The sequence below is a fragment of the Acinetobacter sp. NEB 394 genome (genome assembly GCF_013374795.1).
In the GTDB taxonomy this organism is placed as follows: Bacteria; Pseudomonadota; Gammaproteobacteria; order Pseudomonadales; family Moraxellaceae; genus Acinetobacter; species Acinetobacter johnsonii.
The window spans coordinates 57,672-173,014 of record NZ_CP055277.1 but is presented as its reverse complement, the minus strand read 5'-3'; the positions used below and the strand labels follow the sequence as shown (position 1 = coordinate 173,014).

Annotated in this window: 102 protein-coding genes, 1 rRNA gene and 1 pseudogene (2 of these 104 cut by a window edge); 60 read left to right on the top strand and 44 right to left on the bottom strand. The window is 42.6% G+C overall.

Annotated features, from left to right (window positions below; all coding sequences use genetic code 11):
* The 6 genes from rrf to HUK62_RS00760 all read left to right on the top strand — a co-directional run.
* A 5S ribosomal RNA gene (gene rrf / locus HUK62_RS00785) occupies window positions 1–105 on the top strand; it begins 10 nt to the left of the window's first position.
* 366 nt (window positions 106–471) lie between these two features.
* On the top strand, window positions 472–1,830 hold the full coding sequence (locus HUK62_RS00780) for an MFS transporter (RefSeq protein ID WP_176536833.1): 1,359 nt from the start codon (window positions 472–474) through the stop codon (window positions 1,828–1,830).
* A 141-nt stretch (window positions 1,831–1,971) separates the two neighbouring features.
* Window positions 1,972–2,499, top strand: a complete 528-nt coding sequence (locus HUK62_RS00775; RefSeq protein ID WP_218015305.1) for a DUF4256 domain-containing protein — start codon at window positions 1,972–1,974, stop codon at window positions 2,497–2,499.
* Between the two features lie 999 nt (window positions 2,500–3,498).
* Window positions 3,499–4,977, top strand: a complete 1,479-nt coding sequence (locus tag HUK62_RS00770) for a sodium-dependent transporter (protein WP_004691884.1) — start codon at window positions 3,499–3,501, stop codon at window positions 4,975–4,977.
* A 9-nt stretch (window positions 4,978–4,986) separates the two neighbouring features.
* Window positions 4,987–5,130 (top strand): methionine/alanine import family NSS transporter small subunit, encoded by a 144-nt coding sequence (locus HUK62_RS00765; protein WP_005401426.1) that lies wholly within the window; start codon window positions 4,987–4,989, stop codon window positions 5,128–5,130.
* Window positions 5,131–5,483: 353 nt separating this feature from the next.
* On the top strand, window positions 5,484–6,416 hold the full coding sequence (locus tag HUK62_RS00760; protein WP_176536832.1) for an IS5 family transposase: 933 nt from the start codon (window positions 5,484–5,486) through the stop codon (window positions 6,414–6,416).
* Window positions 6,417–6,528: 112 nt separating this feature from the next.
* Here HUK62_RS00760 and rsmB read toward each other — a convergent pair whose 3' ends face one another.
* Entirely contained in the window at window positions 6,529–7,833 is a 1,305-nt protein-coding gene (gene rsmB, locus HUK62_RS00755; protein ID WP_176536831.1) for a 16S rRNA (cytosine(967)-C(5))-methyltransferase RsmB, read from the bottom strand.
* Window positions 7,833–8,792, bottom strand: a complete 960-nt coding sequence (gene fmt, locus HUK62_RS00750) for a methionyl-tRNA formyltransferase (RefSeq protein ID WP_176536830.1) — start codon at window positions 8,790–8,792, stop codon at window positions 7,833–7,835. The genes rsmB and fmt overlap by 1 nt, the downstream gene beginning before the upstream one ends.
* Before the next feature lie 471 nt (window positions 8,793–9,263).
* On the opposite strand from fmt, the gene ilvD (HUK62_RS00745) reads away from it, so the two are divergent.
* The 5 genes from ilvD (HUK62_RS00745) to HUK62_RS00725 all read left to right on the top strand — a co-directional run bounded on the left by ilvD (HUK62_RS00745) (window position 9,264) and on the right by HUK62_RS00725 (window position 17,840).
* Window positions 9,264–11,093 carry a dihydroxy-acid dehydratase gene (ilvD, locus tag HUK62_RS00745; RefSeq protein WP_176536829.1) on the top strand — a complete coding sequence of 610 codons (1,830 nt, stop codon included), beginning with the start codon at window positions 9,264–9,266 and terminating at the stop codon, window positions 11,091–11,093.
* 481 nt (window positions 11,094–11,574) lie between these two features.
* On the top strand, window positions 11,575–13,260 hold the full coding sequence (ilvD, locus tag HUK62_RS00740) for a dihydroxy-acid dehydratase (protein ID WP_176536828.1): 1,686 nt from the start codon (window positions 11,575–11,577) through the stop codon (window positions 13,258–13,260).
* Between the two features lie 71 nt (window positions 13,261–13,331).
* Window positions 13,332–14,630 (top strand): hypothetical protein, encoded by a 1,299-nt coding sequence (locus HUK62_RS00735; protein ID WP_176536827.1) that lies wholly within the window; start codon window positions 13,332–13,334, stop codon window positions 14,628–14,630.
* Between the two features lie 205 nt (window positions 14,631–14,835).
* On the top strand, window positions 14,836–16,941 hold the full coding sequence (locus HUK62_RS00730) for a TonB-dependent siderophore receptor (RefSeq protein WP_176536826.1): 2,106 nt from the start codon (window positions 14,836–14,838) through the stop codon (window positions 16,939–16,941).
* A 161-nt stretch (window positions 16,942–17,102) separates the two neighbouring features.
* Window positions 17,103–17,840: a sulfite exporter TauE/SafE family protein gene (locus HUK62_RS00725; protein WP_176536825.1), complete on the top strand. Its 738-nt coding sequence runs from the start codon at window positions 17,103–17,105 to the stop codon at window positions 17,838–17,840.
* On the opposite strand, the gene HUK62_RS00720 is transcribed toward HUK62_RS00725, so the two are convergent.
* The 4 genes from HUK62_RS00720 to HUK62_RS00705 form a co-directional block, all read right to left on the bottom strand.
* Entirely contained in the window at window positions 17,837–18,742 is a 906-nt protein-coding gene (locus HUK62_RS00720; RefSeq protein WP_176536824.1) for a LysR family transcriptional regulator, read from the bottom strand. The two genes, HUK62_RS00725 and HUK62_RS00720, sit on opposite strands and share 4 nt — an antisense overlap.
* Window positions 18,743–18,891: 149 nt before the next feature.
* On the bottom strand, window positions 18,892–20,193 hold the full coding sequence (locus HUK62_RS00715) for a solute carrier family 23 protein (protein WP_005401435.1): 1,302 nt from the start codon (window positions 20,191–20,193) through the stop codon (window positions 18,892–18,894).
* 299 nt (window positions 20,194–20,492) lie between these two features.
* Window positions 20,493–23,177 carry a phosphoenolpyruvate carboxylase gene (ppc, locus tag HUK62_RS00710; RefSeq protein WP_176536823.1) on the bottom strand — a complete coding sequence of 895 codons (2,685 nt, stop codon included), beginning with the start codon at window positions 23,175–23,177 and terminating at the stop codon, window positions 20,493–20,495.
* A gap of 205 nt (window positions 23,178–23,382) precedes the next feature.
* Complete coding sequence (locus tag HUK62_RS00705) at window positions 23,383–24,009, bottom strand: TetR/AcrR family transcriptional regulator (protein ID WP_176536822.1); 627 nt, start codon at window positions 24,007–24,009, stop codon at window positions 23,383–23,385.
* A 149-nt stretch (window positions 24,010–24,158) separates the two neighbouring features.
* Between HUK62_RS00705 and HUK62_RS00700 the strand changes: the two genes are divergently transcribed.
* The 4 genes from HUK62_RS00700 (at window position 24,159) to dnaJ (ending at window position 30,131) form a co-directional block, all read left to right on the top strand.
* Window positions 24,159–25,259 carry an efflux RND transporter periplasmic adaptor subunit gene (locus HUK62_RS00700; protein ID WP_176536821.1) on the top strand — a complete coding sequence of 367 codons (1,101 nt, stop codon included), beginning with the start codon at window positions 24,159–24,161 and terminating at the stop codon, window positions 25,257–25,259.
* Between the two features lie 2 nt (window positions 25,260–25,261).
* On the top strand, window positions 25,262–28,399 hold the full coding sequence (locus HUK62_RS00695; protein ID WP_176536820.1) for an efflux RND transporter permease subunit: 3,138 nt from the start codon (window positions 25,262–25,264) through the stop codon (window positions 28,397–28,399).
* 131 nt (window positions 28,400–28,530) lie between these two features.
* Window positions 28,531–28,908, top strand: coding sequence for a hypothetical protein (locus HUK62_RS00690; RefSeq protein WP_004691852.1), 378 nt, complete (start codon window positions 28,531–28,533; stop codon window positions 28,906–28,908).
* 104 nt (window positions 28,909–29,012) lie between these two features.
* The gene (dnaJ, locus tag HUK62_RS00685; RefSeq protein ID WP_005401440.1) at window positions 29,013–30,131 is read left to right on the top strand and encodes a molecular chaperone DnaJ; all 1,119 of its coding nucleotides are present in this window, start codon (window positions 29,013–29,015) and stop codon (window positions 30,129–30,131) included.
* A gap of 63 nt (window positions 30,132–30,194) precedes the next feature.
* On the opposite strand, the gene HUK62_RS00680 is transcribed toward dnaJ, so the two are convergent.
* Complete coding sequence (locus tag HUK62_RS00680; protein ID WP_004978423.1) at window positions 30,195–30,434, bottom strand: hypothetical protein; 240 nt, start codon at window positions 30,432–30,434, stop codon at window positions 30,195–30,197.
* Between the two features lie 197 nt (window positions 30,435–30,631).
* On the opposite strand from HUK62_RS00680, the gene dapB reads away from it, so the two are divergent.
* Window positions 30,632–31,453: a 4-hydroxy-tetrahydrodipicolinate reductase gene (gene dapB, locus HUK62_RS00675; protein WP_176536819.1), complete on the top strand. Its 822-nt coding sequence runs from the start codon at window positions 30,632–30,634 to the stop codon at window positions 31,451–31,453.
* A gap of 58 nt (window positions 31,454–31,511) precedes the next feature.
* A complete protein-coding gene (locus HUK62_RS00670; RefSeq protein ID WP_078425141.1) occupies window positions 31,512–32,159 on the top strand; it encodes an START domain-containing protein in 648 nt (215 codons plus the stop codon).
* A gap of 49 nt (window positions 32,160–32,208) precedes the next feature.
* Here HUK62_RS00670 and HUK62_RS00665 read toward each other — a convergent pair whose 3' ends face one another.
* A complete protein-coding gene (locus HUK62_RS00665; protein WP_125280873.1) occupies window positions 32,209–32,610 on the bottom strand; it encodes a hypothetical protein in 402 nt (133 codons plus the stop codon).
* A 99-nt stretch (window positions 32,611–32,709) separates the two neighbouring features.
* Between HUK62_RS00665 and HUK62_RS00660 the strand changes: the two genes are divergently transcribed.
* Window positions 32,710–34,161, top strand: coding sequence for a PLP-dependent aminotransferase family protein (locus HUK62_RS00660; protein WP_176536818.1), 1,452 nt, complete (start codon window positions 32,710–32,712; stop codon window positions 34,159–34,161).
* 28 nt (window positions 34,162–34,189) lie between these two features.
* Here the strand turns inward: HUK62_RS00660 and HUK62_RS00655 are convergent, their stop codons facing one another.
* The 8 genes from HUK62_RS00655 to HUK62_RS00620 all read right to left on the bottom strand — a co-directional run bounded on the left by HUK62_RS00655 (window position 34,190) and on the right by HUK62_RS00620 (window position 39,357).
* Window positions 34,190–35,212, bottom strand: coding sequence for an NAD(P)-dependent alcohol dehydrogenase (locus HUK62_RS00655; RefSeq protein WP_176536817.1), 1,023 nt, complete (start codon window positions 35,210–35,212; stop codon window positions 34,190–34,192).
* Window positions 35,213–35,248: 36 nt separating this feature from the next.
* Window positions 35,249–35,803 carry a DNA-3-methyladenine glycosylase I gene (locus tag HUK62_RS00650; RefSeq protein WP_176536816.1) on the bottom strand — a complete coding sequence of 185 codons (555 nt, stop codon included), beginning with the start codon at window positions 35,801–35,803 and terminating at the stop codon, window positions 35,249–35,251.
* Between the two features lie 19 nt (window positions 35,804–35,822).
* Window positions 35,823–36,068 carry a hypothetical protein gene (locus HUK62_RS00645; protein ID WP_005401448.1) on the bottom strand — a complete coding sequence of 82 codons (246 nt, stop codon included), beginning with the start codon at window positions 36,066–36,068 and terminating at the stop codon, window positions 35,823–35,825.
* 15 nt (window positions 36,069–36,083) lie between these two features.
* Window positions 36,084–36,626 (bottom strand): M23 family metallopeptidase, encoded by a 543-nt coding sequence (locus tag HUK62_RS00640; RefSeq protein WP_171254037.1) that lies wholly within the window; start codon window positions 36,624–36,626, stop codon window positions 36,084–36,086.
* An 84-nt stretch (window positions 36,627–36,710) separates the two neighbouring features.
* On the bottom strand, window positions 36,711–37,745 hold the full coding sequence (gene mutY / locus HUK62_RS00635) for an A/G-specific adenine glycosylase (RefSeq protein ID WP_176536815.1): 1,035 nt from the start codon (window positions 37,743–37,745) through the stop codon (window positions 36,711–36,713).
* A gap of 108 nt (window positions 37,746–37,853) precedes the next feature.
* Window positions 37,854–38,216, bottom strand: a complete 363-nt coding sequence (locus tag HUK62_RS00630; RefSeq protein ID WP_004691832.1) for an HIT family protein — start codon at window positions 38,214–38,216, stop codon at window positions 37,854–37,856.
* Between the two features lie 74 nt (window positions 38,217–38,290).
* Entirely contained in the window at window positions 38,291–39,031 is a 741-nt protein-coding gene (locus HUK62_RS00625) for a dienelactone hydrolase family protein (protein WP_058951488.1), read from the bottom strand.
* A gap of 167 nt (window positions 39,032–39,198) precedes the next feature.
* Complete coding sequence (locus HUK62_RS00620) at window positions 39,199–39,357, bottom strand: DUF1328 domain-containing protein (RefSeq protein WP_004647174.1); 159 nt, start codon at window positions 39,355–39,357, stop codon at window positions 39,199–39,201.
* A 201-nt stretch (window positions 39,358–39,558) separates the two neighbouring features.
* Between HUK62_RS00620 and HUK62_RS00615 the strand changes: the two genes are divergently transcribed.
* Complete coding sequence (locus HUK62_RS00615; protein WP_035326303.1) at window positions 39,559–40,011, top strand: YcgN family cysteine cluster protein; 453 nt, start codon at window positions 39,559–39,561, stop codon at window positions 40,009–40,011.
* Window positions 40,012–40,109: 98 nt separating this feature from the next.
* Window positions 40,110–41,387, top strand: a complete 1,278-nt coding sequence (locus HUK62_RS00610) for a replication-associated recombination protein A (RefSeq protein WP_176536814.1) — start codon at window positions 40,110–40,112, stop codon at window positions 41,385–41,387.
* A gap of 97 nt (window positions 41,388–41,484) precedes the next feature.
* Here HUK62_RS00610 and HUK62_RS00605 read toward each other — a convergent pair whose 3' ends face one another.
* Complete coding sequence (locus HUK62_RS00605; protein ID WP_228723721.1) at window positions 41,485–42,060, bottom strand: LysE family translocator; 576 nt, start codon at window positions 42,058–42,060, stop codon at window positions 41,485–41,487.
* 131 nt (window positions 42,061–42,191) lie between these two features.
* On the opposite strand from HUK62_RS00605, the gene HUK62_RS00600 reads away from it, so the two are divergent.
* On the top strand, window positions 42,192–42,659 hold the full coding sequence (locus HUK62_RS00600) for an Lrp/AsnC family transcriptional regulator (protein WP_228254617.1): 468 nt from the start codon (window positions 42,192–42,194) through the stop codon (window positions 42,657–42,659).
* Between the two features lie 157 nt (window positions 42,660–42,816).
* On the opposite strand, the gene HUK62_RS00595 is transcribed toward HUK62_RS00600, so the two are convergent.
* The 8 genes from HUK62_RS00595 to dapA all read right to left on the bottom strand — a co-directional run bounded on the left by HUK62_RS00595 (window position 42,817) and on the right by dapA (window position 49,494).
* Window positions 42,817–43,593, bottom strand: coding sequence for an ATP-binding cassette domain-containing protein (locus HUK62_RS00595; protein WP_125273780.1), 777 nt, complete (start codon window positions 43,591–43,593; stop codon window positions 42,817–42,819).
* A gap of 8 nt (window positions 43,594–43,601) precedes the next feature.
* A complete protein-coding gene (locus HUK62_RS00590; RefSeq protein ID WP_004691821.1) occupies window positions 43,602–44,315 on the bottom strand; it encodes an ABC transporter permease in 714 nt (237 codons plus the stop codon).
* Window positions 44,312–45,001: a histidine ABC transporter permease HisQ gene (gene hisQ, locus HUK62_RS00585; RefSeq protein WP_004691820.1), complete on the bottom strand. Its 690-nt coding sequence runs from the start codon at window positions 44,999–45,001 to the stop codon at window positions 44,312–44,314. Before hisQ ends, HUK62_RS00590 begins: the two co-directional genes overlap by 4 nt.
* 84 nt (window positions 45,002–45,085) lie before the next feature.
* Window positions 45,086–45,871, bottom strand: a complete 786-nt coding sequence (locus tag HUK62_RS00580; RefSeq protein WP_004691819.1) for an ABC transporter substrate-binding protein — start codon at window positions 45,869–45,871, stop codon at window positions 45,086–45,088.
* A 444-nt stretch (window positions 45,872–46,315) separates the two neighbouring features.
* Complete coding sequence (locus tag HUK62_RS00575) at window positions 46,316–46,972, bottom strand: YrbL family protein (RefSeq protein ID WP_176536812.1); 657 nt, start codon at window positions 46,970–46,972, stop codon at window positions 46,316–46,318.
* A 244-nt stretch (window positions 46,973–47,216) separates the two neighbouring features.
* The gene (gene purC / locus HUK62_RS00570) at window positions 47,217–47,936 is read right to left on the bottom strand and encodes a phosphoribosylaminoimidazolesuccinocarboxamide synthase (RefSeq protein WP_004691818.1); all 720 of its coding nucleotides are present in this window, start codon (window positions 47,934–47,936) and stop codon (window positions 47,217–47,219) included.
* A 36-nt stretch (window positions 47,937–47,972) separates the two neighbouring features.
* Complete coding sequence (locus HUK62_RS00565; protein ID WP_005401459.1) at window positions 47,973–48,581, bottom strand: hypothetical protein; 609 nt, start codon at window positions 48,579–48,581, stop codon at window positions 47,973–47,975.
* Between the two features lie 13 nt (window positions 48,582–48,594).
* Complete coding sequence (gene dapA, locus HUK62_RS00560) at window positions 48,595–49,494, bottom strand: 4-hydroxy-tetrahydrodipicolinate synthase (RefSeq protein ID WP_094148429.1); 900 nt, start codon at window positions 49,492–49,494, stop codon at window positions 48,595–48,597.
* A 595-nt stretch (window positions 49,495–50,089) separates the two neighbouring features.
* On the opposite strand from dapA, the gene pncA reads away from it, so the two are divergent.
* From pncA to ppk1, 3 genes are all read left to right on the top strand, one after another.
* Window positions 50,090–50,728, top strand: coding sequence for a bifunctional nicotinamidase/pyrazinamidase (gene pncA, locus HUK62_RS00555; protein WP_176536811.1), 639 nt, complete (start codon window positions 50,090–50,092; stop codon window positions 50,726–50,728).
* Window positions 50,729–50,798: 70 nt separating this feature from the next.
* Window positions 50,799–51,773, top strand: coding sequence for a bile acid:sodium symporter family protein (locus HUK62_RS00550; protein WP_176536810.1), 975 nt, complete (start codon window positions 50,799–50,801; stop codon window positions 51,771–51,773).
* Window positions 51,774–51,918: 145 nt separating this feature from the next.
* Window positions 51,919–53,982, top strand: a complete 2,064-nt coding sequence (gene ppk1 / locus HUK62_RS00545) for a polyphosphate kinase 1 (protein ID WP_176536809.1) — start codon at window positions 51,919–51,921, stop codon at window positions 53,980–53,982.
* Between the two features lie 54 nt (window positions 53,983–54,036).
* Here ppk1 and HUK62_RS00540 read toward each other — a convergent pair whose 3' ends face one another.
* Entirely contained in the window at window positions 54,037–55,290 is a 1,254-nt protein-coding gene (locus HUK62_RS00540) for a hypothetical protein (RefSeq protein ID WP_176536808.1), read from the bottom strand.
* Window positions 55,291–55,367: 77 nt separating this feature from the next.
* Between HUK62_RS00540 and serB the strand changes: the two genes are divergently transcribed.
* The 3 genes from serB to HUK62_RS00525 all read left to right on the top strand — a co-directional run bounded on the left by serB (window position 55,368) and on the right by HUK62_RS00525 (window position 57,965).
* On the top strand, window positions 55,368–56,588 hold the full coding sequence (serB, locus tag HUK62_RS00535) for a phosphoserine phosphatase SerB (RefSeq protein ID WP_176536807.1): 1,221 nt from the start codon (window positions 55,368–55,370) through the stop codon (window positions 56,586–56,588).
* Between the two features lie 411 nt (window positions 56,589–56,999).
* Window positions 57,000–57,335 (top strand): ciprofloxacin tolerance protein AciT, encoded by a 336-nt coding sequence (gene aciT, locus HUK62_RS00530; protein ID WP_004691806.1) that lies wholly within the window; start codon window positions 57,000–57,002, stop codon window positions 57,333–57,335.
* Between the two features lie 150 nt (window positions 57,336–57,485).
* A complete protein-coding gene (locus tag HUK62_RS00525; protein WP_004691804.1) occupies window positions 57,486–57,965 on the top strand; it encodes an SCP2 sterol-binding domain-containing protein in 480 nt (159 codons plus the stop codon).
* Between the two features lie 105 nt (window positions 57,966–58,070).
* On the opposite strand, the gene dtd is transcribed toward HUK62_RS00525, so the two are convergent.
* Window positions 58,071–58,511: a D-aminoacyl-tRNA deacylase gene (gene dtd / locus HUK62_RS00520; RefSeq protein WP_058951495.1), complete on the bottom strand. Its 441-nt coding sequence runs from the start codon at window positions 58,509–58,511 to the stop codon at window positions 58,071–58,073.
* A gap of 301 nt (window positions 58,512–58,812) precedes the next feature.
* Between dtd and pncB the strand changes: the two genes are divergently transcribed.
* The 3 genes from pncB to asd all read left to right on the top strand — a co-directional run bounded on the left by pncB (window position 58,813) and on the right by asd (window position 61,883).
* On the top strand, window positions 58,813–60,024 hold the full coding sequence (gene pncB / locus HUK62_RS00515; protein WP_176536806.1) for a nicotinate phosphoribosyltransferase: 1,212 nt from the start codon (window positions 58,813–58,815) through the stop codon (window positions 60,022–60,024).
* A gap of 162 nt (window positions 60,025–60,186) precedes the next feature.
* The gene (locus HUK62_RS00510; protein ID WP_176536805.1) at window positions 60,187–61,035 is read left to right on the top strand and encodes a sulfurtransferase; all 849 of its coding nucleotides are present in this window, start codon (window positions 60,187–60,189) and stop codon (window positions 61,033–61,035) included.
* Window positions 61,032–61,883, top strand: a complete 852-nt coding sequence (gene asd / locus HUK62_RS00505) for an archaetidylserine decarboxylase (RefSeq protein ID WP_176536804.1) — start codon at window positions 61,032–61,034, stop codon at window positions 61,881–61,883. Before HUK62_RS00510 ends, asd begins: the two co-directional genes overlap by 4 nt.
* A 95-nt stretch (window positions 61,884–61,978) precedes the next feature.
* Here asd and phoR read toward each other — a convergent pair whose 3' ends face one another.
* From phoR to HUK62_RS00490, 3 genes are all read right to left on the bottom strand, one after another.
* The gene (phoR, locus tag HUK62_RS00500; RefSeq protein WP_004691795.1) at window positions 61,979–63,337 is read right to left on the bottom strand and encodes a phosphate regulon sensor histidine kinase PhoR; all 1,359 of its coding nucleotides are present in this window, start codon (window positions 63,335–63,337) and stop codon (window positions 61,979–61,981) included.
* Between the two features lie 9 nt (window positions 63,338–63,346).
* On the bottom strand, window positions 63,347–64,057 hold the full coding sequence (phoB, locus tag HUK62_RS00495) for a phosphate regulon transcriptional regulator PhoB (RefSeq protein ID WP_004691794.1): 711 nt from the start codon (window positions 64,055–64,057) through the stop codon (window positions 63,347–63,349).
* Window positions 64,058–64,271: 214 nt separating this feature from the next.
* Complete coding sequence (locus tag HUK62_RS00490) at window positions 64,272–64,970, bottom strand: TetR family transcriptional regulator (protein WP_176536803.1); 699 nt, start codon at window positions 64,968–64,970, stop codon at window positions 64,272–64,274.
* Window positions 64,971–65,173: 203 nt separating this feature from the next.
* Between HUK62_RS00490 and HUK62_RS00485 the strand changes: the two genes are divergently transcribed.
* Window positions 65,174–66,013 (top strand): SDR family NAD(P)-dependent oxidoreductase, encoded by an 840-nt coding sequence (locus HUK62_RS00485; RefSeq protein WP_176536802.1) that lies wholly within the window; start codon window positions 65,174–65,176, stop codon window positions 66,011–66,013.
* A gap of 108 nt (window positions 66,014–66,121) precedes the next feature.
* Here HUK62_RS00485 and HUK62_RS00480 read toward each other — a convergent pair whose 3' ends face one another.
* The 5 genes from HUK62_RS00480 to HUK62_RS00460 all read right to left on the bottom strand — a co-directional run bounded on the left by HUK62_RS00480 (window position 66,122) and on the right by HUK62_RS00460 (window position 71,354).
* The gene (locus tag HUK62_RS00480) at window positions 66,122–67,489 is read right to left on the bottom strand and encodes an MATE family efflux transporter (RefSeq protein ID WP_176536801.1); all 1,368 of its coding nucleotides are present in this window, start codon (window positions 67,487–67,489) and stop codon (window positions 66,122–66,124) included.
* A 123-nt stretch (window positions 67,490–67,612) separates the two neighbouring features.
* Window positions 67,613–68,770 carry a methionine aminotransferase gene (locus HUK62_RS00475; protein ID WP_176536800.1) on the bottom strand — a complete coding sequence of 386 codons (1,158 nt, stop codon included), beginning with the start codon at window positions 68,768–68,770 and terminating at the stop codon, window positions 67,613–67,615.
* A gap of 112 nt (window positions 68,771–68,882) precedes the next feature.
* A complete protein-coding gene (locus HUK62_RS00470; RefSeq protein WP_176536799.1) occupies window positions 68,883–70,190 on the bottom strand; it encodes a DUF445 domain-containing protein in 1,308 nt (435 codons plus the stop codon).
* 16 nt (window positions 70,191–70,206) lie between these two features.
* A complete protein-coding gene (locus HUK62_RS00465; RefSeq protein ID WP_058870540.1) occupies window positions 70,207–70,776 on the bottom strand; it encodes a hypothetical protein in 570 nt (189 codons plus the stop codon).
* A gap of 38 nt (window positions 70,777–70,814) precedes the next feature.
* The gene (locus HUK62_RS00460) at window positions 70,815–71,354 is read right to left on the bottom strand and encodes a DUF924 family protein (RefSeq protein ID WP_176536798.1); all 540 of its coding nucleotides are present in this window, start codon (window positions 71,352–71,354) and stop codon (window positions 70,815–70,817) included.
* A gap of 225 nt (window positions 71,355–71,579) precedes the next feature.
* Between HUK62_RS00460 and gshA the strand changes: the two genes are divergently transcribed.
* Complete coding sequence (gshA, locus tag HUK62_RS00455; protein WP_176536797.1) at window positions 71,580–73,157, top strand: glutamate--cysteine ligase; 1,578 nt, start codon at window positions 71,580–71,582, stop codon at window positions 73,155–73,157.
* A gap of 19 nt (window positions 73,158–73,176) precedes the next feature.
* The gene (locus tag HUK62_RS00450) at window positions 73,177–73,692 is read left to right on the top strand and encodes a disulfide bond formation protein B (RefSeq protein ID WP_058870537.1); all 516 of its coding nucleotides are present in this window, start codon (window positions 73,177–73,179) and stop codon (window positions 73,690–73,692) included.
* Window positions 73,693–73,748: 56 nt separating this feature from the next.
* On the opposite strand, the gene HUK62_RS00445 is transcribed toward HUK62_RS00450, so the two are convergent.
* Window positions 73,749–75,080, bottom strand: coding sequence for a hypothetical protein (locus HUK62_RS00445; RefSeq protein ID WP_176536796.1), 1,332 nt, complete (start codon window positions 75,078–75,080; stop codon window positions 73,749–73,751).
* Window positions 75,081–75,320: 240 nt separating this feature from the next.
* On the opposite strand from HUK62_RS00445, the gene HUK62_RS00440 reads away from it, so the two are divergent.
* The 10 genes from HUK62_RS00440 (at window position 75,321) to HUK62_RS00390 (ending at window position 86,051) form a co-directional block, all read left to right on the top strand.
* On the top strand, window positions 75,321–75,896 hold the full coding sequence (locus HUK62_RS00440) for a YqiA/YcfP family alpha/beta fold hydrolase (protein ID WP_176536795.1): 576 nt from the start codon (window positions 75,321–75,323) through the stop codon (window positions 75,894–75,896).
* A 14-nt stretch (window positions 75,897–75,910) separates the two neighbouring features.
* Window positions 75,911–77,791, top strand: a complete 1,881-nt coding sequence (gene parE / locus HUK62_RS00435; protein ID WP_087011927.1) for a DNA topoisomerase IV subunit B — start codon at window positions 75,911–75,913, stop codon at window positions 77,789–77,791.
* A gap of 113 nt (window positions 77,792–77,904) precedes the next feature.
* The gene (locus HUK62_RS00430) at window positions 77,905–78,540 is read left to right on the top strand and encodes a TnsA endonuclease N-terminal domain-containing protein (protein WP_176536794.1); all 636 of its coding nucleotides are present in this window, start codon (window positions 77,905–77,907) and stop codon (window positions 78,538–78,540) included.
* Complete coding sequence (locus tag HUK62_RS00425) at window positions 78,530–80,446, top strand: Mu transposase C-terminal domain-containing protein (RefSeq protein ID WP_176536793.1); 1,917 nt, start codon at window positions 78,530–78,532, stop codon at window positions 80,444–80,446. Before HUK62_RS00430 ends, HUK62_RS00425 begins: the two co-directional genes overlap by 11 nt.
* Window positions 80,446–81,441 carry a TniB family NTP-binding protein gene (locus tag HUK62_RS00420; protein WP_176536792.1) on the top strand — a complete coding sequence of 332 codons (996 nt, stop codon included), beginning with the start codon at window positions 80,446–80,448 and terminating at the stop codon, window positions 81,439–81,441. The genes HUK62_RS00425 and HUK62_RS00420 overlap by 1 nt, the downstream gene beginning before the upstream one ends.
* A gap of 28 nt (window positions 81,442–81,469) precedes the next feature.
* Complete coding sequence (locus HUK62_RS00415; RefSeq protein WP_176536791.1) at window positions 81,470–82,000, top strand: hypothetical protein; 531 nt, start codon at window positions 81,470–81,472, stop codon at window positions 81,998–82,000.
* A 466-nt stretch (window positions 82,001–82,466) separates the two neighbouring features.
* On the top strand, window positions 82,467–82,850 hold the full coding sequence (locus HUK62_RS00405) for a transposase (RefSeq protein ID WP_043974824.1): 384 nt from the start codon (window positions 82,467–82,469) through the stop codon (window positions 82,848–82,850).
* Window positions 82,847–83,182, top strand: a complete 336-nt coding sequence (tnpB, locus tag HUK62_RS00400) for an IS66 family insertion sequence element accessory protein TnpB (RefSeq protein ID WP_004642106.1) — start codon at window positions 82,847–82,849, stop codon at window positions 83,180–83,182. The genes HUK62_RS00405 and tnpB overlap by 4 nt, the downstream gene beginning before the upstream one ends.
* A 74-nt stretch (window positions 83,183–83,256) precedes the next feature.
* On the top strand, window positions 83,257–84,861 hold the full coding sequence (locus tag HUK62_RS00395) for an IS66 family transposase (protein WP_176536789.1): 1,605 nt from the start codon (window positions 83,257–83,259) through the stop codon (window positions 84,859–84,861).
* Window positions 84,862–84,965: 104 nt separating this feature from the next.
* The gene (locus HUK62_RS00390) at window positions 84,966–86,051 is read left to right on the top strand and encodes a hypothetical protein (protein WP_176536788.1); all 1,086 of its coding nucleotides are present in this window, start codon (window positions 84,966–84,968) and stop codon (window positions 86,049–86,051) included.
* A 219-nt stretch (window positions 86,052–86,270) separates the two neighbouring features.
* Here the strand turns inward: HUK62_RS00390 and HUK62_RS00385 are convergent, their stop codons facing one another.
* The 4 genes from HUK62_RS00385 to HUK62_RS00370 all read right to left on the bottom strand — a co-directional run bounded on the left by HUK62_RS00385 (window position 86,271) and on the right by HUK62_RS00370 (window position 90,184).
* Complete coding sequence (locus tag HUK62_RS00385; protein ID WP_176536787.1) at window positions 86,271–86,723, bottom strand: DUF6527 family protein; 453 nt, start codon at window positions 86,721–86,723, stop codon at window positions 86,271–86,273.
* The gene (locus HUK62_RS00380) at window positions 86,716–88,116 is read right to left on the bottom strand and encodes a ThiF family adenylyltransferase (protein WP_034699303.1); all 1,401 of its coding nucleotides are present in this window, start codon (window positions 88,114–88,116) and stop codon (window positions 86,716–86,718) included. The genes HUK62_RS00385 and HUK62_RS00380 overlap by 8 nt, the downstream gene beginning before the upstream one ends.
* An 11-nt stretch (window positions 88,117–88,127) precedes the next feature.
* Window positions 88,128–88,910 carry a multiubiquitin domain-containing protein gene (locus tag HUK62_RS00375; protein WP_176536786.1) on the bottom strand — a complete coding sequence of 261 codons (783 nt, stop codon included), beginning with the start codon at window positions 88,908–88,910 and terminating at the stop codon, window positions 88,128–88,130.
* A gap of 200 nt (window positions 88,911–89,110) precedes the next feature.
* Window positions 89,111–90,184 (bottom strand): XRE family transcriptional regulator, encoded by a 1,074-nt coding sequence (locus HUK62_RS00370; RefSeq protein ID WP_034699304.1) that lies wholly within the window; start codon window positions 90,182–90,184, stop codon window positions 89,111–89,113.
* Between the two features lie 495 nt (window positions 90,185–90,679).
* Between HUK62_RS00370 and HUK62_RS00365 the strand changes: the two genes are divergently transcribed.
* The 12 genes from HUK62_RS00365 to urtE all read left to right on the top strand — a co-directional run bounded on the left by HUK62_RS00365 (window position 90,680) and on the right by urtE (window position 109,169).
* Window positions 90,680–93,913, top strand: coding sequence for a helicase-related protein (locus HUK62_RS00365; RefSeq protein ID WP_176536785.1), 3,234 nt, complete (start codon window positions 90,680–90,682; stop codon window positions 93,911–93,913).
* Window positions 93,910–94,704 carry a DUF4391 domain-containing protein gene (locus HUK62_RS00360; protein WP_176536784.1) on the top strand — a complete coding sequence of 265 codons (795 nt, stop codon included), beginning with the start codon at window positions 93,910–93,912 and terminating at the stop codon, window positions 94,702–94,704. The genes HUK62_RS00365 and HUK62_RS00360 overlap by 4 nt, the downstream gene beginning before the upstream one ends.
* A gap of 15 nt (window positions 94,705–94,719) precedes the next feature.
* Window positions 94,720–96,759: a site-specific DNA-methyltransferase gene (locus HUK62_RS00355; protein ID WP_228723720.1), complete on the top strand. Its 2,040-nt coding sequence runs from the start codon at window positions 94,720–94,722 to the stop codon at window positions 96,757–96,759.
* A 12-nt stretch (window positions 96,760–96,771) separates the two neighbouring features.
* Window positions 96,772–98,457 carry a DUF262 domain-containing protein gene (locus tag HUK62_RS00350; RefSeq protein ID WP_176536783.1) on the top strand — a complete coding sequence of 562 codons (1,686 nt, stop codon included), beginning with the start codon at window positions 96,772–96,774 and terminating at the stop codon, window positions 98,455–98,457.
* 3 nt (window positions 98,458–98,460) lie between these two features.
* Window positions 98,461–101,496, top strand: coding sequence for a DEAD/DEAH box helicase family protein (locus HUK62_RS00345; RefSeq protein ID WP_176536782.1), 3,036 nt, complete (start codon window positions 98,461–98,463; stop codon window positions 101,494–101,496).
* Window positions 101,497–101,707: 211 nt separating this feature from the next.
* Window positions 101,708–102,172: a 3'-5' exoribonuclease gene (locus HUK62_RS00340; protein ID WP_034699324.1), complete on the top strand. Its 465-nt coding sequence runs from the start codon at window positions 101,708–101,710 to the stop codon at window positions 102,170–102,172.
* A 443-nt stretch (window positions 102,173–102,615) separates the two neighbouring features.
* Window positions 102,616–103,362 (top strand): IS5-like element ISAba31 family transposase, encoded by a 747-nt coding sequence (locus tag HUK62_RS00335; RefSeq protein WP_005262957.1) that lies wholly within the window; start codon window positions 102,616–102,618, stop codon window positions 103,360–103,362.
* Between the two features lie 193 nt (window positions 103,363–103,555).
* Complete coding sequence (gene urtA / locus HUK62_RS00330; protein WP_176536781.1) at window positions 103,556–104,839, top strand: urea ABC transporter substrate-binding protein; 1,284 nt, start codon at window positions 103,556–103,558, stop codon at window positions 104,837–104,839.
* A 96-nt stretch (window positions 104,840–104,935) separates the two neighbouring features.
* Window positions 104,936–106,567 carry an urea ABC transporter permease subunit UrtB gene (gene urtB / locus HUK62_RS00325; protein ID WP_176536780.1) on the top strand — a complete coding sequence of 544 codons (1,632 nt, stop codon included), beginning with the start codon at window positions 104,936–104,938 and terminating at the stop codon, window positions 106,565–106,567.
* 4 nt (window positions 106,568–106,571) lie between these two features.
* Complete coding sequence (gene urtC, locus HUK62_RS00320; RefSeq protein WP_176536779.1) at window positions 106,572–107,645, top strand: urea ABC transporter permease subunit UrtC; 1,074 nt, start codon at window positions 106,572–106,574, stop codon at window positions 107,643–107,645.
* Window positions 107,642–108,460, top strand: coding sequence for an urea ABC transporter ATP-binding protein UrtD (gene urtD, locus HUK62_RS00315; protein ID WP_176536778.1), 819 nt, complete (start codon window positions 107,642–107,644; stop codon window positions 108,458–108,460). Before urtC ends, urtD begins: the two co-directional genes overlap by 4 nt.
* A gap of 10 nt (window positions 108,461–108,470) precedes the next feature.
* Complete coding sequence (urtE, locus tag HUK62_RS00310) at window positions 108,471–109,169, top strand: urea ABC transporter ATP-binding subunit UrtE (RefSeq protein ID WP_176536777.1); 699 nt, start codon at window positions 108,471–108,473, stop codon at window positions 109,167–109,169.
* Between the two features lie 82 nt (window positions 109,170–109,251).
* Here the strand turns inward: urtE and HUK62_RS00305 are convergent, their stop codons facing one another.
* Window positions 109,252–109,959 carry a phospholipase D family protein gene (locus HUK62_RS00305; RefSeq protein ID WP_114837816.1) on the bottom strand — a complete coding sequence of 236 codons (708 nt, stop codon included), beginning with the start codon at window positions 109,957–109,959 and terminating at the stop codon, window positions 109,252–109,254.
* Between the two features lie 352 nt (window positions 109,960–110,311).
* On the opposite strand from HUK62_RS00305, the gene HUK62_RS00300 reads away from it, so the two are divergent.
* Window positions 110,312–110,818, top strand: a complete 507-nt coding sequence (locus HUK62_RS00300) for a DUF1877 family protein (protein ID WP_148825309.1) — start codon at window positions 110,312–110,314, stop codon at window positions 110,816–110,818.
* Here HUK62_RS00300 and HUK62_RS00295 read toward each other — a convergent pair.
* From HUK62_RS00295 to HUK62_RS18925, 3 genes and pseudogenes are all read right to left on the bottom strand, one after another.
* Entirely contained in the window at window positions 110,807–111,313 is a 507-nt protein-coding gene (locus tag HUK62_RS00295) for a GNAT family N-acetyltransferase (protein ID WP_176536776.1), read from the bottom strand. The genes HUK62_RS00300 and HUK62_RS00295 overlap by 12 nt on opposite strands.
* Before the next feature lie 97 nt (window positions 111,314–111,410).
* On the bottom strand, window positions 111,411–112,145 hold the full coding sequence (locus tag HUK62_RS00290; RefSeq protein WP_176536775.1) for an outer membrane protein OmpK: 735 nt from the start codon (window positions 112,143–112,145) through the stop codon (window positions 111,411–111,413).
* Between the two features lie 153 nt (window positions 112,146–112,298).
* Window positions 112,299–112,505, bottom strand: a pseudogene (locus tag HUK62_RS18925) (purine permease); the annotation flags it as partial.
* A 330-nt stretch (window positions 112,506–112,835) separates the two neighbouring features.
* Here HUK62_RS18925 and HUK62_RS00285 point away from each other — a divergent pair.
* The 4 genes from HUK62_RS00285 to dsbD form a co-directional block, all read left to right on the top strand.
* Entirely contained in the window at window positions 112,836–113,210 is a 375-nt protein-coding gene (locus HUK62_RS00285) for an HPF/RaiA family ribosome-associated protein (RefSeq protein ID WP_004691760.1), read from the top strand.
* A 139-nt stretch (window positions 113,211–113,349) separates the two neighbouring features.
* A complete protein-coding gene (locus HUK62_RS00280) occupies window positions 113,350–113,892 on the top strand; it encodes a hypothetical protein (protein WP_004978318.1) in 543 nt (180 codons plus the stop codon).
* 14 nt (window positions 113,893–113,906) lie between these two features.
* On the top strand, window positions 113,907–114,677 hold the full coding sequence (locus HUK62_RS00275) for a transporter (RefSeq protein ID WP_176536774.1): 771 nt from the start codon (window positions 113,907–113,909) through the stop codon (window positions 114,675–114,677).
* Between the two features lie 19 nt (window positions 114,678–114,696).
* Window positions 114,697–115,343, top strand: the 5' end (the start) of a protein-coding gene (dsbD, locus tag HUK62_RS00270) for a protein-disulfide reductase DsbD (protein WP_176536773.1). 1,180 nt of this gene lie beyond the right edge of the window; 647 of the gene's 1,827 nt are visible here — the first part of the coding sequence; its start codon is at window positions 114,697–114,699; its stop codon lies beyond the right edge, outside the window.

The following is a 115,343-nucleotide window of genomic DNA, read 5'->3' as shown; positions in this document are numbered from 1 at the left end:
ATAGCAAGAGTGAACCACCTGATCCCTTCCCGAACTCAGAAGTGAAACCTCTTAGCGCTGATGGTAGTGTGGAGTTATCCATGTGAGAGTAAGTCATCGCCAGCTCATTCATTCAAATCCCCCTCCGCTTAATGCAGAGGGGGATTTTTTTATGCAAGGAAGGTTAAATAATAAAAATAAAGAATTATTAAGTGGAAAAGAAGAGAATTAGAGCGGAGAGTACACGCTAAATTATACAAAAATACATTTATATAAATTAAAATTATGTGAAACATCTATTATTTATCAAAGAATTTGATGTAGTGCAAATTATTTTTCGTCATTTTTATACAACTTTAGTCTAGTTTTTCCAAAAAAAGCTGTTTCAATTGTTTTATTTATAGACAAAAACTGAATTATGATTCATTTTATGTAAAAGTGAATTTGGATTCACTTTTTATAATAAAGCTCACAATTGGAGGTGAGGGAAAAATGACAGCGACAACAATGAATGTAAATGCTGTAATCGATCAGGCTAAGTTTAAGCCTTTTCATTTAACGGTTGTTTTGTGGTGCTTATTCGTCGTCTTGTTTGATGGTTATGATTTAGCAATTAACGGTGTTGCTTTACCGCTTTTAATGAAAGAGTGGGGTATGACGGCTGTTCAAGCGGGAATGCTAGCCAGTACTGCCCTAGCAGGCATGATGTTTGGTGCAATGCTATTTGGGATGCTGGCCGATAAAATTGGTCGTAAGAAAGTCATTATTATCTGTGTTACGTTGTTCAGTGGGTTCACTTTTGCGGGCGGCTTTGCTTCAAACCCGACTGAATTTGGTATTTTACGCTTTATCGCGGGTCTTGGAATTGGTGGTGTGTTACCGAACTTGGTCGCTTTAACTTCGGAATATGCGCCGCAGAAGTTTCGTAGCACCTTGGTGACCGCGATGTTTAGTGGCTATGCAATGGGTGGGATTATGGCAGCACTACTAGGTGTTGCGTTTACGCCAACCTTTGGCTGGAAGATCATGTTTTTCATTGCGGGTATTCCATTACTGTTTATTCCTATTTTATGGAAATTCTTACCTGAATCAGTCACTTTTTTAGTGAAAGACCAGCAAACAGAAAAGGCACGCAGCATTATTCAACGTCTGGTACCTGAAGAGACTGTAACTTCAGATACTGTTCTAGTGCTGAATGAAGCAAAAGTCCCTGATGCATCTGTCGCTGCCTTGTTTAAAAATGGCCGTGGTATGGGTACAGTTTTATTTTGGTGCTGCTTCTTCATGTGCTTATTGATGGTTTATGCCCTAGGAAGCTGGTTACCAAAACTGATGATGGCTGCGGGTTATTCGATGGGCAGCAGTTTAATGTTCCTCCTTTCCTTGAACATTGGTGCGGTGATTGGCACTGCTGGTGGTGGTGTGCTTGCGGATCGTTTCCACTTGAAACCTGTCATTATTAGCATGTTGACTGTCGGGGCATTTGCATTGGTGGGTTTAGGCTTTAATTCACCACAACCTGTAATTTATTTATTGGTTGCACTTGCAGGAGCTGCTTCAATCGGTTGTAGTATTTTACTATATAGCTATGTGGCGCAATATTATCCATTGGCTGTTCGTTCAACTGGGTTGGGTTGGGCATCAGGAATTGGCCGTGTGGGTGCAATCGTGGGTCCAATTTTCATTGGTGTATTGTTGGGCATGGAATTACCACATAAGTTGAATTTTATTGCTGTGGCGATTCCTGCGGTACTTGCTGCGATAGCGGTTTCTTTTATCCGTTTAAATAGTGCTGAAGAAGCAGTTAAAACTCAGGTGAAAGTTTCAAGTTCAATCAAAGCATCTTCTTAGTTAAATCTTAAATAAATAAAAGGCTCTCGTTGTGAGGGCCTTTATTTTTTTCAAAATAGATGTACCGTTGGGTGATATTTGGTCGTGTTTGAAGGAGAGTGCTATGCTAAAGGTAGCATTAAATAGGGCAGCACAATAACAATGATTAAGCAGCAGAAAAAACTCGAACCTGAGCAAATTAAACATTTATTCAATACCTTAGAACAACGGTTTCAACAACATACTGAACGTCATATGCAAATTAGTTGGGCATTTGTCCGAGAACAACTTTTGCAGTCTCCTGAAAAACTATATGCGTTACAACAAATGGAAATAAGTGGTGGTGAGCCCGATGTCGTAGCTTTACCGAATACACAAGATGTGTATTTTTTTGATTGTTCAATTGAGTCCCCAAAAGGGCGACGGAGCATGTGTTATGACCGAGAGGCACTATTGAGTCGTAAAGACCATCCGCCTGAAAATACAGTGCTAGATTGGGTACAGGCTTATGACTTAAGCTTAATGACGGAACAACAGTATTATGCTTTACAGCAGATTTTTAATTTCGACTTGAAAACATCCAGTTGGGTTGAAACTCCAGCTGAATTACGTCAGCAAGGCGGGGCAATTTTTTGTGATCAGCGCTATGGTCGTACGTTTACCTATCATAATAGCGCTGCTTCGTACTAAGCGAGTCGAGGATTTCGGACTTATATTCAGCTTTAACTGTGGAATAGAGATAAAAAGAAACCCCGACATCCTGTCGAGGTTTCTTTGTATTTCAGTGTTTAGATACAACTCCTGTCATATCTCACATCCTGATGCTCAAACTGATTATTGTTGTTTTAAGTTTGGGGAACGTCCTGTTTCCTGATGATTTAAATATACATGGCGGTGGTTGTTGTTCATACAGCATTTTAACCACGCTATTTGTAAGCCTAAGCTGACAAAAGTGAATGGCTTATATAATTTTTGCTTAGTGCTTTAGATCAGCATCTTTTAAATAGTCTGATGAATGCTGGATTGATCGAGTGAAACTGATGATGTTCTACGAAATGACTGGCTTTGATGGTTCTCTTTTAAATATAGAGCATCACTGGTATAGCGCGGTTGTAAATAGACTGTGCTGTAAATACAGAACAATATTAAAAAGCTGTATTCATGCATGTGATGTTCATCAGAAATATGGCCAATGTCCTCTGAAGGAGTGAATATTTGAATAAAAATGTGAAAAGTAATGTTTTTATGCAGGGTATTGATAGCTTTAGCGTCCTTTAGATTGATTTTTTCAGTAGGTTGAGTATAGATGCAGGATCTTCAAAGTTTATGCAGGAAAATAGGTGTAATAAATCATTCCAAAAAGTTTGTTAATTTATAACTAATTTTGTACAATAAATAAGCTGATTAATTGAACGGTTGAATCAGCACACATTATAAAAATGGAATATTTGAAGCAGAAATTACAGAATATTTTTATAAAAGTGAGTATTGTTGAACCATATAAAAGGGAAGTTTAATCGACACACTTTAACCAAGGTTTTGTGAAAACTCCTCTGTTTGTCATTTAGAACCTTGCACCCAAAAGGTCGAAGCTAAATCAAACACTCAAGATTAATATTAAATGGTTCTTTTTTGTTGCGAGATAACCAAATAAAAAGCAATTAAAAGGGACCTAGGTTTAGGTGTTTTATGTCAGGAACTCGTGAAAACTGGACATCACGATCTGGTTTTATTATTGCAGCTGTAGGTTCGGCTGTAGGTTTAGGTAATATTTGGCGTTTCCCTTATGTTGCTTATGAAAATGGTGGCGGTGCCTTTCTTATTCCTTATTTATTGGCGTTAATTACCGCTGGTTTACCTCTGTTATTTTTAGATTATGCAACGGGACACCGTAGTTCGGGGTCACCACCTAAAGCCTATCGGGCTTTGTTTAAAGGCGGTGAAACGCTGGGTTGGTGGCAAGTCTGTGTGTGTATCATCATTGGTTTGTACTATGCCAGCGTACTGACGTGGGCGGGAAGCTATGTTTACTTCTCGATTGGTCAGACTTGGGGCAGTGACCCTGAAAGTTTCTTCTTTAATACCTACTTACAAACTTCGAAAGCAACAGGTTTCGATTTACAGTTTGTAAGCCATTTATTTTGGCCAATCGTGGGAATTTGGGCACTGACCTTAATTATCCTCTTTGGTGGAGTTAAAAAAGGTGTTGAATTATCGAATAAAATTTTCATGCCTTTATTGTTCGTTTTATTTACCATTTTAGTGGTGCAATCACTTCGTTTACCCGGTGCCGCAGAAGGCTTAAATGCATTCTTTACACCAAACTGGTCTGCGATGATGGACTATAAAGTGTGGTTGGCGGCGTATGGTCATACCTTCTTCTCGCTTTCTGTGGGTTTCGGGATCATGGTGACTTATGCATCTTACTTAAAGCCAAAGACCAATTTGACAGGCTCAGGTTTAATCGTTGGTTTTGCCAATGCTTCAACTGAAATCTTGGCGGGTATTGGTATTTTTGCTGCATTGGGCTTTATGGCGCATGCCGCAGGCAAAGAAGTTCAAGATGTGGTGAGTGGTGGTATCGGTTTGGCATTTATTGCTTTCCCGAAAATCATTTCAAGCCTTGGAGCAGGTGCTGATTTATTCGGTCTATTGTTCTTCTCATCATTATTTGTTGCAGGTATTTCTTCCATGGTCAGTATCTTGGAAGTGCCGATTGCAGCGATGCAGGATAAGTTAAAATGGAGCCGTAAAAAAGCAGTTACCATTATCGGTGGTGGTAGTGCACTGGTTTCAGTGATCTTATTCTCAAGTGTGAACGCGATTAAACTGGTGGATATCGTGGATCACTTTATCAATAACATTGGCATTGTGGGTGGCGCACTTGTTTCTATTCTTTGTATTACTTGGTTTAAGCGTTCAGCATTGATTGAGTTGCGTGATCACGTAAACCGTATTTCCACAATTCAACTCGGTAAGGGTTGGGCATTTACCTTGACCGTGATTACTTCACTCGTGTTATTAACGACGTTGAGTATGACGTTATTTAATTTGGTGAAAAATGGTTACGATACCTATAGCATGAGTCTGCAAGGGCTATTTGGTTGGGGCAGTGTGATTTTCTGTGCTGTCGTCGCAATCGTACTCAGCAAAGTTAAAGATCGCTAGGAGAAAAAAATGAATACTTCAGCAATCATAATGATGGTGATTTCAATGTTGTTTGTTTGGGGAGGACTCGTATTGTCTATTCTCCACTTGATGAAAAATCCAGAAGAGCTCGATGATGTTCTTGAAGAAGTGAAAGACCAGCATACGTTGTAATACTGGATGAGAAAGGCAATTCATTGATTTGATTTGTGATCAGTGAATGATAAAAAAACCGAGTGAATGTCGCTCGGTTTTTTTATGGGTTTTTAACAGGCCTAAGTAAGAATTAGACGGCTTTGAGATAGTGTAAACACTGATCTAATGGTTTGTACTGGGAGTCAATTCATTAATCGTAGATTAAGTTAACTGTCGCAATACTTTTCACAACTCCAGGTGTTACGGGAACAGTCTCGGCATAGTAGGACGCCTTTAAGGCTTTAGACACAATTTTTGAGCTCTTCAGTGTTCCAAATGGCTTTGTTGCACAAACCTATCTGTAAAGGGTTTTTCAGCGATATAATTTTCAAATGAAGAAGCTTACACACAAAATCTACCGCACAACCAATTGGCCCGCATATAACCGAGCACTCATGAGTCGCGGAAATATTGCCATTTGGTTTGATCCTGCTACGCAATGGTATGCGCCATCAAAAGGCAAACAAGGGCGAAATCAAACCTACTCCGACGCGGCCATCCAATGCTGCTTAATGATTAAATCCTTATTCCGTCTGTCTTTACGTATGGTCACTGGCTTTGTGCAAAGTCTGATTAAACTTTGCGGATTAAATTGGATAGCTCCAGATTACACCACGCTTTGTAGAAGACAAAAGCATATTGATATTGTAATCAGCTACCAAAAAAGTAGCGATGGGCTGCATCTACTCATGGACTCTACAGGCATGAAGTTTCTAGGTGAGGGCGAATGGAAATGCAAGAAACATGGACCTGAATATCGTCGCCAATGGCGTAAACTTCATATTGGTATAGATGCTAAAACCCTACAAATACGAGCAGTTCAGCTTACAACCAATAATGTCAGTGATTCACAGGTGCTTGGTGATTTACTTAATCAGATTCCACAAGATGAGCAGATTAACTCTGTTTATACCGATGGAGCTTATGACACCAAGCAATGCCGTCAGGTCATTGCAGATCGGCAAGGGCATGCGGTGATTCCACCTAGAAAAAATGCGAAACCATGGAAAGATACAAAGAGTAGCTCGCTAGAGCGAAATGAATTACTTCGAACAATTAAACGTTTAGGCAGGACACTATGGAAAAAATGGTCAGGCTATCATCGGCGAAGTTTGGTTGAAACTAAGATGCATTGCATCAAATTATTAGGAGATAAACTCAGTGCAAGGAGTTTTGATAGCCAAGTGAATGAGATCCATGCACGTGTAGCAGTCCTTAACAGATTTACGGAATTAGGTCGACCACTTACCCAAGTTACGCCTTAAATTTGGCTCAATTAGGGGCGCTTTGCATTTCAAATCTTTGTGCAACAAAGCCGAAAATTTGGACCCATACCAGTTCTCGATTAAAAAAGGAGCCTTTCAGCTCCTTTAATTTTTAAATCTTTTCAATGCGACAATAATAAAAACCATCGCCACGCCCTACTTGTGGGAGTAGTTGGCGACCATGAATCTGCTCAATACCCCAATCGGCATCAATTTTAATTTCTTTCGCATCCGTATGTTCAGCAAAGAAGTCGACCATTTGCTGTTCATTTTCGGCTTTCAAAATCGAGCAGGTGATGTATAGCAATGTGCCGCCGACTTTAAGTTGTTGCCACATATTTTCAAGAATTTGCTTTTGGAGCTGTACTGTTTTGGCAATATCCCCTGACTGACGCAGTAAACGAATATCGGGATGGCGCCGAATCACCCCAATGGCAGAACAGGGTGCATCGAGGACGATACAATCTGCAAGCTCAGGCGATGTCCATTTCACAGCATCGGCAGTGATAATTTCCACAGGCTCTTCGCTTAAAGCCAAACGTTCTAAGTTTTCAGAGACACGTTTTAAGCGTTTTTCATCTTGGTCGAGTGCAATCAGTTTTTTTGGTTGATACATCTCTAAAATATGCGCTGTCTTGCCGCCAGGTGCTGCACAGGCATCAATTACAAATTTGCCATTTAAGTCTGGCAACAAGGTTGCACAGAGTTGCGCATGTTCATCTTGTACTGAAAAACCACCTACTTCAAAACCTGGTAGGCTTGGGATATGCAGACTGTTATCCAGCACAATGCCGACATTTGAAAGTTCACAGGCGTGTGCTTCAATGCCTTCATCTTCTAAAATTTCAAGATATTCGTCACGGCTGACTTGTAAGGTGTTCACTCTTAAGGTTAAGGGCGCAACTTGTTTAAGCTCGTAGCTAATTTCAGCCAGTTGCTCGCCCCAGTCCTTTTTCAAACGTTTGGATAACCAACTAGGCAGATTCGAGGCTTGTTCTAGAACATCGTAGAACTGTTCCGTTTCACGTGTTGCACGGCGCAAAATAGCATTCACCACACCACTTAAGCTTTCCATCCCCAATTGTTTAGCTGCTTCTACCGTTTCAGAAATCGCGGCATGCGCTGCAACGCGGGTACACAGCAATTGGTATAGACCCACATATAAACAGGTTTCAACGACTTGGTTTTCCAGTGGCTTAGTCAACAACGGTAAAGTCACTTGTTTAAGCGCATGCCATTGGCGTAAACAGCCAAGAACTAATTCATGGTACAAGGCACGGTCTTTGTCAGACACAATCGCCATGTGTTGCTGAAGCACCGATGCCAGTGATTGACCATTTTGGACAGCCAATAACGTTTTAACAACCTGAGCACGTAAGTTTAGGGTCTTACCTGAGGCGTGGGGAGATTGTTTCATTATAAAATTTGTCCAATATTCAGTTTTTGGGTTTGTAAAATTTGTACGGCATTTAGGGGTTTACCCCCCGGCCATTGCAGAGAGCTTAAACACACGGCTTGTTCATCGCCACAAGCCACATGAACACCGTGTTTATCAATGGCTAAAATGGTGCCTGCAGCTTGAGCTTGGGCATTTTCTTGAGACAACATCGAACCCCAAACGCGCAGATTATTGCTTTCATCCAGTGCGATAAATGCGACAGGCCATGGGTTAAATGCGCGAATATTACGGTCGATTTGCACCGCTGTTGAAGACCAATCAATTTGCGCTTCAGCCTTAGAGAGTTTGTGTGCATAGACTGTCAGAGCTTCATCTTGCACTTCGCAGTTGTCTAAATAGTGCTGCAATGTGCTTTCAGAGGCTAAAACTTTGACCGTCGCCTCGGCCCCTTGTCGTGCCAATTTGTCATGCAAACTTGCAGAGGTATCTGTAGCTTCAATTAGGCAGTAGGTTTTATACATCATATCGCCCGTATCCAAGCCTGCGGCCATTTTCATAATGGTGACCCCAGTTTCGGTATCTCCAGTAGAAATTGCGCGTTGAATAGGCGCTGCACCCCGCCAGCGTGGCAACAGCGAACCGTGAATGTTCAAACAGCCATATTTAGGCGTATCCAAAACCACTTGCGGCAAGATCAGGCCATAAGCAGCCACCACCATGACATCTGCATTTAAGGCTTTGAGTTCAGCTTGAGCAGCTAACCCTTCTTCAGTTGAGGACTTAAAATGCAGCGGTTGATGCACAGGAATATCATGTGCTAAAGCCAACTGCTTCACGGCCGAAGCGGTAAGTTTCTGCCCACGACCTGCTTTACGGTCAGGTTGCGTATAGACGGCTACAATTTCATGTTCTGTTTTTAGCAGCGCGTCTAATGCCACAGCCGCGAATTCGGGCGTGCCTGCAAAGATGATTTTCAAGAAATACTCGGAAAAAAGGAGAAGATTAAAACAATTATAGCAAAACTCGAGCAGCTACAGATTTATCCTGCATAAAAAGCCGATAGAGTAGTTCTAACTAGATGATGTGCGAGAGTTTTATTCAAAAAATAGCGCAAGGATCCTTGATAGAGTATCGCTCAAAATTTGTATTTCATATAAATAAAACTCATGCAAAATTTAAAAATTATTCATAGAAGTTTTGTATTGCAAGGCGATTGAACGCGTTATAGTAGTTTCCATATGCAATTGAATGTCAGCTCATCGGTTAAAATGTAGCGCGCAAACGTACTGCCTTCGATAATTTAGGTCGAGATGCCTAAAAACGAGATTTACGCAGAATGCGAATATGCTATGTTTAAATTTTTGACAGTTTGACACTCTCAGAACTCAGATTTTAGCCAGAGTGAATGTGGACATTCATCTCAAGCACAACTATGTTGGAAAAGTACAATGCCTGACTATCGTTCAAAAACATCAACACACGGAAGAAATATGGCGGGTGCGCGTGGCTTATGGCGCGCAACGGGGATGAAAGATGAAGACTTCGGTAAGCCGATTATTGCGGTAGTCAACTCATTCACTCAATTTGTACCGGGTCACGTCCATTTAAAAGACTTAGGTCAACTTGTGGCTCGTCAAATTGAGGCGGCAGGCGGCGTAGCTAAAGAATTTAATACCATTGCAGTGGATGATGGGATCGCGATGGGACACGATGGCATGCTGTATTCATTGCCTTCACGTGACTTGATTGCGGACTCAGTGGAATACATGGTCAATGCGCACTGTGCTGATGCGATGGTGTGTATTTCAAACTGTGACAAAATCACTCCGGGCATGTTGATGGCGTCTATGCGCTTGAATATTCCTGTGGTGTTCGTCTCTGGTGGGCCGATGGAAGCGGGTAAAGTGAAAATCCGTGGTAATGAACATGCGATTGACCTTGTCGATGCCATGATCGTCGCAGCAGATGACAGCTTCACTGATGAAGAAGTGGCTGAATACGAACGTTCAGCTTGTCCAACCTGTGGTTCATGTTCAGGCATGTTTACTGCAAACTCAATGAACTGTTTAACCGAAGCTTTGGGGCTATCGCTTCCGGGCAATGGTTCAACCTTAGCGACCCATGCGAATCGTAAAAAACTATTTGAGCGTGCGGGTCAGTTGATCGTTGAAATTACCAAACGTCATTACGAACAAAACGATTACAGCATTCTTCCACGTTCTATCGCGACCAAAGCAGCCTTTGAAAATGCCATGACCCTTGATATTTCAATGGGGGGGTCAACCAATACCGTTTTACACTTGTTGGCAGCGGCGCATGAAGCAGAAGTTGACTTTACCATGACCGACATTGACCGTTTGTCACGTAAAGTGCCTGTGCTGTGTAAAGTTGCCCCTGCAAAGCAAGATGTGCACATGGAAGATGTGCACCGTGCGGGTGGTATCATGTCGATCTTGGGTGAATTAGACCGTGCAGGCTTGTTAGATACGTCTGTGCCGACCGTGCATGAGAAAACCTTAAAAGACGCTTTGGACAAGTGGGACATCATCCGTACTGAAGATGAAGACGTTTATCAATTCTTTCGTTCAGCACCGGGCGGTGTACCAACGCAAACCGCATTTTCACAAGACCGTTATTATTCACGATTGGATGGTGACCGTGACAATGGCGTGATTCGTAATGCTGCGCATGCCTTCTCTCAAGATGGTGGTTTGGCTGTCCTGTACGGCAACATCGCCCTCGAAGGCTGTATTGTAAAAACTGCGGGTGTAGATGATTCCATCTTGAAATTCAACGGCACGGCACGTGTGTTTGAAAGCCAAGATGCTGCGGTAGAAGCGATTCTAGGCGGAAAAATTACTGCTGGCGATGTGGTGGTGATTCGTTACGAAGGTCCGCGTGGTGGTCCAGGTATGCAAGAAATGTTGTATCCAACCAGTTACTTAAAATCGAAAGGTTTAGGTAAAGATTGTGCTTTGTTAACGGATGGTCGTTTCTCGGGCGGTTCATCGGGTCTATCTATTGGTCACGTTTCGCCTGAAGCGGCTGAAGGTGGTGCGATTGGTTTGGTGGAAGATGGTGACCGTATCGAAATCGATATTCCAAACCGTAGCATTCACTTAGCCGTGGATGAAGCAACCATGGCTGCGCGCCGTGAAGTGCAAGAAGCCAAAGGCTGGCAACCTGCTGAACAACGTTCGCGTAAAGTTTCTAAAGCCTTAAAAGCCTATGCGATGCATACTACCAGTGCATCTAAAGGTGCGGTACGTGAAATTTAAGCTGTAGTCTTTGACTGATTAAAAAAGCACTCCATTTGGGGTGCTTTTTATTTAAAAGTCATTGGTTCAGCACAATGGAGTCTTAAATAGGTTTCTCAAATTGCAGTTGATAACCTTCGGTTCGACCTACTTTTGTTTCGGCAAAAGTAGGCAAAACCATTGATCGTCCGCAAAACCTGTTTATTTTCTGCATCTAAAAGAATGCCTTGAAAAAAACCGCCCATTGAATCGGCAATTACTTCGTCTTGCACTGCAAATAAAAGCAATGCTTTTATTCTTGCTCAGGTTGCGGACGACGTTTCCGTGTATCAGACAACCTGATGGATTCAAGATCAATATGTTAAGACCGTGAAGAGCTTGATGGGGATTGACTCAAAAGTCTCATTGTACTTTCATGTCTAGCCTGCTTTCTATACAATAAAAACAGAAAAAATTGCCAAGACTGTAGAGCAATACGCCGCCATCGCTAAGGACAAATACAATGAGTAAAGACAATATCCGCGAACATTCAGCTCCTGTTTATGAAGGCATCGAAAATGCACCCGCACGTTCCATGATGCGTGCCACAGGCTTTAAAGATTCCGACTTTACTCGTCCCTTTGTCGGTATTGCTTCGACGTGGGCCAATGTCACGCCGTGTAATATGCATATTAATGAACTGGCACGTGAGGCTGAGAAAGGGGTCAATCAAGCCGGCGGAAAAGGCATTATTTTTAATACCATCACCATCTCAGATGGTATTTCTAACGGCACCGAAGGCATGAAGTATTCATTGCTGAGCCGTGAAATTATTGCCGATTCGATAGAAGCCGTGGTGGGCTGTCAGGCCTATGATGGGGTGATTGCCATTGGTGGCTGTGACAAAAATATGCCAGGTTGCATCATGGGCTTGGCCCGTTTAAACCGTCCGGGTTTGTTTGTTTATGGCGGAACCATTAAGCCAGGTGCAGGGCATACCGACATGATTTCTGTGTTTGAAGCGGTGGGGCAGCATGCCAAAGGTGAAATCAGTGCCATTCAAGTCAAACAGATTGAAGAAGTGGCGTTGCCGGGGCCGGGTTCATGTGGTGGCATGTACACTGCAAACTCGATGGCTTCTGCGATTGAAGCCTTGGGTATGAGTTTGCCGGGCTCTTCTGCACAAGAAGCAGTTTCGGATGACAAGCTGATCGACTGCCAAAAAGCAGGTGAAGCGGTGATGAATTTGCTGCGCTTAGACCTGAAACCACGCGATATCATGACCAAAGCCGCATTTGAAAACTCAATTAAAGTGCTGATTGCCTTGGGTGGTTCAACGAATGGCGTGCTGCACTTACTGGCGATGGCACATACCGCTGGCGTTGAACTGAGTTTGGATGATTTTGTCCGTATTGGGCAAGATATTCCCGTGGTGGCAGATGTGCGTCCATCTGGCAAATATTTGATGTCTGAGTTGATCGCGATCGGGGGCATTCAACCGCTGATGAAGCGAATGCTTGATGCTGGCATGCTCGATGGTTCATGTTTAACGGTCACTGGAAAGACCTTGGCGGAAAATTTGGCTGAAGTTGAAGACTATCCAGAAGGTCAGCAGATTATTTTACCGTTCGACGCGCCAATTAAAAAAGACTCTCACTTAGTGGTGCTCAAGGGTAATCTTTCTCCAACAGGTGCTGTGGCTAAAATTACCGGCAAAGAAGGCCTGTACTTTGAAGGGCCCGCACGTGTCTTTGAAGGTGAAATCGGCGCGATGCGTGGCATTTTAGATGGCGAAGTTCAAGCGGGTGAAGTGGTGGTGATTCGTGGTGAAGGGCCTAAAGGTGGACCGGGCATGCCTGAAATGCTGAAACCGACCTCAGCGATAATTGGTAAAGGACTCGGTAAATCTGTGGCGCTGATCACCGATGGTCGTTTCTCTGGTGGCAGTCATGGTTTTGTCATTGGTCACGTGACCCCAGAAGCCTATGAAGGTGGGCCAATTGGTTTAGTGCAAAATGGCGATAAAATCTCGATTAATGCAGAAACCCGCGAAATGACGTGGCATGTTTCTGCAGAAGAGATCGCAGCGCGTCAAGCCGCGTGGGTGAAACCACAGCCGAATTATCGTTATGGGGCTTTGGCCAAGTTTGCAAAACTGACCACAGGTGCGGAAAAAGGCGCGGTAACTGATCTAAATTTAGATGTCTAATTGATCATTTTGCTGTGAATTGATATAAACCCTTGTAGTACTTTCAAGGGTTTAATTTAGAGGCTTTGCTCATGTCACTGTTGCGTCGATGGTTCGATCCGATTCGATCGCGTTGGTTTTACCAAAAACCGATTCGTCAAACGGTCGTATCTACAGAACAAGGCTTGAGTATTCATTTACGCCTCGACGATGTATATAGCTATTTAGCGGTTCAGCAGTTACCACAAATTGAAGAAATTTTAGCGGACGAACTGAAGCCATTGAAGGTGGTCATTTCTAGTCAAGCTGCTGAACCCCCGAACCAAATGTCGGCTTTGGAGTGGCAAACTTATTGTTTAAATGATGCTAAAATTCTGTCGCGTCAGCACCGTTTTAGCTTTCACGACACGCCAGAACAACCCAGTCCAGAGGCATTGAGCCAAGCAGAAACCATTTTGCGGCATACGCCGCTGCGTGGGCAGGACTTTTTGTATTTGCTTGAAGATGTATTTCACATGCTGTGGCAAAAACAAGAAGGTAAGCTGCGCACCTTGTATGCGATGGCCAGCCGTCATCATCAAGAGCAACATTTTCCAGAACGTATTTTTAATGATGATGCGGTACTGGCTAGTTACTTCCAGCTCGGTGACCGTCAGTATCATGCCGTCGATGATCTGCTGCGTTTAACGCGCCGTTTAAAACAACAAAAATTATTTACCGATAACCCCATTTTTTTGATCAATCATATTGATTGGCGTGAGCATTTGATTAGTGATGCTGAAGAGTTAAATGAAATTCAGGCGCTCGATCCAGAGTTAGACCTATACGTTGCGCTGGAAGATCCAATTTCATGGTTGTTATTGGCTTATATTAAAGAAGAACTGGCCGATTATTATAATATTCAGCTCAATGTCTACCCGCTCAGTTATCACGGTCGAGACGGGTTTGATTGGAGTTTGGCAACGCGTTTATCCAAACGGACAGAAATCAAATTCACACCGTTTTGCCGTCCGACGCAAGCAGCCACTTTGGCGATGGCACAGTTATTTTATAGCGTGCCTGAAGAGCAGCGCATTGATGCCATGTATCGGATTTTGAAAGCCGTTTGGACCCAAGGCAAAGATTTATCCTTTAAATCGCATTTTGATCAACTGATGCAAGAATTGGAAATTGCAGCATTGATCACCGAAGATGTGGAAGCCAAGCTTCAAGAAAATGACATGCTCTGTGAAATGAAGTCCCAGCCTGATTTCCCTGTGATTGAACTGCGTGTGGATGGGCAAAGCTATGTCTTTAATAGTCTGTATCGCGTCTGGATGATTGAAAGTATTTTCAGTAATGTGCTGGAAGATCAATATAAAACCGACCCTGTGGATGAAAGCGAAGGCTGAGTTTTGTATACCTCTTATTGATCAAAACAGTCCAATGACACATGAAACCTAAAGCCGATGGTGTTTTTAGGCTGAGTCATTGAAGTGCTTATTAATAATGTTAATGAGGTTTAACAATTAAATTCATTGTTAAATTTTATTAATAAATAGGCTTCCAAATGAAAATGATTATAATTGGCATTCTTTCTGTCTGTTGATCGATGTTATGCGTTTTCATATTTCTTCTTTGAGTTTATTCATTCTGGCCGTGATGACTACAGCAGCGTTTGCTCAGGGCGAGACACAGGAAACAGCATCATCCCAAGTTTTACCGACTTTGCAATTTGAAGCCCAAGATGCAGATGACAAAGCGGCATATGCAGCAAAAACAGCATCAGCTGTTTTGCGTTCAGATGCACCACTGTTTGAAACTGCGCAATCGATCAGCGTGATTACTGAAAAACAACTCGAACAGAAACAAGCGAAAACACTGTCTGAAGCCTTGCAGGGTGTAGCGGGGGTCACCGCAGGACAGTATGGTCGCCGTGGTTGGGATGACTTTATTATTCGTGGGCAGGTTTCCAGCGCACAGACCTATGGCGATGGCTTGCGTATTCAAACTTCTGATAATGCCCTACGTTCAGAAGACATCAGTGGCTTGCAGTCGATTGAGGTTGTCAAAGGGCCGACATCGACCGGTTTTGGCTTTGCCTTACCGGGCGGCTTAGTTAACTTAACCACCAAACGTCCTGAAGCTGAAACTTTTTCTCGGGGCAGTGTGAGCTATGGCAGTAATGCCTTTGTAGATGGCACATTTGATATCAATTATGCGCCAAATGATAGCGAAAAAGGGGCGTTTCGTGTGGTGGGTCATGCCTCTGACCAAGATGATCCAACTGATTATGTTTATTATAAAAATTATTATATTGCACCGTCTTATAATTTTGACTTAGGTGAAAAAGACGAATTGTCTGTGATTGCCAGCTATCAGCATCGGGATTTTATTCGCCAGCAGGGGATTCCCTATAGCAATGGCGCTTATAAAAACTATTCACAGACCTTATTTTTTGGCGCGCCGAATCTAAGCAATACGGTCGATGTTCTGCGCTTAGGGTCGAACTATGCGCATTATTTTGATAATGGCTGGACCTTTAAGCAAAATTTTGCAGTCACCAAAACCGATGCAGATAACAATCCTGTATTGGCAGCTAGTGGCGCTTCTTTACCAACCTTCAAACGGACGGTGGAAAGACAGATTAAAGATGATGTGAATTTTGCGCTGGATCATAATTTGTCGCGTCATTTTGATTGGGGCAAAACCCAATATGATTTGATGGTGGGTTTGGACATGATGCATGAGCGTAGTGATTATGAACGGAGAAGTTATACAGCAACAACGGATTTTAATGCGGACAATCCTGTTTACACTTCAATGGCAAAGGCGACCAAAACCAAAACGCATCAAATTACAGATACCCAATATATGGGTGTATATCTACGTAATAATTTTAAAATTGATGATCATTGGATCTTGGGCTTATCGGGTCGTCATGACTGGACGCAGGTCGAAGTCGATGACCTTTTTAATGATACGACGCTGAAAAACTCGGACAATGCTTTCACGGGTAATGCGTCCTTGATGTATCAAATCAATGATAAGTTCGCGCCCTATGTGAGTTATGCAACCTCATTCTTTCCTGTGAGCGACACTGGCGCTGGCGGAACACTATTGGACCCTGAAGAGGGAGAGCAGTTTGAGGTTGGGGTTAAGTTCCAAGGGCTGAATCAACGGCTGCAAGGCTATGTGGCTTATTATGATTTAACCCGTCAGAATGTCACAGAGCCAGATTCAACAAATACTCATCACGTACAAATTGGTGAGCAAAAGACCAAAGGTTTTGAAACGGAATTATCAGCTGCGTTGACGGATCAATGGAACTTGACCGCAACCTATAGTTATATTCCAACTGCAAAAATTACTGAAAGTGAAACCAGCAGCGATATTGGCAAGCGAATTAACCATGTGCCTAAAAATGCCGCCTCTTTATCAACCCAGTACTTCTTTGCAGATGAGCAATTGGGTTGGAATATTGGTGCCAGTGCGAATTATCAAGGTGCGCGTACAGCACAACGTGAGACTTATTATGTACCGTTATCGAGCTATACGCTGTATGACGTCAGTGCCGGTTATGAGGCGAAAAATTGGGGCGCAAAATTCAGCGTAAAAAACCTGTTTGATAAAGAGTATTTAGTCGGAACCACGCCAAATGCACAATTGGTGAGCTGGGGCGATCCACGTACTTTCCGTTTCAGCTTAAATTTTAAATACTAAGCAGAATTACACTGCATCACATCTGGATTCAATAACAGTTGAGACCAGACCATTCTTTCCAGTAAGCCTCAATCTTTGATTGAGGCTTACTTCTAAAAACAGTGATATGAGCCCAGATTTAAATTTTATAGCATGGCGCTAAGTGTTTAGAGAGAAGCGTCATGCTTGCTTTTGTTATTTTTGTTTTTGCTGTCGCAGGCATGATTAAGGGCACCATTGGATTGGGCTTGCCCGCCGTGTCGATGGGACTTTTATCTTTGGTGATTAGTCCATTTCAAGCGGCAACTTTGCTGATTATCCCTTCCATGGTCACGAACTTCTGGCAATTGTTCGCAGAAGGGCGCGTACTGCGACTGGTACAGCGCTTTTGGCCGTTGCTGGTGGGCATGATCATTGGTTCAGTTTGGAGTGTTTTTCCTACACTTGGACATGGCGAATTTCAAAGTGAAGCGCTGTTGGGCGGGATGCTGGCCATTTATGGTCTATATGGTTTGTTTGCCAAAAACATGCCCAACTTAGCCCCGTATGAAAAATATTTATCACCGATCATGGGCTATTTGGGCGGTGCTTTGACGGTGGCGACAGGGGTGGTGGTGATTCCCGTAGTACCATATTTGCAGTCCTTGCATTTGAAACGGGATGATTTGGTACAATCGCTTGGTCTTGCCTTTACTGTTTCAACCTTGTGTCTGGCCACGTATTTACATCTAAATCCTGTTGAAGACACTCCAATTGACTATCAACTGTCGTTGATCGCACTGCTGCCTGCATTGCTCGGAATGTGGTTGGGCACCAAAATTCGCTACCGCATCCCTGAGCAAGCCTTTCGTAAGTTGTTCTTTGTGGGGCTAGTCTTATTTGGCAGTTATATGGTTTTACATCAATTGGGCTGGCTTTAATGCGCAATGGGTTGGTCATGTTGGCTCAAGAGGAATTGACTAAAGCGTTGATAATCTGTGGGGAGCTGATCAAAACACCGTGCTGCTAATAGCAACTTGCGGTTGGCCCATTTGCCTAAGAGTTCAATTTGCTGAAAATCATACTGTGCTTTTAAACGCAGGGCTGCCCGTTTGGGAATAATCGCAATGCCGACGCCATTGGCAACGACTTGGGCAATCGCGGCAAAGTTCGGCACCCGTAGACGATAGTGGATGTCACAGCCTAAGCGTTTGGCTTGCGCTTCTATTGACTGTTGTAAGGAGTGATATTGCATGAGGCCCACAAACGGATGTTGCAATAATTCACCCAGTTCTAGTTGAGCTGCAGTTGCAAGTGGATGCTGGCTTGGGCAGATCAGTACCAAAGGGTCTTCAGCAAATTCTTGGGTTTCAAGTTGTCCCGCATCAAAAAAACCAGAGATCAGTCCCAACTGCGCCGTACCTGTACTGAGGGCCTGAATAATGTCATTGGTTTCGGCTTCTTTTAATTCAATATGAATCTTTGGATTTTCCATTAAATACTGCGGCAATAAATGCGGTAAGTACTCACTCTGCGCCGATGAGTTGCACCACAATATAATGTTGCTCGTTGCACTGTGGGCAAAGGGCAGCATGGCCTGTTGTAATTGCTGCTGTTGTTGCAGCAAGTGCTGTGCATGTTCTGCAAAGGTTTGTCCAGCAAGGGTTGCTTTTACCCCAGTTGCATGGCGGGTAAATAAACTGACTTCAAAATGGTGTTCTAATTTTTTAATCCGATCACTGGCGGCCTGTAACGAAATGGCGGAACGTCCTGCACCTTTGGTCAAACTGCCTGTACTCAGGATATTGATAAACAATTGCAGATCAAAAAAATCAAGGCGCATGGCAGGGTCAAAGCGGAAAATGTTGCTTTATCTTAGTCCTTTTTGCGTTTTGAGACATCCCTTTAGGTGTAATAGGAGTCAGAGCATTAGACCAAAAAAAGCAGCCCGAAGGCTGCGATCAACAATGGATAATCAAAATATCAGATAGATTAATCTTTTTGCCCTAAGCTGAAGAACCAGTTTAAGAACAATGCTGCAAACGTAGCAGTACCAATACCACCCAAGTTAAAGTTGCCAATTTGTAAGGCAAAATCACCTGTACCTAAAATGATGGTGACTGCAGCGACCATCAGGTTTTTGTTCTGTGAAAAATCGACTTTGTTTTCAATCCAGATTTTTGCACCTGCGATGGTAATCAAACCAAACACCACAATCGACGCACCGGTTAAAATCGCGGTCGGAATGGTATGGATGATGGCACCAAATTTCGGAGACAGACCTAAGAAAATGGCAAACACACCTGCAATGGCAAAAATGATGGTCGAGTAAACTCGTGTGACTGCCATGACTCCAATGTTTTCACCATAGGTGGTCATGCCTGGTGCGCCGACACCGCCTGCTAATGTTGTTGCGACACCATCGGCAACAAACGCTTTACCAATGTGCGGATCAAGGTTTTCACCGGTCATCGCACTCACGGCTTTAATGTGACCGAGGTTTTCTGCCACCAAAATTAACGCGATTGGTGCAATAATCATCATGGCATTGGCATTAAATTCAGGCGAATGAAAAGTCGGTAAACCAAACCAAGCGGCTTGCTGAATTGGTGCAAAATTAATCGCTGTGCCATAGCCCATAACATTGGTCACGATGAAATAGACCAAGTAAGACAGTAGCAAACCAATTAATAATAAGAGACGCTGCAATAAACCACGGGTAAAGACTGCAATCGAGCCCATACATAATACGGTAACCAGTGCCATCCACATATTAAAGGAATTGCCCGCAACGCCTTTGACCGTCACTGGGGCAAGGTTGAGACCAATAATCATCACCACAGCACCTGTCACCACAGGCGGCATCAGTTTTTCAATCCACTTAGTGCCCGTTGCCATGACCATAAAACCAAACAAGGTATAGAGCACGCCGCAGGCAATAATACCGCCGCCCGCCATAGCTAAATTTGGATTGAGTGCGCCTGTGCCCGATGCGGTATAGCCCGTTGCTGCAATCACGACCCCAATAAAGGCAAAACTTGAACCTAAATAGCTTGGAACACGTCCACCCGTCATAATAAAGAACAAGATGGTACAAATCCCGGACATTAAAATAGCAAGGTTGGGATCGAAGCCCATTAAGAAAGGTGCAAGAACCGTTGCTCCAAACATGGCAAAGGCATGCTGCACACCTAAAATTGCACTTTGTGAAGCAGGGAGGTATTCACTTGTGCCAACAGGACGTGCATCGATATTGCCTTCGTACGGGCGCCATTTGGGAAACCAATTGGACATTTTTTGAGCACTCTAAAGATAAATTGTGCACATCATACTCTTGTTTTTTAGAAGATTTAATCAGTGATACAAAAAATTGTTCAAACTAATCTTATGACTTTTCAGAACTTTTTACCGTATGGTAAAACTTTTAATTTTTAAAAATAATGAAAAATCAAGGTTTAATTGGTAAATTTAGCCAATCGCTCATTCATAAATATTTATGATTGGATTGATAAAAAATTATAAAAGGTTTGACCATGCGGTCAATAAAAAAGCACATCATGCTGATGTGCTTTAAATGGAGCGGGCTTAAAACTTTATCCTGTGTTACGAAGACCCGCTGCAATGCCGGCGATACTCACCATAAGTGCATGATCTACAGGTGTATTTGTTTCCTGACGCTCTTCTAGGTAACGGCGGCGACGTTTCATTAACTCTGCTTGGAGTAAATGCAGGGGCAATAAATACGGTTTGCGCACTCTCATCGACTGATCTAAAACTTCGTTACTGCTGAGGAGTTTAGACTCACCTTTAAGCGCCAAGAGGGTTTGCACCGCATACTTTAAGCGCTGACGCAGATGTTCACCGAGCACTTTCAAGTCTTCATCATCGGTCAGATGCGACTCATAATACAGCGCCACATGAGCATCAGACTTTGAGAGCACCATTTCCAGCATATCAATCAGGGTTTGGAAATACGGCCAGGCCACCAGCATTTCATCTAAGGTAGTCTTATGTCCTTGATCAATCACTTGGTTAATTGCCGCACCAGTACCCAACCAAGCGGGTAGCATCAAACGAATCTGGGTCCACGCAAATACCCAAGGAATGGCACGTAGAGACTCAATGCCGCCAGTGACTTTACGTTTTGCAGGGCGTGAGCCAAGCGGTAACATTTGCAGTTCAAGCTCTGGCGTCACTGTACGTAAGTACTTTACGAAGTGCGGGTTTTCTCGCACGGTTTGACGATACACCTGTACCGACAAATCGGTCATGCTGTGCATTAACTCGCGCCACTCAGGTTTTGGGACGGGCGGTGGAAGTAAAGTGGCTTCTAAAGTGGCAGCGGTATAAATCTCTAGGTTTTGTAGCGCAATACCTTCTAGACCAAACTTGAAGCGAATCATTTCACCTTGTTCAGTGACTCGAATTGCACCTGAAATCGAGCCAGGTGGCTGTGAAAACAGGGCTTGTTGCGTTGGCGCACCGCCACGGCTGATGGAACCGCCACGACCATGAAATAGTGTGAGTTGTACGCCATGCGTTTTCGCAATTGCGGTTAATTCTTCTTGCGCACGGTACTGTGCCCAATTGGCTGACATAAAGCCTGCATCTTTTGCCGAGTCCGAATAGCCAATCATGACTTCATGTTTGCCCTGAATATGCTGTTTATACCAATGCATATTGAATAGGGTATTCATGGTGGCTGCGGCGCCATCTAAGTCTTTCAATGTTTCAAACAATGGCACCACACGTAGTGGATGTTGGATGCCTGCTTCTTTTTGCAAAAGCAGTACCGCCAGCACATCACTAGGATATTCAGCCATCGAAATAATGTAGGCACCTAAACTTTCTTGAGGCTGCGCTGCCAAAGTACGCATGGTGGCAAATACTTCTTGCACTTCAGGTTGTTCAATTAAGCTTTGCGCAGGTTCATTTAAATGCTTGGGCAACAGTGGACGTTTGCTTTGTAGCTCTTGCAATAAGAAGTTTTGGCGCGCTTGTTCGGTCCACGTTTCAAAATTACCCAAACCCAAATATTCAGTAATGGCTGAAATCGCTTGGCGATGACGGCCTGACTCTTGGCGAATATCCAGTTTTAGCAGTTCAATCCCGAAACAGTTCACCCGATGGATAAAGTCCAGCAGTTTCCCATTGGCAATTTCAGGCAGATTGCTGGCAATTAAAGAGCGATAACACAGCAGTAAAGGCTGGAGCAGTTCATCTTTGGCTTTAATCACCAAGCTGTCATCGGCATCGGCACCGCGCAGTTTTTCTGCGAGCCAATGGCGCGTAGCTTTCAGCCGTTCGCGAGTATCACGTAAATATTCACGGTACGGTTCAGGATGGTCTTGACCCAAGGCTTGACGCAGTTCATCGCTACAGCTTTGAATCGACAGTTCCCAACGCAAATCTTCAATGTCACGTAAATAAAGATCAGCCGCTTTCCAACGCGATAGCCACAGGACTTCTTGAGTAATGTTGTGTGTCACATTCGGGTTGCCGTCACGGTCACCGCCCATCCATGAAGCGAAACGTACAGGTGCGACATGGAGAGGCAGACGTTGGCCACAGTGTTCAATCACCATGTCATCTAGTTCACGCATGAACTTCGGTACGGCATTCCATAAGGTTTGCTCAATAGTGGTAAAGCCCCATTTTGCTTCATCGACTGGGGTTGGACGGTGTTGACGAATTTCATCGGTCTGCCACGCCGAACAGATCAGTTGTTTTAAGTCTTCAAGGACTGTTTGGCGCTCACGAGGGGTCAGTTTTTGCTGATCCATTTTAAATAAGGCATCGTTAATACCATCATATTTTTGGATCAGGGTACGACGGCTGACTTCAGTGGGGTGAGCGGTCAGAACCAGTTCAATATTTAAATCACAGATTTGCTGGAACAGCGTATCGGTTGAAATGTCGTTATTTTTAAATTTAGCAAAGAGGTGGTCGAGCGGATTTGGAGAGGGTGCGGTCTCATCAAATTCACTTTGACGACGGCTACGGACCACATGGTATTGCTCTGCAATATTGGCAAAGTTCAAAAAGTGGGTAAAGGCACGTGTCAGAGGTAAAATTTCATCATCTTCAAGGCTAAAAAACAATTGTTCCAGCTGTTTTTCAGCTTCGACTTGACCATCACGAGCACCTTTAGACAATGCCCGAATTTGCTCGACCTGATTAAACAAATCTTGTCCTGCATGCTCCTTGAGGGTTTCACCCAATAGGTTGCCGAGTAATCGGACATCTTCACGTAGTGGAGCATCAATTTGTTGAATCATGATTATTATTCCCTCGTTGTTCTTAATTTGACTATACCCCGATTCGATGACAATCCAAGTAGGAGCAGACAAAAGTAGGGGATTAATTGCTGAATTTAGAAGCAAATGAACCACTTAGGGTAAGTGGTTGTGCTAAAGTAAAGAGGGAGTTTTAATTTCAAGTATTTGAATTAATTATAAAAATATAAATTCAATTAACCAAATCTTAAGGTTTTTGTAAGGGGTATTTTAATAAAAAAATCGCAATGGCTTCTTGAATCAGTTGCTCGCGTTGTTCGGCATTTGGCACTTCATTCATCCCCAGTAACATTTCTTGGTGGCGATATCCAAACAGTAAAGACATTAATAAGGTGATGACCTCATTGACCTGTTCAAACTGAAGCACGCCTAAGGCTTGAGCTTGGGCAAAGAACTGTTCCCAAATCGCCCGCATTTTGAGGTGAGAGGCTTTATAGAAGTTCTCTAGTAATGGGTTTTGTTCAGCGGCCAGCTGTAATAGTAGGTGCTCCAGCTTGATGGCCTCAGGCAGGTTAATAATATGCATCGATAGCGCACAAATCTGTTCGAGCATGGGCACAAAGTCTTCGGCACGTTGCAATTGAAATGAACGACCCAGCATTAGCTTTTCACAGGTTTCCTCAATCGCACAACTGAACAGATTGGCTTTGTCCTGAAAATGGTTATACACCGTGAGTTTGGTGACGTACGCTTCCTTGGCAATATGGTCCATGCTGGAGCCGTGGTAGCCATGTTGTAAAAACAACTGACGTGCCACCTCCAAAATACGTTGCCGTTTTTCTAAATCCTTGGGACGTCCTGCTGAAGCTTGCACACATTTTCCTAAAAAAAGTTCAAAAAGTCATTTACATCTGAGCATATCTTTAATTAGTGTACTATGCAGTATATTAATTAAAAAATAACCAAATTAAGTCTGGATATTGTGCCTGATTAATTGGTGGTTATGGAAGAAGAGCAGACTTCATGAGCAAAATTCAGACCCTTGTGGCAAGTATGATGGTGGTGTGTAGTATCACCTTGTGGGGATGTAGCAAAGACACGACCGAACCAGAGTCAGTGCCTTTGGTAATGGTGAGCCAACCGAATACCACGCATCTAGAACAAAAAAGCTATGCAGGCGAAGTGCAAGCCCGCCAACAAACGGCACTGTCCTTTCGTGTTGGGGGACAAGTCACAGAGCGTCTGGTCGATGTGGGTGACCAAGTTAAAGTCGGACAAGTTTTAGCGCGCTTAGATGTACAGGATGCCCAGTTGCAATTAAATGCAGCCAAAGCACAGTTAGAAAGTGCTCAAGCGGCTGAAAAAAATGCGCAGGATGAACTCAAACGCTTTAAGCAATTATTACCGAGTCATGCGGTGAGTCGTTCACAGTACGACAGCGTTGAAAATCAATATAAAGCCGCACTATCGAGCTTGAAACAAGCACAAGCCAATTATAACGTTACGCAAAACCAAACCAGTTATAACCAACTGATCGCCAATAAAAACGGCGTAATTACCGAGCGTAATATTGAAATTGGACAGGTGATTTCAGCAGGGCAACCCGCGTTTCAACTGGCCATTTCAGGTGATCGTGAAGTGGTAATTGGTGTGCCTGAACAAGCGATTGCTCAGATTAAAGTTGGACAGGATGCAATCGTCACCTTGTGGTCTAAACCCGATGAACGTTTTGCTGCCTATGTCCGTGAAATTTCACCTGCCGCAGATCAGTCACGTACTTTTAGTGTCAAAGTGGCTTTGCGTGAAGGACAAAATACGATTCAACTGGGACAGAGTGCTCGGGTGTTTTTCAGTTCAACTGAAAGCAATGTGTTGAGTGTACCGTTAGCCAGTGTTTCCGCTGCAGGTAAAAATGCTTATGTCTGGGTGGTGAATGCTGACAACAGTATTCGTAAAGTGCCTGTCAGTGTGGGGGAGTATAGTCGAAACAGCGTTACCATTCGTTCAGGTTTACAGCCAAAGGACTATGTCGTGGTGGGTGGGGTGCATTTACTGCGTGAAAAACAAAAAATTCAACCAATTAGCCGTGACAATAAAACGGTCAAGATTGCGACAGGGAGTTAAGCATGAACTATAACCTGTCGGAATGGGCCTTAAAGAATAAGGGCTTGGTCCTTTATTTAATGTTGTTACTGGGCATCGTGGGTGTGGTGTCTTATTCCAAACTAGCACAAAGCGAAGACCCACCTTTTACCTTCAAAGTGATGGTGGTACAGACCTATTGGCCGGGTGCAACGGCGCGCGAGGTGTCTGAACAAGTGACCGACCGTATTGAAAAAGAGCTGATGACCACGGGTAAGTATGAGCGCATTATGGCCTACTCCAGACCCGGCGAGTCGATGGTGACTTTTGTGGCACGAGATGCCATGCGCTCCAGTGAGATACCTGATGTGTGGTATGACGTACGCAAGAAGGTTGGAGACATCAAACATCAGCTGCCCAATGGGGTACAAGGACCATTCTTTAATGATGAGTTTGGTGATACTTTCGGCAACATTTATGTGCTGACCGGTAAAGACTTTGATTATGCGGTGATGAAAGAATATGCCGACCGTTTACAGTTACAACTGCAACGCGTCAAAGATGTCGCCAAAGTCAACTTGGTCGGGCTGCAAGATCAAAAGATTTGGATTGAAATTTCCAACACCAAGTCGGCGCAGTTAGGCATTCCTGTGACAGCGGTACAACAAGCCCTGCAACAGCAAAATACCATGGCCAGTGCAGGCTTTTTTGAAACAGAATCGGATCGTATTCAACTCCGAGTCACAGGGCAAATTAAGAGCGTTGAAGAACTGCAACGTATGCCTTTATTGGTCAATGGGAAAACCATCCAGCTCAGCGATGTTGCCGACGTCTATCGTGGCTTTAGTGAACCCGCTCAACCCCGTATGCGCTTTATGGGTGAAAATGGCATTGGTATTGCAGTGTCGATGCGTAAAGGTGGCGACATCTTGGCTTTGGGTAAAAATTTAGAAACTGAGTTTTCCAAGCTGCAAAAAACCTTACCTTTAGGGATGGAGCTGAAAAAAGTTTCAGATCAGCCTGTTGCGGTGAAGCGTAGTGTCAACGAGTTCATGAAAGTTTTGGCTGAAGCGCTGATTATTGTACTGCTAGTCAGCTTTTTCTCGCTGGGTTTCCGGACTGGACTGGTGGTGGCATTCTCAATTCCACTGGTCTTGGCCATGACTTTTGCAGGCATGAATATTTTTGATGTCGGTCTGCATAAAATTTCTTTGGGTGCCCTGATTTTAGCGCTGGGCCTCTTGGTCGATGACGCCATTATTGCTGTGGAAATGATGGCAATCAAAATGGAACAAGGCTACAGCCGACTACAAGCAGCAGGGCATGCATGGCGAACGACGGCTTTCCCAATGTTGACGGGCACTTTGATTACCGCTGCGGGCTTTTTACCAATTGCCACGGCAGCGTCCAGTACAGGTGAATACACTCGCTCTATTTTCCAAGTGGTGACCATTGCCTTAATTGTGTCATGGTTTGCAGCGGTGCTTTTTGTACCTTATTTGGGTGACAAACTCCTGCCCGATTTTAATAAAGAGCTGATTCAAAAAGCGCCGTGGTATAGCCGTCTGTGGGCACGTTTGCGCAAACAGCCAGAACCTCAGCCGATGGTGCATCATGCAGGTGAGCATCATGATCCTTATCAAACCAAGTTTTACCAAGGTTTTCGCTGTTGGGTCGATCTGTGTGTGACCTATCGCAAAACAGTCATTGCAACGACTGTAGCTATTTTTGTGCTCTCGGTGTTGATGTTTAAGTTAGTACCGCAGCAGTTTTTCCCACCCTCGAATCGTGCCGAAATTTTGGTCGACTTAAAGCTTGAAGAAGGTGCATCTTTAACGGCAACTGAAAATGCGGTGAAAAAAGTTGAACAGTTCCTGTCGAAGCAAGAAGGCATAGATAATTATGTGGCATATGTTGGCACAGGCTCGCCACGTTTTTATTTACCGCTCGATCAGCAGCTACCACAGGCCAGCTTTGCTCAGTTTGTGGTCTTGGCTTCTTCATTGGATGATCGCAATGAAATTCGTAAATCCTTAGACACCCAAATCCGTCAGTTATTGCCCGATGTGCGTACTCGCGTCTCTTTACTTGAAAACGGTCCTCCTGTCGGTTATCCACTTCAATATCGCGTGTCGGGTGAAGACTTGACCCAAGTGCGTGCTTGGGCGGATAAAGTCGCGTCGATGCTGAGTGCTAACCCCAACACCACCAATGTGCATTTGGACTGGGGTGAACCAAGCAAGATGATCAATTTAGAGATTGATCAAGACCGTGCCCGCCAAATGGGGGTATCGAGTTTAGATTTGGCCAATTTCTTGAACAGCTCAATTTCGGGTGCCACCATTAACCAGTACCGTGAGAAACGTGAGCTGATTGAAATCCGTTTACGTGGTGATCAAGCCGAGCGGGTTGAAGTGGCATCACTGGCGAGCCTTGCCGTTCCAACCTCAAATGGCGGAACAGTACCGTTGGCACAAATTGCAAAAACTGACTATAGCTTTGAAGAAGGTTTGATTTGGCATCGGAACCGTCTACCGACCATTACGGTACGTGCGGATATTCGGACCAAGTTACAACCGGCCACTGTGGTGGATGAAATGGCGGAGCAGATGAATCAGCTGCGTGCGGAACTGCCGAATGGTTATTTGGTTGAAGTTGGCGGCACAGTGGAAGAGTCTGCACGTGGGGGTAAATCGGTCGCAGCGGGTATGCCTTTATTCTTGGCCGTGGTCATGACTTTGCTGATGATTCAACTGCGCAGTATGTCTCGTGCCACGATTGTCTTGCTCACCGCACCTTTAGGTTTGATCGGCGTGGTGTTGTTCCTACTACTGTTCAATAAACCTTTTGGCTTTGTTGCGATGTTGGGCACCATTGCCTTGTCGGGCATGATCATGCGTAACTCGCTGATTTTGATTGATCAGATTGAGCAAGACATTCAAGCGGGGCATGAATCATGGGATGCAATCATCGATGCGACGGTGCGACGTTGTCGTCCAATTGTACTGACGGCATTGGCAGCTGTTCTGGCGATGATCCCATTGTCTAGAAGTATTTTCTTTGGACCTATGGCCGTTGCGATCATGGGCGGACTAATTGTGGCGACGCTATTAACCCTGTTCTTTTTACCTGCCTTGTACGCGCAGTGGTTTAAAGTAAAAAAAATTAGCCATAAGCTGTAAATTTATGCCAATATCAGGTGCGAAACGTTGAAAATTTCAATATAGTAGCACCTGAAATTTATGGCATTTTTATAAAGCAGTTTTTTGCTACACATTAAAAAACCAACGATGTGGCAAATGGGGTTAAACGCATGATGCAAGACAATGTAACCAAGTATCGCCGCTCTATCGCGATTTCTTATGTCTTCATGTTTTTGGCTTTGTTTACTGTGATTAGTGGCGCATTTTCCTATTGGTATGCCCGAAAAGTCACGCAAATTGATCATGCCGAAGTGTGGTTACAAGCGCAAGCACTTTGGGTCATGCGCAATATTGTGATTTATAGCATTTTGGCGTTATTTGCAGCGTTGTGGTTTATTCCTCTTATTTTCTTCACTTGGGACAGCGCATTATGGGTGACTGGATGCACGGTTGCAGGTGTGGTTTTTAGCTGTATTGCATTTCTCTTCCTTCTAAATGCATGGTTTAAAGGCCTGTCTAAATTTTTGAAAAATAAAGCAGTTTTCTAATTCTACTGATTTTTTTTCAAACACCCCCTTGTAAAACTTGGTTTGAACCCAATTTCAGACCACAGTTAAGTATTAAATAAATTCCGTGAGGAGCATCGCCAGACATGGCTAAACGTGATTATTATGAGGTTTTAGGTGTTGCTAAAACCGCTAGTGATGATGAAATTAAAAAAGCCTACCGTAAGTTGGCGATGAAATATCATCCGGACCGCAACCCTGACAATGCTGAAGCTGAAGAGAAGTTTAAAGAAGCGGCTGAAGCTTATGAAATTTTATCGGATAGCGAAAAGCGCAGCATGTATGACCGTATGGGGCATCAAGCCTTTGAAGGTGGTATGGGCGGCGGAGGCGGCTTCGGTGGTGGTTTCAGCGCAGAAGACATTTTCAGTCAATTCGGTGACATTTTCGGTGGCGCATTTGGTGGCGGCGGTGGTCGTGGTCAACAGCGTACACGTCGTGGTTCTGACTTACGTTATGTGATGGAACTGACGTTGGAAGAAGCTGTAAGAGGGGTGAAAAAAACCATTACTTTTACTGCACCAGCGCCATGTGAAACCTGTGACGGTAAAGGCTCTAAAAACCCGAATGATGTTGAAACCTGTAAAACTTGTCATGGTGCAGGTCAGGTTCGCATGCAGCAAGGTTTCTTCTCTGTACAGCAGACCTGTAGTACCTGTCGCGGTCAGGGTAAGATCATTAAGAACCCATGTAATACCTGTCATGGTTCAGGCGTTAAAGACCGTCAACAAACCTTAGAAGTGACGATTCCTGCGGGCGTCGACAACGGTGACCGCGTTCGTTTAACGGGTAAAGGCGAAGCGATTCGTGATGGTCAGTCAGGCGACTTGTACGTAGAAGTGGTGGTGCGTGAGCACGAAATCTTCCAACGTGATGGTGCAGACCTGTATATGGATGTGCCTGTGAGCATTGCCGATGCTGCTTTGGGTAAAGAAATTGAAATCCCGACACTCGAAGGTCGTGTGAGTTTGAAAATTCCTGAAGGCACACAAACGGGTAAAATGTTCCGTTTACGTGGCAAAGGGGTTAAACCTGTACGTACCAGTATGCAAGGTGACTTACTCTGCCGTATCGTGATTGAAACGCCAGTCAACTTAACAGCACGTCAACGTGAACTGTTGAAAGAGTTGCAAGAAACTTTAGATGGAGATGATCACAAATCATCACCAAAGAAAAAGTCTTTCTTTGACCGACTGTTTGATTAATTGAATACAGTACGTCTGAATTGGTGTTGAAAAGAGCGGGAAGATTTTCCCGCTTTTTTTATGTTATTGCGCTTCTGCGGGCAACTCAGGTTGATCGATCTCTTCAACCGATACCATTTCTTCGGCCATAGGTGCAGTGGCTGGTACTTGTTGCTCGGCCTGTGCTTTGGGATGTGTGCTGGTGGTGATCTTTACCTGCGACAAACTTTCTAAGGTATCGCCCGCTTGAACAGCGGGTTCAGCCTGAACTTGTGCCCAACTGCCCCCAAAGGCCATCGCTAGAAAAAGTACCTTTGCTTTCATTCTATTTTCCTCATTTTAAAGTTGTTTTTAAACGCGAACCTAGTCTGCGTAAGATTGATTGCAAATTTGTGAAAAGCTGGAGAAATCATGTTTGAAAATAAAGCGATTTTTTCGATGAAAATGCCCAACAAACCTTAGTCTGTGCAATCAGTTTTGCTATAGTAAGAGCAATTTTGAAGCTAGATTAGGAATATGTTATGTCAGCAGCTCCACGCATTGGTGTCTTAGGTGCCGGCGGTCGTATGGGTCGCATCCTTATTCAAGCGGTACATGAAGCAGGCTATCAACTGGCTGCGGCAGTGGAACGCCCTGAAAGCTCACTGGTTGGTACAGATGCAGGTGAGCTTGCAGGTATTGGCAGCCTAGGCGTGAAGGTGGTGGGTAGTCTGGAAGTGGTAGTGAAAGATTGTGATGTGATCATTGATTTCACTGCACCAGTAGCGACCGTTCAGCATTTAAAAATTTGTCGTGAAGCTGGGGTGGCCATTGTCATTGGCACCACGGGCATGAATGACGAACAAAAAGCTTATTTGGATGACTCTGCGACTCAAACACCTGTGGTCTATGCAGCCAACTATTCTGTGGGGGTCAATGTTTCGATTAAACTGTTGGAATTGACGTCTAAAGTCTTTGGCGACACAGTGGATATTGAAGTGATTGAAGCGCATCACCGTCATAAAGTCGATGCACCATCAGGCACAGCGTTGATGATGGGTGAGGCGATTGCGGGTGCTTTAGGTCGTGACTTGAAAACCGATGCAGTGTATTGCCGTGAAGGTCATACAGGACCACGTGAGCGTCAAAGTATTGGTTTCCAAACCATTCGTGGCGGCGATATTGTCGGTGAACATACGGCTATGTTTATTGCTGATGGTGAGCGTGTTGAAATTACTCATAAAGCGACCAACCGTATGAACTTTGCTTCGGGTGCGGTACGCGCTGCGGCTTGGGTGGTAGGACGTGAAGCACGTAAATATGACATGAAAGATGTACTGGGTTTTAACGACATTCAAGTTTAAAACCTGTTTCATTCGCCATAAAAACAAGATAAAAAACTAAAATAAGACGAAGAATAGAATGAAAAAAGTCATATATATGGCTTGTGTTGTTGCCGTGATGACGACAGCACAGGCCAAACCTATGGATCAAGCCAAACTCAGTATTCATAAAAATAATATTAAAGTTTGGACCTATCAAAATGCACAAAACCCAGTTTTTTTATATAAGGCTGAAACCACGTTTGATGTGCCGATTGAAAAAGCAGTGTCATTGATCTTAGATGTTGACCATGCGGTGAAATGGGTGCCGTATATGGGCAGTGTGAAAGTCTTGTCGCGCGATGATAAAAAAGGCGAGTTTCAGCTGTATATGGTGCTGGATTTTCCTTTTCCTTTAAAAGACCGCGACTTGGTGGTGCAGGGGAAAATGACCAAGGACAGTCAGGGCATTATTAGCATTAAAAATAAAGCGATTGATAAAAACATCCTTAAAAATCCAGATTATGTGCGCCTAAATCATTATGAGGGCGATTGGACCTTTCAGAAACTGGGATCAAATAAAGTCAAGGTTTCGACCTCAGGTTATGCTAACCCTGAGGGGTCGATACCACTGAAGTTTGTGAATATGTTTGTCCAACAACAGCCCTATCAAATGCTGCAAAAAATGAAAAATCAATTGCTGGAACAAGAAGACACTCCTGCCCATTTACCAGCTGCCTTACGTTAATTTTAAAGACGAAGAAGCCTGCAATGCAGGCTTTTTTATGTTTTAAAACTTAAGGCTGTTGATAAGCGTTCAGCAGCTCTAAGGTTGAAGCCTTAGGCAGGTCTAACTGGATTAAACTGAGCATGGCATGTCCTTCACCAGCGAGCGAGATCTTGAAGTTTTCAGCACTGCTTTGGTCACATTGGAACTGTAAATTTTTTTGGCGGGGCAAGTTCATCTGCATTTCACGTTCATTGTTTAACCGATATTGATAAGTTCGTTGGGTCGAGGTTTCAGTCAAGCTCGGCGCTAAACTTAAAAACTGATAATCAGTTAAATTTTGCGTTTTCAGAAAGCCTTCAATCAGTGCTTTACAAATAAAATGCTGCTGTTGTACCTGCTGTGAAACATGTGGCGGTTGGCAAGCCGATAAGCTCAATAAGCAAAAGAGAGATATGATTATTTTTTTCATAAAAGTGCCTATTTATGGTTGTGAACGAATGACAGAAGCATAATTCTGTTGGCATAATGGATACAGATACATAAGATTTAAAAAAATAGGTACAGATGAATGGCATTTCAGTATCAAAGCTTGGCTACACAGTTGCTTGAAAAAATTCAAAATGCTGAATTACCCGCAGGGCAAAAGCTGTTGTCGTTACGCCAGTTTGCCAACTTACAAAAGGTCAGTTTGAATACTGCTAAGAGCTGTTATGAACTACTCGAGTCGCAGGGGTATATTCATGTGAAAAATAAGTCGGGCTATTTTGTCAGTTATCAAAAAAATACCAGCCCATCTATTCCTGTACCGCAGCATCCTGATTTTCAGTCTCAAGCCCGTGATATTTCTAATTTAGAGCTACAGCTGGAAATTCAACAGTCTTCCATTAATAGCCGTCTCATCCATTTGGGAGCGATTCAGCTTTCGCCAAAACATGTGCCTGTAGATGCGCTCCGCCGTTCCATTCAACGTGCCTTAAAACACAGCCAACCTGAAGATTTTTTATATAGCGATAAGCAGGGCCATATTCGCTTGCGGCAGGCCTTGTCTGAGCATTGGGCTGAAGATGGTTTCTATATTTCGCAGGATGATATCTACATCAGCAATGGCTGTATGCCTGCGTTGTCGGTGATGATCCAACACCTCAGCAAGGAAGGCGACAGCGTAATTGTACCGACCCCAAATTTTAATGGTCAGTTACAAATGCTGGCGGGGTTAAAGCGAAAAATTATTGAAATTCCAGCCGATACTCAAGGCTTTGATCTTGAACGTTTAGAGCAGGTCATGCAAAGTTCAGGCGCAAAAGCGTGTTTACTCACGGCCAATTATCAAAATCCATTGGGGTTTTGCTTAAGCAATGCAGAGAAAGAAAAAATTGCACAACTGGCGGCGCGCTATCAGTGCTATGTGATTGAAGATGATATTTATGGTGAATGTAGTTTCAGCTCGAGTCGTCCGCTGCCGATTAAGTATTGGGATCAGCAGGGTTATGTGATTTTCTGTGGTTCGGTTTCCAAGTCACTTTCAACTGCGTATCGCGTAGGTTGGTTTTGTATTCCGCAGCGCTTAGCGCATTTGAAGGCTACGTTGCTGATGCAAAATATCACAGTGAATACACCCTTGCAGTTGGCACTGGCCGATCTCATTTATAGTCGTGCTTATCGGGAGCATTTACAGCAGTTAAAGCCGATTTTGAAACAGCAAGTTGAGCAATACCGACACATGATTCAGCATGCCTTTAACGGAGTTGAGTTACGTATCAATCAACCCTTTGGTGGTTATGCACTGTGGTTACAGTTGCCAGAGTGTATTGACGGTTTAGATATGTACTATTTTGCTCAGCAGCACGGTATTAATATTGTGCCAGGCGAAGTCTTTGGTGAAGGGCAGCGTTATAAAAACTGTATCCGCCTCAATGCAGGTCATGAAATTTCAACAGATATTCGCGCAGCGGTCACTTTGTTGGCCGATTGGGTGAAAGCGCAACTCAGCAGTTCGACGTTGGTCAAACAAGCGGTATAAAAAGCGCCTCTTTTGAGGCGCTTATGGATTAAAAATCGGCTTTGAGGACGATACGATAACGGGCTTTTCCAGAATGTAACCGTTCCAGTGCTTCATTCAACTGTGACATAGGATACAGTTCAATTTGTGGCGCAATGTTTTTACGTGCAGCGAATTTGAGTAGCTGACGTAATGCCGCAGGTGAGCCAGTGGGTGAACCCGTGATAGACTTTGCTCCAGCAATCAGACTACCTGCATTTAACTTGATGGGCTCTAGAGGCAAGCCTAGCAGATGGATCGTGCCATTCGGTGCTAGTGTACTGATATAGGCAGGCCAATTGAGCGTGACATTCACCGTACTGAGCAATAGATCGAATTTGCCTCGCTGGGTTTTAAGCGCATCCACATCACGGCTATTCACCACATGATCTGCACCCATGGCCTTGAGTTCTTCCGTTTTGTCGAGGTTCGAGGTAAACGCCGTAATTTCACAGCCCCATCCTCGAAGTAACTTAATAGCCATATGCCCTAGACCACCAATCCCAATTACCCCGACATGGTGAATGGCTTGAATGCGGTGTTTTAAAATTGGATCAAAAACGGTAATACCGCCACACAATAAAGGACCCGCTGACTCAGGATCTAGCTCTTCAGGTAAAGGAATAATCCACTGCCAACCTGCGCGAACTTTGTCGGCAAAGCCGCCTGCATGACCGACGATGGTTGCTGTCGGTCCTCCTGTACAGAGCACTTGCTGGCCCGACACACAGGGGTCACAGTGTTGGCAGCTTTCTGCCGTCCAGCCAATACCGACGCGCTGTCCAAGTTTAAGCCCTTTGGCTTCGGAGCCTAGGCGACTGATGGTGCCAATAATTTCATGACCAGCGACAACGGGATAGACCGAAGAGTTCCATTCATTGTTAATGACTGAAACATCGGAATGGCACAATCCACAATATTCGACTTGGACTTCGACCTGATGTGGTTGCAGTTCACCCGCATCGAATTGATAGGGTTGTAGTGCTGCACCTGCTTGCATTGCCGCATAGGCACGAATGGTGTTATCCGTCATATTCGAGATCCTTATTTTCCTGTTTTTTATGTACTTTTATTTAAAATGACAGCTGTTTTCATGATCATTGACCATACCAACCGCTTGCATAAAGGCATAGCAGGTGGTGGGTCCGACAAATTTAAAACCCTGTTTTTTTAGGGTTTTAGACATGTTTTGGCTTTGAGGAGTCTGTGCAGGTGCTGTACGGTAGTCCGGGACATCATTGTTGACTGCGTGTTGCTCGACAAAGTTCCAGAGCCACTCAACGGGGTTGATGCCTTGTTGCTTTAGGGCTTGCCATGCAAGCGCATTGTCACGAATGGCGGTCAGCTTCCCGATATGGCGAATTAAGCCGATATCTTGGACTTTTTCGGCTAAGTCTGTATCACTCAAAGCCGCAATTTGTTCAATGGAATATTGAAAAAACTGGCGATGATAATGTTCACGCTTTTTCAGGACGGTAATCCATGACAGCCCCGCTTGTTGACCTTCGAGGCAGAGCATTGCAAATAATTGCTTTTCATCATGTAGTGGTTTACCCCACTCATGATCATGGTAGTCGATGTAAAGTGGATCTGAGGAGCACCATCCGCAGCGTTGAGTGGTCATGAACATGCTCCTGATCTTTTTATAGGGTAAAAGGTGCCCATTGGTCGTGTTGATTGTCCCAATAAAACAATTGGGCGTGTTCGAGGTCAGAAAAGTTAATCCAGACATCTTTTCCTGTTTTTTCAGCAAATCCAGTGCTGATTAAAAGCGCATCTTCAGTAATTTCCATGATCCAACCTTGGTGGCTTTGTCCTGCCAAGATGATTTTTTGTTGATTGCCTGATTCAGCAAATTCGACCAGACGGTTGATCAACGCTTCTGACATGAAAAATTCCTAAAGTTAACGTAAATAAGGATAGGGATTTACTGCACCACGGCCTTTACCTTGTAAATAAAGTCCATAATGCAAATGTGGGGCTGTGTGCCGTGCATTGCCTGTATTGCCGACATAGCCGATCAGGTCGCCTTTTCTGACATAGTCGCCGACACTTAAGCCACGTTTATGGTCATCAAGATGAGCGTAGTAATGCCAAGTGCCTGCTGGCCCCATAATCCAAACCACTTTACCACCCAAATTGTTATTGCGTAAGTCTGCAACGAGCCCTTCTGTGGCAGAAAAAACTTTTGTTCCACGTGGAGCCAGAATGTCGATGCCTTCATGCGTTCGTCCGCTACTGCGAGACGCTCCCCAAGTATCTGTGAGCCCATGACGTTTAATGCCTTGAACGGGTACAGGCAGCTGCTGAGCTAAACGCATGTTTTTCAGCTGTTGGACTTGTGAGGCCGGTAACTGGCTTCCACTTGGTGCAGGCGGCGTGGTACGGCAAGCTGCGAGTAACAGAATCACAAAACTTAAACTGGCAAGCGCAGAAAGGCGGGGCAAACAATTACGCACGAACAATCCTTTATTATTTCAGTGATCTAATTTTAAAGTGTCAGGGTGAACCCAATGGATTACCCAACTATGTCACAGTTGAATTGCCGAGATCAATTTTTTCATCGCAGTTGGGATACCCATTTCTGTGACGTTTTGTATGTCTAGCCATGTGCTGGCCAATTCTATACTTAAATGTTCGAGCTGATCGGCATCGACTTCAAAGCAAAGCGCTTCCAGTTGCCAAGTGAAATGGGTGAAACTATGCGAAATGTCAGCGCGTTGCGAGACTTGTTTCAGTCCTAGACTTTGGCGAAGTTGCGTGAGTTCATCACGATTTTCAAAAATAGGTAAACACCATAAACCGCCCCACAGTCCACTATTGGGACGCTGTTGCCACAGCCATTGATTGTGATGACGCAGCACCAAAACTTGGGCTGACTTCACAGGCACAGCTTTCTTGGGTTTTTTAAAAGGCAGTTCAGTTTCTAGCCCTTGTGCATGGGCCTTACAGTGTTGCTGCATTGGGCAGTATAAACACAGTGGTTTTTTAGGGGTACAGACGGTTGCCCCCAAATCCATGATGGCTTGGGTATAGTCGTGGTTACGTTCAGTTGGACAGAGTTCAGAGGCCAGTTGCCACATGCTGCGTTCATGCACAGGTTTGCTTAGATCATCCTCAATGGCAAAAAAACGCGCGAGCACGCGTTTTACATTGCCATCCATAATGACGCCGTACTGACGTAAACCCAAAGACATCAGCGCACCTGCGGTTGATGGACCAATGCCTGGCAGTTCAATCCAGTCCTCTAAAGTTTGAGGAAAGTGTCTCTGACGTGCCACAACCCCTGCGGCTTTATGCAGATTACGTGCACGGGCATAGTAGCCTAGGCCTGCCCAGTAGGGTGCGACCTCATCCCATGATGCTGTCCCTAAAGCTCCAACCGTTGGGAAGCGTTCGATAAAACGCTCGAAGTATTGCAGCACTGTTTTGACTTGGGTCTGTTGCAGCATAATTTCAGACACCCAGACTTTGTAGGGATCATCGGCCACTTGCCATGGCAGATCATGTCGACCATGAACATCGAACCAAGTCAGTAACGCATCTGAAAAAGAGAAAGGAGACATCTGAGGCACAAGCAAAAAATTCGGCTTAGTATAACTGAATGTCTTTTCTGAGCCTGATTTTTTGCACGTAAAAAATGGCGCTTACGCGCCATTTAAAACCATAAAAACTTAGTCTTTCGTCATGCCCCAACGTGCATCGAGTTTTAGCTCTTGGTCTTTGTAGCGTGGAATAATGTGAATATGTAAGTGTTCAGACACATTCCCAAATATTTCACCGTCATTAAAACCAATATGAAAGCCTGAAGGTTGATGACGCAATTGGAGTTCATTACGTGCCAGTTCTAGTAAAGACATTAAACTTTTACGTTCTTTGTCGGTAATGTCAAAAAATGAGCTCACATGACGTAGAGGGATAATGACACAGTGACCTTTAGACAATGCATTGGGTTCGGGCAAAATTACCCCAAAGTCATTTTTATCAAGCACGTCATATTCATCAAAATTACAATATTGGCAGTGGGTCTCAGTCATTGTTATCTCCTCTAAAATCTAATTATGTATCCTGTTGGATCTGAAAAATCAAATAGTTGAATTCTCAGCTCTAGTTAAGCACTGAGATTGCGTTCTAGCAAGTCATACATTGCATCTAGCCCTTGTCTTTCTGCTTCTAGGTTATAGCCCAAGTCTACGCCATTGGCTTTGGCACGTTCATCGGCCAATGGATTGCTAAAACCATGCTTCGCATCTTCAAAAATGATGACTTCATGGTCCACTTTTGCCGCATGCATTTCTTCACGGAAGCTAGCAACATCATCCAAAGTAACCATGCTGTCTAACTCACCATGTAAAACTAAAATTTCACCTTGAATTTGACCTTCGACCGCAGGGGCTTTCGGTGCCAATGTTGCATGGAAAGTCGCCACAGCTTTAAGTGGTGCGCCTGAGCGCGCTAAGTCTAAAACCACTTTACCGCCATAACAAAAACCAATCGCCGCCAGTTGATCTGCATTCACTTCAGGCTGGGCAGCAAGCGTATCTAAACCTGCTTTAGCCCGGTTGACGATGGTGTCTGCATCGGCAAAAGTTTGCATCATCCATTCATAGGCTTGTTTCGCATCTGTGGTGACATTTTTATCACCATACATATCAATCGCCAGTGCGGCATAACCGTGTTCAGCCAGTTCGCGAGCACGTTGTTCAGTATATTCATTTCGGCCCCACCATTCGGGTGCAACGATGATACCTGCATGCGGTGTTTGAGAGCTTGGTGCTGCAAAATAACCAACTAAGCGTTGTCCATCGGCTGCGTTATATTGAATTTCTCGAGTTTGAATACTGATTGTCATGCTCAAATCCTGATAGATGATCTGCTCTGATTAAAGCATAAAAACTTTTACAAGGATTTGAAAAATATTCCGATGTGCATGAGAAATGTGAGAAATTATTTTTAAAGGCACATATAAAAAAAGAAGGATCTGAATCCTTCTTTTTTCGTTATTAAGAGTTGTGTGCTTTAGACTTTGCCACGAGATAAAAACCCGACAATCGCAAGAATCACAGCAATCACCAATAAAATAATCGCAAAGTCTTTAGATAAACCTGCTACGCCGCCAAAACCAAGTAAACTTGCAATCAGTGCAATCACTGCGAAGATAATCGCCCAACGAAACATAATTTTTCTCCATAGATGTTCTTATTTATTACTCTATTAGTATAGAAACAAGGTTCGGACACACTGTGTTTCTTTTGTTTAAAAAGTGTTCTTTTTGTATTTTAAGTTTATGAATATGATGTAAATCTTGAAAATTTTATGGTGCTGAAAAGTACAGTTGCTATAGGGTATAATGTGCTATTGAGTTTATCGGCAAGCGTCATGTCACAGGAATTACGACCAGAGTTTTGGAAGCATTATGCGCTCACTGAGCTACGCTCAGCAGAGTGGGAAGCGTTGTGTGATGGTTGTGGTCTATGCTGTTTGGTGAAACTTGAAGATGAAGAAAGCCAAGAAGTCGCCTATACCAAAGTGGCCTGTAAACTACTGGACTGTCAAACCGCCAGTTGTCGTGATTATCCAAACCGTAAGCAGCATGTACCCGATTGTATCCAGCTCACCCCTGAACTTTTAGACACGATTCATTGGTTACCGCCGAGCTGTGCTTATCGTCGTTTACATGAAGGTAAAAATTTACCTAGATGGCACTATCTGAACACGGGTTCGCGTCAGAGCATTCTAAAAGCCAAAAAGTCTGCGGCAGGACGCTGTATTTCTGAAGAAGAGATCAATCAAGAAGAGATCGAAGACTATATTGTGCGTTGGGTTCGCTAGCTGAGAAAAGTGGCGTGAAATTGCATGAAAAGCTTGTGTCATTTGCCTGAATTTGCCATAACATAAGCATTCGATGAATGCATTTAAGTCTTAGTCCTATGTCCGATAGCAATATTCCTCTGCCTGAACGTTTACGCCCGCGTGATTTGTCTGAAATTATTGGGCAGGATCACTTATTGGGTGAGCAGGCACCGCTCCGCCAAATGATCGATCAAGGGCATTTGCCATCGATCATTTTTTGGGGGCCGCCAGGCGTGGGGAAAACCACCATTGCTTTACTGTTGGCGCAAGCGATTGATCGACCTTTTGTCAGTCTATCTGCACTCAATACGGGGGTTAAAGAGCTCCGTGAGATCATTGCTGATGGCGGAGATTTAATGCCACCTGTGGTGTTTATTGATGAAATTCATCGCTTTAACAAATCACAGCAAGATGCCTTACTGAATGCTGTGGAGAAAGGCAAAATTACCCTCATTGGTGCCACCACCGAAAATCCTTCTTTTGAAGTCAACAGTGCATTGTTGTCGCGTTGTCAGGTCTATACCTTAAATGCGCTCGATGCCGATGCGATTCAAACTTTATTACTGCAAGCGATTAAGAACGATCCGTTTTTAAAAGAACGTTATATTCAAATTGAAGAATTTGAAGCACTGGTGCAGTTTGCCGCAGGTGATGCCCGCAAAGCCTTGAATTTAATTGAACTCATTGCGGGCACCTTCGAACCTGGCGTTGAAAATATCGTGACCAATGCAATGGTGGTCAAGGTTGCACAGCAAAATATCGCCCGTTATGACAAATCGGGTGAGCAGCACTATGATTTGGTGTCAGCTTTTATTAAGTCGATTCGGGGGAGTGATCCCGATGCCACGTTATATTGGATGGCACGCATGCTCAAAGGTGGTGAAGATCCCGTTTTTATTGCCCGTCGGATGTTGATTGCAGCCTCTGAGGACATTGGTAACTCAAACCCCAATGCACTGCTGCTTGCTGGAGAATGCTTCCGTTCTGTTCAAGCGGTGGGCATACCAGAGTGTCGAATTATTCTTGGGCAGTGTGCGGTGTATTTGGCGACCAGTGCCAAAAGTAACAGTACTTATCTTGCGATCAACAAAGCGTTGGATTTGGCCGAGAAAACAGCGAATTTACCTGTGCCGCTGCATTTAAGAAATGCACCGACCAAGTTGATGAAAGAGCAGGGCTATGGCGTCGACTACTTATATCCGCACAACTATCCAGAGCATTTTGTGATGCAAGAATATTTACCCCCTGAGCTCAAAGGAACCAAACTGTATGAGTCGGCACGCAATAAGCGTGAGGTTGAAGGTGAGCGTTTACAGCAACGCCGTTGGCAACAAGAGCAGCAACAGCAGCAGTAATAAAAAAGCCTGATGAAAAAATCAGGCTTTTTGCTTTTGAGGCATAGGATTTAGTCACATTCATTGAGCAGTTTTTTCTTTAAGCACTGTGGCGTTTTTATGTTCCGATGTGCGTATTCATCAATTTTAATGCCGCAGGTAACACAGCGGCTAATAAAGCGATTGCCATCGTGATGTTAAAGCTCAAGGCAAAGCGCGGTTTCATCAGAAATTGGCGTAAGAAAAGGCCACCGACTGCCCAAACCCCGACACATGGAATGGAAACCACCATTAAAATCAGGGCCGCATAAAGAATATCACTGACATGATGGTTTAAAGCAAAATAAGTGGCAATGGTGCTGATGGAGATAATCCACGCTTTGGGATTGACCCACTGAAAAAGAGCCCCTTGTAGAAAACCCATCGATGGTTTTTGTTCTAATTCGATGTTGAGTGGCCCACTGGACGCGATTTTCCATGCGAGCCACAGAATATAAGCTGTGCCGATCAAACTTAAAATAAATTGGAGCTGGGGCAGGGCCAGAAACACCTGATTTAAGCCGATGCCGATGGCGAAGAGTTGCACGGCCACACCAAAGGCAATGCCTAAAACCAGAGGTAGAGTTTTACGGATACCAAATCGTGCACCAGACAGCATGACCAGTGCATTATTGGGCCCAGGGGTGCAGGTCATTACGACACAGAACAGCAGATAAGAGACAAACAGTGAAGCGTTCATAAAGGGGATGGAGTAATCAAATATGTATCATTTTATTGTTGATCTATCACAATTTTGTTGTATATTGATCGTTAATACTGAGTTTCATGCAACAAATGATTGAATTAGATCGATTAGACCGAAAAATATTGTGTGAGCTTGAGCGCGATGCACATTTAACCAATATTAAACTGGCAGAACGCGTGGGTTTGTCACCCTCGGCCTGCTTACGACGCGTGCAAGAGTTAGAAAGAATTGGTGTGATCCGAGGCTATAAAGCGGTGATTGACCGTTCGCTTTTGGGTGTTGGTTTAACGGTTTATGTGACCATCGGGCTGTCTTGTCACTCAAAAGAAAGCTTGAGTCAGTTTGAGGATGTGATCACTGCAACGGATGAAGTTACTGAGTGTCATACCATTACAGGCTCGGTCGAGTATTTGCTCAGGGTTGAAGTGGCTGACATTAAGTCTTATAAAAAGTTTCATACTGATGTTTTAGGAACGATTCCATCCATTAGCTCGATCACCAGTTTTTTGGTGATGGATACCACTAAAAATCGATATACCAATCTATAAAAGCTTAGGTGGAAAGGTAAAAAACCGAGCGAAATGGCTCGGTTTTTATCTGAGTGCATATAGTTTCGTGGGATCAGATCAAACAAGGCGCTTTATCTTTTCAACTAAGTATTGAATGTTGAATCATTGCTGCATCAAGCTCTTGAAGACTATTCAATTATTTAAAGTTACCCTCTAAAAACTGTTGCAGGCGTTCACTTTTGGGGTGAATCAAAACTTCTTTTGGATCACCTTGTTCTTCAATTTTGCCTTGATCTAAGAAAATGACATGATTGGATACATGGCGTGCGAAGCCCATTTCATGGGTGACCACAATCATGGTTCGGCCTTCTTCAGCTAAACTTTGCATCACTTTCAATACCTCACCCACCAGTTCAGGGTCTAGAGCACTGGTCGGCTCATCAAACAACATCACTTCAGGCTCCATTGCCAAGGCGCGGGCAATTGCAACACGCTGTTGCTGTCCTCCTGACAAAAAAGACGGATATTTCTTTTCGACACTTTCAGCAAGCCCAACTTTTCTTAAGTATTTTCGTGCACGCTCTTCCGCCTCACTCCGCTTTAGCCCCAAGACATGAATGGGTCCTTCAATAATATTTTCTAATACCGTCATATGCGACCATAAATTGAAATGTTGAAAGACCATCATCAGTTGGGTGCGCATTTTTTGCAGTTGTTTGGGATTTGTCGCTTTGAGATCGCCATTTTTATCTAAAGTGGTCTCTAACTGTTCGCCATTGAGCTGAATGCTGCCTTGGCTCGGTTGCTCTAGGAAATTGATGCAGCGAAGAAAGGTACTTTTACCCGAACCCGAGGAACCAATAATACTAATCACATCACCTGCATGTGCCTCAAGTGAAACTCCTTTTAAGACTTCATGATCGCCAAAACTTTTACAAAGATCTCGAATCACCAGTTTTGCTGAATTTTCCATTGTTTCTCCTAATGATTCGATGGTTTTAAAAACGCCAACCAGCGTTGTTCCAATTTACGAAAGATCCAAATGAGGATAAATGCCAGACAGGCATATAGCACAGCGGCAATACCAAAGGCATCAAACGTGGCATAAGTGGCAGCATTGACATCCCGTGCAATTTTGAGAATATCAGGCACGGTTGCAGTGAAGGCAATGGTGGTTGCGTGCAGCATCAAAATGACTTCATTGCCATAAAACGGCAATGCTCGGCGTAGCATAGATGGAATAATAATACGGGTATAGCGTTTCCAAGGTGACATGCCAAAGGCTTTTGCCGCCTCAATCTCGCCGTAGGGAATCGAACGTATGGCCCCTGCAAAAATTTCAGTGGTATAAGCCGCTGTATTGAGTGCAAACGCTAAAATGGTGCAATTAAGTCCTTCTCTAAAAAACTCATCGAGCCGTTCATGGGCATGCACAAATTCAAGGCTATAAATCCCAGTATAGATAATCAGTAGCTGCACATATAAGGGGGTACCACGGAAAATATAAGTAAAAAACCAAACAGGTCCACGTACAAAAGCATGCTCAGAAACTCGAGCAATTGACAAAGGCACAGCCAGAACAAAACCAATCGCAATCGATAAGACCAGTAGCCATGCGGTCATGGCGACCCCAGTCATTTGAAAACCATCGGTCCACAGATAGGACTGCCAGTATTGTTGAATAATTTCAATCATAGTTGTCCCTTTTTCACACCAGCAGAATAACGACGTTCCAGCCACATGAGAATCAAATTCGAAAGGGTGGTGATGGCCAGATAAATGACGGCTGCAACAATACTGAAATAGAACACTTGCATGCTGCTTCGACCTGCATCTTGGGTAATTTTGACGATGTCGGTCAAACCAATTAAGGACACCAAGGCAGTGGCTTTGATGAGGACTTGCCAGTTATTGCCAATCCCCGGTAAGGCAAAACGCATCATTTGTGGAAAGAGGACACGCCTGAAGACTTGAAATGGGGTCATGCCATAGGCATATGCAGCTTCAAGTTGACCTTTGGGGACGGCTTGAAATGCGCCACGGAAGGTTTCCGTAAAATAGGCCCCATAAATAAAGGCTAAAGTAATCACCCCTGCCACAAAGGGATTGATGTCAATTTGCTCCATATGGATCGATTCGGTAATGGAGTTCAGTCCAAGTTGCAGGCTATAGAACAGCAATAACATGATCACCAGATCAGGAACACTACGAATGAGCGTGGTATAGAGAGTTGCAACATGACGTAAGATTTGAATACGAGAGAGTTTGGCACTTGCCCCAAACAATCCAATAATGATCGAAAGTACCAGTGATAACAAAGCAAGCTGTATGGTCATCCAAGTGCCACTGAGTAATACGGGACCATAGCCAGACAGAAACATACTCAGTTTCTCCGAGTAAAAATATAAAATTTTATAAATCAGCAATATATATAGGGTGTCGGTGTTGAACCGACACCCTATATATTAATAAATGCTGAAGGAGAAGTATTTTTTCTCGAGTTTCTTATAGGTGCCGTCGGCAATAATTTCAGCTAACGCTTTATCAATATTCTTTTTAAGATCGACATCTTCTTTACGTAAGCCGATTGCAGCCCCTACACCGAGTGTTTTGGCATCGACAACATTATTGCCTGCAAAAGCAAAGCCTTTGCCTTTGGCTGATTTTAGGAAACCAGCATCGACCATAATCGCATCTTGTAATGTTGCATCTAGACGTCCCGAAACCATGTCTTGGTAAAGCACATCTTGGTTTGGATAAGGAACTACATTGACACCTTTAGGCGCCCAATAGGCTTTTGCATAGCCTTCTTGAATCGTACCTTGTTGTACACCCACACGTTTACCTTTTAGGGATGCAGGAGTAGGGAGTAAAGGAGAGCCTTTCTTTGCAACCATGCGAGTAGGCGTGTTGTAAATTTTATTGCTAAATGCGATTTGTTTTGCGCGATCCGTAGTGACCGTCATTGAAGACAGAATACCGTCGAATTTTTTCGCTTTGAGCGCAGGAATCATCCCATCAAAGGAATTTTCTACCCACACGCATTTGGCTTTTAATTTGGCACAAATGGCATTGCCCAAGTCGATGTCAAAACCGACCAGCTTATTGTCTGGTGTTTTATATTCAAAAGGCGCATACGCAGATTCTGTGCCAAAACGAATGGTTTTCCATTCTTTTGCTTGGACAGTACTGCTTAGTGCTACGGCTACGAATGTAGTGGAAAGTAGTAATTTTTTTTGCCAGTTTTTCATTTTAAATATAGCCATCCGTAAAAAATCAAATCTAAGAAATAAGACCAAGATAGAACTTACCCTACTGAGTACTTTTGAATAAAAGCAACATCTATACCAGCTTTCGGCTCTTAGAAGATCGATGGATCTTGTCGCCATGAGAGATGAGGAAATAAGGGTATTTTTTCGGTTGGAATAATTTTTATCTGAGAACGTCCTGTTCATATGTTTTTATCATATGAAAAAATGAAGGTGAGACATAGTTGAAATATACCTGAAGTCTTGTGCGCTATGGCGTACAGAACTGATGATTTTTTAACAGTGGATCAATGTTTTACAAGACTATTTTTCAGTGCTGAATAGCTTATAAGTAAGTTGAAGTACTGCAATAGCACCGGATCTGAAAACAAAAAAACCGAACGTTTAAGCTCGGCTTTATGAATGACGCAACTTAAAGGAGTGGTATTAGCTTAGAGGAAGAAGCTCATCTTTTAAGTTCAGTATTTGCTGCATCTGGGCGCGAATTTTTCGCTCAGTTTTTCGTACATTATGTGCATTAATTCTTTTGCTCATGGCTCGAATTGGAATAAATAATTTCTCACCCATACCATCGACCAAGACAAATTCGGGCTTATTATTTCGCCGCTCTGTATACATAATCCCTGCGATGTTTACCTCACCGAAGATAATGTGTAAGTCGCAGCAAAGCTGAAAAAAGTCATCTAGAGCTTTGGCGTGTTTATCCTCAAATTGATGTGATTTGCATAACTCAAATAAAGTCATGCCTTCACCACTTGGGCAGACAATTTTTTCAGTCACAAAACCCAAGCCTACAGAAGTTTTCACAAAACCATAAGGCATTTCGACAGGAAAGCTAAAGATATTATTTTTATAATGATTTTTACATAGCTGTAGATATTGCAATAATTCACGGCGGAATTGGCGATAAACGCCTTGCGACATTCTACGTTTAAGTTTGCCATGTCCTTTCCAGCCACCATCTTCATCCACTCGATTTGGATTCATGACTTTGATGATTTTGTTTTCATCCTCAGGATGCTGAAACACCATTTTTGAACAGCCTTGTCCGATACATTGCAGTTCATCTAATTGATAAATCATAGGGCCTTCTATCAGGAGATATACAAGAAAAGCATCATTAGAAATGTGACATTTCATGTGATTGAAATGACTATTTTACAAAAAAATAAATAAAATTTCATGAAACTTTAATATTTATGTCATATAGAAGGCTATTAGACAGAAAATAAAGGCTTGTATTGTAGTTATAACAAGGCATTGATCTAAAATTTGAAGAATAAAAAAACCGAGCGTTTAAGCTCGGTTTTCTTGAATCTGTAATTGATTAGATATCAGAAAGGTCGATACCTAAACGTGCAGCAACTTCTTCATAAGCTTCAACCACACCACCTAAACCTTGACGGAAACGGTCTTTGTCGAGTTTTTTCTTGGTTTCTTTGTCCCATAGACGACAACCGTCTGGAGAGAACTCATCACCAAGAACAATACGATCGTGGAATACACCAAACTCAAGTTTGAAGTCCACAAGTAGCATGCCACCTTGGTCAAATAAGTTTTTAAGCACTTCGTTCACTTGGTAAGTGAGGACTTTCATTTGCTCAAGTTGCTCAGCAGTTGCCCAACCTAAAGCAATCGCTTGAGACTCATTGACCATTGGGTCACCAAGCGCATCATCTTTGAAAAATAATTCAAAAGTCGGCGGGGTTAATTCCTTACCTTCTTCTACACCTAAGCGACGGCATAAAGAACCTGCTGCATAATTACGAATTACACATTCAACAGGGATCATGCTGAGTTTTTTCACTAGAACTTCTGTTGGAGAAAGAAGTTTTTCAAAGTGAGTCTCAATGCCAGCCGCAGCCAATTTATCCATGATAAAGGCGTTAAAACGGTTGTTCACCTTACCTTTACGATCTAGTTGTTCGATCTTTTCACCATTGAATGCCGAAGCATCATCACGAAAGACTAAAATCAGGTGGTCTGCACTGTCTGTTTCATAGACAGATTTCGCTTTACCAGTATAGAGCAAGGTTTGTTTTAACATGAGGGAACCTTTTTCAAAAAAAAATGCCTAGTACGACTAGGCTGGCCAATTTTGGTAAATCTGGGTTAACAATTCTGTGGCTTTTTCAGGCGCTGCAAAACTGTTATCGGCATTGAACACAGCGAGGTTGTTGCTGCTACCGACCGCGGTCAGTCTTAACACATAGACCTGTTGATCGATTTTAATGGTTGCTTCATAACCATTTTTGCTTTGACCAACAATTTGATGGTTGAGGCTGCTGAGGGTGGCAAGCGTATATTGCCAAATTGTAGCAGAATTTCCCTCAATTTTGAGCAGCGGATTCTTATTTCCGTCAATAATCAATTGAGGGCGACTCACAGCTGTATCAACTGTTTCCGTTGATTCTGCATTCGACATGACTTGAGCAGCTTGAGGGCGCGGCATTGCAAAACGGTTTCCGCGCTTGTTTTCAAGTACAGGTGCATGTTCAAGAGCGAGTGCTTCAACCGTTGGAGCTGGATACAACGGCGTTGCAGGTCGAACCATAGAGCCTTCAGGGTACTTAAGAGGTTCTAAGGTTGCTGTTTCTTTATAGTCCAAACTACCGTTATTGACTGCAAGGGAACTACAACCCGCTAAACTGACGACTGAAAGTGCGAGAGTAAGACCTAAACGTAATTGCATATTGATGTGCTCTTTATTTAATGACACCCGCCGTTGTGAGTGCTTCACGGAGCGGTGTGCGATATTGTTCTGCAAGTGGTGTTAATGGTAAACGAATACCCGTTTCGATTAACTCCATTTCATGAAGTGCCCATTTCACAGGAATTGGGTTTGATTCGCAAAATAGAATTTCGTGTAAATTTGCAACTTGGGTATTTAGGTTTTCTGCTTTTTCAGCTTCGCCTGCCAGTGCTGCCGCGCAAACATTGCTCATTTCTTTGGGTGCAACGTTTGCAGTCACAGAAATATTACCTTTTGCTCCCGACAGAATCAGTTGATAAGCTGTTGCATCATCACCTGAATAGACGGTCATCGCTTTGCCAGCAAGGCCTTCGAGCAGTGCTTGACCACGAGGGACATCACCTGTGGCATCTTTGATGCCGACAATTTGTGGAATATCGGCCAAACGAATGACCGTTTCATTCGCCATATCAACACCCGTACGACCAGGTACGTTATACAGAATTTGAGGAAGATCAACAGCTTCAGCAATCGCTTTATAGTGCTGATATAAGCCTTCTTGGGTCGGTTTATTATAATAAGGGGTAACCAGAAGAGCAGCATCTGCACCGAGTTCTTTGGCTTCTTTCGTCAACTCGATGGCTTCACGCGTTGAATTCGCGCCAGTCCCCGCAATAATAGGGATGCGTTTGTTCGCGACACGAATGATTTCTTTAATCACTTGTGTATGCTCTTTCATGCTTAGAGTAGACGCTTCACCCGTTGTACCGACAGCAACAATGCTATTTGTGCCTTGTGCGATGTGCCACTCAACGAGCTTCTCTAGACCCTTCCAATCTACGCTGCCATCTTCAAACATAGGGGTGACGATTGCGACAATTGAGCCTTGGATGGTCTGTGCTTGCTGAGTCATTTTAAAAAAATATCCTATTTGTCCATCCAGTTAGGCCAGAAAAACATAAGATTGGATGGGTGCGTATTTTAATTTATAGCATTTTCAAAGCGCTGATGCATTGAATAATGCTTATGCAAATTATGAACGAACACAACATGAAGAACAATATGCTTTAGTCAAAGTGTATAAAAACTTTATCATTCGCTACAAAAATACAGCTTGTTCAAATGGTAGACAAAGAAATGCATCTTATTTTGCATCTGAAAAGAGCGTTTTGCATCACCTATGGCCATGGATTGAAGTATTTAAAGAAAGAATCTCTTCATCTCAATCGAGGCTTAGAAGCCGATCAAACTGAATATTGGGATATAAACGTCAGGATTGAAATGCTTTTAACGCTTACACGATTTCTCTAAACAGCGATGACATGTCCTTTTAACGTTATAGATCAATGTCCAGTATTTTGTTCTATATTCTATCTTCGCTTCAATTTGCCACAATACCCATTGCACTCAAGGCTGCGGTCATTTAATTTTGACCCGCGAGGATGAATACTGTTTTTAAATTAAGCTAAGCTTGGCCTTCGAGCGCAGAACAAAAAGGACAGAGAAGAATGCAGAAGAATATGGCATTGATTGTGGTGGATGTACAAAATGGTTTTACGCCTGGTGGAAATTTGGCGGTAGCAGGATCAGATCAAATTATTCCTAAAATTAATCAACTGGGGGATTATTTTGACAATATTGTACTCACCCAAGATTGGCATCCCGAAAATCATATTTCTTTTGCAGACAACCATCCCGATCAACAAGATTTTCAAACGATTGAATTGGACTATGGCACACAAGTACTCTGGCCACGTCACTGTGTACAAGGCACTCAGGATGCTGAATTGCATCCCGATCTTGACCTTGCCAAAGCGCAATTGATCATTCGTAAAGGATGTCATGTACACATTGATAGTTATTCCGCTTTTTTAGAAGCCGATCATAAAACCCAGACGGGACTCGCAGGCTATTTAAGAGAGCGTGGGATTGATACCGTGTTTATTGTTGGAATTGCAACTGACTTTTGTGTGGCATGGACGGCAATAGATGCCTGTAAACTCGGTTTTCAAACCTATGTGATTGCCGATGCTACCAAAGGTATTGATCTACATGGTTCTTTACAACATGCATGGCAAGAGATGCTGGCCCATGGAGTGAAACGTCTTTATTGCAAAGATATTGTGCAACAATATGCCATGAACTGATGAGCTGAACCAATCGGCTCACCTCAATCGCCAATATCGACATTATAAAAACATGTAGCAGGGAAAGGTCATGGGCACTTTTTTAAAATTTACCGCTTGGATTCAAAAAACCTTTGCCCTGTGGGTGGTGTTATTTGCAGGCATTGCGCTCCTAAGCCCTGAAACTTTTGTCTGGATGAAAGCTTATATCACGTGGATGTTAGGGCTGATCATGTTTGGTATGGGTATGACCATGACACTAGATGATTTTAAAGGGGTGATGCAAAGTCCTAAAGCGGTTGCAATTGGGGTAGCGGCTCAGTTTGTGGTGATGCCAAGCGTGGCTTATCTGTTGTGTTTATTATTTCGCTTGCCGACTGAAATTGCGATCGGGGTGATTTTGGTGGGGTGCTGTCCGGGTGGCACTGCATCCAATGTGATTACTTATATGGCGAAAGGCAATACGGCTTTGTCTGTCGCATGTACTACGGTATCGACCTTATTGGCACCTGTGTTGACTCCTGCGATTTTCTATTTGTTGGCCAGCCAATGGATTGAAATTAATGCATGGTCGATGCTGAGTTCAATTTTGCAGGTGGTCCTGTTCCCAATTATTTTAGGGCTAGTGGTACGTGCCGTGCTGAAACAGAAAGTCGAAAGCTATATTTCGGTGATGCCCTTAATTTCAGTGGTCGCAATTGTGCTGATTGTGGCGGCTATTATTGGCGGCTCAAAAGCACAAATTTTAGAATCAGGCTTATTGATTTTAGCTGTGGTGGCATTACATAACGCGATTGGTTATTTACTTGGCTTTGCAGCAGCACGGATGTTTCACTTGCCACATGCCGACTGTAAAGCGGTCTCGATTGAGGTCGGTATGCAAAACTCAGGACTAGGTGTGGCTTTGGCAGCTGTACATTTTGCCGCTTCGCCAATTACGGCTGTACCCAGCGCGATCTTTAGTTTGTGGCATAACATTTCAGGGCCAATTTTAGCCAGTTATTGGGCCGCGAAAGCAGATGCTACAGCCAAGAAAAAAAGTGAAAAGGAACATATGTCGGTTTGAATACTATACGCTGTTGCAGCTTTAAGCATAAAGTCAGGATGAATTTTCTATTTGGCATGAGGTTGTAACTAAACTGTCATAAAGACTACCTAACATCCCTGCCAAACACTTCATAACAGACTGTTGCAAACAGCATTGAGAGGGTATGGATAATTTTCAGCATTCATCGGCGACGTATTTTAACCGAGAGTTATCGTTATTTGAGTTTCATCAGCGGGTTTTAGCACAAGCATTAGATCCGAGTTTGCCAGTGCTGGAGCGTTTAACTTTTTTAATTATTTTTTCACGTAATTTAGATGAGTTTTTTGAAATTCGTATTGCGGGCTTGATGAAACAACGCGATATGAATGTGATAGCACGGACCCCTGATGCTGTTCCCACTGAAGTGATATTAGAAGACCTATCCCAATCCATTCATCGTGCCGTCAAAAAACAGTTTGAAGTTTTAAATCATTCGATTTTGCCTGAGTTACAAGCACAAGGCATTCAGTTCATCCAGTTCCAAGATATTTTAGAAAAACATAAAGCGTGGATTGCAGAATATTTTGCTAAAGAAATTCAACCGGTTTTGACCCCAATCAGCTTAGATCCGTCACACCCTTTTCCTCGCCTCGTGAATAAAAGCCTGAATTTCATTGTGAGTTTACAAGGTAAAGATGCTTTTGGACGAAGCATTGAAATGGCGATTGTCCCAGCGCCGCGCTCATTACCGCGTTTAATTCATATGCCGAAAAGCGTGGCAGGCAATATCGACACGCAGATTTTTTTAACTGCAATGATTCAGCAGCACATCAGTGATCTGTTTCCAGGGATGAAAGCCACGGGTTGTTATGCTTTTCGTGTGACGCGTAATGCTGATCTGATTTTGTCGGAAGATGTTGATGATTTGGCGGTGGCATTGAAAGATGAGCTGTCTTCACGCCGTTTTGGTCGTGCGGTGCGTTTAGAAATCGAAGATGACTGCCCCGAAGCGGTGATTGATTATCTGCTCAAGGAATTTGATTTAACTGAGCAGGAGCTTTATCGCATTGATGGGCCGATCAATCTCTCACGCCTCAGTACCAGTTGTGACCGACCTGAATTGAAGCATCCAGTGTTTATTCCAGTCATTCCCAAAGTTTTGCGTAAACAAAAAAGTACCTTTGATACCTTAAAAGCACAGGATGTGTTGTTGCATCATCCTTTTGATTCTTTTCAGCCTGTGATTGGTTTATTAAAAGAAGCAGCGAAAGACCCAAATGTGCTGGCGATTAAACAAACCCTTTACCGCAGTGGGCCTGACTCAGAAATTGTACAGGTCTTGGCAGAAGCAGCACGAAATGGCAAGGAAGTCACGGCAGTGATTGAGTTACGGGCGCGTTTTGATGAAGAGTCGAACATTATCGTGGCCAATATTTTGCAAGAAGCTGGGGCGGTGGTGGTGTATGGCATTGTCGGTTATAAAACCCATGCCAAAATGATTTTGATCGTACGCCGTGAAAATGCCCAGTTGATCCGTTATGCCCATCTGGGCACAGGCAATTATCATGCGGGTAATGCGCGTATGTATACCGATTATGGGTTGATGACCACACAGCCTGATATTTGTGAAGATGTACACCGTATGTTCCAAGAACTGACGGGGATGGGCAAAATGGCCAAATTGAAGGCGTTGTTACATGCGCCTTTTACGTTACACAGTGAACTGTTAAAACTGATTGAGCAAGAAATTCAGTTTGCGCAAGTCGGTCAAAAGGCGCGTATCATCATTAAAGTCAATGCCTTAACTGAGCCTCAGTTAATTGCTGCACTGTATCGTGCGTCACAAGCGGGGGTACAGGTTGATCTGATTATCCGTTCGATCTGCTGTTTGATTCCACAGGTCCAAGGCATGTCTGAGAATATCCGAGTACGTTCGATTGTGGGCCGTTTTCTGGAACATACCCGCGTGTATTTTTTTGAGCATGGCGGTGAGAAAAAGCTGTACTGTGCCAGCGCAGATTGGATGGGACGTAATTTATTTTCGCGTGTTGAAACCTGCTTTCCAATATTAGATCGCGTTTTGAAAAAGCAGATTTATAAAGACGGATTAATCAGTTACTTAAATGATTGTTTGAATGCTTGGGAGCTACAAGCCGATGGTCATTGGCTTAAAGTGGCCTGTACCGATCCAGAGCAAAGGTATAGTGCGCAGCAACATTTGATTGCGCAGAAGCAACTTAAAATTTAACAGTTGTCATAAAAAAGCCTGACATGCGTCAGGCTTTTTTATGGTTGGACCTAATTAAGAGGCTTTAGATTGTTTTGCTTTTAAAATTTCCGTTCTTAAGCTTTGCGCCAACTCTGCAGACTCAGCACCCATGCCATTGACCATAAAGGCATGACGGGTCAAGACATTGGTTGGATTAGGTAAATTCACCAATTGGTAACTTTCAGAAATGTCTTTCAATAATTCGTTGCTTAAATGTATGGCACTTTCTTTGGCCGATAACTGTTGGACCAAACGCTCAGCAGCTTGATTCGCAGATAGTTGCATCGCATCGACTGCGGTTGAAATGCCACAACGCGTTTGTAAAACAAAGCGCTTTTCTTCGCGGTAACGTTTATACAAAACCTCAGAAAGCAGTTGGAACACACTGCTGATCATCATTAAACATGGCACTGCATTGGGTGTGTCTGTCGACATGCTGAGGGTGGCACCATGCTCATTAAAGGATTGAACTGTAGTGATGTCCGAGCTGTTGAGTTTATAGTGTTTTAAACAGAGCTCTGTGCTTTTATTGAGGAAAATCTGACACAAATTAAAGTATGGAATAGACACGGTTGTATTCACCGAGTCCATCAACTGTTTCGGATCGTAGAATTGAATATTGAACGCAACCGAATGATTATCCACGATCACGGGTTTCTGTTCTTTAGGTTTTGCACTGGTTTTGATTTGTTGTTGTGCTTGAGCAATCGCGACCGCAGTATGGTGTTTTTCCTGTTCAAGCGTTTGGGTTAAAACTTGAATTTCATGTTTTAAGCGGGATTCGTTATTGATCCGTGCCAAATATTCGGTACGGCTTGGGCGCGCAATGGCGCGATAAGCTAACCACAGTAAACCATGAATCGCTAAGGACAATAAAATCGCTAACCACTGAGTACGTAAAATCTCACCCATACTTGGTTTAATGAGCGTGATTTCAATGCTACCCACTTTCTTTTCATTTTGCAGCGCATCACGGACAAACACTTCGCCGTCACGTGTTCGAACTTGTCCACCTGTCGCCAAGACTTGATTGTTGGCATCCAAAATACGAATGGAAGCTACGCTTGGGTTGGTCGCATAGCGATCCACCAAAAGCGCAAGGGAAACCGTGTTGGCAGGCTCCAGCTCTGCAAGACTGTCTGTGACCAATTGAGAGGTCATCAGTTGGCCTTGGTTGGCACGGTTTTCATTCAGTTGATGAGTCGTTGCCAATACCAATAAAAAGGTATGTAAAGCAAAACTTACAATTAATAGGCTAGCAAATAGCCCTTGTCTAGGCGCATTCAACGTAAACTTCCAAAGAAAATATATTCAATTTCGATTATGATTCTAACAATAGTCGTAGCTCAGACCCGAGTCAATTCATGCGAGAAATCATTCTTATTTCATTTTTAGGACCAGACCAGCCGAATCAGTTCACTCGATTAATGCAGGTTTTGTCCACTCATTCATTACAAATTTTAGATGTTGGACAAGCAGTTATTCATAACCAATTGACCTTAGGTATTGTTATTTCTTCAGACGACCAAACCGCAACAGCTTTGGCGATGAAGGAAATTCTAATTTTAGCACATGATATTGGTTTAACTGTACGTTTTAAACCAATCACTACAACTGAATATGACCAGTGGGTGAGCGAAGGTGGGCGGACGCGTTATATCGTCACGGCTTTGGCGCCAGAGCTTGAGGCATCTCACTTACAAGCAGTTACAAATATTGTGTCTAACCAAGGTTTCAACATCGAAACTGTGACCCGTTTGTCAGGTCGTCCAGTCTTAAATGGCGAAGTCGATGGGCCGAAACGCGCCTGTGTTCAATTTGGTTTAAGTGGTCAAATGCTGGATGCCGCAGCCATGCGTGCAGCTTGCTTGCGTTTGTCACATGAACTGAATGTGGATGTGGCGGTACAAGAAGATAATGCCTACCGTCGTAACCGCCGTTTGGTGTGTTTTGACATGGACTCGACTTTAATCGAGCAAGAAGTGATTGATGAGTTGGCGATTGAAGCGGGTGTCGGCGCACAAGTCGCTGAAATTACGGAACGTGCAATGCTGGGTGAGCTAGATTTTCAACAAAGCTTCCGTGCACGTGTCGCACTACTCAAAGGGATGGACGCTTCTGTCCTACCTAAAATTGCAGAACGTCTGACCGTTACAGAAGGTGCTGAACGCTTAATTTCGACTTTAAAAGCGTTGGGCTACCGCACGGCTATTTTGTCGGGTGGGTTCCAGTACTTTGCTGAGTATTTACAAGCGAAATTGGGCATTGATGAAGTGCATGCCAATATCCTAGATGTTGAAAATGGCGTAGTGACAGGTGACGTGAAAGGCCACATTGTCGATGGTGCACGTAAAGCATTATTGCTGCGTGAATTAGCTGAAAAGATGGGGATTTCGCTTGAACAAGCGATTGCTGTAGGCGATGGTGCAAACGATTTACCGATGCTGTCGATTGCGGGTTTAGGGGTCGCATTCCGAGCGAAACCTTTGGTAAGACAAAACGCTAATCAAGCTATTTCAAGTGTTGGTTTAGATGGTGTTCTGTATTTATTGGGCGTGCATGATAAAGATTTGAATCGTGCCTAAAAGCATCTTGGTGTTATCAGAAACGCAGCCTTTGAGCTGCGTTTTTTTGTTGCAAATTTAAGCAAAAAGCGATGAGTGGTCAGTGAAAAATGTTGATAAAAACAACGATCAACAGAATCGAAAAAAATATTTTTAAGCGCTGAAAATACGGGTTTTATTTTGTAATGACACGCCAAGACTGAGCGCGTCTTTGTTTTGGAAAAGTTCAAATCTAAAAAAATGTAATGACAATATAATATGGCGACAAGGTATGTCGCATTCTAAAAATACAAGCCTTTTTTTCTTTTCAAAACTGCTCATAATGCATGCATAGAGTTTGAAAGCTACACAATCCATTAATTTTAAACGGTATAGGGGATGAGTTCAGCACAGTGTATCAGTCGCCTGAATTTATCTTAGACGGAGGTTTTTATGGTAACAGCGAATTTAGCAACCATCGTTGGCTTAAGTTTAGTCGCCGCTGCGTTAATTGCTGTTTTCTTTTCGCCTTATCGTCGCTGGTTGAGTTTTATGGTGGCGGGTATGGTGTTTTGGGGAATCTTGGAAGTCATTCGCCTAGGTGTGCAAGCAGTGTTTGAAATGCCGATCACTTATAGCTACTTAACTGCTTTAACTTCAGCGATGCTTATTGTGACGATGTTGCTTCTACGTGAAGACCGTCGCGCAGAACGTGCACTGGCGCAGCGCCGTTGTATTGAACATACACCTGTATATGAAGATGACCAACAGCAGTGTTCTAGCCGCTAAGTCATAACCTCATACCGTAAAAGAAGATGCCTAGAGCATCTTTTTTACGTTCTTACATGATTGTTATACAAAGCCTAGCGGTAAAAATGGCAACTTGTGGTAGCATTGAAAACAGTCAATTTATCAACAATTACAATAGGCTTTCATGTCATGAAACTATCTTCAATTCCTGTGGTTAAACTTCCATTGGTTGATGTCAGCACGGATCCGCTGGATTTAATGGTTACTGGTTTGGCACTTCGTATGAAACAGCTGGCGCGTACCAGTCCAAAATTTATTGAATTAGTTCATGAACGTCAGTTCCGTATTCAAATTGGTACGGATTTGGGTATGGCACGCCAAATTATTGTGAACAATGGCCAGATTGATACCGTTTCAGGTGATGCTGAAAAAGCCGATTTTATTTTACAGTTTGCGGACAGTGAGCAGGGTGTGAAAACTTTAATCAAAGGCGACCCAACCGCATTTATGACGGGCATGCAAAACGGTAGCATTAAAATGGAAGGTGATTTTGGTCTCTTGGTTTGGTTTAACCAAGTTGCAAAATTGGTTCCACCAAAGTTACCAAAGCCTGTGAAAGCAAAAATTAAAGCCGCTCGCGCATTTTTGAAAGAAAAAACAGGTAAGTAAAAAGATTTTTTAAACGTCTCGATTCCGTCTCCTTTATAAAAGGCAGATTGAGAGTGATGAAATCGAAAAAGCCCTCTATCGAGGGCTTTTTTATGCATGGTGTTTTTATTCGATTTCTAAATTGAAAGTTACGGGCCCATCATTGACCAAATGTACTTTCATATCAGCAGCAAAAATACCGGTTTGCACATGCTCAAACTGAGTCTTGGTATATTCAACCAGTTGTTCGTATAAGGCCTCGGCATCATTCGGTGGCATGGCTGGTCCAAAGTCAGGACGTAAGCCTTTTTGGGTTTGCGCCATCAAGGTGAACTGCGAAACCAGAAGAATTCCACCACCAGCTTGGCTGACATTCCAGCCCATTTTGCCTTGTTCGTCGTCAAAAAAACGATACTTTAAAATTTTATCGATCAGTTTTTTGCCTTTATCTAAAGTGTCTTCTTTCCCAAGGCCTAAGAAAACCAAGATACCGTGTTGAATTTCGCCTGTGGTTTCACCATCGACCACCACTTTGGCTTCGAGAACGCGTTGTAATAAGGCCCGCATGACTGATTTTATCTACCATTTGATTGTGCAGACTGAAATTGTAGCAAACCAAGTGCAGCACAGGAGAGATATCGATTGAAAAAACAAGGTCGTTGCGTTGATATTTACAGCAATGTTTGAGGAAAAGAGCATAAGCCAAGCGCGATAGCAACAAAGACATCAACACTTGAATTCTGAATATAGAGAAAAGAGAGATGTACTGAGTAATTGGTCGAATAGCAAGACTGAATTACCAAAACATGGCTATGCAGTTTAAAAAAATGTGCTTTAATGCAATAAGTTGCTAAAAATCGAAAATGATATGTCTGCCATCATCCAATCCTTATTAGATACTGATCTGTACAAATTTACGATGCTACAGGTGGTTCTGCATAAGTTTCCCCAAGCGCATAGTGTGTACCAGTTCCGTTGTCGCAATTTGGATGACACTGTTTATCCTTTGGTCGACATTCTTGATGATTTAAATCACCAATTAGATTCGCTCTGCCAATTACGTTTTCAAGACGATGAGCTGCAGTACCTGCGTGGTTTGCGTTTTATCAAAAGTGATTTTGTCGATTATTTAGAGCTGTTTCAGCTCAAACGCCGTTTTATTGTGGCCAGTATCGATCACCAAGGTCGTTTAGACATTCGAATTGAAGGGCCGATGGTTCAAGCCATGATGTTTGAAATCTTTGTGCTTGCTATCGTCAATGAGCTGTATTTCCGCCGTATTCGAAGCGAAGAGGTCATGGCTGAGGGCGAACGTCGCTTACAGGCCAAAGTGGCTTTATTAAAACACTATGAAACATCGCAAACGCCAAATGATCCCCCATTTTTAGTTTCTGATTTTGGTACGCGGCGACGTTATAGTTTGGCGTGGCAAAAACATGTGATTGAGGTGTTTAATCAAGCTGCACCACATATTTTCCGTGGTACCAGTAATGTCTTAATTGCAAAGCAATTGGGTCTTACCCCGATTGGGACCATGGCGCATGAATTTCTACAAGCATTCCAAGCGCTGGATGTACGTTTACGTAATTTCCAAAAATCAGCACTGGAAACCTGGGTACAAGAGTACCGTGGTGATTTAGGTATTGCCTTGACGGATGTGGTGGGGATGGACGCATTCCTACGTGATTTTGATTTGTACTTTGCCAAGCTATTCGATGGTTTGCGTCATGACAGTGGCGACCCGTATGAATGGGGTGATAAGGCCTATGCCCACTATAAAAAGTTGAAAATTGACAGTAAAACCAAAATGCTGACCTTTAGTGATGGACTAAATTTAGACAAAGCGTGGGATCTGCACAACTATTTCAAAGACCGTTTCCAAGTCAGCTTCGGGATTGGCACCAATTTGACCAATGATATGGGACAAACGCCATTAAATATTGTGCTTAAACTGGTCGAGTGTAATGGCCAGTCGGTTGCGAAAATCTCGGACAGTCCGGGTAAAACGATGACGGATAACGACACCTTTTTAGCGTATTTACGTCAGGTTTTTGAGATTGCTGAAGCAGAAACCAATTAATTCAGAATATATACCATGCCAGAATCCGTTCTGGCATTGCGCATTAAAAAACTGGTGAATAGTGATATCTCTAATTCTGCTAAAAGAATGCAAAAAATCAGAATAATTGTAAAAATGAGTTGTGCTAAGATCAAAGCATGATCTGAAAATATACGAAATAATATGACACATTCTGCCTTTGATTTTGGCTTGTTGATAGACGCAGAGCAGTTGCTTCCGCATTTAGGTAATGACAAATTACGCATCGTCGATTTAAGTCGAGCTTCAGTCTATGACCAATTGCATATTCCACATGCTTTACATTTAAAGCCAAAATTTTTGGTGCGCCAAGATGAACAAGCCACCGGCCTACTTCCTGATGTAGAAGGTTTACAAGAGCTGATTCGTTATTTGAATATTTCACCCGAGCATCATGTCGTGGTCTATGATGATGAAGGTGGTGCTTGGGCGGGGCGTTTGATTTGGAATTTACACTGCTTAGGTTTTGAAAATACCAGTCTGCTGAATGGTGGAATTCATGCATGGCTTGCAGTAGGACTTCCAACCACTTCCGAAGTGGAGCAGTTTGAACCTGTCAGTGCTTTAGTACAGGTCGATCAAGCCAAAATACAGCAGTATCGAATTGAATATGCTGAGTTATTAGAGAAAGTTCAAAGCAGCCAAGTCCAACTCTGGGACTGCCGCACAGAAGACGAATATACCGGCCTGCGCCTTGCAGCGCGACGCGGCGGTCACATTCCAAATGCACTACATTTTGAATGGAGTACTGCCCTTAACCGTGAAAATCATTTAAGATTGCACCCTTTAGAACGCACGCAGCAACGCTTAGAACAATTGGGTTTTAACTTAAATGAACCTGTGGTGGTGTACTGTCAGTCACATCACCGTTCAGGACTGGCTTATATTTTAGGTCGTTTATTGGGTTGGAATATTCAGGCGTATGACGGTGCGTGGAGTGAATGGGGCAACCGCCTCGACAGTCCTATCATTACCGGAGAGATGCCGTCTTGAGCCTCACATCACGCTTAAAAAAACAAATTTTCATTCAAGCTCAACGTGTTGTACCCCAACATCAGTTATCACGTGTCGTGGGCAGAGTTGCAGCCAGCGAAAATCCGATTGTGAAAAATGCGGTCATCACTGCGTTTAAAGCACAGTACGGCATTGATATGTCGATTGCTGAGCAGAGCAATGCACTGAAGTTTAAGTCCTTTAATGAATTCTTTACCCGTGCATTAAAAGAGGGTGTACGTGATATTGATACCGATGCGACCAGTATTGTGTCACCTGCGGATGGTGCGATTTCACAGTTGGGTCCAATTGTGGAAGGTGATATTTTCCAAGCCAAAGGACAAAAATTCACCGTTGATAATTTAATTGCAGATCCGCAGTTGGCTGAACCGTTTAAAAATGGTCAGTTTGCAACGGTGTATTTATCGCCTAAAGATTATCACCGTGTGCATATGCCATTTGCAGGCACATTGACGGAAACCTTATATGTGCCGGGTGAATTGTTCTCGGTCAATCAAACCACTGCTGAAAACATTCCAGGCCTATTTGCCCGCAATGAACGGATGGTTTGTTTATTTGATACGGAAATCGGCCGTATGGCCGTGGTCCTCGTTGGCGCCATGATTGTGGCTGGGATTGAAACGGTTGCGACAGGAAAAGTGAAGCCTACTGGCCGTTTAGAGCTAAATCAGCATGACTTGTTCTTGGACAAAGGTGCTGAACTCGGTCGTTTCTACCTAGGCTCAACCGCTGTGGTACTGTTTGAAAAAGACAAAATGACGTGGGATGCAGCCTTTAAAGCCAACTCGACTGTGGTGATGGGTAAAGCGATGGGACATACGGTTTAATCGTTTCAGCTCTCGGTCACCGTCCTTGTTAAAGGGACGTTGAGAGACAAAAAAAGCACCGATATCGGTGCTTTTTTATGTTTCTGAATAAAGGTTTATTCAGGATTGTAGGTGCGTTCTTTGGGAAAAATCACTTTAAAAATAGAGCCTTGATTTTCTTTGGATTCAATTTCTAAATGTGCTTGGTGCTGCATTAATACGTGCTTCACAATTGCTAGTCCTAAGCCTGTGCCACCCGTTTGTCGACTGCGCGCGCTGTCAACACGATAGAAGCGTTCGGTTAAACGAGGTAAGTGCTTAGGATCAATGCCTATACCAGTATCTTCCACGGTAAAATAAGCCTGTTCACCATTGTCATGCCAACCCATGGTCACCGTTCCGCCTTTCGGCGTGTATTTGATGGCATTGGTAATTAGGTTACTAAAAGCGCTGGCCAACTCCATATCTGAACCGATTAAGTCGCAATGACTGTCGATGTCGAGATTGAGCGTATGCCCATAATCAATATTATAGGCATGAGCATCGTCATAAAGTTGGTTCATTAAGCTCGGCATATCAATGATTTGATTTTTAGCAATTTGCTTGTCATTTTCTAGGCGTGACAGTAATAGCAAATCATTCACCAAGGCATTCATGCGTTTAGCCTGTGCCTGCATTTGATCAAAGGCCCGCTTCCAACGTGGGTTGAGGTCTTCTTGGTCGGTAAAGGTTTCAATATAACCACTGAGTACTGTGAGTGGTGTACGTAGTTCATGTGAAATGTTATCGACAAAGTCTTTACGCATTTGTTCGAGATTGTGCATGCGGGTCACGTCATAGGCGACCAGTAAGCGACTTTCACCCCCAAATCGGGTCATTTTGACTTGAACATAATGTTCATCAAAACTGGATGACTTCATTTTTAAGCCATCTGGTGCCGCATCAATATTATTGTAATAATCCACAAAACTCGGTTGGCGTAATAAAGTCAAAATATTACGGCCACGGTCATTTTGTTCGATGCCTAATAACCGTTCTGCGGCAGGGTTCCACCATTCAATTTGTTGCATGTCATCGATCAGCACCACGGCTTCTTGCAAAGCGACCAATGATGACTGTGCCCGATCAATCAACCCGACCATTTCCGCTTGTACAATCCGTTCTTGGCGCTGTGCCCGATAGACATTAAACAATAATGCCCCCCAAATGCCCCCCAGATTGGGTGGAACTTCGTAGGGACGATTGGAAATCCAGTCATTGACTAAATACAAAGAGCGCATTTGCAGAATAAAAAAAACGGCAAAAGCAAAGGAAATACACGTCCAAAAATAACCGACGCCAAAGCCAATCAAGCTTGCAATCAGCAAGAAAAAGGCAAGGAGACGTAAGTCCTGTTTGGCAAAGCCCCATAAACTGCTGTATCGCGTTTTTTTATGCTCGCGCGCAAGTTCAGGGACCGGGTAGGGTTCATACATAAAACAAAATTAACCTAGGGCGATATCCGCACGTGTAGAGAATCGATAGCCTGTACCGCGAACTGTTTGCACAAAGCGATCTGCCGCATAAGGCTCAAGCACTTTACGTAAACGGCGAATATGCACGTCGATGGTACGGTCTTCAATATACACGTTTCCACCCCAGACTTGGTCAAGAAGTTGTGCACGGGTGTAGGCACGCTCAGGATGAGTCATGAAGAAGGCCAGTAAACGATACTCGGTTGGTCCCATGTCGAGGAAATTATTGCCAAAGCTGACCCGTTGGCTGACAGGGTCTAAGATTAAGCCATTGGCATCAATCGATTTTTCACCACTGAGCGCGTTAGCGCGGCGTAAAACCGCTTTAATACGTGAAACCAATTCGCGGGTCGAAAACGGTTTAGTCATGTAGTCATCTGCACCAGCGTCCAGACCTTGTACTTTATGGTCTTCTTCGCCACGTGCCGTGAGCATAATGACTGGAATTTCAGAGAGATTTTCATCGCGCTTGAGACGGCGACATAAGTCTACGCCACTGACGCCACCAGGCATCATCCAGTCGAGCAAGATCAAAGCAGGGCGCTGATCCACAATCATTTGGTGGGCTTGTTTTGCATCTTCTGCTTGTAAGCATTGAAAGCCTGCCATATCCAACGAGGTGTGAATCATTTCTCGAATGGGAAGTTCATCATCGACGATTAAAATGTAGTCATCTTTCACAACGCAATATCCTATTGTAGGTAACGGCAGGCCGTTTTAATTTTATGACAGGCTTATTACAAAGATTAATTATGACAGTATCATTGCAAAAAACAGACGATTGATGAAATTTGCAAAAAAATGTGACAAAAAATCGTCATATTGGGATTCAAAATTAATGGAAGTTTAATCTAAATTGCATTCGGAAATGCCGATTGCATCCAAATGAAAAGTCTTAGACATCCAATTTTTCCCGTGCATTCGGGTCTGAAAAGGTTTCTAGGAGTGAAATAAACACAATACGGCTGGAGGTTAAAACTTCTTCAAAGGATTGTTTAAACCCACTGACCACCCAACGGATCGCAATTTGCGTAACATAGCCATTGAGGCCTGTGGCGACCAGCGAAATTTCTCGTTCGGACCGGTTAATTTGCGGCATCATTAGCATCACAAAGGCTTGAATCATTCGGTCAAAACGGGTCATGGTTTCATGAATGGTGGCTTGGTTATGTAATTCTTGCACCAACATCGCATCGATATAAATAATACGCGCCATGCGGGGATTGTCTTTTAGGGTGGTGAGCAGGGCACGCAGTCCAGCATCAATCATTTTGTATGGATCTGAAGAGGCTTGCATGATGGCTTGCATGACATTGTGCTGTAACTCATCAATCAGCTTTAAAAAAATGGTTTGAAATAGTTGCTCACTTTTTTTAAACGACTCATAAAAATAACGTTCAGTAAGTTTGGCTTCATTACAAATATCTTTCACCGTCACGGCAAAAAAGCCGTGAGTGCCGTAGGCTTCAATTCCTGCTTCAATCAGTTTTTCACGACGCAGCTGTTTACGTTCAGAAAGCGATAAGCCCTTGAATTGTCTTTCTTTGGTTTTATTATTATCGCTGTTTTGTTGTACTGGTTCAGATGCCGTCATCAGATTTCATCGCCCTATTTGAAAGCCAAGGTTTTGCATAGTTTAGCAATAAACCACGACTCTACCTATGCGTAGGCTTTAATCTCTAGCTGGTTTTCATGGACTTGACACTTTTGGCTATTAAATTTATGACAATTGATATTGTCAATTATAAAAAAAGCATCTACAGTCGATGTACAAAGATAAAGGACAACCACAATCTCATGAAGAATTTTAAAAATAAAGTCGCGGCAATTACAGGTGCAGGATCGGGTATTGGCCAACAATTGGCACTTTTATTGGCCAAGGCGGGCTGTCATGTGTCATTGAGTGATGTCAATGAGCAAGGTTTGGCGAAAACGGTGGAACTGCTACAAGGCAGCAATGTACGTGTTACCATGAAAAAATTAGACGTCTCAGACCGTTTAGCGATGCAAGCGTGGGCTGAAGAAACCGTACAAAATCATGGTTCTGTGAATATGATTTTTAATAATGCCGGCGTTGCTTTGGGTTCAACCGTAGAAGGTGCATCCTATGAAGAGCTGGAATGGATAGTGGGGATTAATTTCTGGGGTGTGGTCTATGGCACCAAAGAGTTTCTGCCTTATATTAAGAAAACAGGCGATGGGCATATCATCAATATTTCCAGTTTATTTGGTCTGACCGCTCAACCGACTCAATCTGCTTACAATGCTACTAAATTTGCGGTGCGTGGCTTTACCGAGTCATTACGCCAAGAGTTAGATATGGAAAACTCTGGTGTGAGCGCGTTGTGTGTGCATCCGGGTGGGATTCGAACCAATATTGCCAATGCTGCCAAAGTGAATGACAGCTTGCGTAGCATCGGGATGAAACCTGAGAAGTCTGCGCAGACCTTTAATAAATTATTACGCTGTCCGCCCGAAGAAGCGGCACGTCAAATTTTAGAGGCGGTACAAAAAGACAAGCGTCGTTTATTGATTGGTAATGATGCGAAAACGCTAGATTTGATCCAGCGTATTTTACCGACGGGCTATCAAAAAGTGACAGCCTTTGCGACCAAATTAAGCCAGAGAAAATCTTAATATTTTCAGTATAAAAACCCGACTTGGCCTAAGATAAGTCGGGTTTTTATGCTTAATTTTAAAGATTGTCATGATCAAAAATGTGTTCTATCAAATATCCGTTTAGCTTTAAATGAGCGTTTCAATAGTCTTTTTCTTCCAGACCAATTGATAGTACAGTCCTTGCATGATGCATAAGCTGACAAAAGCCAGCGCATAAGCATACCAAATCCCTTGTAGTCCCCACCATTCACTAAATAAGTAGGCACAGGGCACTTCAATCGCAATAATCGCAATGATATTGATGATCATGGGCATGGTGACTGTACCGCTGGCCCGCATAATGGAGGCAAAAATGGCACTGGCACCAAAGAATAAAATGGACCACAGCACAATGAACAACAGCTGTTGCCCTAGCTCAACTACTGCATGGTCAGTGATAAAGAGTGCCATGAGGTATTTGGAGAAAAGATAGGCCAAGACCACCAAGGAACCTGTAATGATGATGTTCATGCCGAGCGCGGTACGTGTGACTTTGGCCAACAACTCAGACTTGCCTGCGCCAATGGCTTGTGCACCAAAAATCGATGCAGCAATGGCAATCGACAGGGCGGGGAATTGAATATAATTCAGAACCTGATTGACCGCACCATAGGCTGCGGTCGCATCGGCCCCATGGCGGTTGACTAGGCCCACAATCACAAGACCCGCAACCGAGGTGGTGATCATTTGAATGCCTGTTGGAACCCCTAAGCGCAGAATGATTTTACTCAGCTGGCGGTCAAAGCGAATATGACGTAGCAGTTGTGCATCGAGTCTGAGTGGGTGCTGTTTATAGTTCAAATAGAAATACAAAAAGGTCAGCACGGAAACAAAGCCTAAAATGGTCGCAATAGCAGGCGCAACAATCCCCAGTTTTGGAAAGCCGAAATAACCCGCAATCAGAACGGGTGTGACACAGAATCCAATTAAGATGGTCATGCCAGAGGCAATCAGTGGTGTCGTGCTGTCTCCGACACCGCGTAAAATTGAGGTATAAATAATATATACAAACAGTAAAGGGCTACCTGCCAACATCCATTGCACATAAGGTAGCGAGAGATGCATAACATCTTCATCGATACCTAAAGCCGATAAAATTGGTCGCGCAAAAATCACCCCTAAAAATGCAATAAAGCTGCCACCAATGAGGGTCATAAAAATAGTGGAGCCGACCACCGCACGGACTTTTTCAATATTCTGTGCGCCCCATGCTTGACCAACCAAGACGGTAGAACCCGCAGATAGTCCAATTACGAAGGCCATTAAGCAAAATAGGATGGGGAAGAACACCGCAACCGCTGCAATCGCCTGCACACCCATCATCTGTCCGACAAAGATGGTATTAATTGTACCCGACAGATTTTGCAGAATATTGGTGGCAATCAAAGGCATCAGGAAAATAAAAAAGGCTTTCCATAGCTTTTGTTGTTGCACCAATGGGGTGTGTGCTGACATAGGTCATCCTGAGGTTATTTTTATTACATTTCTAAGGCTTACCCTAGCATAGTTCGGCGCTGAAAAGCCGATGTATTTCAGTAAGCGAAGCCTGTCTTGTGCATAAGCAAAGCTGAAAAAAATTTATACGCTTTGCAAAATTTCAGCTGCCTGAGCCAAGGTTTGATCGGTCTTGGCAAAGCAAAAACGAATCATGCGTAGTGCTTCTGGCACCTGCTGATAAAACACCGAAACAGGAATGCCAACAATGCCATGCTGCTCTGCCAGAAAGCGGCAAAATTCAACATCGTTTAAATCGGGACGAATGTGGCTGTAGTCGACATTTTGAAAGTAAGTGCCTTGCGAAGGAAGCCATTGAAAGCGTGAACCAGTTAAACCCTCAATAAAACGATCGCGTTTTGCTTGATAAAAGCTCGCTAAGTTTTGAATATGCTCAGGATGTTGCTGCATATAATTGGCCAAAGCCAGTTGTACAGGGGTGACTCCGCAGAAGTTGGCAAACTGATAGATCTGTCGGAACAGTTGCATCAGCGCAGGTGTAGCAACGCAGTAGCCGGTTTTCCAACCGGTCACATGAAAAGTTTTACCAAAGGAACCCACCACTACACTGCGCTCACGCAGTTCAGGAAAAGACAGCGCCGAATAGTGACGTTGACCATCAAATATCAGATGCTCATAGACTTCATCAGACAGGACTAAAATATTGCTGTCGCGAATCAGTTCAATCAGGGTGAGCCAATCTTGCTTGCTCCAAATGGCACCACTCGGGTTATGTGGTGTGTTGATAATGATCAGTTTGGTTTTGGCCGTGATGGCTGATTTGACCTGCTCCCAATCGACCGAAAAATGAGGGGGCTGGAGCGCAATATGAATGGCTTTGCCCCCAACCAAAGCCACACTTGGCGCATAGCTGTCATAACTGGGGTCGAAAATGATAACTTCATCATCCGCATGGACTACGGCTTGAATGGTGGCAAAAAGGCCAATCGTTGCACCTGGGGTGATGGTAATTTCAGTCATCGGGTCGAGCTGAATCTGATCGCGCTGCGCAAATTGCTGCGCCAGTTGCTCGCGTAATAACCAGACCCCATCGCCTGGAGCATACTGATTGAAACCACTTTGAGTGGCCTGTGCTAAAGCATCCAGCAGTTCAGCAGGAGCTTCGAAGTCTGGAAAACCTTGGGATAGATTTAGGGCATTTAAGCGCTGTGCCATGGCAGTCATGGTGCTGAAAATAGTGACGCCTTGTGCAGGCAGTTTAGATGAAGGCAACTGAATCATGAATGCTTAAAAGTGTCTAAATATCAGCCCAAAATAGCATATTCATCCCCTTTTACTTATGCAAATTTTGCATGTAGGGCAGGGGTGAAGCATGCATTTTTGTGGATTGCTTTTATAAGAGCTGTTCAACTGCCGCGCGAATAATCCCCAGTGCTAAGCCAATAAATGCACCGACTACCACACCATTGACCCGAATCATATGCAAGTCGCCACCGACTTCATTTTCGATCTTGTCAATCATCACACTGGAGTCCCATTCGTGAATACGTTCACTGATAAAACGAATGACTTTTTCACTGTATTGGTCACTGAGATTGACCGCAATGCCCCTGAGGCGTTGATTGAGCAAGTCTCTGACGGCTTGATTGGAGATGATGTTTTCCCCGATTTGTTGAATGGATACACGGATGTTGTGAGCAATGCCAGAGTCTGGTTTTTGTAGGTCTTGTTTAATGGCATCACATAAAATGACCACTGCACCGCTAATAAAATTCAGCACTTGTGGGCTATCTAGCAGGGCATCTTTGGTTTGGTTTAAACGCTGGCTGGCTTTACTGTCTGTGTCTGCCAGTTCGAGCATGAGCGCGTGCCCTATCGCTTCAATCTTTTGACGCCACGGATGCTCAGGATCGGCCAACATCGACTCGACTCGTTGAATGAGAGAGTCGATGGTTCTTTGCTGCACATCGATGCCAATCCAACTGGCTCCTTTGGCCAGTTTCCAGACCCCGAGTTCTTTGAACAAGGTTTGGGTCAACTCACGACTTTGTTCAGGGTGTTGGGTCATCCAGTCATGCGCCAAGTCGAGTCCGCGTTGTAATACATCTTGATGGAAATCATTTTCTAGCACTGCACGCAGCATTTCACTGGCCAAATGATTGACCTGAGTGTTACGCACCCACTGCACGCTGTTACTTTGAATAAAGCGTCCGATTTGTTCTTGGCCCACAAACTCAAAGACTTTAGGCACCGTTTGTTGAATAACTTGAGTGACTTGCAGATTGTTTTGTGGGTTGGCGAGCCATTGGCCAACCGCCAAAGACAGGTCGGTACTTTGCAGGCTTTTTTCCACCACTTGTGGAGAAAGAAAATTCTCTTGTACAAAGCGGCCCATAGACTCTGCAATACGGTCTTTGTTACGGGGAATAATTTCGGTGTGATCGCGTAAAAACTTTGGAATTGGCATTTTCCCAAAGGGATTACGGAACAGCACAGTAATGGCATACCAGTCAGCCAAGCCGCCGACCACACCTGCTTCTGCGGATAACATTAAAATATGAATGATCCAAACCTTGTCTGTGGGGACAAACTTGGCAACGACCATCAGCAGCAGCCATGTCACCACTGCCGTGATTAGGGCAATGGTGGCAAAACGTTTGCTGCGTTTCAGACTCGATGGGACGGCTTGAGGCTCATTCATAGGCAGGCTCTATGCTTTATTTGCTGGTCGACGCTGGACTGCTGGGTTCAGGCGGTGGGAGCACTTCACCAGTTGGACTCAAACCATATTTTCCACCCAGCGATTTTAAAATCAGCGTGGCATCAAAGGCATCGCTTGGTGCCGATTTTTGGTCTTTAAAGCATTGAATGCTGTATGACACTTGTACGGGGTCAATGTCGACTACACGTGGTACATCGTAGAACGGGTCAGGCCAAAAGGCTGGATGGCGAGAATAATAACCATATGGATAATAAGGCATTGGGTTTGAATACACCACGGCCTGCCTTGGTGGTTGGTTTTGGTTGCTCGGGTCATTCAGCACTTTAAAGAAGCGATAACCATTTTGCACCGTAGTTTGCGCGGCTTTGACCAAGGTAATTTCTTCAGCCGTGCCATAGCTCATATTTGGACGCGCTTGGAAGCTGATGCGATAAGTCGAAGTGTTTAAAGGCGTATTAGTAAACCGACCTAACTGGTCGAAGGTTAAGGGCTTTGAGGGGGTAGAGGCACAGCCTACTAAACTCAGACCCGTCGCCAGTGCACAGGCGATTAAAATTTTCTTCATGAGATAGACTCCTTAGCACAGAGGGAGAAGCCGAACAGTTAAAAATGGCTGTTGGGCTGAGTCAAAAAATCCAGTTCTTCTTGGCTTGAGTTGCGGCCAAGGACTTGGTTCCGATGCGGATAGCGTCCAAAACGATCGATAATCTCTTTGTGACGCTGTTCAAAATCGAGGTTAATCGGATTGCCTAAGTCTTCGAACAATTTTAAAGCATATTGATGAATAAGTTTCGATTCACTATGCATAAAGGGCATATATAAAAAACTGCGTTGTATGGGTGGCAGCGCTGCATCCAGTTGTAGCGTGATGGCTTCTTGCGCCAAAGCCAAGGCCAAGGCGTCTTGAGCAAAGGCCAAAGAACTGTTGCGATACAGGTTTCTCGACAGTTGGTCGAGCACAATAATTTCAGCCAAACGCCCTTCAGCACTACTGCGCCAAGACCATAGCTCAGCATGCGCCGCTTGTTGATGAATTGTCTTAAATTTTTCTTCGATGAGTTTATCGAACGCATCATTTTGGCTAAACCACCAGTTTTGGTTTTTGGGATCGAACCAAAAATCTAAAATTTCTTGATAATTCATAAAGTTTACAATTCTTTAGCATTTATTCTTCAATACAATCACACTTTTGACATGTCTAATAGCGTAACTTTGTGATAAATATTTTCCGAAAAAATAGAACAGATGGTTTACTTGAAAATAGGACTGGGTGTAATGTGCCGAATTAAAATCACGTTATACTGATATAAACTGATGATTTTATTTTATTCGTCGTTGTAATTGTTTCTTCCAAAAAGTGAGATTGTAATGGGTCAACCCGCATCTAAATCTACAGCTGTGTTACCGACTTGGGTCAATTCATCACTTTTGCAAGGGATGTTACGCGGGATTGAGCGTGAAAGTCTGCGTATGCAAAGTGATGGCTTTTTATCACAAGCCGACCACCCTCAAGCTTTGGGTTCTGCGCTGACCCATCCGCATATTACGACGGATTATTCGGAAGCTTTATTAGAATTTATTACACCGCCCCAGCCCAGCATTACCGAGGCGCTGCATTATTTAAAAGACATTCATAGTGTGGCGCATCGTCATTTGGAACATGGTGAAAAGCTCTGGCCGCTGTCGATGCCATGTATGTTGGATGACAATGACGATAAAATTCGCTTAGCCCAATATGGCAGCTCAAATATCGGGAAGTTCAAGACCTTATACCGTCATGGTTTAGGGGTACGTTATGGTCGTCGTATGCAAACCATTTCAGGTTTACACTATAACTTATCTTTTCCAGATCAACTGTTTGAACAATTACAACAACATGAAACAGATGAGGCACTAAAAGCCTTATCTGCACAAGACTATCGTAGTCACCGCTATTTTGGATTGATCCGCAACTTTATTCGCCTTACGCCGTTGGTCATGTTTTTGGTCGGAGCAAGTCCATCGGTCTGCCAGTGTTTTATGACAGGGCGTGAACATCATCTGTTGCCATTGCTGCGCGGGACCTTGTATTTACCGTATGCGACTGCTTTGCGAATGGGACGTTTTGGTTATCAAAACTCAGCACAAAAGCAGCTCGGTATTCATTACAACAATATCGATGGTTATCTCGAAGGCCTACAAAAGGCAGTCAAAACGGCTTATGCGCCGTTTAGTCGCTTAGGCCTCAATGATGCGCAGGGCGAGCCGATTCAAATTAATGATCATGTCCTGCAAATTGAAAATGAGTACTACAGTTTGGTGCGGCCAAAGCAAGTGCCGCAAGCAGGGGAAACACCATCACAAGCGCTGAGCAATCGTGGTGTCGGTTATGTGGAACTACGTGCGGTGGATGTGAATCCGTATAGCCCAATTGGGATCAATGAAGATACCGCAGGTTTCTTAGAGGTGCTGGCGCTGTATTGCTTACTGCTGGATAGCCCAGATTTATTGGCCGCAGAGCAAGATCAAATCGAGAAAAACCAAGCGGAAGTGGTCAATCGCGGTCGCGCACCGAATGCTGCAATTGCTGTGGGTGAGCAATCGTTTCCAATTGAAGCATGGAGTCAGTCTCATTTAGAGGCGATGCAAGAACTGGTTGTGTTGTTAGATCAGTGCTATGGCACCACACTCTATAGCAAAGCGATGACAGTCATGCAACAGAGAGTCGCTGAAGTTGATGATACTTTGTCGGCGCAGATGATCGAAGATACTCTGGAAGCGGGTGGGACATGGGGCTTTGGTAGCCAAATGGCCGCACAACATGCATCGAGTTATGAGCGTCATCAGTTGAGTGCAGAGACATGGGCTTATTTTGACGATTTAGCCACGCAATCACTGCAACAACAACAGCAATTAGAGCAAGACAGTCAACTGAGTTTTGAACAGTACCTTGCACAATTTAGATAAAAAATTAAGAGGATTGACCATGCAATGGAGTTATCGCTTCGTGAGTGGTGTTTTGGTTTTAGCCAGTATCATCGGAATGGCCTTTGCCTTGTATTTAGAGCATGGCCCGCTACAGTTAAACCCATGTCCACTCTGTGTGTTCCAACGTGTGGGACTGATTGGACTGGGGATTATTTCGCTGATTGCTTTTTTGCATAACCCTGCATCGAATGGTTTTAAACGCTTTTATGCATTTTTAGGCAGCCTCTCGATCTTATGGTCCGCAGGTGTGGCAGCACGTCACGTTTGGTTACAGAGCTTACCACCTGATCAAGTGCCGAGCTGTGGCCCAGGCTTGGATTATTGGTTAGACACGTTGCCGCTGCGTGCTGTGTTTGAGCAAGTTTTAACAGGTTCAGGTGAATGTGCACTGGTAGATTGGACTTTCTTGGGTCAGTCTTTACCTGTGTGGTCTTTGGTGTTTTTTGTGGCACTGGCGTTGATTAGCCTGTGGCAACTGTTGCGTAAATATCCAAGCCACGCGAAGAAAAAATAATAAAGATAAAAAAAGCCAACGTGATGTTGGCTTTTTTATGAGGTGAATGAGGGGGCCTAGGTGAGCGCAATGCCCTCTAAGTCATCCAACCCGATCATATATTCATGCACTTGACCATATTCCGTTTCAGTTGGATTTGGATAGAACCAATTGACGATTTGTTCGGCAACACTGGCATGGGTGTGTAGCTCAAAATGGTTTAAGCCATAGAAAATGGCTTTATGTGAATCGGGGACTTTCAGTTGAAAGCGTGGATTCATATGCTCGCCTAAGGCACTTTTCACACTGACCAAATAATCCCCAATCACATTGAGCGCACGATATTTGCGATGTTCAAACTCAATGGTGCCTGCCACCAAGAAGGTATTGATATGGGAGGGCAATGGAGCTGGCTTACGATTGTCATCAACATGACCAATACGCGCTTCATTATGTTCCCAGTCATCATCCCGCACACTGCCATGACGTAAGTCTAAAATACCGTTGCTGCGAATGTTGATGATATGCCCAATAATTTTGACAAAAGGGAAACGTCCCAATTTGTCCTGCAAATGAAAGCCAAAACGTTCTAAAGCCGCACCATGATGCGGAGAACCAATACAGACCATGTTTTCCACCACATGAATCCAACTTTGCATATTTTGTTTGCCGTAGAACAGCGCACTGCGCGAAACCAGTCCGCCCATACTGTGCCCAATCAGATCAATCGAGCTAATCCGTGGGTTACGGTTGAGTAAATCTTGTAGTGAGTTGGCAAAGCTACGCCCATTGGCTGAAATACGACGACCCGTGTTGTAGTTGAGATATAGCATGGTGTTTTGTGCACGTTGCGTCAGCAGTTTTTCCCCTATACCGCCATAACGCGCCGTGCTCCAGTACAAATGGTTCATGCATAGACCATGAACCATAATCACAACGCGGCCAGATAACTCACCTTGTTGGACAGCGCCATAATGATCATATAGCACCATCGGTAGTGCCACAGGGTTGTGATATTTCAGTAAATAGTCGCCCAAAACACCATTCAGCGCCCCAACTAAATAATGCATGGTTGGGGTTAAGGGTTTGCGATGCAAATTTGGAAATTTTTCAATGATATGACGCAAACTTGGCGCCAATAAATAGCTACCGTAGTTTTGCAAGGTATTGAAGGAAAACTGGTAAATTTTTTCAATTGACCGTGTCGACAGAAACTTCTTGGAACTGGTTTCATTCATCCCAAATATACTGATTAAAATTTCACGCTGAATGGCCTGAATTAAATCGTGGACGACATCGCCTAAGCGGGTTGTCACCAACTGAGCAATCCCTTCAAGCAGGTCGGCTTGGCTGGGAGGAGTACGATCCCATTTACAATAGGTCTCGTGCAGAGGCGTTAAACTTGGCATTTTTTCTACCCTTGTGTTTCTGTGTCCAAAGGGACTTTATTTTTTTCAACGATCACGGTATAAATTCTTAGCACTCTAGCTTATCTAATTCATCTCGAACAACTTTTACAATAGCGATGAATACACAGATGACCTTATTTTTTTGTCTGACAATTTTTATATCCATACAAAATAATACAGTCGGCTGATGCCATCTCTTTTGAGTTTAATAAAAATGATGTAGAAGAGTAAATGTACAGCATGAATATTATTTATTTACATGGCTTTCAAAGCAGTTCTTTATCGATTAAAGGTCAATTGCTGAAACGCTATTGCGAATCTCGTCCACAGTGGCATGTGCATTTGCCAGACTTGAACATGCCGCCACATTTGGCCTTAGAAAAATTGGCCGCCTTGATTCAGGAGTTGGATCAGGTGGTGCTGGTAGGCAGTAGTTTAGGTGGGTTTTATGCGACACAACTGGTCGCGAAGTTGGCAGTGCCGGCTGTGCTGATCAATCCAGCTATGCAACCATGGCATTTGTTCCGAAATCTATTTGGTGCGACTCAACTGCCCTATAGAGTCAATGAAGATTGGACGCTCGATGATGCGCAATTAGATTATTTAGAGCAGATTGAGCTGCCATTTGTGCAAGATGCAGACAAAATTTTAGTGTTATTGCAACAAGGCGATGAAGTTTTGGATTATCGTGAAGCACAGCGCTATTATAATGGCGCTGCGCTCGTGATCTTGGAAACGCAAGGCAATCATGCGATGGAAGATTTCGCAGACAAAATACCGATGGCATTACAGTTTTTATCGGACTGCTTAAAATAAGGAAACAGTACAACGTGTCTCAATATACGGCTCAATCGCTTGAAGTATTATCTGGTTTAGATCCGGTACGTCGTCGTCCCGGCATGTATACCGATACCACACGCCCAAACCATTTGGCGCAAGAGGTTATTGATAATGCAGTCGATGAGGCACTGGCTGGCCATGCCAACAAAATTACCGTCACCGTTTATAAAGATGGTTCGCTCTCAGTCGAAGACAATGGTCGCGGTATGCCTGTCGATATTCACCCCGAATATGGTCAAAGCGGGATCGAAATCATCCTGACCAAACTGCATGCAGGTGGTAAATTCAGTACCGACAACTACCAGTTCTCAGGCGGTTTGCATGGCGTAGGCATTTCCGTGGTAAATGCCTTATCTAGCCGAGTCGAAGTAGAAGTTCAGCGTCAAGGCAACCTTTACCAAATGGCGTTTGAGCAGGGTGAACCGACTGCGCCCTTGGTGGTATTAGAAGGCAAAGCTCCGAAGCGTGCCACAGGGACCACCGTTCACTTTTGGCCTGAAGCCAAATATTTTGATTCACCGAAATTTGCCCTGAAAGCGCTGAAGCACAACTTAAAAGCCAAAGCTGTTTTGGCGGCAGGTTTACAAATCAATTATGTCGACCAAATCAATGACGAAAAAATCGTTTGGCAGTTTGAAAATGGCCTCGTCGATTATTTGATGGATGAAATTGAGGATCGTGAGATTCTGCCTCATCCAGCCTTTGTGGCAACAGGAGATGCTGAGCGTGCCAGTGCCGAATTTGCCATTTGTTGGAATGTCGATGGCGGCGAATTGGTACAAGAAAGCTATGTGAACTTGATTCCAACGGCGCAAGGCGGAACCCATGTGAACGGCCTACGCTCAGGTGTGACCGATGCAATGCGTGAGTTTTGTGAACTGCGTAACTTGCTGCCACGCAATATGAAGCTGTCAGCTGAAGACGTCTGGGATGGTGTGAACTATATTTTGTCGTTGAAGTTCCAAGAGCCACAGTTTTCAGGCCAAACCAAAGAGCGTTTATCTAGCCGTGAAGCGTCGGGTATTGTCCAGAACATTGCTAAAGATGCTTTTGCACTGTGGTTGAACCAAAACTCCGATATTGCCATGCAGTTGGCAGAAATGGCGATCTCGAAAGCAGGTCGTCGTCTGAAAGCTGCGAAAAAAGTTGAACGTAAGAAAATTGTGGCAGGGCCGACTTTACCTGGAAAACTGTCAGACTGCGTTGGGCATACCTTAGAAGAGTCTGAACTGTTCATTGTGGAAGGGGATTCTGCGGGTGGTTCAGCCAAGCAGGCGCGTGATAAAAACTTCCAAGCCATCATGCCTATTCGTGGAAAAATCTTAAATACGTGGGAAGTCTCTTCCGATGAAGTCTTGGCTTCGCAAGAAGTGCATAACATTGCCATTGCAATCGGGGTCGATCCGGGGTCGGATGATTTATCAGAATTACGTTATGGCAAGATCTGTATTTTGGCCGATGCTGACTCAGATGGTCTACATATTGCGACGCTGCTGTGTGCTTTGTTTGTGAAACATTTTCCGATCTTGGTTGAAGAAGGGCATCTCTATGTGGCGATGCCACCGCTGTATCGAATTGATGATGCAAAAGATGTGCACTATGCCTTGGACGATGATGAGCTTGAAAGCATGTTAAAAAAATGCAAAACCAAGAACCCGCAAATTACTCGATTTAAAGGTTTGGGTGAAATGAACGCAAGCCAACTGCGTGAAACCACGCTGGATCCAAACACACGCCGTTTGGTGCAGTTAGATTTGGATGACAGTCATTTTACTGCAGGTTTGTTGGACAAATTACTAGCCAAAAAACGCTCCAGTGACCGAAAAGAATGGTTAGAACAGAAAGGTAATTTGGCCGAACTGGTGGTTTAAGTGTAGGTTGTAGGATAAGTTTATAAAATTGTAGGAATAGTCTATAAATTATGTAGGATAAGCTTATAAAAAAGCTTATAATTTGAACAAGGAAGTTCAGGATGAGCTAGAAAATGAATAGCCCTGCACGCAAAATTCAGAAATCTGCTGTTAAGAACATTGTTCGTTTTCCCTCAATAAAGGCTAATGATGGAAAGACAATTCTTGTTGAATCCATCTTAGAGTCGAAATATTGTCTTCATTTAGAATTTGACACTGAGGTAGAGACATATTTTCCGCAACCTCGAAAATTTGAAGTTTCTGATAATGATGGAGAATTTAATATCTATACACCTGATTTTGAAGTTATTTATACTTCTGGTGTTAGGAAATATGTGGAGGTCAAACCCTCTGAAAATGCTCAAACTGAACACTATCAATTTCTCTTTTCTCGCTTTTCCAATTTCTTGCAGGGTACTAATACAGACTTCTTGATAGTGAGTGAAATTGAAATCTATCAGCAGCCATTACTATCGAACTATGAAAAGCTTTATCAATATAAAAAGCGCCCTTTATTAAAAATGAAGAATCTTCAGCAATGCGCCGAAGATATTAATGATTCGATGCCATTAGCACAGTTAGTGCATAGACTTGGTGATCGAGCACACTTGAGAGAAATATATTCATGGATTGCGCTAGGGTATTTGCGATTTGATATGCGTTCTGAGCCATTGAGTATGAAAACAGAGGTGAAATTCGATGTCTGCTGAGTTATGGGAACAAGGTGTAATCATTGAGTTTAATAAGGGTCTTCCTTGTCATCGTGCTATGGTTCGGTCTGTAGGAAAAGCAGAAGTCGTTTTAGTAGATATTGAGAATGGAGCTGTATCTAGATTGAGTCGAGAAGAACTAGGTACAGTTTACGCTTCAGGGGATATCAAATTTCTTGCGGAATCGCGAGATTTTGGGGATATTAAGTTTATTGATCTTTCAGAAGCTGAACAGCGTGAAACCAATAGAAAATATAAATATATCAAAAGGCTTAAAGAAAATGGCATTAGTAAAATTACTGAGAAAAGTGCCAGAAATACGATAGAGGAAGTCGCTTTAGAATTAGGTGAGAAAGCACCACATTGGCAATCAGTAAGAAGTTGGTACGCTAGTTTTGTCGAGGCAGGTCTAAAGATACAAGGTCTTTATCCTAAGCATCGATTTAAAGGGCATAGAAATCCTAAGATTGATGCTAAAGTTGTTGAAATTATTGAATATTGTGCAAAGCGATATTATACACTCAGCCAGTCGTCAATGGCTTCAGTGGTTCGTAATGTTGAAGCTAAAATTATGTCACACAATTTAGATCATCCTGATGCACCGCTTCAGAAGCCAACATATCATACTGTTCAGAACCGTGTGTTAAGTGGGCTTTACCAAACTAAGAGAAAAGGCCGACATGGTGCTCGAGTTTTGCAGGCGGAGCTTGCTAAAGCATTAAGTGGGATAACTACTACTAGAGTCTTAGAGCGTGTTGAGCTTGATCATACAGAGTTGGATATTCATGTTCTACATGATGACTATAAGACTTTACTTGGCCGACCTAATATCACTGCTTTGATAGATCATTATTCTGGAATGTTACTTGGATTCCAAATTTCTTTTGAAGCACCCTCATATGCCTCAGTTTGTTTGGCTTGTTTGAATGCATTCTTACCGAAAAATGACTTTATGAACGAGTTGAAATTGGACGGTGCTTGGCCTGCCCATGGAATTCCTTCGACGCTTGTAACAGACAATGCTAATGAGTTTTGGGGTAAGAAATTTATTGCAGTTGCGGATGAAATAGGGACAGTTTTTCAGTATTGTCCGATTCGTAAAGGTAACTATAAAAGTCGTATTGAACGTTTTTTCGGTATAGTTAATGCACTGGTACTTGATGATCTGCCTGGCGTGGTTAGAAAAATTGGTAAATCTGGTGATGGCTATGACGCAAGGCAAGAAGCTGCGCTCACATTTTCAGAGTTTAAACGCTATTTTTTGAAGTGGGTGACAGAAGAGTATCACCATACACCTCTAGAAGACTCAGATTTAACACCTTATGAAATTTGGGTTAGCTCGGAGGAGTGCTTTCCAGTGCCAGTAGAAGATAAAATGGAGTTAACTACTATTTTACTAGCTACAGCCACACGTACGCTGAATAAAAGTGGTATCGAAATTTTTTCGATGAACTATGACTCAAGTCTTCTTAAAGATTTATATAGAAGAGATGGGCCTGGGGAAGTAACTGTAAAGTACAATCCTTTTGATATTGGTTATATCTTGGTGCTAGATAAGATTAACAAGGTCTATTTAAAAGTAGATTGCCTGAAATATTCTTATGCTTCCAATCTTTCTGAGTTTGAACATAATAAGATTCGAGCTGCTGCAAGAGCTGCTCGACAATCAAAATTTGATAACCTGAATCTCCAAAAAGCCAAAATTCAACTTGCTAAAGAGCGTGAAGAATATCATGCAAGAAATGTTCGAAGAAGTAAGCAAGTAACAACATCTAAAGCCGCAAGATCTGATAAAACAGGTGTCCCTAATATCAGCCTTGTGGTGGACAATTCACATCGTACGATGAAAGTTGATTTTGAAGATGATGGGGATAATCTCAGCTTAAATGGATGGAGTATGGGCTAATGAAAACTACTTTCGAGGATCGTCCATTCATTAAAAGTCCATTTCTTACAAAAATGGTGAATCTATTTGATTCTTTGCGCAATAAAAAGAAAAAATATGGTGTTGCTTCTTGCATGTTGGTAACTGGAGAATCTGGAAGTGGGAAATCTGAGTTAGCAAAATATTATGCAAAGAATAATCCAAAAATAGAGCAAGTGGAGCGGACACATATCCCTGTTTTACATTACGAATTAAGATCAGTTTCTACACCAGAAGAATTCCTAAGATCGTTGTTAGTAACTATTGGCGATCCACAGTGTGGACGAGGTGCGAGAAACAAAGGTGAACTTTATGAGCGATTGATTACGTTGCTTAAGGTGGTTGGCATAGAGTTGCTGATCCTTGATGAAATTCAGGTGATCATTGAACGTCGTAGTGCAAAGGTTGTCACAGGAATTGCAGACTTATTTAAAGACCTAATCAATGATACAGAGATACCTATTATTTTTATGGGAATGCCTTGGAGTAGATATCTCGTTGAATCAAATCAGCAATTAGCACGTCGGATATCATACCGATATACCATTCCACCTTTTAGGATCAGCAGTAACGAGGATCGTGATGATTATAGAAGGCTCTTGATGTGCTTATCAGAGGCATATGGACTTTCTAAAAAGATTAAATTGGAAGAAATGACAATGTCGCTAAGGTGTTTTAGTGCAACGAGTGGAAATCTAGCAGCTACGGCTAATCTTGTTCGTGATGCTAGGATGATGTCTGAAATGGAAGACATGAAAGTAGATAAGGATTTGTTTGCTGAGGTTCTTAGCAGTTATGGTATTGATGAGCGAAATAATGCTTTTTTACTGCCGATTGACAAGTTGGTGTTGAGAGAACTCATCGTTCATTCAGACTGGCATTTTGGGTATAGGGCAAATAAAAATGCGATTATAGATGCTGAATATGTTGAGTTTGGCGTATCAAAAGGCAATAAAGTGTTTTGTTTGGCAGTATAAATGATAAATTGTTTCAAGGTGAGGCATTGTGTTACTTGATCGATCGCGACCAAATGATCAGCAAACATTTGATGATTACTTGAATGATTTAGGAAAGAAAAATGGTTTCTCCGATATCCAAGCCTTCAAAAAATTTCTAATAAATTCTTCTAAAAAGTGGTATTACACCTATTCTGTTAACAACCTTGATAGATATAGGGTTATTTCTGGGCTTTTTCTTGAGCTTGGTATTGATCAAATAGAAGTTTCAGATGTTATGCAGTTACAATGTTTTAAGTGCCTTAATCGATATCCAGAAGTTTGGACATGGGGTGAGATAGCTAAATATCCATGTGTAGGGCCAGAAGCTTATACTAGTAAAACATTTGAGCCATTACAGCAAGCATTTAAAACTAAAAATAAAGTGGAATATTGTGGTTTGATAAAATGCTCTATGAGTAAGCTCGGACTAAGTACTTCACTACTGCCAGATGGGTTTTATTTTGCGGATATGGCTTCAAAAGAAAAAATGATGAAAATCTATCCTCAAATAATTAAGGAAAGAAATAGCTTTCCATAGATAGACTGATAGCATTAAGATTTTAGTGATTATAGGATACTTTTCTATCGATTGTGAGATCATTGAGATGCTTCTCGCCAGACCTAGAATCGAACCAAATGAATGCTTAGTTAGTTATTTGATTCGAATATCAGAGAAAAATGGCTTTAAGCACATAGGTCATTTGCTGCGTCACGCTGGTTTGGCTTGGAAAAATAATCGTGTACCAGTTCATCAGATTTTAACTGGTGAGTTTGATCTTAATGTGTATTTATTGCAGCTTGGATTAACAAATTGTTCCTCTAAAATTGAGCCAATATTTCATTCTTTTCAACACGTCATTGATACCCCCTATCTACTTGTTAAATATCCGAAGGTATGTCCAGATTGTATCGAAGAATGTAAGCGTCCGCTAAACACACCTTATGAATTCGTCCTATAAGCCTTAATTTAGTCCTCACTTAAAAACAAGTGGGAACTTAAATTTATGACTACAAATAACCAGACATCCATCGCATCTCTTACGATAAAACGAAGAACATATAGTGCTGAATTTAAACAGCAGATCGTTCAGGCGTGTAAAGCATCGGAGGTTTCAATTGCTTCGGTCGCTTTGCAACATGGATTGAATACAAATCTTGTATCCAAATGGATTCGCTTAATTGATGCTAAGCCAGGGAATGATCGCTCACTACTACCGAATAAACCTGCATTTATTGCCTTATCTTGCTCCGCACCATTAGATCCTATCCCTACTGGCATGTTAACGGTTCAAATTACTTTACCCCACTCAAAAGCAGAAATTGGCTTGAAATGGCAAGTATCAGAAATATCTGCTTTAGCAGAATTACTCAAGGCACTTACAACATGATCCGTATCGATGAAATCTGGTTGTCTACCCAGCCCATGGACATGCGTGCAGGAATGGATACGGCCATGGCTCAGGTGGTGAGAGCCTTTGGCTACATCAAACCGCATTGTGCTTACCTGTTCTGTAATAAACGTGGCCATCGCATGAAAGTGCTGGTACATGATGGACTGGGGATCTGGCTGTGTGCCCGGCGGTTGGAACAGGGAAAATTTCACTGGGCTAAAGTTCACCAGGGTGAAAGCGTAGCCCTCAGCCCAGAACAGTTACAGGCACTGATCCAGGGTTTGCCTTGGCAGCGCATTGGACGACAGCAAGTGGTCACAATGCTCTAAACTAGCTTGGTCCATTCTGCTATTCTCCAAACGTTCTATTTCATTCTCTTCATGACCTCAGGCATACTGCGGTCATGAATACACTGCCTGATTTAAGCCAACTGACCCATGAACAACTGCTGGAATTTACCCGGCAGTTGGCAATGCAGCATCAGTCTTTGGCACAATCAAATCAAGAATTAGAAAAATCAAACCAGCAATTGGATGCCAAAGTTCAACATCTTTCCATTCTCAATCAAAAATACGAGCATGAGCTCGCACTATTTAAACAGCACAAATTTGGCAGTAAAAACGAACATCTCACCGCAAAACAAATCCATCTGTGGGATGAAGCGGTCGAAGAAGATATTGCCGCTGTTGATCTGGAACTGGAACGGCTGAATGCAGATAAAACTGATGCAGCGACACACAAAGCCACAGTCAACAAACCTAAACGTCGACTGCTGCCCGATCATCTACACACCATCCGTATCGAGCATGAACCAACATCAACCCAATGTGCTTGTGGCTGCACCTTGCGTCGTATCGGCGAAGATATCAGTGAAAAACTACATTTCAGACCGGCACAGTTCTATAAGGAACAGCATGTGCGTGGCAAATGGGTCTGTGATCAGTGTGACACCCTGACTCAGCAAGCGATGCCCGCCTATGTGATTGATAAAGGTATTGCCAGTCCTGAACTGCTTAGCCATGTGTTGGTCTCGAAATACGCAGATCATTTACCGCTGTACCGTCAACGTCTGATCTATCAGCGGGCGGGAATCGAGCTTTCTAGATCAACTTTATCTGACTGGATAGGTCGCTGCGGTGTAGAACTGGAACCTCTGGCCAATGCTTTAAAAGAGGTGGTGCTGCAACAGCGGGTGATCCATGCTGATGAAACGCCGGTCACCATCATGCGGATGAGTGATGATGAGAAAAAACCGAAGAAAGGTTATGTCTGGGCCTATGCAACAACCCAATATAATCCAATTCAAGCCGTGATTTATGACTTTCAGGATAGTCGTTCAGGCCAGCATGCTGAAGCGTTCCTGAAAGACTGGCAGGGCCATCTGGTCTGTGATGATTACAGTGGTTATAAAGCACGCTTTAAATCAGGCCAAGTCATTGAGGTGGGCTGCATGGCGCATGCTCGTCGTAAATTCCATGAACTGCATGTGACCAAGAAAAGTCAGGTCGCTGAACAGGCCTTAGTGCTGATTCAGAAACTGTATGCCATAGAAGCAGAACTCAGGAGAAAGACCGATGGTACAGCAGAACAGCGCCGCGAATACCGACAACAGCATAGTCAACCGGTGATGCAACAACTGTATGAATGGCTCAACCAGCATCAACTGACGGTGCCATCGAGTTCTCCAACCGCCAAGGCCATCAATTACACTCTGAAGCGTTGGCCAGCTTTAAGCCGCTATCTGGATGATGGCAATCTACCGATTTGCAATAATTGGGTGGAAAACCAGGTGCGGCCTTGGGCGTTGGGACGTAAGAACTGGTTATTTGCAGGTTCGCTGCGTAGTGGTCAGCGAGCGGCAAACATCATGACTTTAATCCAGTCAGCAAAGCTGAATGGGCTGGATCCGTATGCCTATTTAAGTGATGTGCTGAAAAGATTGCCGACCCATAAAGTGACCCAAATAGAAGAATTGCTACCACACCGCTGGAAATCCAACTCAAATTAAAAAATAGACATGGGGTTCAGCGGACGCTTACCGAAGAATTTGGGTTTTGTAGATTTGAATGGAGCTTATTGCCATACCTTGCATGTGTTCGACATGGAAAATTATTGATAGATATGCATTCTGGTACTGGCAAACGACTAAATTGGTATCGTAGGTATTTAAATAAGTTTGATGATACTGATGTTATCAACTCATTAAGTGATGTTGTTCCGTTTGAGGCAATCAAACTCAGTCAATATATTGAAGCACTGTTACAAGGAGGAAATGGAATTTCTTGTCCTGAAATTCTACAAGGCTTGGAGCTCCGAGAATCTCTTAGCTTAATTCATTTTATTGTTCATTATAGATCAAGGTTATTGGGTGGTTCGTTTCAACCTCTTTCGATAACGAATGGTGAGCTTGTTCAACATTATCAGTACGTATGGGCAATGTTTGAGAATTGGCCAGATGCTTACTACAAGTTTCTCAATCAATATCTTGAGCATCCGATGAGTAATAAAGGAGTCGGTGGCCTAAATAAACATTTTAGGGATTTATATGAGTCTCTACATCGTCAGAGTGAAAACAAGGGAATTGCTCGGATAAAAGTTGAATTTGACCATTACATAGAGAATTATTGGCCTAGTGTCTTAGAGTCGAAGCGTATAACACGCATCCAGTTAACTACCCGAGAACGAAATGTTGTTTCCAAAAAGGAAGCTGCCAAAATTCTTAATTGTCATCCAGATAGAGTAGATAAATTAGTACAACAACAAAAGCTTACACCTCGTGTTTTTGAAGGGAAAAAGCACTATTCCCGTGAACAGGTTGAGGGTCTTGCAATGCAAATATCCTCAAATTGGACGATGGATGAGGCTTGTGAGGCGTTACAGCTCACAAGATATCAGCTAAAGCAGTTGTTAGATGCTGGTATATTACATACGCTTCAGCGCCCAGATACGTTCAACCGAGATTGGATCATTGATAAAGTACAATGCCAACAGCTGATAGTGAGTTTGTGCCAGAAAGCACGGAAGAAGACGCCACCTTCGGGAGCACTATCAATGACAAGTATGCAGCGCAGAGGTTACTCAATAGTTCGATTAGTTCTAGCTATGCAAGCCGGTCAGATCGAATTTGGGTATTCCCATGATGTTGAGCATCCTTTAAGTTGTAAGCAATTTACGGATTTTACTTTAAATAACTATTAATTTATTAGCCAAAGAAAGAGGCCATTATTGATTTCTTATCAACCCTCTTATTTTCTTTACTCTAGAAATTTGGGTCTTAATGATCCAAAAAATTTATTGACTTGATCTAATCTGATAAAAGGTGTTTGAGAGATATAGATTTACAATCTATATCTCTCATAATTTTACAAGAAGCTCTTAGACCTTCTTGTAATAAATCACATCGTAAATCCTTCTCTATTATTTGCACCAAATAATAAGGCCATCTCTCATTACAAAATGGCTTCTACATCCCACTTTGCGCCAGATGGATGGGGTTAGTGTAATGGTACTATTATGGTGTACTTTCCACTTCCAACGAGGTCTTTCTTCGGGCAAAAGGTTTAATTGGATTTTTGCTCCGCAGCTACATGGACATTCAAAGACTGCTAGCCACTCATTCCCTTTAATACCGATGATGTAAACGGTATGAGAATGTAGTGGAGAGGGAATTTCTGCATCATCATTTAAGATTAATGCTTTATAACGTGGTACTGACGAATGAGATTCATCAATATTAGATGTTTCTGTTGAAATATCCTTGAGCTGTCTATTATTAAAGAAAAAATGCCATATTTGTCGATGGTAAATACACAGTATTACTAATATTCCTATTAGGAATATTAGTAAAATCAGGCTTAACGATTTAGGCATGTTGGAATTCCGGAGCTGAATCTTCAAGGAATAGAGGTGTATCACCTCGACCTGCATATTTTGCTAGGTAAGGGCAAAATTCTCCATCGGATTCACACATATGGTCATTCTCTCGAAAATCAAAAGTGCGCCTTGCACTATCAGCATTACTAACTCGTCTAAAGCCTGGATATAACCTTGCAATTAATTCATTGGCAGCCATCGAAGCAATCATCATATTGAATGTGATTACAGCAGGACGTTCAACATGGACATTACGCATGTAACCCTCATGTCTTTGCCCTTCATATACGGCAGGATTCCTTCTAGCCATACCCTCATCTCCGACAAGCTGAAGTGATACCATTCCTCGACCAATCAAACTTGATTTATCTGGTTGTAGGTAATGGACACTCCCACAAGAACATGAAACGCCACCAAGACCATCAGCATCAAGACGTATGCCTAAGTCAAAATATGGAATGGAATAAAAAACTGCTAAGCGATTTAAGTAATAACGTCCTTCGACACTATCCATACAACCAAATAGCACATCACATTCTGTAATTTGACGCATAACCTCAAGATTTATTAGGTTTTTAGAAATGGGTTCAACAACAGTTCCTAAACCCATAGATTCAATAGCTTCTGCTAGGACATCGACTTTGAAACGTTCATCAACTGTGTCTTGATAGGTGGTATTGAGGATTCGATTAAGATTCTTTTCTTTAACTACATCTGGATCAATAAGCTTAAGATTTCCTATACCTAATCTTGCTAGCTGTTCAATTAATGGGCTTCCTGTACCAGAGCATCCGACTACCGCTACTGATAGTTTACGCAATCGTGCATAGGTTTCTTCACCAAAAAATTGACCATTCTTTTCTTCAAAAGCTTGAGGCGCAGTTTTTTGATTTTCAGTATCATTATGCCAAAAAAGTAAATCATCTCCAGCGACAGAAATAGTATTTACGGTATGCCATCCACCTTGTCGGTCCACAACTCTGGCAAGAATCCTGCCATCTGGCAGCATAATGGCACTCATATGAGGAAATCCATCATCTAGCCATGCATATACAGATGAAAAGAGTCTTCGATCCGAAATATCATCAGTCTTACTGAATCTATCAAAACCATTGGGATGACTATGTATCTTTAATACAGCCATTCCTTTCTTTTCAGCTTCAGGAAGTATTGAGTCAAGGATGTCAGTTTTCCATGTAACCTGATCTTCTGTACGAATGCAGTCTTCGTATGGAAGTGCGATGATTTGGTTAATCATCAAAATATGAGAATTTTCCCCATGGTAACGACCGCATAAAGCTAATGCTACAGCTTCTTTACCATCTCCTGGAAATAGGTGTTCTTGGAGGGCAGCATATTGCTGCCCCGTCATACGAAGTTTGTATTTCATATGACACCCTTTTATTTACATAACTCGTCATCAAGCCAAGACTTGATGCGTTCTACATGAATAGTTAGATCGTCAACCCCATGTCGCCAGCCATAATGTCGTGACCATCGTTGCCATTGCTGTCCACAAATGGTATGTGGAGCTAAAGCATTAATCATTCGCCCATCTGCACGTGCTAAGTCTGGAAAGAAATACACCATATCCAAAGCTGCTAATGGATATCCAGAAGTAATAATAATTGCAGCTTTAACCGTGGAATGATTATAGCCAGGTGGGACAGGGAAGTTATTTAAGATGATATATGGAATACCATTATCTGTAATTGCCTCCCAATTAGGATGATTTGTATCAAGAAAAGTTGTATCGGTTTCTGGTAAACTGAAATCACGTCGAAGAGCGGATGTCGATTGGATTGCCATATTCACATCTACGATATTATTTTCACCCTCGGTATTTTCTTTGGGGATAACAATAAATCGTTCAAGTCCTGGAGTATCTAGTCTTACAATTTGCTCTGGTGCTACAGTTTCAACTTTACCCCCGTGAAGACGTTGGCGAAGTGTAGAGTCTGAAGGTAATTTACTAGCTAAACCTAAAATCTCAGCACCTGTAAGCACATCTTTTTCTGTTTCGTAAAATGCATCATCAATACGTAAACGATATTTACGAGCTTTAGGTACGGGTTTACCTGTTTTGGAGTGGTTCTCTAGATCGAGAAGGTCAACTTCAATATTCTCGGCATCAATAGCATGTCCGTGAATATTGTTTTCATTGTTACTGTTACTATTGGTCATTTGTCATGATCCTTTACTGGTGGCTCAGTTAAACAGGTGCACACCAACAGAGGGCCAAGAATCTTGCGACTTGTCCAACTATCCGTTAGAATTGGGTTTCCTACATCCAGATCTAACGTGAGGTGCGTAGGGCTTAGAGCCATATGCCTTTCCTGCGTGAAAATCTACCAAGCCGACTTTTATAAAGTCGGCTTTTTAATTCATGATACCATCATTCTTTTCTCCAAAACTTCAAGATCTGCTTGATAAAGCAGGCAGAAATCTTCTGGGTATAAGTTAAAAAATGATGGTAAGTCATTAATTATTTTGGTTTTATCTTTTTGGCAAAACTCTAACATCAATTTTGCAAAACGTTCAGGGTACTCTCTTTCTAGAGGATATGGTTCCACCTTTCTATAGCCATACATACTCATTTGACGCCAGAGAGTTGCTGATTGACGTTCGCTAATATCACCTATATTTTTTGCCTTTACTATTAAAGCTGCCATGGAAACTTTCCAAGCTAGTTTATTTGCAGCATAAGTTTTTAAGTTGGTTGTTTGTAACTGGCCTTTAATAGATTCAGTTGGTACTAAAAACTCAGCTGCGAATTCATTTGCCTCTTCTTCCATATCAATTGAGGGAGCAAATTTATGAAGAACTAAGTGACCTAATTCATGAGCTAAAGTAAATCGAATTCTATCATTTGGCTGATTTCTATTTAGAAAAATACAGGGAGGGCTATCCTGAGTCTGTAGTGATACGCCATCAATATGGTCCTCACCAAAGTCACAGTAAAATATATAAACTCCAGATTTTTCAATAATTTTTGTTAGATTTTCAATAGGATCTAATCCTAAACCCCATGCTTTACGTAATTTTCGAGCTGCTTCACTAGCAGTACTCACATTAATATGAATTTGATAATGGGGTAATTCTAATGTTTCTTCTAAATGAGAAAACAGATTTAAAGCGCTTAGATTTGATGATTTTATTGTCATTTCTGCATTAATTTGACTCAGAATTTTTGCAGTTGTGGTCGCTTTCTTTCTGTAGGCATGTAGACTAATCGGTGAAACTTTGAAATGGTCAAGCTGAGTAAAAAAATTTTCAGGAAAATTTAGAACCTTAGCAAGTTGTTGTTTCGTTTCTTCTGAAGGTTTTAAATCACCTGCTTCAATTTTAGATAATGCTGCTTGAGTAATACTATTTTCCAAATTTTGGACAAGCTCTGTTTGACTCATGCCTCTTAGGTCACGAGCAATCTTTAACATGTCTGGGTTAAATGTACTCATATATCCTCCTCGAATCAAAAAAACACTCTGACTCAATATCAAGAATAGAAGAAAAAATCATCCATGTCAAACATGCCTGTCAATTTTTCTTAAAAATATAACTAAATCTAATTTTATTTCTATATATGGTGGGTTTTATTATGATTTTTACTCAAAAATACTATATATAGATTTTTTTTGGAATATTTTATGTTTCTAAAGTTCCTTGATAGTTAAGAAACCTCCAAAAACAGCTCCCGTATCAATAAAAAAACAGTTCTGATGTAGGGGGCTCTAGCTATAGTTTGACAAAAATAGATTTCATTAACCCCTAATTGTTTTCAACATTGTATCCATATAATAACTTTTGATTGGATCCTAAAACTTGATTTGCGACACTATTTGTCGCTTAAATTTAATAAAACTTCTAGTTATGTACTTACTAGATGATAAACTTCTCAAGAAATTTTATATTCTTGCTAAGACTAATTGGTAAAATTTAGGAATATTTGGGGAATGCTTTTAGACAATAAAAACAGGGGTTATGTAGGTGCTGAGTTGAAAAAGCATTCTTTTGAGGGCTCAAAACTTGCTGTTCTTTCTAGCCTATTCACTTTATACGGCTTCTCATCCCTTAAAAAAGAATTATCTAAAGTTGATCAAACTCGCCTATATCTAACAGATTGGCAAGAACAGAGCCTACAATCACTAATCGGCACAACACATGAAGTACGATTACTGAACCAACTTGACCAGAAGCGAGTAGCTGCGGAATGCGCTAAATGGATCCGTGGAAAGATTGAAGTTAAAGCCAGCTTGACTAAGCAAGTAACACAAAACCTTATCCACCTCCAATCAAAACAGGTGAGCTTTGCGATCCATGGTAGTGCAACCATTTCTCCTATTGGTTTAGGTGATATTGGTTCAAATAGTTTGCAAATGAATATGGGGCTTACTGATACAGAAAGCTCTCGGCAGTTACTAACCTGGTTCGACAGCATCTGGGCAGATGAGATTAACTCTAAAAGCATAAAAAAAGAGCTAATTGAGAAACTGGATTATATTGCTGCAGATCAGCCAGCAAATTTTGTTTATTTCCTGACACTCTTTAATCTCTTCAAAGATTTCCTTGAGGATATAGATGAAGAGAACATTATCCGAAGTAAAACTGGATTCAAGGATACGATAGTCTGGAATAAGCTCTATAAGTTCCAGAAGGATGGCGTTCTTGGAGCGATCGACAAACTCGAGAAGCACAATGGCTGTATCATTGCAGATAGTGTTGGCTTAGGTAAAACCTTTGAGGCACTTGCTGTTATTAAGTACTATGAACTCCGTAATGATCGTGTATTAGTTCTCTGTCCGAAAAAATTAAGGGACAACTGGACCATGTACATTATCAATGACAAGCGCAATCTTCTTGCCAGTGATCGATTCAATTACGATGTGCTAAATCATACCGATCTAAGTAGAAGTAAAGGCTACTCTGGCGAGATCAATCTAGAAACTCTAAACTGGAATAATTACGACCTAATCGTAATTGATGAATCACACAATTTTAGAAATAATCCAAATAAAGCTGAAGGTAAAACGCGCTACGAACGTCTGCTAAACGACGTTATCCGTTCTGGGGTAAAGACAAAAGTTCTGATGCTCTCTGCTACACCTGTAAATAACCGAATGAATGATCTTAAGAATCAGGTCGCGTTTATTACAGAAGGCCAAGATACAGCGTTTAACGAGGTTGGCATCAAAAGCATTGAGTCCACACTAAAATTAGCCCAAAAGCAATTCAATCAATGGGTCAGTGAACCTGTAGAAAACCGTACTACCGCAACATTGCTTGATAGCATGAGTTTTGATTACTTCAAGTTGCTAGATATTGTCACCATTGCTCGCTCTCGCAAACATATCGAGAAGTACTACGGCACTGCCGACATTGGTCGCTTTCCAACAAGATTGCCACCAAAAAATATTTATTCAGACATCGACCTATCTAATGAATTTCCTCCATTAAAAGAGGTCAACAAAACCATTCGTAAACTGTCATTAGCTGGGTACTCCCCACTTAAGTTCGTCAGAATAGATAAAAAAGAAGAATATGCTCGACGCTATGACAAAGCTGTTGGTGGCGGCAAAGGCGTTTTCCGACAAGTTGACCGTGAGGAAAGCTTAATCCACTTAATGCGTGTTAACCTGCTTAAACGAATGGAAAGCTCAATTCACTCTTTTACATTAACCGTTAGTAAACTTTTAAACCAAGTCGAGAGTCTTCTTAGCAAAATTGATGATCATGATTCAGACCTTATCGATGCACTAAATATCGAAGAGCTTCAAGATATTGAATTAGAGTCTACAGAGCTTGAGCAATTCATGATTGGCAATAAAACCAAAGTTTTATTGCAGGACATGGATTTAATTCGTTTCAGACAAGAGCTCGAAGCTGACAAAATTTTCCTATCGAGCATCGTTGAAGCAGCAAAAGGTGTTACTGCTCAACGTGATGCAAAACTTGAGTTACTTAAACAAACTATTGCTGCAAAAGTTCGCAATCCACTTAACCCAGACAATAAGAAAGTAATTGTATTTACAGCCTTTGCTGATACGGCACAGTACTTGTATAGCCACATTGCTCAATGGGCATCATTAGAGCTAGGTATCCATAGTGCTTTAATCACCGGTGGTGGTACTAACAAAACCACGCTATCAGGTCTAGGTATTGATCTTAATAATATTCTGACCACCTTCTCACCAGTCTCTAAAGAGCGGCATAAGCTTGATCCGAATGCGACAACACAGCTCGATCTGTTAATTGCCACGGACTGTATCAGTGAAGGACAAAACCTTCAGGATTGCGACACTCTCATTAATTACGATATTCACTGGAATCCAGTACGAATCATTCAACGCTTTGGTCGTGTTGACCGCCTTGGCTCAAAGAATACACGAATTCAGCTCGTTAACTTCTGGCCAAACATGGAACTTGATGAATATATCAATCTCGAGGCTAAAGTTTCTGGTCGCATGATGCTGCTTGATATTTCTGCTACAGGCGAAGAAAACGTCATTGATGAAAATGCAAAAGAAATGAACGACTTGGAATATCGTAGGAAACAATTACAGCAGCTTAAAGATGCTGTAGTAGACCTAGAAGATATGACAGGTGGTGTATCCATTACGGACTTAACCCTAAATGATTTCCGTATGGATCTATCTGGGTACATCAACCAGAAGGAAAATTTAGCAAAACTAGAAAATGCCCCTTTTGGTTTCTACTCAGTTACACCGATCGACAAGGTACTTGCTGCTGAAGGCATTAAACCAGGTGTTGTTTTTTGCCTAAAAAATATCCGGACAGGCACTGAAGCCGTACAGGTGGATTCAAACTATCCTCTTGCACCATACTTTCTTGTATATGTATCTGATAATGCTGTCGTTGAGTTAAACTTTACTCAAAGCAAAAAGATTATCGATCTGCTTAAGCGACAAGCCTTTACGCATACGACTGTGGCCTCACAAGCAGTTGAGCTCATGGAGAGTCGCACCCGTCATGGACAAGATATGGAACATTATCAGCATTTACTGGCTGTAGCGGTGGATAATATTGCTGGCAAGAGCGAGGAAAAAGGAATTGAAAGTTTATTTATTAGAGGCGGTACCGTTTTAAGTGCAACCAGTAGCCAAGGTATAGAGGACTTTGCTGTTGTTTCCTACCTGATTCTTACTGACAATTCAGGTGGTGAGTCATGAATGACCAAGTATTTGAAGTCTTTTTGAATAGCCTGAGGATTCCCGCTAGCTGCATTGTTGGTAAGCCCATTTTTAAAAAGCTATTTTCAGATGCTACAGACGGTCAGAAAAGTATTCTGGATGCTACAGATAAACTCTGCCTCAAGGATGATATTGAGAAAATTCGTTGGCTTTATACACTTAAGCCGAACACAATCAATATTCCTGCCTACATTAATGATGAACGAGAATATTCTGAGATAGCAGTCCTACATTTTGAGTTATCCAATCCGAGCAAAATCAAGCGTATTACTCAATTCGTAAACCGAGCTATACCTTACCCACTTGTTCTATTATTCACTCATAATGATGCGGCTGATCTCAATCTTGCCATGAGTGTTTCGGGTAAACGTATCAATCAGGCGGACAAAACTAAATGGGTTATCGAAGAAAGCTTCATAACACCATGGATTAAATTAAATGCTCCAAGCCCTGCTGAACAGGACTTTATTCAGAGCCTAAGTGTTAGTAGTTTTTCATTTAAGTCGTTCTATGATTTTTATAATTCACTGATCGAACGTATTGTGGCTTTGAGCTGTGTTGAGTATAGCGGTGTATTTAATATTGATGGATCTCAAGATACATCCACAAGCAGATTGAAAATACTTCGTATGCTAGAAAAGCTTGGGCTTAAAAAAGCAGAGCTTGCTAATAAACTGAAAAAAGAAAAGCAAATGGGTAAGCAAGTTGAGCTAAATATTCAGGTTAAAAAGATTAATGATGAGATAACCCGTCTTAAGGCTAATCTCTAAAAAGGTATTGAAGATATGAGTAATTCACAAAGTGAGAACACCATGAAGCACGTCACTCCAGAAGAAGGTCAAAGTGCAAACATCATTGTGGAAAATATCGAGCGTTTGAAAGAGCTGCTACCCGATGCATTTACTGAGAATGGCGTTAATTTTGAAACTCTGCGCCAACTGCTAGGTGATGTTCAGGTATTGGATGAGGGTGAAGAAAAGTATGGATTAAATTGGCATGGAAAGAAAAAGGCTCGTCAGATCGCTTTAAGCCCATCAACAGGAACATTACTTCCATGCCCTGAAGAAAGCGTTAATTGGGATACTACTAAAAACTTATTTATTGAGGGTGACAATCTTGAAGTGCTCAAGCTACTACAAAAGAGTTATGCCAATCAGATTAAGTTGATATATATTGATCCCCCGTACAATAAAGAAAAAGATTTTATTTATCCGGATCGCTTCCAAGATGATCTCTCAACCTACCTCAAGTATACAGGGCAAGTTGATGATGAGGGGATCAAATTATCCTCAAATACTGAAACAGTCGGTCGAAAACATACAGCATGGCTAAACATGATGTATCCACGGCTAAGGCTTGCCAAGTCCTTATTGACTAAGGACGGTGCAATATTTATTTCCATTGATGAAAACGAGATACTTAGCTTACGAGCAATCTGCAATGAAATCTTTGGCGAAGAAAACTTTGTTGCACAAATAGTTTGGCAAAAATCTAAGAAAGGCGACTCTAAACTAGTAGCAATTGTACATGAATACATTCTTTGCTATGCAAAAGATAAAACTCAAGCGATTGAGTCTGGTCTTTGGCGCACCAGAAAAGAAGGTGTAGATGAGGTTTTAGAAAAATACCAAACTCTAAGAGAAAAATACGGTTTTGACCATTCCAAAATTCGTGATGAAATGATGGGATGGTATCGAAATCTTAAAGATTCTGATCCTAGGAAAGCGCATAAACACTATAACTGGTCAGATGAAAGAGGGTTGTATTTCCCTGATAATTTTGCAGGGCCCGATGATGGACGTGACAGTCGTCCACGGCATGACATATTTCATCCGATTACTGGACTTTCATGTAAAAAACCGTCGACAGGATGGCGTTGGGATGAAGCTAAAACAAACTGGGCATTATCACAAAACCCTCCAAGAATTCATTTTGGAGAGGATGAGACAACTATTCCTAATCGTAAAAGCTATCTAAAAGAGACGGCATTAGAACCGTTTAACTCACACTTTTACCAAGATGGTCGATCAGCAACACTACAAGTAGAAAAGCTACTCGATGAAGGCGTTTTTCAATTCCCTAAAAATACCGATGTGTTGGCAAAATTAATAAACCTTGTCACAAAAGAGAATGATCTAGTTTTAGATTTTTTTGCAGGATCAGGCTCTACTGCACATGCCTGTATGAATCTAAACCATGAGGATCAAACTAAACGTCGTTTTATCTTAGTTCAATTACCAGAAATTCTTGATGAGTCTAAAAATGAGCAAAAATCGGCACACAAGTTCTGCAAAATTAATAAGCTACCAACAAATATTGCAGAAGTATGTAAAGCACGTATAAAAGCTGCTGGAGTCAGCCTACTGGAACAACACCCACAATCTGTCATTGATATTGGATTCAAAACCTTTAAATTGTCTACATCGAATATCAAAATGTGGAGTCCTGATCACACAGATCTCGAAAGTACATTGTTATCGCATGAAGAACATCTCATTGGAAAAAGAACTGAACAAGATATCCTCTACGAGCTACTTCTCAAACGAGGTGTTGATCTGACAGCACCTATCGAAAAGCGTGAGGTTTCAGGCAAGAATCTTTATAGTATTGGTTACGGGGCACTATTCGCTTGCTTAGATGAATCTATTTCCCGCCATCAAGTTGAAGATATCGCTCAAGCACTTATCAATTGGTACAAAGAACTTGAGCCATTCAGTGAAACCCATGTGTTCTTCCGTGATAGTGCTTTCAGTGATGACGTTTCAAAAACTAATATGGTCGCCATTCTGGAACAGAATGGTATTAGCCATGTCCGTAGTTTGTAAGGGAATATAAGCATGAGCAAAAAAATTAGTGGTGCCGAATTTCCTTTAGCTAAGATATTCAGCTCTGACTTTGAGTATGTTATTCCATCGTACCAACGTCCATACGCATGGGCGATTGATCAGGCAGCAGAGTTATTTGATGATCTATTTGACTTCCACTCTTCCGAGCTTGAGGAAGGATATTTCCTCGGTAGTATCGTTCTTATCAAAGAAGAGTCATCCCCATATGCTGAAGTTATTGATGGTCAACAACGACTAACAACATTAACTATCCTTCTTTCTGTTCTGGCAGCCACTATGCAAGGTAGCCAAAGAGATACTCTTTGTAAATATATTATGGAACCAGGTAATGAGTTTGAGGGGCTTGAGCCAAAACCAAGGCTAACTCTTAGAGAGAGAGATAAGGCTTTTTTCCTAAAGTATGTTCAAGGATTAAAATTTGATGAGCTGTTTTTACTCGATGATAGGGGGCTTGAGAATGAGTCTCAGCTGAATATCAAACGGAATAGTCTGTTATTTAGAAATAAAATCCAGACAGCCCTTCTAAATGATCCGAATAGAATTAAACAGTTTGTAGCTTTCCTACTACAGAGATGTTTTCTCGTGGCAGTTTCAACTCCAAGTCAACAATCAGCTTTTCGAGTGTTTTCTGTGATGAATAGCAGGGGCTTAGATTTACAGCCCACAGATATTCTCAAAGCAGATGTGATTGGGAAGCTAAAAACGGATGCTGATCGTGAGGCTTACAATGATCGCTGGGAAGACATGGAAGTTGAACTTGGTAGAAGCGGATTTAATGATCTCTTTAACTATATCCGGATGATCTATGCGAAAGCTAAAGCGAAGCGCACATTACTAGATGAGTTCCGTGAGCATGTACTATCCAAAGTGCCTCACCCGGAAACGCTTGTCAGCGACATTTTAGAACCTTATGCAGTAGCACTAGCAGTAGTTAAGCAATGTCGCTATGAGGCTGTTACTAAAGCAGAAGAGGTTAACTCTTATTTGAAGTGGCTTAATAGGATTGATAACTCTGATTGGATTCCTGTCGCCATTTGTTTCTTATCAAGTAAGAAAGATGACCCTCTATATGTAGCATGGTTCTTTCAACGTCTAGAACGCCTTGCCGCTTTTATGCACATATGTGCATACAACATTAATGAACGAATAGAGCGTTACAACAAAGTTATTGCTGAATTGGGTAACAATCACTCGTTAGCTTCTCCCATAGCTACTATTGAACTAACAGATGTGGAAAGGCAAAAGATGACCGCTGCTTTAAACAGTGATATCTATGAAATGACTGCTAGAAGACGCAACTACTTGATATTACGGTTGGATGCATTTCTGTCAGATGGGGCTGCATCTTACGATCCTACCGTACTTACAATTGAGCATGTACTTCCACAAACTGTTGACCCATCAAGCGAATGGGCAACAACCTGGTCTGATGAGAGTCTTAGAAAGAGCTGGGTACACAAGATAGCCAATCTTGTCCCACTGACCATGCGACGCAATGCTAAGGCTCAAAATTTTGATTTTGGCAAAAAGAAAACTGCTTATTTCTCAGGCTATCATGGTGTCTCATCATATGTTTTAACCACCCAAGTTCTTCACACACCTGAATGGACCCCAACAGTATTAGAAAAACGTCAAGCAGATCTACTAAATGTTATGAAAGACGGTTGGAGACTTTGAAAAATGAAACTGCATTTTGAAGATAACTTAGATTATCAACAAGCTGCTATTGATTCAGTAGTAAGTCTATTCAAAGGACAAGAGGTATCTCGCTCAGAATTTACAGTTACTTTTCGCCCAGACTCTGGTCCCAACCTATCATTGGGAATGGATGAGAACCAATTAGGCGTTGGCAACCGATTACTGCTGGTTGATGATGAAATTGAAGAAAACCTACGCCATATCCAACTTAGAAATGGTCTAAAACCTACTGAAAAGCTTACTAGCGGTGACTTCACTGTAGAAATGGAAACCGGTACAGGTAAAACCTACGTTTATCTTCGAACCATTTTCGAGCTTAATAAAAACTATGGTTTTACCAAGTTCGTTATTGTTGTCCCGTCAGTTGCCATTAAAGAAGGTACATATAAGACGTTACAAATCACCCAGGAACATTTTGAAGGACTTTATCCAAAAGCCAAAGGTTACGAATACTTCCTGTATGACTCATCAAAATTAGGTCAAGTGCGCAACTTTGCGACCAGCTCCAATATTCAGATTATGGTTACAACTGTTGGCTCCATCAATAAAGCTGATAAAAACAACATTTATAAAGAAAATGAAAATACTGGTGGTGAAAAGCCTATCGATTTGATTCGTGCTACTAACCCAATTGTTATTGTTGATGAACCTCAAAGTGTGGATGGTGGCTTAAGCGGCGCTGGGAAAAAGGCACTAGATGCAATGAATCCACTTTGCACCCTCCGTTACTCGGCAACCCATGTTGATAAACATCACATGACCTTTCGTTTAGATGCAGTAGATGCCTATGAACGAGGTCTGGTCAAACAGATTGAAGTGGCGTCACTAGAGATAGAGAGCGGTCATAATAAACCGTACATTCGCCTAGAGTCGACTCACAACCAAAAAGGCTCTATTACTGCGAAAGTTGAACTCGATATTCAAAGTGGGAAAACGATTAAGCGGCAAATAGTGACTGTTGAGGATGGCGCCCCATTAGAACAAATCACTGGGCGTTCAATCTATGAAAACATGCAAGTTGGGACTATAACTTGCGGAAAAAATAATGAGTCTATTGAGATAAGAGGTGATGGATTCGATAAAACTTTGCTTCCAGGGGAAAGCATCGGCGGTATTGATCCAGATGAAATCAAGCGACTAATGATTCGTCGTACCATCAAAGAACATCTGGATAAAGAGCTTCTCTTTGCTGCCAATAATAACCCCATTAAAGTGCTAAGCCTTTTCTTTATCGATAGTGTTGAGCACTATCGACAATATGATGCTGAAGGCAACCCAACAAAAGGAAAATATGCCCAGATTTTTGAAGAGGAATATCGCAAATTAGCTAAGTCTTCAGATTACCAAAGCCTCTTTGGAGAGATTGATCTACAAGCGAATGCAGCCGAGGTTCATAACGGTTATTTCTCTATAGACAAAAAAGGGCGATCCGTTGAAACAGCCGAGAACAACCAGTCTGGTCGTGATGATGCAGAACGTGCATATAACCTCATCATGAAAGAAAAGGAAAAACTTCTCAGCTTTGATACCAAACTGAAATTCATCTTTTCCCACTCTGCTCTTAAAGAAGGCTGGGATAATCCTAACGTCTTTCAAATTTGCACGTTGCGAGATATGGGAACAGAACGTGAACGCCGCCAGACTATTGGCCGTGGCTTACGTTTATGTGTAGATCAGAGTGGTAACCGCCTACGTGGTCATGACATCAACACCCTGACAGTTATTGCAACTGAAAGCTATGAACAATTTGCTGATAACTTACAAAAGGAAATCGAGCAAGAAACAGGGATTCGCTTCGGCATCGTTGAATCACACCAGTTCGCGACGCTTCAAATTGCCGATGATAACGGTAATGTTTCCCCGCTTGGTGTTAAGCAATCTGAGCAAATATGGAATTTTCTAAAATCAGCTGAATACATTGACTCAAAAGGCAAAGTACAAGACTCACTGAGACAAGTATTAAAAGATAGTAGCTTCGAATTACCTCCAGCCATAAAGCAAACTCTGCTTGATTTGCATGGAGAGGAGCAAGCGAAACTCATCGAGACAAATGTCAGTAGCCTATTACGTAAACTTGCAGGCAAACTTGACATCAAGAATGCAGATGACCGTCAGATTATTCGTACCAGAGAGGCTGTTCTTCAATCTGAAGAGTTTAAAGCCCTCTGGGAGCGAATTAAATATAAAACCACTTATCGTGTTGAATTCGATAACCAAAAACTCATCCATGATTGTGCTGAAGCTATACGTCATTGCCCACCAATTACCAAAACTAGGGCTCAATTCCGGAAAGCTGATATTGCCATTGGTAAGGGTGGTGTAATAGCCGAAGAAACTTCCACTTCTGGTTTTACGACCATTCATGAACATGATATTGAGCTACCGGATATCATCACAGATCTTCAAGATAAAACGCAGCTTACTCGGAAAAGCATTGTTCAAATCTTACGAGATAGTATGCGATTAGAGGACTTTAAACGAAATCCCCAACAATTTATCGACTACTGTTCAGAAGCCATTATTAGAACTAAACGTTTAGCATTGGTTGATGGTATTCGGTACACCAAGATCGGCGACGATCACTTTTATGCTCAAGAGCTATTCCAACAAGAAGAGCTGAAAGGCTATCTCAAGAATACATTGGAAACGCAAAAGTCTGTTTACACTCATGTGGTCTATGACTCTGCTGGAATTGAGAAGTCATTTGCCGAGGATCTGGAGAAGAACGAGAAAGTTAAGGTTTATGCAAAACTGCCTGCATGGTTCAAAATTCCAACTCCTTTAGGAAGCTATAATCCTGACTGGGCTGTTGTAATTGACGATCAAGGACAGGAAAAACTCTACTTTGTCGTTGAGACTAAAAGTAGTACTTGGTGGGATGATTTACGCCATCTTGAGGGGGCTAAAATCAAATGTGGTGAAAAGCACTTTAACGAGTTAGGTAACAAGGCCACTAACCCAGCAAAATATATAAAATCTACAAACGTAGATGGAATTATGGGGTACGTGGATAGTTAATTGTCTTGAATTTTTATTGTGGGCATTAATGCCCACTGATGTGATTGAATGGGTGGCTTTAGATGATGCAATTGATAACAGATTCAATGGCGAATAGTTAGTTTACATTTTGATTTACGATATGTTGGTACAAAACAGTAAATGTCAGTAGATAATTCATAGAGAATCGGAGAGCGTTCTAAAATTATGTCTATATATCGTGAGATAAAAAATGCATTTATTCTTGGATTGTGAATTTAATGGCTGGCATGATCAAGGTACAGGTGAGTTGATTTCATTAGGCTTAGTGTCTGCCGACGGCAAATATGAGTTTTATGAAGTGGTAAACTGTCAGAATCCTAGTCCTTTTGTTGTACAACATGTTCTGCCAATTTTAGGGCAATCCGCTATCCCTATGTGGGAGTTAGTGAACAAGCTGTGTAGTTTCTTATGGGAAGTGAACTCTCAAGGAGAGGAGAGCATTACTATTGTAGCTGACTATCCTTCAGATATAGAGTTATTTAACCGTATTTTGCTCTTAGGGCAAGGGCAATGTATCAATGTGCCTGTATTAGGATTCCTACTCGATTTGTCGCTCACGACAAAGAATTCTGCGATTCCCCACAATGCATTAGCTGATGCTAGAGCTTTGAGCAAAGATTATGCATTAAAGTACGCTAATAAGATCACAAAGTGAGTGAGCTTTGAATTTAGCTCTGCCTGACTAAAGGCGGCTTTTTATAATCTTATCCTACAATTTAATTTATAGACTTATGCTTCAAAAGGCTTAGTTGAGCGGGGGCTGGGCCATTTTTTTATAAACTTATCCTACAACTGACATTAAGTACGGTTAAGGACAAAACAAAAAGCCCGCACATTGCGGGCTTTTTGCTGCGCAGATGGGCAATAAAATTGCGCTTAATCTGTGCACAATTTTTCAGATCAATCGATTGAATTAGGCGAAATGAATTGATTTGGAACACATGATGTATACAAGTTTGTATGCAGAAAAGTGGTCATTTGAAGAAAAATCTACCTAAAAGGCAATGCATTTTAAAATTAGGGTGTGTTGACACTTTTAGCTTAAAAAAATAGCGAAGTAGTAAAATCAAATCACCAAACCCAATTTTACTATTCGCTATGCCTCGTACCATGCTGACAGATCAACACTGGCAAAAGTTGAAAGTTATTCTGCGTAATTTATCCATTCACCACAACTCAAATTTACGCAATTTTATTGAAGCTATTCTCTATAGAATTAGAACAGGTTGTCCGTGGCGAGATATTCCTTCTTGTTTTGGTCATTCAAACTCTATTTTCAAACGTTTTAATCGTTGGTCAAGCAGCGGTAAGTTACTTAGATTATTCAAATTACTAGCCTCATGCCCCGATATGGAATGGATTTTTATTGATGGCTCTCATGTACGTGCTCATCAACATTCTGCCGGCATAGCGAATCAATCTATTTCTAAAAGTGTAGGAGGAAACTCCTCAAAAATACATTTGATTGTTGATGCACATGGTAATCCTATTGATTTCATGATTACCGATGGAACCACACATGATGTTAAAGTTGCGCCTGATTTAATATCAACATTAGATTTAAAAGAGACAAAAGTGGTATGCGCAGATAAAGGCTATGATTCAGAACCACTGCGTGAACAGATCAGGAAAACAGGGACTAAAGCGAATATACCAAAGAAAACGAATAGCCAATCGAACAATGACCATATGGACTGGTATTTATATAAAATCAGGCATTTAGTTGAAAATATGTTTTGTAGATTAAAGCAATTTAGAGGAATAGCTACTCGATATGACAAGCTCAAAAGAAATTATCAAAGTTCTGTTGCCTTAGCCTGTATATTTTTATGGCTACCGTTATAGGGTTAATTATGAACAGTAAGTGTCAACAGACCCTAATAAATTATTGATAAATATTGAAATAATTAAAAATTTGATAATGATTTTCACATCGTAAAACCCTGCTTGGCATAGAAATTGAATTGGCACTCATAGCGCGAATAACAATCATGCATTGCAAAATGCACCCTAAGTTTCAAGTTTGGAGAAAATCAAGATGTTCCAACAAAAATTACTCACTAAAACATTCCTTGCAACTGCAATGATGGGGACTATTGCTTTGACAGGTTGTTCAAAACCTGCGGAGAAAGCGGAAACAGCAACGTCTGAGCCAACAGCGGCAGTGAGCAGTGGTGACACCATCAAAGTCGGAATTTTGCACTCGCTCTCAGGCACCATGGCAATTTCTGAAACCTCTCTCAAAGACACGGCCTTGATGACCATCAATGAAATTAATGCCAATGGTGGGGTACTGGGTAAAAAGTTAGAGCCTGTAGTGGTCGATCCAGCATCTGATTGGCCTTTATTTGCTGAAAAAGCACGTCAACTCATTACCCAAGATAAAGTCGCAGTGATTTTTGGTTCATGGACATCGGTATCGCGTAAGTCTGTGCTACCTGTGGTAGAAGAGTTGAATGGTTTATTGTTCTATCCCGTGCAGTATGAGGGGCAGGAGCAGTCGAAAAATATTTTCTATACAGGCGCCGCACCGAACCAACAGGCGATTCCTGCGGTGGAATATTTGATGAGCGAAGAGGGCGGTAAAGCAGAGCGCTTTGTGCTACTCGGTACGGACTATGTCTACCCACGCACCACCAATAAAATTTTACGTGCGTTTTTGAAGTCCAAAGGTGTGGCCGATGCGGACATCATGGAAGAGTACACTCCCTTCGGTCATAGTAACTATCAAACCATTGTTGGTAATGTGAAAAAATTTGCTGCAGGTAAGAAAACCGCAGTCATTTCAACCATCAATGGCGATTCTAACGTACCGTTCTATCGTGAGCTGGGTAACCAAGGCATTAAAGCTTCGGATATTCCAGTCATGGCCTTCTCTGTGGGTGAAGAAGAACTCCGTGGTATTGATACCAAACCATTGGTTGGACATTTGGCTGCATGGAACTATTTCATGTCGGTGAAAAACCCGACCAATACTGAATTTGTGAATAAAATGAAGCAGTATGCGGTGCAGTATAAGCTGCCGAATGCTGAAAAAATCGTGACCAATGACCCGATGGAAGCCACCTATGTGGGCATTAATATGTGGAAACAAGCGGTTGAAAAAGCAGGCGGCACCGATGTTGATAAAGTTCGTGTTGCGATGGCTGGTCAAGAGTTCAAAGCACCATCAGGCTATACCTTAAAAATGGATGCAGAAAATCATCATCTACAAAAACCTGTGATGATTGGTGAAATTCGTGGTGATGGTCAGTTTGACGTGGTGTATAAAACACCAAAAGTGATTAAGGCGGAACCTTGGAGTCCGTACATTCCTAAATGATTTTCTTAAGCGTTGAGCCTACTGCGATTGCTGTGGGCTTTTCAGTCAGCACATCCCGATGCGGGATGTTTTAAACAAGCTTAAGGACGTCATATTATGAATCTTAAATTTTTTTGTGCTGCACTGCTGTGCGCAATGGCACAGCTTGTGAGCAGCAGTGTTTGGGCTGAAGAGGTGCAACTTTCTGCTCAGACCCAAAACGTATCAGTATCGAATGATACGATTCAACGTTTTGTCAAAGCTGAGTTTGCTGAGCGCCGTGCCATGCTTAACCAATGGCCGGGGACGATTGAAGAATTTGATCGATTGGTGGCACTGATCGACAGTGATGAGCTGTATCGGGATAGTGCAGGCACGACGTATATTTTAAAAAATAATGAAAAATTATTACGTTATCCCGATGAGCAAGTGATTGAAACTTGGCCAGGGGATTTGTCTCAGGTAACTTTGGTCAACACCTTACGAAAAGCCTTAAACTTTGGACAGGCACAGGCCAAATTAAAATCTGAAGAATCTGCCCAACGTTTAGTAGCCATTGATATTTTAGAAAATAATCTGTCTGAACTGAATGTTGCGCAGATTAATCAGCTCTATCTGCATGAACAAAATAATAAAGTTAAACAGCGCTTGGCACAGCTCAAAGCGCGCCTCGACTTTGAAAGTCCAGATGTTTTAGTCCAAATTCAGGCTGCTAAAGTCCTTACCGATTCCAATCGTCCCGAGGTGCTGGCACTGGTTGAGCAAGCTTTAACTCAATCAAACTTGAACCCCGAACTCAAAGCTGTGTTGGTAGATGCCAAAAGTCAGATTAAAACACGGATTCAGGCCAGTGAATGGGCTGGACATGTATTTTCTGGTTTTAGTACAGCCAGCATTTTACTGCTAGCAGCGCTCGGTTTAGCCATCACTTATGGCTTGCTGGGTGTGATTAATATGGCGCATGGTGAGTTGATTATGATTGGGGCCTATACCACCTATGTGGTGCAAAGCCTGTTTAAGACCTACTTGGGTAGCTATGTCGATTGGTATTTGATTGCTGCTATTCCCGCAGCCTTTTTGGTGAGCGCCTTAATTGGTATGTTGATTGAACGGACGGTGATTCGTCCACTGTATGGGCGTCAGCTTGAAACCTTGTTGGCCACTTTTGGGGTCAGTCTGATTTTGATGCAATTGGTGCGGATGATTTTTGGCGCACAAAATGTTGAAGTCTCGAATATTTCTTGGTTATCGGGCGGTATTGCGCTGAGTCCAAGTTTAATGCTGCCGTATAACCGGATTGCCATTATTGTGTTTACGGTTGCGGTGCTACTGCTGTTGGTTTACCTGCTTAATAAAACCCGCTTTGGTCTGTTTGTACGTGCCGTAACACAAAACCGTCAAATGGCACGTGCTGTCGGTATTCGCTCTAGCCGTATCGATATGTTGGCCTTTGGGCTGGGTTCTGGGCTGGCTGGTCTAGCAGGCTGTGCCTTAGCACAAGTGGGCAATGTTGGGCCTGATTTGGGTCAGAACTACATTATCGATGCTTTCTTGGTTGTTGTGGTAGGTGGTGTCGGGCAAGTTTGGGGAGCTGTGCTGGCGGCACTTGGTTTAGGGATCAGCGGTACAGTCCTTGAAATTGGGATGGGGGCTGTTCTTGCAAAAATTATTCTACTGGTTCTTGTGATTTTGTTTATTCAAAAACGTCCACAAGGTTTGTTTGCCATCAAAGGCCGTTTTGTGGAGTAAGCGCATGAAAATCACTTCTTTATTTTCCGATAAACCTTATAGTGCGCTCGCTATTGCGGTCTGCTTTGCGGTGATGTTGATCCTGCCTTGGTTACATTTGCTACCGATAGATTCAGCCTTTCATCTCTCTGCGTATTGGATCACCTTGATTGGTAAAATCATGTGCTTGGCTCTAGTGGCTTTGGCACTAGACTTGGTTTGGGGTTATGCAGGCATTTTAAGCCTAGGCCATGGCTTGTACTTTGCCCTTGGTGGCTACGCGTTTGGTATGTATCTGATGCGTCAGACAGCGGGTGACAGTCTGCCTGACTTTATGCGTTTTTTAAGCTGGACTGAACTGCCGTGGTATTGGGTGGGTAGCAATCATTTCTTATGGGCTTTGGCCTTGGTGGTGTTGGTGCCTGGTATGGTGGCCTTCATCTTTGGTTTCTTTGCCTTTCGCTCCAAAATTAAAGGCGTGTATTTCTCGATTATTACGCAGGCCATGACATTTGCTGCGGCACTGTTATTTTTCCGCAATGAAACAGGCTTTGGCGGAAACAATGGGTTTACAGGCTTTAAGACCATTTTAGGCATGGACATCACGTCTGCTCCTATGCGTGCCACCTTATGTTCCTTAACGGCTTTGGTGTTGATGTTGTGCTTTGTGGGGTTGCGTCATCTCATGAATAAACCCTACGGTCGTGTGCTGGGGGCGATTCGGGACAGTGAAAACCGCTTGCAGTACTTAGGTTACCGGACGTTGTGGTACAAGCTTTCTGCATGGGTACTGTCCGCAGTGATTGCAGGTATTGCAGGGGCCTTGTATGTGCCCCAAGCAGGCATTATTAACCCGAGTGAAATGAACCCTGTCAATTCGATTGAAATGGCGGTGTGGGTAGCTGCGGGTGGGCGTGGGACTTTGATTGGCCCAATTTTGGGTGCAGGATTAATTAATGGCGTAAAAACCTATTTCACCGTGGCTTATCCAGAAGCATGGTTATTGATCTTGGGTGCTTTATTTATTGTGGTCACTATTTTCTTACCCAAAGGTGTCATTGGTCTGTTTGACCGTTTTAAAAAGGAGCGTAGCGAATGAGTGAGCTAATACAACCTCATGGTGGCCATGCTTCAGACGGCTATGGACGTCCCAAAGAACAAGGCGCCGACTTCAGTCATGGGATTGCACTGTACTTGGAAAAAGTTAGTGTTTGGTTTGATGCTTTTCGTGCCTTAAATGATTTATCGCTATACATCCAAGAAGGGGAGCTACGCTGCATCATTGGGCCCAATGGGGCAGGTAAAACCACACTAATGGATGTGATTACGGGCAAAACCCGACCGACCGAAGGCTCCGCTTTTTTTGGGCAAAACTATGATTTGGCCAAGATGAGTACCGAGCAAATTGCGGAAGCAGGCATTGGGCGTAAATTTCAAAAACCAACGGTATTTGAAAACTTTAGCGTGATGGAAAACTTACTGCTTGCTGCACCAAAAGATAAGCGGGTGAAGAAAAGCTTTTTTAGCAAACTAGATCCAGACGCACAGCTGGCTTTGGACGAGTCCTTAGCGCAAATTCGCCTAGAAGAATGGGTACACAAACCTGCGGGGCTGTTGTCACATGGACAAAAACAATGGTTGGAAATCGGCATGTTGCTTATGCAACGTCCTAAGCTGATCCTACTCGATGAACCCGTGGCCGGTATGACCGATGCCGAAACGGAACGAACAGCTGAGCTATGTTTAGAGTTAAAGAAAAATCACACCTTGGTGGTGGTTGAACATGACATGAGCTTTATCGACACCATCGGTGAAAAAGTGACGGTACTGGCTCAAGGGGCGATCTTAGCCGAAGGTACATTGGCTGAGGTACAGGCCAATGAAGATGTGATTGAGAAGTACTTAGGACGTTAAGGAGCCGACCATGTTAGAAGTCAAAGACGTCAATCAGTTTTACGGTGGCAGTCATATTTTAAGAGATGTTTCATTTCAAGCACCTGTAGGAGAGTGCTCCGTGGTGCTGGGGCGTAATGGCGTTGGGAAAACGACTTTACTTAAATGTTTAATGGGGATTTTACCGATTAAGTCTGGACAGATTTTACTTGATGGTCAGGACATCTCAAACATGAGCCCCGAGCAACGCGTGCGTGCGGGTTTGGCTTATGTGCCGCAAGGGCGTGATATTTTTTCGACCTTAACAGTCGAAGAAAATATCTTGATTGGTATGGCCAAGTTTAAGGGGGCTAAAACTCGAAAAGTGCCTGAGCATTTGTATGAAATTTTCCCAATTTTAGATGAAATGAAGCACCGCCGCGGTGGGGATTTATCAGGGGGGCAGCAGCAGCAACTGGCCATTGCGCGTGCTTTAGCATCAGAGCCTCGGGTGTTAATTTTGGATGAGCCTACAGAAGGTATTCAACCTTCTATTATCAAAGACATTGGCCGAGTGATTCGTAAACTGGCGGATGGCGGCGACATGGCGGTGGTTTTGGTCGAACAGTTTTATGATTTTGCCGAGGAGCTGGCCGATGCATATACCGTCATGGCCCGTGGACAAGTGATTGCGCAAGGCGCAGGCTGTGAAATGCCTACAAAAGGTATTCGAGAATTGGTAGCGATTTAAGCTTTTTTATTCTCCCCCCTCTTCCCAAGGGAGAGGGGGCAGCCTCCCTTTTAAAAGGGAGGTTTGGAGGGATTTATTATTTTTAAATTTCAGTATTTTCATCCCATAGAAAATAAATACCATACTGACCAGTTCGGAACTCACCACCAATAGCTTTTCCTGAATCGGTAAGAAAATGTTTTCCATTTTCTGTAAGGTTTAAATAGCCTTTATTGACTAATTTTTCTAATAAGTCTGGGGTTTTAATTCCAACTTTTGCTGCGAGTTTTGCAGTTGTTAATTTGGTAAAAATTATTTCTTCTTCGCTTTCTTTTATTTCTAAAACTGGAGAAGCTTCAGCTTTTACTTCATCTAGAGTAATACGTACTTCATCACTAATACGGATAATTCGTTGAGCTTCCTCATAAGCATCTTTGAAGACTTCATTATCTTCATATTTACGGACTAAGATTCCCATTTCATTGTTATTGACTTGGCTGAACTCATAAAGGTTTAGACTTGAAATAATACATTCACTTTCATTGATATAGCATTTTGCATGTAAGTTTTTGCAAAAGCTAACGCGAACATAATCCAATTTTTGCATCCATTTAATTTCGTCTGGGTGTAAATCACTTTTTCCATAGACAATACGAATGTCAATTTTGAGACGATCTTTATCTTCTAGCAATTCCTTAATTCGGTCATTTAAACGGAGATAAGGACTAATTAAAATGAGACGCTCTTTGGCATTTTTGATGAGTTCTTCAAGAAAAAAATTAGTACCACTCGTATTTAAAAATTTTGCCATTGAACCCTCTGATTATTTTGAATAATTAAATGAGATATTAGCGCATAAATACTTGGTTAGGGATGATCTAGACGTGTAATTTGAATTTTTTTATCAAGCTGAAAAATATCACAATTACGTCCTGCATAGTCCCACCAAAAACGCCAAAGCACTTGGGAAATCCATGATTTCATCGCCAATATGCATATTTACTCAGGCTGGTCCGTTGGAGTATGTGTTTTTCTAGTTCTTGAGTTTGAAGAACTGTCGGGGATTTGGGTCTTTTATGAAAAATTACTCATACAAATTGTTTGAGCAGTATGCTTTTAGACGCGTTAAGCTAAGGGAAAGCAACAACAATAAGAGCAGCCATATGGACACATTATTATTAAGTATTCCGCCCAATGCTTTGGAAACGTTGATTTTAGAATCTATTTCTGTCGACGATGTGCTGAATTCGGAGCACATCGAGTCACATCTGCTTTTAGGTAAAAACTGGAAAATCTTACAGACCTTATTGCAAGGCAGTTTTAAGTCTGGCACTTCTTTACTGGCTTTGAGTGTGCAAGCCGAGCATCACTTGGCAGAGCGCCAAAAACAGCTTACAGAGGTACGTTATAACACCGCGGTGCGTGTGGTTGAAGTCCAAGAGGCTTTAGAAAAACTGGATATCGAAGACTTTAAAAAGCATATGCAAACCAATTGTTTGAAACGCTTAGAACAGGAACATGGCATCCAGACCGAATCGATTGAATTGCAATTTGCCGAGTTGAGTTTAGTCTTTGCTCAGCTCAGAAACTTTTATGAACATGCGGCCAAGCATACGTATGCCGTGATCAGCGTCACCAGTGACAATTTAGTCCCGACCTCACTGATTTAGCAGTAGTTGCATCAACACCAGATCACGCCATTGCCCAAACTTCTGACCAACTTGGGGCATATAGCCAGTTTGTACAAAGCCAAACTTTTCATGCAAAGCAATTGAAGCCAGATTGGCGTGGTCAATCCCTGCAACCATGACATGCATGTGCTGCATTTTTGCTTGTTCAATCAAATACGCTAAAAGCTGTTGACCTAAGCCCTGACGGGCATAGTTGGGTGAAATATAAATCGAGTGCTCAACGGTATAACGATAGCCTGAAAAATTACGGAAGGTGGCATAGTCTGCAAAGCCAGCAATGGCCTGCGTTTCTTGGTCTTCCACCACGCAAAATGGAAATTTGTTTTGTTGAAAGTGTAGTAGTTGTTTTTGGAAATGTGCTAAATCATAGGCATGTTCATTCCAAGTGGCCATGCCATGTAAGACTTCTGCATTATAAATATTTTGGATCTCGGGCAGATCGTGTTCAGTAGCCGGACGAATGAGAAAAGACATGAAGGCAAGGTTGTATGCGTTGGGAGGGTTATCATGCTGCTTTTACATAAAAAAAAGCAAGACAGAAGTCTTGCTTTTGGATATTCACAAAAGTGAATTAGAAGTGGTATTTAATTAACGCACTTACGTCATTTTGGTCAACGCCTTTATAGCCGTATTTGTTATTCCAAACTGAGTGCTCGATACCTACGTAAAGGCGTGTATCTGGAGAAATGTGTTTACCTACATTCCATTTATACTGACTAGTCCAGTTTAACTCGCTTGCATGATTTGCATTTTCACCTGTTGACCAGTCAAGGAAGGCATCAACTAAAAAGTCTTCAGAACCAAGTTTGAACGGTACTGCATAGGTGATGGTCATTTGATAATCATCATCAGTCAGGTCGTTATCTGCTTTGTAGAAGTTGATGTTTGCATATTGTGTATATGGCACGTTTAAGGCAAAACCAATACCATAGAGGTAGTTGTTGAAACCTTCACCGCCTTCCCATGTCGTTGCAACTAGCACATCTTTAACTGGGCCAAGCTCAAGTTTAGTTCCTGTCATCGCACCTAAGCTGAAACGTGGTGCAACTTCAAAGTAAGTTACATTGCCATCAGCATCGTTGTTGGTACGGTCAGCAAAAGCGAAGAAATCGCCATATTTGAAACCCGCTGCGTATTCTGCAGTAATGGTTGTTTGCTCAAGCTTTTCGTCTTCAGTTTCGAACGGTGATTTGTAGTTTTCACCATATAAACCAGTGAAGCTAAAGTCTTGCCAAATCGGCGCAGCTTGAGAAATTGCCGCAGCAGAAGATAATGCTACGAAAGCAGCAATTTGAGTCAGTTTCATGAATATTTCCCCAAAAAATCGGATACAGAATACCGATTATTAAGCAAAAATAAAGCCAAATTTGACGAATGTCATGGAAAATAAACTTGAAAATGAGCCATTTTTTATACTTTTTTTACCAAATGGTTTAATGTTACCTTTCAGGCATGACACTTAATTTGATATGGAGCTTCTTGGAAAAAATGTTAGGTGATTGAATAATAAATTTAGCAATATCGACATGATACAGCTCGGGAAAATCCTAGAATGGAACAGGGTTTGCACTTATTTGGGGATGTTTGCAAAGAATGAATGATCGATGTTTGCAGTCATTCCTGCCGTAATTGAAGTTGTCATAATCATTAGATTTTTTTGTTTATTCTAGCCAATGAAGTCACGTGAATAGTTAGAAGATGGAATCAAATCCATCTGTTTTTAGCCATGCAAGTAAGGGCTTGTCACAATAAGTATCCTTTTCATATTTTTTTAAAAATATCACTTGCATAATTTTCAGTTAGGCCCGATATTCAAAGGAGAAGGACACAGATCTGCAGACTCAAAAGTGTTCATCATTCAATCGATGGAGGTTACATTCCAAAGCAATTGAAGATGGTCGAATACTGTTAAAACAGTAAGTTACAAGTGTGCCAAGAGATAAAAATCTTGGTACAAAAAAAGAGTCGAATAAAGAAAGAGAGAGGATGTTATTTTATGAACATAGAAATCCGTACAGATAAAAACATTCAAAATAGTGACCGTTTAATTAGTTATATACGCGAAGAGCTGAATCAAGAATTTCAACGTCACAGTGAGCGCATTACCCACTTTTCAGTGCATCTAAGTGATGCCAATAGCCATAAAGGCGGAGATGACGACATTCAATGTATGATTGAAGCGCGTCCAGCAGGTCTAAAACCCGTGGTTGTAAATCATAAAGGTCATAATGTCGATACTGCGATTCATGGCGCGATCGATCGCCTTAAACGTAGTTTAGAACATACCTTTGAAAAAAATGATAAACCACGTGCTGGCCAACCTGTATATGCAGATCAGGATGATGGCCTAGTTGATGATGAGGAAGATTAAACCTCACCGAATTTTAAAAAAGCCCCTCAATCAGGGGCTTTTTTCATGCTGAGCACTCACTTTTATCCAACATTACGGATAACAAATGTCCCGTTTATTCGGCATAATAGAATAAACTGAATTGAAGAGCGTCATCTCCATGTTAACCGCGCAACAACAAGCTTTCGTGCAAGCACTTGAAGAATTAGATCTTCAACAAGTTCAACGTCTATTGACCGATGGGTTAAGTCTCAATTTTATTGATCCTGAAAAAGGACCTGTGATTTCTGTTTGGTCAGACGGCTTATTCAAATGGTGGGAAGCGATTTGCGAAGCGTATGAAGCAGGTGCACCACTGTCAGAACAAGAAAAACAACAGACTTTAGCGGTACATTTAGACATTTTAGAACAACTGATTCATGGCAAAGCAAACTTGCATTTGTGGGATACAGAAGAAATTTATGGCCCACTTTGGGATGCTGCAAGTGCTGCATGTGCGCCAGCGGTCAAACGGTTGTTGGATGAAAAAGTTGATCCAAACACCAAAGATGAAGATGGCTTAACCATTTTATCCTCCATTAGCGATTTATTCTTTGATTGTGAGTTTGACGAAATTAATTGGGCCGAAGCATTGGCTGAAGAAAAGCAAACCTTAGAGTTGCTTCGTCAGCATGGTGCAAAAATGACAAAAGAATTAGCTTAAACAGCGAGATCATCATGATGCAATTAAAACATTTAGGTTTATGTGTAGCCGCTGGGTTCAGTATGAATGCGATGGCCGCAGATTTTTCCTTTGACCGTCCCTGGTCGGGCATAGGTACAGGGATTACGCCTGTGGGGCAGTTGGCTTGGGAGCAGGGTTTGGCCAATGCGCACTATGCTGAATCGACCACGACTGATGGTGAAAAAGTCAAAACCACCAGCTTAAATGCAGATATGTTATTGCGCACAGGTTTAGCTGAAAACATCGAATTGCAATTGGGTTGGGCTGGACCTTCTTGGCAACAAATGAAAGTGGCAGGCCATAAGTCTGAAACAGATGGTTTGGGTGATGTCAGTGTGGGTGTGAAAGCGGCGATTCCTTTGGATGATGAACGCTTGACTATGGCGGTACTGGCTGAAGCGATTATTGCCACAGGTAATGATGGTTTCACCAATGAAGATGATATTTATAGTCTGTCATCTGTGGTGGCATACGATTATAGCGACCTCGTGTCGACATCCATCACCATGCGTTATGAAGTGCAAAATAGTGATTGGGCCATTTCTGCAATTCCGACTTTAGAATATCAATTTACCGATAAACTCAGCGGTTTTTCTGAATTGGTTTATCGTAAAGCAGAAAGTCAAGACAATGAATATGCGCTCGGTACAGGTGTCATGTATGCGGTGAATAATCGGATGCAGTTGGACGCAAGTGTTGGTGTCGACTTAAATGGTGCAGATAAAAGTTATTATTCAGGCATTGGCGTTTCATACTTATTTTAATTAGAAAAAAGAACATATTATGAAAAAGCATCTTCATCTGAAACAGGGGATGAGCGGCAAAACGTGGTATCTGGCGCTGTCAGTATTGATCATCAATCTGTGTATCTGGGCCAGTATCCTAAACGTTCATGCAGAAACTCCACTCCTTTCAGCTGAAGATGCTTTTCCATTTACAGTGGAATCCACGACTGAGCATACCGCTCAACTGCACTGGAATATCCCTGAACAGTATTATCTGTATCAGCACAAATTTGAAGTGCAGCAGGTGGGTCAGCCCCTTAAGCTTGAGCTACCGCCTGCGCATGATTTGTATGATGAAAACTATGGCCATACCCAAGTTTATTATCAACAAGTGCAATTTGACTTAGACACACAGGCCTCGCAAACCTATAAGGTGACTTGGCAAGGCTGTGCCAAAGATCGCATTTGCTATCCACCGCAAAGTATTGAGTTTAAAACCGATGTCAACGGTTTGGTCAGTCTACAAGATCAAGCGGGTGGATCAAAACGACTGTTAGATTTAGCCGCGCAGTCGAATTCGCAATTTGAGCCTATCAACCCAACAGTCACTGCTGAACCTGCCGTAACAGCTTCCGATGCGATGGCTGCGCAAGATCAAATTTGGTCTGAAGAGTTAGCCAAAAGCTCATTGGCTTATGGTTTATT

What these genes read in the sequence shown, in the direction of transcription:
- HUK62_RS00780 (WP_176536833.1), top strand. Translation starts at nt 472, where the DNA reads ATGACAGCGACAACAATGAATGTAAATGCTGTAATCGATCAGGCTAAG.
- HUK62_RS00775 (WP_218015305.1), top strand. Translation starts at nt 1,972, where the DNA reads ATGATTAAGCAGCAGAAAAAACTCGAACCTGAGCAAATTAAACATTTA.
- HUK62_RS00770 (WP_004691884.1), top strand. Translation starts at nt 3,499, where the DNA reads ATGTCAGGAACTCGTGAAAACTGGACATCACGATCTGGTTTTATTATT.
- HUK62_RS00765 (WP_005401426.1), top strand. Translation starts at nt 4,987, where the DNA reads ATGAATACTTCAGCAATCATAATGATGGTGATTTCAATGTTGTTTGTT.
- HUK62_RS00760 (WP_176536832.1), top strand. Translation starts at nt 5,484, where the DNA reads ATGAAGAAGCTTACACACAAAATCTACCGCACAACCAATTGGCCCGCA.
- rsmB (WP_176536831.1), bottom strand. Translation starts at nt 7,833, where the DNA reads ATGAAACAATCTCCCCACGCCTCAGGTAAGACCCTAAACTTACGTGCT.
- ilvD (WP_176536829.1), top strand. Translation starts at nt 9,264, where the DNA reads ATGCCTGACTATCGTTCAAAAACATCAACACACGGAAGAAATATGGCG.
- ilvD (WP_176536828.1), top strand. Translation starts at nt 11,575, where the DNA reads ATGAGTAAAGACAATATCCGCGAACATTCAGCTCCTGTTTATGAAGGC.
- HUK62_RS00735 (WP_176536827.1), top strand. Translation starts at nt 13,332, where the DNA reads ATGTCACTGTTGCGTCGATGGTTCGATCCGATTCGATCGCGTTGGTTT.
- HUK62_RS00730 (WP_176536826.1), top strand. Translation starts at nt 14,836, where the DNA reads ATGCGTTTTCATATTTCTTCTTTGAGTTTATTCATTCTGGCCGTGATG.
- HUK62_RS00725 (WP_176536825.1), top strand. Translation starts at nt 17,103, where the DNA reads ATGCTTGCTTTTGTTATTTTTGTTTTTGCTGTCGCAGGCATGATTAAG.
- HUK62_RS00720 (WP_176536824.1), bottom strand. Translation starts at nt 18,742, where the DNA reads ATGCGCCTTGATTTTTTTGATCTGCAATTGTTTATCAATATCCTGAGT.
- HUK62_RS00715 (WP_005401435.1), bottom strand. Translation starts at nt 20,193, where the DNA reads ATGTCCAATTGGTTTCCCAAATGGCGCCCGTACGAAGGCAATATCGAT.
- ppc (WP_176536823.1), bottom strand. Translation starts at nt 23,177, where the DNA reads ATGATTCAACAAATTGATGCTCCACTACGTGAAGATGTCCGATTACTC.
- HUK62_RS00700 (WP_176536821.1), top strand. Translation starts at nt 24,159, where the DNA reads ATGAGCAAAATTCAGACCCTTGTGGCAAGTATGATGGTGGTGTGTAGT.
- HUK62_RS00695 (WP_176536820.1), top strand. Translation starts at nt 25,262, where the DNA reads ATGAACTATAACCTGTCGGAATGGGCCTTAAAGAATAAGGGCTTGGTC.
- HUK62_RS00690 (WP_004691852.1), top strand. Translation starts at nt 28,531, where the DNA reads ATGATGCAAGACAATGTAACCAAGTATCGCCGCTCTATCGCGATTTCT.
- dnaJ (WP_005401440.1), top strand. Translation starts at nt 29,013, where the DNA reads ATGGCTAAACGTGATTATTATGAGGTTTTAGGTGTTGCTAAAACCGCT.
- HUK62_RS00680 (WP_004978423.1), bottom strand. Translation starts at nt 30,434, where the DNA reads ATGAAAGCAAAGGTACTTTTTCTAGCGATGGCCTTTGGGGGCAGTTGG.
- dapB (WP_176536819.1), top strand. Translation starts at nt 30,632, where the DNA reads ATGTCAGCAGCTCCACGCATTGGTGTCTTAGGTGCCGGCGGTCGTATG.
- HUK62_RS00670 (WP_078425141.1), top strand. Translation starts at nt 31,512, where the DNA reads ATGAAAAAAGTCATATATATGGCTTGTGTTGTTGCCGTGATGACGACA.
- HUK62_RS00665 (WP_125280873.1), bottom strand. Translation starts at nt 32,610, where the DNA reads ATGAAAAAAATAATCATATCTCTCTTTTGCTTATTGAGCTTATCGGCT.
- HUK62_RS00660 (WP_176536818.1), top strand. Translation starts at nt 32,710, where the DNA reads ATGGCATTTCAGTATCAAAGCTTGGCTACACAGTTGCTTGAAAAAATT.
- HUK62_RS00655 (WP_176536817.1), bottom strand. Translation starts at nt 35,212, where the DNA reads ATGACGGATAACACCATTCGTGCCTATGCGGCAATGCAAGCAGGTGCA.
- HUK62_RS00650 (WP_176536816.1), bottom strand. Translation starts at nt 35,803, where the DNA reads ATGACCACTCAACGCTGCGGATGGTGCTCCTCAGATCCACTTTACATC.
- HUK62_RS00645 (WP_005401448.1), bottom strand. Translation starts at nt 36,068, where the DNA reads ATGTCAGAAGCGTTGATCAACCGTCTGGTCGAATTTGCTGAATCAGGC.
- mutY (WP_176536815.1), bottom strand. Translation starts at nt 37,745, where the DNA reads ATGTCTCCTTTCTCTTTTTCAGATGCGTTACTGACTTGGTTCGATGTT.
- HUK62_RS00630 (WP_004691832.1), bottom strand. Translation starts at nt 38,216, where the DNA reads ATGACTGAGACCCACTGCCAATATTGTAATTTTGATGAATATGACGTG.
- HUK62_RS00625 (WP_058951488.1), bottom strand. Translation starts at nt 39,031, where the DNA reads ATGACAATCAGTATTCAAACTCGAGAAATTCAATATAACGCAGCCGAT.
- HUK62_RS00620 (WP_004647174.1), bottom strand. Translation starts at nt 39,357, where the DNA reads ATGTTTCGTTGGGCGATTATCTTCGCAGTGATTGCACTGATTGCAAGT.
- HUK62_RS00615 (WP_035326303.1), top strand. Translation starts at nt 39,559, where the DNA reads ATGTCACAGGAATTACGACCAGAGTTTTGGAAGCATTATGCGCTCACT.
- HUK62_RS00610 (WP_176536814.1), top strand. Translation starts at nt 40,110, where the DNA reads ATGTCCGATAGCAATATTCCTCTGCCTGAACGTTTACGCCCGCGTGAT.
- HUK62_RS00605 (WP_228723721.1), bottom strand. Translation starts at nt 42,060, where the DNA reads ATGACCTGCACCCCTGGGCCCAATAATGCACTGGTCATGCTGTCTGGT.
- HUK62_RS00600 (WP_228254617.1), top strand. Translation starts at nt 42,192, where the DNA reads ATGCAACAAATGATTGAATTAGATCGATTAGACCGAAAAATATTGTGT.
- HUK62_RS00595 (WP_125273780.1), bottom strand. Translation starts at nt 43,593, where the DNA reads ATGGAAAATTCAGCAAAACTGGTGATTCGAGATCTTTGTAAAAGTTTT.
- HUK62_RS00590 (WP_004691821.1), bottom strand. Translation starts at nt 44,315, where the DNA reads ATGATTGAAATTATTCAACAATACTGGCAGTCCTATCTGTGGACCGAT.
- hisQ (WP_004691820.1), bottom strand. Translation starts at nt 45,001, where the DNA reads ATGTTTCTGTCTGGCTATGGTCCCGTATTACTCAGTGGCACTTGGATG.
- HUK62_RS00580 (WP_004691819.1), bottom strand. Translation starts at nt 45,871, where the DNA reads ATGAAAAACTGGCAAAAAAAATTACTACTTTCCACTACATTCGTAGCC.
- HUK62_RS00575 (WP_176536812.1), bottom strand. Translation starts at nt 46,972, where the DNA reads ATGATTTATCAATTAGATGAACTGCAATGTATCGGACAAGGCTGTTCA.
- purC (WP_004691818.1), bottom strand. Translation starts at nt 47,936, where the DNA reads ATGTTAAAACAAACCTTGCTCTATACTGGTAAAGCGAAATCTGTCTAT.
- HUK62_RS00565 (WP_005401459.1), bottom strand. Translation starts at nt 48,581, where the DNA reads ATGCAATTACGTTTAGGTCTTACTCTCGCACTTTCAGTCGTCAGTTTA.
- dapA (WP_094148429.1), bottom strand. Translation starts at nt 49,494, where the DNA reads ATGACTCAGCAAGCACAGACCATCCAAGGCTCAATTGTCGCAATCGTC.
- pncA (WP_176536811.1), top strand. Translation starts at nt 50,090, where the DNA reads ATGCAGAAGAATATGGCATTGATTGTGGTGGATGTACAAAATGGTTTT.
- HUK62_RS00550 (WP_176536810.1), top strand. Translation starts at nt 50,799, where the DNA reads ATGGGCACTTTTTTAAAATTTACCGCTTGGATTCAAAAAACCTTTGCC.
- ppk1 (WP_176536809.1), top strand. Translation starts at nt 51,919, where the DNA reads ATGGATAATTTTCAGCATTCATCGGCGACGTATTTTAACCGAGAGTTA.
- serB (WP_176536807.1), top strand. Translation starts at nt 55,368, where the DNA reads ATGCGAGAAATCATTCTTATTTCATTTTTAGGACCAGACCAGCCGAAT.
- aciT (WP_004691806.1), top strand. Translation starts at nt 57,000, where the DNA reads ATGGTAACAGCGAATTTAGCAACCATCGTTGGCTTAAGTTTAGTCGCC.
- HUK62_RS00525 (WP_004691804.1), top strand. Translation starts at nt 57,486, where the DNA reads ATGAAACTATCTTCAATTCCTGTGGTTAAACTTCCATTGGTTGATGTC.
- dtd (WP_058951495.1), bottom strand. Translation starts at nt 58,511, where the DNA reads ATGCGGGCCTTATTACAACGCGTTCTCGAAGCCAAAGTGGTGGTCGAT.
- pncB (WP_176536806.1), top strand. Translation starts at nt 58,813, where the DNA reads ATGTCTGCCATCATCCAATCCTTATTAGATACTGATCTGTACAAATTT.
- HUK62_RS00510 (WP_176536805.1), top strand. Translation starts at nt 60,187, where the DNA reads ATGACACATTCTGCCTTTGATTTTGGCTTGTTGATAGACGCAGAGCAG.
- phoR (WP_004691795.1), bottom strand. Translation starts at nt 63,337, where the DNA reads ATGTATGAACCCTACCCGGTCCCTGAACTTGCGCGCGAGCATAAAAAA.
- HUK62_RS00490 (WP_176536803.1), bottom strand. Translation starts at nt 64,970, where the DNA reads ATGACGGCATCTGAACCAGTACAACAAAACAGCGATAATAATAAAACC.
- HUK62_RS00485 (WP_176536802.1), top strand. Translation starts at nt 65,174, where the DNA reads ATGAAGAATTTTAAAAATAAAGTCGCGGCAATTACAGGTGCAGGATCG.
- HUK62_RS00480 (WP_176536801.1), bottom strand. Translation starts at nt 67,489, where the DNA reads ATGTCAGCACACACCCCATTGGTGCAACAACAAAAGCTATGGAAAGCC.
- HUK62_RS00475 (WP_176536800.1), bottom strand. Translation starts at nt 68,770, where the DNA reads ATGATTCAGTTGCCTTCATCTAAACTGCCTGCACAAGGCGTCACTATT.
- HUK62_RS00470 (WP_176536799.1), bottom strand. Translation starts at nt 70,190, where the DNA reads ATGAATGAGCCTCAAGCCGTCCCATCGAGTCTGAAACGCAGCAAACGT.
- HUK62_RS00465 (WP_058870540.1), bottom strand. Translation starts at nt 70,776, where the DNA reads ATGAAGAAAATTTTAATCGCCTGTGCACTGGCGACGGGTCTGAGTTTA.
- HUK62_RS00460 (WP_176536798.1), bottom strand. Translation starts at nt 71,354, where the DNA reads ATGAATTATCAAGAAATTTTAGATTTTTGGTTCGATCCCAAAAACCAA.
- gshA (WP_176536797.1), top strand. Translation starts at nt 71,580, where the DNA reads ATGGGTCAACCCGCATCTAAATCTACAGCTGTGTTACCGACTTGGGTC.
- HUK62_RS00450 (WP_058870537.1), top strand. Translation starts at nt 73,177, where the DNA reads ATGCAATGGAGTTATCGCTTCGTGAGTGGTGTTTTGGTTTTAGCCAGT.
- HUK62_RS00445 (WP_176536796.1), bottom strand. Translation starts at nt 75,080, where the DNA reads ATGCCAAGTTTAACGCCTCTGCACGAGACCTATTGTAAATGGGATCGT.
- HUK62_RS00440 (WP_176536795.1), top strand. Translation starts at nt 75,321, where the DNA reads ATGAATATTATTTATTTACATGGCTTTCAAAGCAGTTCTTTATCGATT.
- HUK62_RS00430 (WP_176536794.1), top strand. Translation starts at nt 77,905, where the DNA reads ATGAATAGCCCTGCACGCAAAATTCAGAAATCTGCTGTTAAGAACATT.
- HUK62_RS00425 (WP_176536793.1), top strand. Translation starts at nt 78,530, where the DNA reads ATGTCTGCTGAGTTATGGGAACAAGGTGTAATCATTGAGTTTAATAAG.
- HUK62_RS00420 (WP_176536792.1), top strand. Translation starts at nt 80,446, where the DNA reads ATGAAAACTACTTTCGAGGATCGTCCATTCATTAAAAGTCCATTTCTT.
- HUK62_RS00405 (WP_043974824.1), top strand. Translation starts at nt 82,467, where the DNA reads ATGACTACAAATAACCAGACATCCATCGCATCTCTTACGATAAAACGA.
- tnpB (WP_004642106.1), top strand. Translation starts at nt 82,847, where the DNA reads ATGATCCGTATCGATGAAATCTGGTTGTCTACCCAGCCCATGGACATG.
- HUK62_RS00395 (WP_176536789.1), top strand. Translation starts at nt 83,257, where the DNA reads ATGAATACACTGCCTGATTTAAGCCAACTGACCCATGAACAACTGCTG.
- HUK62_RS00385 (WP_176536787.1), bottom strand. Translation starts at nt 86,723, where the DNA reads ATGCCTAAATCGTTAAGCCTGATTTTACTAATATTCCTAATAGGAATA.
- HUK62_RS00380 (WP_034699303.1), bottom strand. Translation starts at nt 88,116, where the DNA reads ATGAAATACAAACTTCGTATGACGGGGCAGCAATATGCTGCCCTCCAA.
- HUK62_RS00375 (WP_176536786.1), bottom strand. Translation starts at nt 88,910, where the DNA reads ATGACCAATAGTAACAGTAACAATGAAAACAATATTCACGGACATGCT.
- HUK62_RS00370 (WP_034699304.1), bottom strand. Translation starts at nt 90,184, where the DNA reads ATGAGTACATTTAACCCAGACATGTTAAAGATTGCTCGTGACCTAAGA.
- HUK62_RS00365 (WP_176536785.1), top strand. Translation starts at nt 90,680, where the DNA reads ATGCTTTTAGACAATAAAAACAGGGGTTATGTAGGTGCTGAGTTGAAA.
- HUK62_RS00360 (WP_176536784.1), top strand. Translation starts at nt 93,910, where the DNA reads ATGAATGACCAAGTATTTGAAGTCTTTTTGAATAGCCTGAGGATTCCC.
- HUK62_RS00355 (WP_228723720.1), top strand. Translation starts at nt 94,720, where the DNA reads ATGAGTAATTCACAAAGTGAGAACACCATGAAGCACGTCACTCCAGAA.
- HUK62_RS00350 (WP_176536783.1), top strand. Translation starts at nt 96,772, where the DNA reads ATGAGCAAAAAAATTAGTGGTGCCGAATTTCCTTTAGCTAAGATATTC.
- HUK62_RS00345 (WP_176536782.1), top strand. Translation starts at nt 98,461, where the DNA reads ATGAAACTGCATTTTGAAGATAACTTAGATTATCAACAAGCTGCTATT.
- HUK62_RS00340 (WP_034699324.1), top strand. Translation starts at nt 101,708, where the DNA reads ATGCATTTATTCTTGGATTGTGAATTTAATGGCTGGCATGATCAAGGT.
- HUK62_RS00335 (WP_005262957.1), top strand. Translation starts at nt 102,616, where the DNA reads ATGCCTCGTACCATGCTGACAGATCAACACTGGCAAAAGTTGAAAGTT.
- urtA (WP_176536781.1), top strand. Translation starts at nt 103,556, where the DNA reads ATGTTCCAACAAAAATTACTCACTAAAACATTCCTTGCAACTGCAATG.
- urtB (WP_176536780.1), top strand. Translation starts at nt 104,936, where the DNA reads ATGAATCTTAAATTTTTTTGTGCTGCACTGCTGTGCGCAATGGCACAG.
- urtC (WP_176536779.1), top strand. Translation starts at nt 106,572, where the DNA reads ATGAAAATCACTTCTTTATTTTCCGATAAACCTTATAGTGCGCTCGCT.
- urtD (WP_176536778.1), top strand. Translation starts at nt 107,642, where the DNA reads ATGAGTGAGCTAATACAACCTCATGGTGGCCATGCTTCAGACGGCTAT.
- urtE (WP_176536777.1), top strand. Translation starts at nt 108,471, where the DNA reads ATGTTAGAAGTCAAAGACGTCAATCAGTTTTACGGTGGCAGTCATATT.
- HUK62_RS00305 (WP_114837816.1), bottom strand. Translation starts at nt 109,959, where the DNA reads ATGGCAAAATTTTTAAATACGAGTGGTACTAATTTTTTTCTTGAAGAA.
- HUK62_RS00300 (WP_148825309.1), top strand. Translation starts at nt 110,312, where the DNA reads ATGGACACATTATTATTAAGTATTCCGCCCAATGCTTTGGAAACGTTG.
- HUK62_RS00295 (WP_176536776.1), bottom strand. Translation starts at nt 111,313, where the DNA reads ATGTCTTTTCTCATTCGTCCGGCTACTGAACACGATCTGCCCGAGATC.
- HUK62_RS00290 (WP_176536775.1), bottom strand. Translation starts at nt 112,145, where the DNA reads ATGAAACTGACTCAAATTGCTGCTTTCGTAGCATTATCTTCTGCTGCG.
- HUK62_RS00285 (WP_004691760.1), top strand. Translation starts at nt 112,836, where the DNA reads ATGAACATAGAAATCCGTACAGATAAAAACATTCAAAATAGTGACCGT.
- HUK62_RS00280 (WP_004978318.1), top strand. Translation starts at nt 113,350, where the DNA reads ATGTTAACCGCGCAACAACAAGCTTTCGTGCAAGCACTTGAAGAATTA.
- HUK62_RS00275 (WP_176536774.1), top strand. Translation starts at nt 113,907, where the DNA reads ATGATGCAATTAAAACATTTAGGTTTATGTGTAGCCGCTGGGTTCAGT.